The organism is Ruegeria sp. CDSB086 (assembly GCF_059611065.1).
This window is the reverse complement of the sequence record NZ_JBXWOV010000011.1, coordinates 1-113,660: the sequence shown is the minus strand read 5'-3', so window position 1 is coordinate 113,660 and position 113,660 is coordinate 1. Positions and strand designations below refer to the sequence as shown.

Below are 113,660 nucleotides of genomic sequence, written 5' to 3'. Positions count from 1 at the left end.
GTTACGAACCCGTTTGGGCGGGCGGTGAGCGCGTGGGCTTTGTAACGTCGGGAGGGTACGGGCACTACACTGGGAAGTCACTGGCAATGGCGTTGGTCAACCGCGACAAGGCCGCGCCCGGAACAGAGCTTTCGGTCCATGTGGTTGGTGTCGAGAGGCCCGCGAGGGTTGTCGCGCCTTCACCTTACGACCCGCAGGGCAAAGCGATGAGGGGCTAAGCATGATCGGACAAACATCCGAACGCGGGCGACGACGGCGCGGGCGAAGCGCCGAGGCCGCCCCTGCGCCCAGTCGGGACGTGAATTATCGCCAGTTGAAGAATCCCTTCCCGTTGATGGAGGTGTTCCCGGCTGACCAGATTGCGGATATGCACGAAACGGCTTTGCGAACACTTCAGGAGTTGGGCGTCAAATGCCTGCTTCCGGAAGCCCGGCGTCTCTTTGCGAAAGCGGGCGCGCGGATGGATGAAGATACCGAGATGGTCTTTATCGGCCGCGACATTGTTGAAGCCGCCGTTGCATCAGCACCAAAGTCGATTGCGTGCCATGCAGGCGCGCGGCTCAGGGACTTCACACTTGAGCTAGGTAGTTTGGTGTTTCAACCGGGGGCAGGGGCACCGAACGCGACAGATCTTGAACGCGGCCGCCGTCCCGCCACAGGGCAGGATTATCTGGAGTTCCTCAAGCTGACGCATCATTTTGATGTATTCCAGATGATCTCGCCTCAGGTCGAGCCTCAGGACGTTCCGATTCACCTGCGTCACTACTTCACTACGCAGGCGCAGATGGAGCTGACCGACAAGTTCCCGTTCTTTTTCTCTCGCGGAACGCCGCAGGTGATGGATTGCTTTGAAATGCTATCCATCGCACGGGGCCTGTCAGATGATGCATTTCAGGCGGGCGCACATTGCTACACAATCATCAATACGAACAGCCCGCGCACGCTGGACATACCGATGGCGCAAGGGCTGATAGATTTCGCCCGCAATGGACAGATGTCGATCATCACGCCGTTTACTCTGATGGGCGCGATGGCCCCGATTACTGTGGCCGGGGCGATTACGCTGTCGCATGCCGAGGCGCTGGCGGCGCTGACGCTGACACAGCTGACCAAGCCGGGTGCGCCGGTGTGTTATGGCACGTTCACCAGCAACGTGGATATGAAATCGGGTGCGCCCGCATTTGGAACACCCTCACATTTCCAGGCTTCGCTTGCCGCAGGTCAATTGGCCCGGCATCTGGGCCTACCTTGGCGGTCGGCTGCCGGATCAGCGTCGAACATCAACGATGTTCAAGCAGCGAATGAAAACCAGTTTGGTCTTTGGGGCTGTCTGATGGCAGGAGCGACAGTAATCATTCACTCGGCCGGTTGGCTGGAGGGTGGCTTGACCGTTTCTTTTGAGAAAATGATCTGCGATGCCGAGGTTCTGAACATGGTGGCCGAGCTTTGTGCAGGGGCGCAGGCAGGTACAGCCGAGATCGGTTTCGACACCGCCCTGAGTGAAGTTGAACCCAGCGGGCACTTCTTTGCCTCAAGCCAGACGATGGAGCGGTACAACACCGAATTCTATGAACCGCATTTGCACGATTATGCAAATTTCGGAACCTGGACAGAGCGCGGATCGATGGATGCCAATCATCGCGCGACCGCGGTTTGGAAGAGTATTCTGTCTGACTTCAAAGCGCCTTCATGTGACAGCGACCGCATGGGTGCCTTGCATGAGTTCATTGCGCGCCGTACCGCTGAGGGCGGCGCTCCGCCGGAGAGTTGAATGAGTACCAAGCCCATCCTGCACAGGGACGACCCCGAAGCCGAGCCTTTGGTCGGCAATATCAAGGTCACGCGTGACGACTGGCTGAACGTGGCTATGGATGTCCTGATCTCGGACGGTGTGGACCAAATCAAGGTCCTGAACCTGGCTGAACGAATGGCTGTGTCACGATCCTCCTTCTATTGGTACTTCAAATCCCGCCAAGAGCTTTTGGACGCCCTGCTTGCGCGCTGGCATGCGACGAATACAGCGGCTTTGGTCGCGCAGGCCAAGGCCCCGGCGGATACGATAACCGCAGCCGTCTGCAACGTGCACCGTTGCGTGGTGAATACTGAACTGTTCGATACGGCGCTGGACTTTGCCATCCGGGATTGGGCGCGCAAATCGGGGAAAGTACGCCGGGCGCTCGATCAGTCAGATGCGCGCAGGCTCGAAGCGCTTCACGCCATGTTCGCGCGGTACGGCTATTCAGAGGTCGAGGCCGAAACGCGCGCGCGCGTGCTGTACTATATGCAAATCGGGTACGATCTGGCCCAGCTGAATGAGCCAATGTCCACGCGGATCGCAATGGTTCCGCATTACCTTTATGTCTTCACCGGGGTTGAGCCCAAGCCCGAAGAAGTCGAAGAATTCAGCGCCTATTCAACGCGCTATTGGAAGGGAGAAGCCTCATGAGTCAACCTGACGCAATCATCATCGGAACAGGTGTGATCGGCGCGGCCATCGCCTTTGAAATGGCCAAAGCAGGCTGGAAAACCCTGTCGCTGGACCGAAACAGTCAGGTTGGCCACGGTTCGACCGCGGGGTCATGTGCGATTATTCGGATGCATTATTCGACCTTCGATGGAACGGCGTTTGCATGGGAAGGTTACCACTATTGGCGCGATTGGGCGGACTACCTCGGCCTGCCCGAGGATGTTAATCTGGCGCAATTCCGCGAGACCGGCTGTCTGGTGATGAAGACTGATGCCAATGGTTTGCTTGAAAAGCACATGAAGAACAGCGCCGATCTGGATTGCCCGTTCGAAGAATGGTCATCAGATAAAGTCAGTGAGCGCCTGCCGATCTACTCGCAGGACAGTTTCGCGCCGGCGCGCCGGATGGATGATCCGGAATTCGGGCACCCGAACGGGCGCAAGATGCAGGGCGGCGTGTTCTGGCCGCAGGCGGGATATGTCACGGACCCGGCTTTGTCCGCGCAGAACTTGATGGATGCTGCTAAGCTGCATGGCGCAGAAGTGCGCACTGGTGCCGAAGTGGTCGAGATATTGTCCAGCGACGGTCGGGTTTCGGGTGTTAAACTTGCCTCGGGCGAAGAAATCCACGCAAAAGTCGTTGTGAACGTCGCGGGCCCCGGCTCAGCGACCATCAACAAGATGGCGGGTGTCCTGGATGATATGACGATCGAAACCCGCCCGTTGCGGCAAGAGGTTGTGCACGTCCCCGCACCCGAGGGGTTTGATTTCGAAAACGACGGAACGATTGTCTCGGACAGCGATATTGCCTGCTACTGTCGACCCGAGCACGGCAACCACATTCTGGTTGGCTCGGAAGATCCGGAATGTGACCCGCATCAGTGGTGCGAGGATGATGTGGATTACAACCACGACTTCACCGACCAGTGGACAACGCAGGCCATGCGATACGCGCAGCGCGTCCCAAGTCTTGGCATCCCGTCCAAAACGCGCGGAGTTGTGGACCTGTATGACGCATCCACAGACTGGATTCCGATCTATGACAAATCCAACCTGCCGGGGTTCTACATGGCCTGCGGGACCAGTGGGAACCAGTACAAGAACGCGCCGATCGCAGGCAAGATGATGACGGCCCTGATCGCGTATTGTGAAGGGGGCGCGGATCACGATGCGCAGCCGCTGCAATACGAACTTCCCTATATCGGGCGGAGCATTGATGTGGGGTTCTATTCCCGCAAGCGCCCGATCAACGAAGAAAGCAGTTTTTCTGTACTGGGGTAGTTAAGGAAAAAAAACGCTCTATCCTTCCGGGGAACTAAAAAGGGCAGGGCCCAGAATGGTCGAACCGATGCATCGCGTTTTGATACTTGGAAGTGCACCGGCCGCCGCTGCAGCTCGGGAGTGGTCGCGGGATCCGTTTACCCACATCGTTGCAATCAACAACGCCTGGCGTATCCGCGACGATTGGGATTTCCTCATCCATCCCGAGGACTTCCCTATCTGCAATCGCCCGGACGAGCTGGTTCGCAGCCAAAGCATCGTCGAGGCGGATGAATACGTTCCGCATCAAAACAAGTTTGGCGGATTTGTTTATGCCGGTGGCACGATGGCGTTTACGGCTGGTTACTGGGCTTTGGCCGCGCTTCAGCCAGCCGTCTTGGCCTTTTTTGGCTGTGACATGATTTACCCGAATTACGGCAAGACCCATTTTTACGGCAATGGAGCAGCCGACCCTTTGCGCGCTGATGTGACGCTGCGATCGCTCGAGGCAAAATCCGCCCGGTTGGCTTTGTTCGGTGCCGCGCAGAACTGCCGCGTGGTTCGACTGTCGCAGGGTGAAAGCCGGCTGGTCTTTCCTTCGGTGACGACTGACACCCTAATGTCTGACAGGCTGCTTTCGACAAAGGGTATGCAAGCGGCACTGCAGGCAGAGGCACAGTTGAATTACTTCGTTTCGTCTGGTCGCTATTGGGAGGAAGAAGAACGTTTCGATGCCGCTAGAATCGACCAATTGGATCGAATGTGGCTGGACGCGTATTGTCCGCAATCCCTGGAAAACGTCGCCTGAAGCAATCGCTGATCAGGTCGCGAATTCAGCCCAGGCCCAAACCATGGCGATGTATGTCAGGTTGTGCAGGCACTGGTCCAGACCCGCAGCCCGCCAAAACGCGGCTTGCGTCGGCATCAGTTGTTTTTTGTCCGAATAGCTAGCTTTGGCGAAATCAATATTGAAGTGAACAACCCATTCCAGTGCAGCAATGATCAAAATAAACGACCACGGCGCGCCAAAAATCAAAAAGACAATCACTGACCCGATGACATGCACGCCCGCATGCTGCGCACGGCCCACGTGAAAATACTCACCGCGCCCTGCCAACATTTTCGGAGTCTGGAGAAAAAAATCCGCAAACATATGTTTGATCTGCAACAAGCAGAGCATCAATAGCACTGCGCCTATACTGGCAGTCAAATGAGTCCTCCCGATATCGTCCCAGACAGAGTCTAGGCACTAATCTGTGGTTGCGCAAATGAACTTGTTCACACTCGGCAATTAACTGATCAGATTGGAAACTATTTGCCTCTTTTGGCTGGACTAAGGTAAATTCAGAGTGTTGGGTTTACGACACTTTCGTCAAGATCGTTTCGGTGATCCTTAGTAGGGGCAGGTTCCATAGAACGTTCAATTTTCCAGTTTATTTGGAAATACTCGAAACGCGACCAGTTGATTCTGCTGGCCGTGACCTCGACGTTGTTTCCACTACTTTATTTGACGCTCGAATTGCCCAAACGCATCATCAACGATGCGATTGGCGCGGCCAGCCCGGTTGTAGATGTCTGGGGTTATAGCCTGCCTCAGACGACATTCCTCATCATTCTGTGTATCGGGTTTCTGATCGCGGTGCTGGCGCATGGACTGATGAAAATGCGCATCAACACAATGAAAGGCGTGCTGAGCGAGCGTATGTTGCGCCGGTTCCGGTACGTGCTGATCAGCCGCGCGTTGCGTTTCCCTCAACCCTATTTCGAACGCGTCAGCCAAGGTGAGCTGGTGTCGATGGTCACCGCCGAAAGCGAGCCGATGGGCGGGCTCATGGGGGACGCGATCAGCCAACCGGTTTTGCAGGCGGGTCAGATGATCACCATCCTGTCCTTCCTTTTTCTGCAAAGCTTCTGGTTTGGGCTGGCGGCAGTCGCGCTGATCCCTCTGCAAGCCTGGCTGATTCCGAAACTGCAGCGTCAGATCAACCTTCTGAATAAAAAACGCATTCAGGAGGTTCGGCTGCTGGCTGCCCAGATTGGCGAGAACGCGGCGGGCGCATCCACATTGCGGGCCAATGGCGGGTGGCGATACCGCCGGGCGATGGTGTCCGAGCAGCTGGGGCGCCTTTTTGGTATCCGGTTCGAGATCTACCAGAAGAAGTTCTTTATGAAATTCATAAACAACTTCATCTCGCAGATGACACCGTTCCTGTTCTATTTGGTTGGCGGTCTTCTGGTCCTGCAGGGTTCGGTTTCGCTTGGTGCGCTGGTTGCGGCCCTGGCTGCGTATAAGGATCTCAGCTCACCGTGGAAGGAACTGCTGACCTATTATAACCAGACACAGGACATGTCGCTGCGCTGGGACGTGGTGACGGAACGGTTTGCACCTTCCGGAATGCATGACGAAAAACTGTTCGATGGCGAACCCGAGGCCACGCCAAGGCTGAACGGTGACATCGTGCTCGACCATGTTTCGGTCCGCGATATGGACGGTAACCAGGTTCTGGATGATTTGGACCTGTCCTTTCCCAGCGGGAAAATCATCGGGATCGCGGCCCCCAGCGAAGAAGATCGCCGTGCGATGGCCGAGTTGCTGACGCGGGAAATTCTGCCCAGCTCGGGCCGGGTGCGGATCGGTGATATCCGTTTGTCAGAGCTGCATCAAAGCGTTGTGGCCGCCCGTATTGGGTATGCTTCGTCACGACCCGTAATGTTCCAGGGTACGCTGGGCGACAACGTCATGATGCCGATGCGGTTCAAGCCACAGACATCCGAAACAAACGACCCCGGATATGATGAGACGTTGCGGGCCGGCAATAGCCCGGACCCCTTCAAGGCAAACTGGCTGGACCCGACGACTGCGGGATTAGACAGCGCTGAAGAGGTGCGCGACTGGTGGTTGAAACTGATTGACGGGATGGGTTCCGGCGCGGCGCTGTTTTTGCGCGGGGCCGAACAGGTCTTCGATGCCGCCGAGCATCCCGAGCTGGCCGACAAACTGGTCGAACTGCGACCTTTGGTTCAGGATGCGGTGAAAGCAACAGGGCTAGAGCAACAGGCCCTGATCTTTGACCGCAATCGCTATAACCCTGCCTTGCCGGTTGCGGAGAACTTGTTGTTCGCCACCCCCAAAGTCCCCGTCACACAAGAGCTTTTGGCGCAGCAGACCGTGTTCCTTGAGCAGTTGCGCGAATTTGGTTTGGACGAGACACTGGTGAGCCTGACACGCGATGTGATTGAGATGCTGCGCCAGATTTTCGGCCTGGACGGCACCGATCACCCGCTGTTTCGCAAACTGGGACTAGAGGCGCAAACGTACGAGGCTGCGGTCGAGCTTGTCGAAAAGACCCGGAACGAGGGCGTATCGGGGCTGAATGATGAACAGTTGGCAAACCTGCTGGCCGTTCCGTTTGTGATTTCGGCGGAACAGATCGGACCAGCCTTCACCGACGACCTCAAGGACCGCATCCTTGAGCTGCGACATAGCCATTCCGAAAAGCTGCTGGAGCGGTTGCTGGATGTATTTGTGCCCTTGGACAAATCAAAATTCGCGCCCGGATTGACAGTTCTTGAGAACGCCCTGTTTGGAAAGGTCAGTCAGATCGGCGGCGCCCGTTCGGACGAGGCGCGCAAACTGATCGTGGATGTATTGAGCGAAAACGGTGCGCGCCCGTTGGTGGTTGAGCTGATCTATGACGTGCCGGTGGCGCTGGGTGGTCAAAACCTGCCAGCGGTCTTTGCTGAACCTCTGTCTTTTACGCGCGCGACGATCAAGAAACCGGATATTCTGATTCTTGAGGACGCGTTGGCCAGTTATGACATGGCCTCGAAAGTGGCCGTGTACAAAAATCTACGCGCTCTGCTGCCGGATACCACGGTGATCTACCTGAACGACCAGTTCGAAAACCCGAGCGTGTTCGACATGTATGTTGAAATCAGGCAAGGTCGGGTCGTCTCGGATGAAGGACCTGCGGACGTGGAAGAAGACAGTGCCGCCTCGGCTGACCTCTCGCGCAAGCTGCGCGCGCTGGAACAGACACCGCTGTTTTCCGGGCTGGACCGCCGACAGCTGCGCCTGCTGGCCTTTGGCGCGCGCTGGTTCGATGCCAAAGCAGGAGAGGTTGTTTTCCTTAAAGACGATCAGCCAACCGACGGTGCCTATGTGGTGCTGGACGGGGAGGCCGGGTTGTACCTTCCGCAAACTGACGGAGTGGATCAGTTGATTGCCACGGTCGGCCCCGGTGCCCTGGTCGGAGAGTTGGGCCTGATCCGCAAGGAACCTCGAGCGCTGAGCATGATCGCCGAGACGGAACTGTCGTGCCTGCGTATTGGTGAAGAGGAATTCCTGGCCGTGGTCGAAAACGACGCCGCAACCGCGTTCAAACTGTTGCAGGTGATCGCGGGCTATGTATCGAACTAAGGGTTATTCGCTTTCGGGGCTGCAGAACATGTCGTAAAGTACAGCGATCACCTGCGCCGCGCCGTCGTTGTTCAGCGAGTAATAGATGGATTTTCCGTCCCTGCGCGTTGCAACAATGTTTTCAGCGCGCAGGCGCGCCAGCATCTGACTGACCGCAGCCTGACGGATACGCAACAAGGCCTCCAATTCACCCACGGATTTTTCGCCGTCGGCCAGATGGCACAAAATCATCAACCGACCCTCATGCGCGAGCGTTTTTAGAAACGCAGAGGCCCGAGCCGCGCTTTCTTTCATTTCAGATAGCGCAGCTTCGGTTTGTTCGGTTTGGTCGTCTTCGAGTGTCACGCGTGGCCTGTTTAACACCTATGGGTTGGGTCAATGTGCCCCAAGACCTATTGGGTTGTCACCCCTCGGTTGCAGGGGCACCACCTTGAAAGGCGTTTCCGTTCACGTAATCACAGGGCTCTTCCTGCATCTGCAGATGCAGGCCATCACCGTTAAAAGGGTGCGCCCGTGCAAGGTCTTCGTTCACCTCGATGCCAAGGCCCGGTGCGGTCGGCGCGGGGACAAATCCGGCCTCAACCTGCAATGAGCCGTTGATGAGTTGATCGTGAAACGGCGTGTCTATGGTCTCAAGCAGCAGCAGGTTGGGGATGGACGCGGCCAGATGGATATTCGCGGCCCATTCAATCGGACCGGCGTATAGGTGTGGGGCCATCTGGGCGTTGAACACTTCGGCGATGGCCGCGACTTTCTTCATCTCCCAAATTCCGCCGGCACGCCCCAGCGCGGGTTGCAGGATCTCCGCCGCCCCAGCCCGCAAAACGGCAGAGAATTCGGCCTTGGTCGTCATGCGTTCACCGGTTGCGACCGGGATCCGAACGTTCCGCGCGACACGAGCCATATCTTCAATCATGTCCGGAGGTGTCGGTTCTTCGAACCAAAGCGGTGAATAGGGTTCAAGCGCCTGACCCAACCGGATTGCGCCCGCGGTGTTGAATTGCCCGTGGGTGCCGAACAGCAGATCGGCTTTGTCGCCCACGGCCTCTCGGATTGCTTTGCAGAACGCAACAGACATCGAGATATCGGACATCGCAGGCATGTGCCCGCCCCGAACAGTGTAAGGCCCGGCGGGGTCGAACTTGACGGCTGTGAACCCGCGCCGGACCATTTCGGCGGCACATTCGCCCGCTTGTTCAGGCGACGTCCAGAAATCGTTCAGATTATGTTGGGGCAGGGGATACAGATAGGTGTAGGCCCTTATGCGTTCGTTCACCAATCCGCCCAGCAAGGCGTAGACCGGGCGATCGCGATCTTTGCCCAGAATATCCCAACACGCGATTTCCAATCCGGAAAAAGCCCCCATGACCGTCAGATCGGGGCGCTGTGTAAACCCGCTGGAGTATGCTCGGCGGAACATCAGCTCGATGTTTTCGGGGTTCTCGCCCTGCATGTGCCGTTCGAACACGTCCCGAATGACATGGCGCATCGCCTCGGGGCCAACCGAGGATGCATAGCATTCCCCCCAGCCCGTGATCCCAGTATCGGTCGTGACTTTGACCAGTATCCAATATCGCCCGCCCCATCCGGGCGCAGGAGGGGCGGTGACAATGATATCGAGGTCTTGCAGCTTCATCAGGTGGTCTCCTGCCCTGCCGGGTTAATCCCTGTCGAAAACGATCACATTACGCTTGGCGGATCCGGTTTTGGTGTCCTCGATCGCTTCGTTGATCTGCGACAGCGACCACCGGCCCGAAATCAGCTCATCCAGTTTCAGGCGTCCCTGATCATAAAGGTCGATCATCCACGGAATATCCCGCTGGATGACAACATCGCCCATTTTTGATCCGATCAAACCCTGACCCAGCGCGGCCAGAACTACCGGCTCGTAGCTTGCCATATCCCCGGAGTGCGGCATCCCGATCATTACCGCCTTACCACCCGGACCCAAATAACGAGGGGCCTGATCGTAGGCAGGAATCGCGCCGACGGTGATCAAAACGGCATCTGCACCGCGACCCCCAAGCGCCTTGTAGGCGGCCTTCCAGGGGGCTTTCTGATCGGCCAAAACGCCGTGAGTCGCGCCGAATTCCTTGGCAATGGCTAGCTTCTCTTCGGTCATGTCCACGGCCACAATGCGGCGTGCACCGGCGATGCGGGCGCCCTGAATTGCGTTCAGCCCGACACCTCCGGCGCCGATCACCACCACATCCTGTCCGGGCCGCAACCCGGCGGCGTTGACGGCGGCGCCGACGCCCGTGATCACTCCGCAGGACAGCAGGCTGGCGACGTCTTTGGGCATCGACTGTGGTATTTTGACAATTTGCCGGTGGCTGACCACAACCTTTTCTGCAAATGCTCCGCAGGCCATTGCCTGCTCCAGTGGTCCGCCATCTGCTGTGCGCAACGGCCCGTTGACCTTATCATAAGGCGTTTCGCAGACAGTTGGTTTCCCCCCCGCGCAAGAGGGGCACGAGCCACATGCCCGGATCAGGGTAACGACAACCGGGTCCCCAACCTGAAACACACCTGCCGAGTCGCCGACCGCAGTGATAATGCCCGCAGCTTCGTGCCCGTAGACGGCAGGAAGATGCCCGCCCCACGCACCACCGGCAAATGAAATGTCCGAATGGCAAATTGCCACCGCATCCAGTGTCACCTCGACCTCATCTGACTTGGGCGGCGCGATCTGAATATCTTCGATGACCAGAGGTTCACCGAACGCCCGGCAAACGGCGGCTTTGATGGTTTGCATGCTGTCCCTCTCTCGCTTTGCGCTACGGTGGCGCGCTTATGGGGACGCTGCAAGGCGGAATCCGTCAAAGGGATGTCGTAGTTATGCCATGACCCCACGTGAACGGGAAAACACAAGAAGACAGATCACCATCATGACGAATGCCAAGAGGAATGGTGCGCCTGGCAAGTAGATCGCCGCGTCGGGCTTGATGAACTGAGCGAACACGCTGGTCATGAGCAACGGTGCGATGACCATCGACAAAGCGTGCAAGGATGTCAGTACACCCTGCAGTTCACCCTGTTGCGAGTCGGGCGTCTTGCGCGACATCAGGGCCTGCAGGGCAGGTGTCACAACCGCTCCGATGGCGGTGATCGGGATCAGCATCAAGGCAATGATCCCATTGGTCAGGAAGGCCAGAAGAAAAAAGCTAAACAGCTCGAACCCCATGCCGTAGATGATTGTGACGCGTTCACCCAAGTATTTGGTTGCGGGCCGGATCAGGCCACCCTGAACGGCCGCCATGCCGATTCCGTAGACGCCCAGTGACACGCCGATCATTTGTGGTGACCAGCCAAACCGCTCGGTTGTGAAATACGCCCAAATTGCCGGGTAGACATAGATCGAGATGGAGTACAGGAGATAGACCCACAGCATCGGCCGGATACCGGGCAACGCAGCAATCGCGCGCAGCGAGTTCACTGGGTTTGCCCGCCGCAGGCTGAAGGCCCGGCGTGTCTTGTCGGTGACCGTCTCGGGCATGACACATACACCGATGACGAAGGCCAGGGCAGACAAACCTGCGGCAGCCCAAAATGGTGCACGTGTGCCATATTCGCTCAGCAGCCCACCAAGTACTGGGCCAAAGACAAACCCGACGCCAAATGCTGCGCCCAATAGACCAAAGTTTGCAGCCTTTTCGTGGGGTTTCGACACATCCGCCATGAAGGCCGCCGCCGTTGCATGCGTGGCGGCCGTAATGCCTCCGACGATGCGTCCGGCCAACAGCAACCAGATGCTGCCCGCAAGCGCCATGACAACATAGTCCAGTGACATGACGAACAGCGAGACCAGCAATACCACCCGTCGCCCGTAAGCATCCGAAAGGTTACCCAGAACCGGTCCGAACACAAATTGCATGGCGGCAAACGCGGTGCTGAGGATGCCACCCCAGATCGCAGCTGTCGCCAATGTGCCGCCCTGAACTTCGACGATCAGTTCCGGCATGATAGGCAGGACAAGGCCGATGCCCATGGCGTCGATCATGACCGTGAGAAGGACGAAGAAAAACGGAAGGCGCATTTGAACCGCAAGGATGATAATTTGGGCGGACCTTATCCGCAGACGATGCGGGTTGAAAGGGATGTGCTCAGACTTGTGACCCTTGCAGGTCTTTTGCGATTTTGTCCAACAAATCAGCGAGTTTTTGGGGTTGCGCAAAAAACGGGGAATGCGACGTGGCAATCGTATGCCGCATAGCTTCGGGTGCTTTATGGCTCATCTGTTCCTGGTATTCAGTCGGAATTGTCCGGTCCTTGGTTGTCCGAATATAAGCCTTAGGAACCCGGTCGAATTTGTCGCTCAGGGACAGGGGGGTGTCCTGTGGTGCGATGGCTTGAGGGCACAAGCGTGCAAACGCGTACGGCACCGTTTTGGGTGGGCAGTCATGATAGAACAGATCGTGCATTTTGTCCGGCTTAAACATGTACGACTGACCGTCGGTTGATTTTTCGACGGCATCATGGATTGTCTGCCGGGGTGCTCGCCTGCGCATTTCTACCATCGACAGGCCATCCTGCGGGACGTAGGCGGCGAGGTAGACAAGGGCGCGCATGGCCTCCGGCGTGGCTTCAGCCGCGGCACTGATCGGGTAGCCACCCCAGGAATGACCGACAATGATTGTATTGCGCGAGGTCGCATCCAAAATTGTGTCGCGACAGCTTTCCAACGTCACATCGGCAACGGGCGTCGGATCCGAGCCGTGGCTGGGCAGATCAATGGCGCGGACCTCGTGTCCCAGCGCTTCCAACGCCGGGATAAGATCGCGCCAACACCAGGCACCGTGGCAGGACCCATGGACTAATAGAAGATCGGCCAAACCAAGGCTCCTTCAAACATGTCCGATTTCGGTCAGAAAGCTGTGCAGCAATGCCGCGTATTCTGCCGGTTGTTCCACGCAAGGCAAGTGCCCAGCGCGTCGCATCAGCTCGAACCGAGAGCCGGGGATCAGTTCAACGGTTTCCCGCACAAGATCCGGTGGGGTCGATCCGTCCTCGCTGCCGGCGATGCCAAGGGTCGGCAGGCGTAGGCCACTGGTGGGGGTGTAGAAGTCTGTGCCAGAGATTGCCGCGCAGCAGCCCAGATAGCCATCCACTGGCTGGCGCACCATCATGTTGCGCCAAAGCAGATGCTCGGGCGATGCGCGGAATGCCTTGGAAAACCAGCGCTCCATGGTTGCATCAGCCAGGGCCTCGATCCCGCCCTTTTGTACCGCGTCCATGCGGTCCTGCCAGATCGAAGGGATGCCGATCTTGGCTGCAGTGTTGGACAGCACCAAGGCGCGGACCTGATCCAGACGTTTGACGGCCAGCCCTTGTCCGATCAGTCCGCCGATCGAAAGGCCGACAAAAACGCAATCGCGCACCTCCAGAAAATCAAGCAGATCTTCCGTATCGCGCACGAGGGCGCCCATCGAATAAGGCGCCGGGGGTTGAGAGGACAGGCCGTGCCCTCGCTTATCAAAACGGATGATGCGCAGCCCGGCAGGCAGGTGCGGCAGCAAATCGTCCCACAGCCGCAGGTCGGTTCCCAGAGAATTGGCAAACACAATTGGCGCGCCGCCTGGATCACCATCAACCCGATAGTGGATTTGAACGTTTCCAATGTCTGCGATCTGCACGACTCAATCCCCTGGCGTCATACGCCCAAATGTCAGGTTGCCCCAGCCTAAACGACTTGTCAGGTCAGGTATTCCAGCGCTTTTCCAAAGACTTCGGGGTCGGCGTTGCCGCCCGATGCTACCACGATCACTGCATCGCCTTCGATTTCGTCCGCGCGGTACAGGACCGAGGCAAGCGACACCGCTCCGCCCGGTTCCAGAACGATTTTGAGGCGCAAAAACGCATGCGCCATGGCGCGAAGCGCGTCTTCCTCGGACACCGACAGGCCTGGGCCGCACAGCCGGTTCAGGATCGGAAAGGTAATCTGGCCCGGTTGCGGCGTCAGGATTGCATCGCAGATATTGCCCGATGCGGCGTTGTTGCTTTGAATATGCCCGGTTGCCAAAGACCGTTTGACGTCGTCGAACCCCTGGGGCTCGCACGGGCGGGCGCGCAGCCCCGGCGCGTGGCCTTCCAGCGCCAGCGCAATGCCCGAGGTCAACCCGCCGCCGCCGCAGCACACCAGAACATCCGCCTTCTCGATACCCAAATCGGCCGTCTGTCGCGCCAGTTCCAGCCCGACGGTGCCTTGACCTGCGATGACCAAAGGTTCGTCGTAAGGCCGGATCAGTGTTAGGCCACGTTGAGACGCCAGTGCCTCGCCAATTTCTTCGCGGCTTTCGTTCGCGCGGTCATACAGAACGACCTCGCCCCCCAGCGCGCGGGTGTTGTTGATCTTTAGCTGGGGTGCGTCAGAGGGCATGACGATGACCGATGAAATCCCATGCTGTGTGGCCGCATAGGCCACGCCCTGCGCGTGATTGCCCGAGGAATAGGCGATGACACCGCGTTGTCGTTGCGCGTCGCTGAGCGCCGAAATGGCCGACCAAGCGCCGCGAAACTTGAAGCTGCCGGTGTGTTGCAGGCACTCGGGTTTCACCAGCACGCGGCGGCCCGCGATTTCGTCCAGAAACGGCGAGGTTAGAATCGGTGTCTCGCGAACATGCCCCCTGAGGCGCTCGGCGGCGGCCTCGATCATTTCAAGTGTGCTCATGCGGTGATCAGTACCTTGCGAATGAGTTCTAGCGACTGCGGTTCATCCAGAAACGGGGGATGACCACGGTTGGGTATTTCTGTCGATATAAGATCAGGGTGGCGGTTGTGCATTTCAGTCAGCGTGTCTTTGCCCAAAATATCCGAATTTGCGCCGCGAATGACGCCGGTTGGAATGCTCTGCAGTGCTTCAAAGAGGGGCCACAGATCAGGCGCGGGCCCTGCAGCGGCCTGTTCCAGAAGCGCTGTACGCAGCGCAGGATCATAGCTGAGGGTCAGGCCATCAGGCGTTTCGTCGAATTGGACTTCCGCCTGCTGCCGCCAACGCGCTAGTGACACGCCGGGAAATTGGGGTCCCAAAACGTGCTGCAACGCCCGAGCCGCCAAATCATATGTTTTGGAAACGGGCTGCTTGCCGACAAATTCCATGATCTTGGCGATACCCGATTGTTCCAGCACCGGACCGACGTCGTTCAGAACAATGCTCAACAACCGTTCGGGATGGCTGGCGGCCAGCGCCATGGCAATCAGTCCCCCACGCGAGGTGCCTATGACATTCACACGGTCCAAACCAAGATGGTCCAGCAACTCGATCGCGTCTTGAGATTCGCGAAGGACGTTGTAGTTCATGAAGTCCGGGTCATGGTCCGATCGTCCGCGACCGCGGTAATCCATCGCAATTACTCGCATGTCGCCCAGATGCGGCGTGAGGAACGAAAAATCCTTGCTGTTGCGGGTCAACCCAGCAAGGCAAAGCACAGGTGTACCAGAGCCGGTGTCCTCGAAAAAAAGACGCCTGTCATCTGACGAAGTGAAAAATGCCATTAAAGTCCAGCCAGTTGCGGAATCGTCGTCAGGTCGGACAGTACATGCGCAGGTTTCCATGGCAAGCGGTCCATCGGCTCCCCGGCGCGATTGACCCAGGCGGTTACAAAGCCATACCCGCTGGCACCAGCCGCGTCCCAGCCGTTTGAACTGACGAACAGCACCTCGTCGCGGGCGCGGCGGAAACGCTCTTGCACAAGGTCATAGACACGCGAGTCCGGTTTGAACACGCCGACGCTTTCCACCGACAACACATCGTCCAATACGTCTCCGATACCCGCAGACTGGACAGCGCCATCCAGCATCGGTGGTGAGCCGTTCGACAAAATCGCTGTTTGCAATCCACCCGATTTCAATGCGCGCAGCATTTCCGGAACTTCCGGATAGGCCTGCAATTCCCAGTAGAGATCCAGCAGCCGTTGCCGCAGGCTGGCGTCGCCGTGTAACTCAGTCGCCTCAAGCGCCCAGTCGAGACCATCCTGGGTAACATCCCAGAAATCTGAATGGGCGTCCGTAACCGCGCGCAGCCAGGTGTACTGCAGCTGTTTCAGGCGCCAATGATTGGCCAGTTCGGGCCATTTCTGTCGCAGTTTCTCAAAGCCCGGTTCATCGGCCGCCTGCCGTGCGGCGGCGGCCACGTCGAACAATGTCCCATAGGCATCAAAAACGCAGGTTGTGATTGGCATCCGGTCCCCTCCTGATCGTCCGGCGCAGGTTTGCACAACAATAACGGGCATGAAAGAGGGTGGGGTTTACAATGTCGTGTTACTTCCTAGGCTTGGCCGCTAAACCCCTAAAGAGGCCGGAGACCAATATGACCGAAATCAAACAAGGCGACACGGTTCGCATCCACTACACAGGAACGCTGTTGGACGGAAACGTCTTTGACAGTTCCGAAGGACGTGACCCGCTGGAATTCGTCGTTGGTACGGGCCAGATTATCCCGGGTTTGGATTCGGCGATGCCGGGTTTGAACATTGGCGACAAAAAGCGGGTCGAGATCGCCTGCGTGGACGCCTATGGCCCGATCAACCCCGCGGCACGCCAGCAAATCCCGCGCGAAGGCATTCCGGATGATATTCCGCTGGATCCCGGCACCCAATTGCAGATGCAAACGCCGGACGGACAGGCCGTTCCGGTAACGGTGGTAGAAGTCGATGAAGCAACCGTCACGCTGGATGCCAACCATCCATTGGCCGGTCAGGATCTGATATTTGATATCGAGGTCGTTTCGATCAACTGACCTAGGAAACGAGTTGGATCAGCCTGTTATGAGGCTGATCCAAGCTTTGACGGTTTCCCGCATCTGCGGCTGTGTGAAAAACACAAACAACAATAGGGTGGTCAGGGCCAATAACGCGACAATGCCACGCGTGCCCAGAAATCCGGATCTGCGGCGCGACCGGATGCTGCGAGTGTTGCTGGAAAGGATATGTTCGGCTTTGCTCATGCCGCTATCCCTGCCCGTGAAAGATGGTGAAATCTTGGCACCGGCAGGGAAAGATCGGGTCACATGTGATCGGGCTGCGGCATACCCAAAACGTGGAAGCCACCATCAACGCGGATGATCTCACCCGACGTGCATGCTCCGGCATCTGAAGTGAGGTAAACGGCCGTGCCGCCAACAGCCTCGAGCGTTGCGTTCGAGCGCATGGGCGCGTTCTGATCGCAGAATTTGTAGGTCTTGCGGGCACCGCCGATTGCAGCACCTGCCAGCGTCTTCATTGGGCCGGGCGAGATCGCATTGACGCGAATGCCTTCCGGGCCCAGATCGTTGGCCAGATAGCGGGTCGCCGATTCCAGCGCGGCCTTGGCCACACCCATGACGTTATAGTTCGGAACAACCTTGTTCGATCCCTGATACGTCAGCGTCAGCAGTGTGCCGCCATTCTCTTGCATCAGCGGATAGGCGCGGCGCGCGACCTCGATGAAGGAATACGCCGACACGTCCAACGAGTGCTTGAAGTTGGCACGCGTGGTGTTCAGAAAACGTCCCGTCAGTTCGGATTTATCCGAATAGGCGATCGCATGAACCACGAAGTCAATGGTGGGCCAGCGCGCGCCAAGCTCTTCGAATGCGCGATCCAGCGAGGCGTCATCCGTGACGTCCGCGTCCACCATGAAATCACTGCCCAGGCTTTGCGCCAACGGTTCAAGACGCTTTCCGAAGGCTTCGCCCTGATAGGTGAATGCCAGTTCAGCACCGGCCTCATGCATGGCTTTGGCAATGCCCCACGCGATCGAGCGGTCATTGGCCACGCCCATGATCAGGCCGCGTTTACCTTTTAGAAGATCCGACATTACATTCACCCGTTATACTTCGACAGAATCATGGAGCCGTTGGTGCCGCCAAAGCCGAAGCTGTTGGTCATCACACTGTCCAATCCTGCGTTTTCAACTACTTGAGTTGCAATTTCACCGGGCAAGATGCCTTCGGCAAGCGTGTCGACATTGATCGACGGCGTAATAAAATCATTTTCCAGCATCAGCAGGCAGAAGATCGCCTCAAGCGCGCCTGCGGCGCCCTGTGCGTGTCCGGTCATCGACTTGGTCGATGAAATCGGGGGCACATTGCCTTCGCCAAAGATGCGGCGCACAGCTTCAACTTCGCCTACATCTCCGACCGGGGTCGAGGTGCCGTGGGCGTTGATATAGCCGACTTTGCGCCCTTCGGGCATGGTCGACAGAGCCAGACGCATCGCGCGCTCGCCACCTTCACCGGAGGGTGCCACCATATCGTGGCCATCAGACGTGGCCGCATACCCGGTCACTTCGGCATAAATCTTTGCGCCGCGGGCCAACGCGTGTTCCAGATCCTCTAGAACGACGATCCCGCCACCGCCTGAGATGACGAATCCATCACGGTCCTGGTCAAACGCACGCGAGGCTTTGTCCGGCGTGTCATTGTATTTCGACGACATCGCGCCCATCGCGTCGAACAGGCAGGACAGTGTCCAGTCCAGCTCTTCTCCACCGCCAGCGAACATCACGTCCTGTTTGCCGAGCATGATCTGTTCGGCTGCGTTGCCGATGCAATGCAGCGAGGTCGAGCAAGCCGAGGTGATCGAGTAGTTGATACCCTTGATCTTGAACGCGGTCGCAAGGTTGGCCGAGATCGTCGAACACATGCATTTTGGCACGGCGAAGGGGCCGATACGCTTAGTCGCACCAGTTTTCAGAACTGTCTGATGCGCTGTCAGCATTGCGCTGGTTGACGGACCACCGGAACCGGCAACCAAACCGGTACGCGGGTTCACGACCTGGTCTTCTGTCAAGCCCGCGTCGGCGATAGCCTGGTTCATGGCGATATGTGCGTATGCTGCACCGGGACCCATGAAGCGAAGGGTACGCTTGTCTACATGCTCAGCCGGATCAATCTTAAGCGTTCCGGCGATTTGGCTGCGAAAGCCGTGTTCGACCATCTGCTCGTTGGCCTCGATGCCGGACTTTCCGGCCTTTAGAGAGGCCATTACTTCCTGGGCATTGTTCCCGATGGAGGAGACGACCCCCAAACCGGTGACAACTACTCGACGCATGTGCGTGCTCCTTATTTCGGGCCGGTCAGGCTCAGGCTTCGGACAGAACGACTTTCATGTCTTTGACATCGTAAATCATTTCACCGTCCGCTTCGACGATACCATCCGCCACACCCATGGTCAGGCGGCGGGTCTGGATCGCTTTTTTGAAGTCGATCTTGTAGGTCAGCATCTTGCGGTCAGGGCGGACCATGCCGGTCAGTTTGACCTCGCCTACGCCTACGGCCATGCCGCGTCCCTGCCAGCCACGCCAGCCCAGGTTGAAACCGGTCAGCTGCCACAGGCCATCCAGCCCCAGACAGCCGGGCATGATCGGGTTGCCGGGGAAGTGGCAATCAAAGAACCACAAGTCAGGGGTGATGTCGAATTCAGCCAGAATATGGCCTTTGCCATGCGCGCCACCATCGGCCGAGATGTCGGTGATCCGATCCATCATCAGCATCGGAGGTGCAGGCAATTGCGCATTGCCGGGGCCGAATAGTTCGCCACGGGCGCATTTCAGCAGATCGTCCTTGTCAAAGCTGCTCGGGAATTGGGCCATTCTGCCGCCTCTCCTGCCAGGGGTCCGTTCGTTATATCTGGCCTCGTCTAGCACCCGTATGCAAGGTCCTGCAAGAGCAGCACGTCACATCCTGTTGTGCAGACGGCATTCTTTGCGAATGAATTTCATTTGAAATTACCCGAACACAGCACCTATATATGGTTCAGCAACAATTGGGTTTCGGATTGATGACACCTCAGAGCCAGAACAGAGCTACAGATTGGTTGGTTGACGCGGGGCTGCGCCCAACGCGCCAGCGTGTCGCTTTGGCCGAGCTTTTAGTCGGCGATGGACGCCATCGGCACGTCACTGCCGAAAGCCTGTTTGAGGCGGCCAAAAAGAATGGGGACGCGGTATCTCTGGCAACGGTCTACAACACGCTGCGCGCGTTTTGTGATGCCGGAGTTCTGCAGGAGATTACGGTTGATGGTTCGAAAAGCTATTTCGATACCAATACCCACGATCATCCGCACTTTTTCTGGGAAGACGAAAGCCGCCTGAGCGATGCGCCGTCGGATCAATTGGTGATTCAACGCCTGCCCGAAGCGCCCGAGGGCGTTGAGATCGCGTCGGTCGATGTGGTGATCCGTCTGCGGAAAAAATAACTCAGGCCAAAAACTCCATCAGAATCTGTTCCGCCTGCGCGATGTGTGGCTCTGTAGGGCCGGTGCCATGACGGGCCAGGACCACAGGTTCCGCAGCGATGTCATCCAGGATTCGATGGCTGACCAAGGGCATTCCGTCATAGCTGACGTCCGAGGGCGGGGTGGCATAGCTGATCGCAACCCCCTCGTGATGAGCGGCAAGACTGCGCTGGATTTCCAGTGTTGCCGCCCGGTGTGCCACTGAAGGTCGCAATCCGATCTGCTGAAACAGCCCAAGCACGTGCTGTGATGAGAGGCCTTCGTTTGACAGGATCAGCGGATGGGCGGCCAGCTCGCTCAGCGAAACAGACGGCGCGCGTACCAATGGGTGGTCCGGGGCCATGATGGCGTTTGGTCTGCTTGGGAAAAGGGTCTGCTGTTGAAATTCGGCATCCATGCTCAGGCCGTAAGTCAGCGCCAAATCTATGCGCCCGTCGATCAGGTCGGTAATTAGCCCTTCGAACCCGTCTACCTTGTACGAAACGGTCAAATCCGGCAGTGCCATGCGCAGTGGGCGCAGCGCCTTGGCCAGCAAAAACGGGGCCAAATCCACGAAACACCCCAATCGCAACTGTGCCCTGGTTGCACTGACTTGATCCGCTTTCTCAAGCCGGGCCGCATTGGTCAGCAAGTTTTCCGCGTCTTCGATAAATCTGCGTCCTTGCGGGGTCAGCGCCAGCGCGGCCCCGCGTTTTCGCGAAAATAGCGGATGGCCAAGATGCGATTCGACGCGCGTCAGAGCGGTGGACAGCGCGGGTTGTGAGACATTCAGCTGTTGCGCCGCGGCAGACAAGCTGCCGAAGCGGCCGATAGCACAGACATATTCGTATTGGCGAAGTGAAATATATAACATGAAATTAAATCTACCTTAGAAAGATATTATTTGAACAGAGGGGTCATCCATGTGCAGATCGTCGTACCACCGGCACGGAGACAGACATGACGCACCCCTTGGTTACTCACGAAATGATCGGCACCTATCAACGGGACGGCGTGGTCCTGATCAAAGGGCTATTTGCCGATCACGTTGAGGCCCTGCGCGAAGGGGTGGCAGCGAATATGGCGGATCCCGGACCTTATGCATCCGAGAACAAGAAAAAAGGCCAGACGGGTCGGTTTTTCGACGATTATTGCAATTGGTCGCGCATTGAACAATTTCAGACGGTAATTCACGAATCCCCGGCGGCAGAAGTCGCAGCAGATTTGATGCAGTCGGATACAGTGCAGATGTTCCACGACCACGTTTTGGTCAAAGAGCCCGGAACCTCGATGGCGACGCCGTGGCATCAGGATGGGCCCTATTACTTTGTTGAAGGGCAGCAAACGATCAGCTTTTGGTCGCCGCTTGATCCGGTCACGCAAGCCACACTGCGCTGTGTGGCAGGCTCGCACCGGTGGGAGAAAGAGGTCTTGCCGACTCGCTGGGTGTCGGAAGATGGGTTCTTTCCCGACGAAGGCCAGTACATCCCGGCCCCGGACCCGGATGCCGAAGGGATGCGGGTTGTCGAGTTTGAGATGGATCCGGGCGACGCGGTTGCTTTCAACTATCGCACGCTTCACGGTGCGCGAGGAAATCAATCCGACAGCCGCCGCCGCGCGTTTTCACTGCGTCTGGTTGGTGACGATGCGCGATATGTCGAGCGGCCAGGCCGGACATCGCCGCCGTTTCCGGGGCATGACATGGTTCCGGGCCAGCGCTTGCGCGAGGATTGGTTTCCGATGTTGCTGCGGCGGTGATCAGACACCGGATAGGTCATTGAGGCGGGTCAGAACCACTGGCCCGTTTCGATCAGCCCCAACTCAAGCAACTGATTTGACGACCATTCGAACGGAATCGAATTGCGCCAGCGGAATGTCGGAATGTCGAAAGTAGATCCTGCGTTGGTTTTCAAGGCTTTGGCAGCCCGGAACGAGCACACCGCAGCCGTTAGGTTGTGGTGCCACGGGCAGGAATACGTGTTGTATTCTTCGTCGTTGAACGTGTGATCCGGTCGCAATGACAATCCTTGCTTGGATTTGAATAGGGCGATCCGATCAATTCGGCGGCTTTGAGCGGGAACGTGTTCTTCGAACCGCCATCGCAAACCACCAGACATATCCAGCTGGCGCTCCTTCGGGTGCTTTATCGAATCCAGCCGCGCCTGGGCGAAATACCCGGTGCGATCCATCATCGCGTGTTCAGGTGCGACGCCGTTCGGGAATTCGTTCAGATCCTCGGCATAAAGATCGACAACATGGCTCAGCATCGAGTCGCGGCGTTCTTCGGTGTGAAACGCCAGCATTTCACCGATTGTGCGCGTCTCGCAAAAGGGAAAAAAGAGGTACTCGGCGTTGAAGCAGTAATACATCCACAAACTTGGCGCCGCCTGAATGATCCTGTTGATCGTCTCAAACACGACGGTGCGCGGGACGCAGCTGAGAGAGACGCGGTGAACTCGGTCCTCAAGCTCGGGGTCCAGCGCAAATTCCTGCGGCATGAAAACGATCAGGGACTTGAAGCCCAGATTCAGATGGTGACGGATAGTGCTATCAGTTTCGACGTCATCTTCGACAAAAACCAACGCGAGGGGTCCCTTTGCCAAAGCGGACTTGCCCGTTTGCAGGAAAGAGTCGAGAGATTCGTATTGCATTGCCTGTCCGCTGCCGCCTTGCTGGAGTTTCGGGTCAAAATCGGGTAATCGCGTCGCCATTGCAAGCGGCGTTCGTAGGGTATAGACGACGCCGATCCCGCGAATGCAAAGGCCGTTTTCATGTCAGAACCCAAAAAGCTGTACATCAAGACCTATGGTTGCCAGATGAACGTATACGACAGCGAGCGTATGGCGGAAACACTGGGCGGTCAGGGTTACGTGGAAACCAAAAGCCCCGATGATGCAGATATGATCCTGCTGAACACCTGCCATATTCGGGAAAAAGCTGCGGAAAAAATCTATTCCGAGCTTGGCCGGTTCAAAGGTTTGAAGACCGAAAAGCCCGACCTCAAGATCGGTGTTGCTGGATGTGTTGCACAGGCAGAAGGCGAAGAGATTATGCGCCGCCAGCCGATTGTTGACCTTGTTGTCGGTCCGCAAAGCTATCACCGCCTGCCCGAGATGGAGGCGAAGACGCGCACCGGTGCCAAGGCGCTGGACACGGAATTCCCCGAAGAAGACAAATTCGAAAAACTTAAAAACCGCCCCAAGGCAAAACGCGGACCGACCGCATTTCTGACGGTGCAGGAAGGCTGCGACAAGTTCTGTGCCTTCTGCGTGGTGCCGTATACGCGCGGTGCCGAAGTCAGCCGTCCCGCTGATCGTATCCTGCGCGAGGCGAACGATCTGGTCGAACGCGGGGTGCGCGAAATCACTCTGCTGGGGCAGAACGTCAACGCCTATCACGGCGCTGGTCCGAATGGTGACATGACGCTGGCCGGTCTGATCTGGGAGCTGAACAAGGTCGACGGGCTGGAGCGGATCCGGTTCACCACCTCACACCCCAACGACATGGCCGACGACCTGATCGAGGCGCACGGGACGTGCGACAAGCTGATGCCTTATCTGCATCTGCCGGTTCAGTCGGGTTCGGATCGCATCCTCAAGCGAATGAACCGCAGCCACACCGCCGAGAGCTATCTGCGCCTGATCGAGCGCATTCGCGCCGCGCGCCCGGATATCGTGATGTCCGGCGACTTCATCGTCGGCTTCCCTGAAGAGACCGAAGAGGATTTTCAGGCCACCATGGATTTGGTGGAAGAGGTCAAATACGGATATGCGTATTCGTTCAAATATTCGACCCGCCCCGGAACACCGGCGGCTGAGCGGTCTCAGGTTGATCCCAAGGCTGCGGATGACCGTCTGCAGCGGCTTCAGGGGTTGATTACCCGTCACCAGCGCGAGATTCAGGACGCGATGGTTGGTCGGGACGTGAAAGTTCTGTTTGAAAAACCGGGTCGTCTGCCAGGTCAGATGGTCGGAAAATCCGAGTATCTTCATTCGGTTCACGTATCTGACGCTGATGTTGCGGTGGGCGAATTGCGCGATGTCCGGATCATGTCATCGGGCGCAAATTCACTGGCGGGTGCGTTGCGCTAACGCGTCCGTTATTTGGATTTTGGAAACCATACGGATTTGTTAATTCCAAATTTACCCTTGATTTATTACTCGGAATTATGTTCCGAGAAAAATCAGGTTGCTTAGGGGTCGAGTGTTTTGTGCCTTTGGGAAACCTCATCTCTTGCCGACGGGATGGGCAGGTCGGTGAATGGAAAGGGTACGAGTGAAGACTTTGAAACGTTTTTCTGGGCGGCTGTTGAGATCCGCCCTTACAACCGCGATCGCTGTTTCGGTGCTTCCCGGCGTGACCGCTGCAGGCAATCTGGATCAAGGTCTCTCTGACCCTCCTGTCGTCAACCCAAAACGGTTCGGCAGTGACGTCAGCGCCTTTTATCTGGGTGCTACGGGCGCGTACGCTTTCGGGGGCGACGATCGATTTGGACTGACTGGACCCGGCGGAACCTCGGAAGTAGGCGACCTGGACCTGAGCGGTTCGTTGGGTGGCGTGCGTGCCGGGTGGCGCGGCGTTTTGCCTGCGCGCGGCGGGCGCGACTATGTTTACGGGTTTGAGCTTGGGTACGAGTTCGGCTCGCTTAGCGATGACGCCTCCAACCAGATCAACGGCCAGACGGTCACGGGCGGGTCCGAAATATCGGACGTGTTCTCGATTCGGCTGCGCAATGGCCTGACCAATAAAAGCGGTACAGTGTTGTATTTTGTGTCGGCTGGATATGTGAATGGCGACATCAACACAACAAGCAGACAGGCCGTCCAGGGGGGCTCTCAATTCTTCGAAAGTGGCGGCCGACGCAGCGGCTTTACCGCCAGCATCGGAGCCGAACATAACCTGACCGAACACTGGTCGATCACGGGTGAGTTCGAATACGTTCAGTTCAGCGCTGAAAACGTGGATTTCGGCAATGGAACCTCAACCAGATCGACACCAAAATATCGCGGACTGAAGCTGGGTTTGAACTATCGGTTCTGACACGCCGACTAAAACAGCGGCGCCAACAGGTGCAGCGCACGGGCCGGGCGCATTGGCGGTTTTGCCATTTGGGCGGAAAAAATGAAACTGTGGCTTGCGCCCACCAAGACTTCCTGTCTACGCTCAAGGTGAAACGCCAAGACAGGAGAGCGGATTGGCCATCGGTGCCCTAAACCCACCGCAAGATGAAATGCCTCAGCGCGAAGCGTTTGTTGAGTTTCCAGACAACCGATTGTTAATAGACCTGTGCGGGGAATATGACCGCAATCTGACAGATATTGAGCAAAAGCTCTCAGTTCAGATCGTGCGCCGCGGGAATCAGCTGGCCGTGATGGGTGACGAAGACGCCCAGAAGCAGGCCATCGAGGTTTTGCAGGCGCTATACACGCGCTTGGAAGGCGGACGTGACGTCGAAGCGGCCGATGTCGACCGCGAGCTGCGAATGGGTGGCTCGGAGACGGGAACCGGCAGCCGCGACGGTGACCAGCTCGAAATGTTCAGAGGCGGCACGGTCGAAATCAAGACGCGCAAGAAACTGGTCGAGCCGCGCACGGATGCGCAAAAGGCTTATGTCCAGTCGCTGTTCCAGAACGAACTGGCCTTTGGAATTGGCCCTGCCGGTACAGGTAAGACCTATCTTGCCGTGGCCGCTGGCGTGTCGATGTTTATCGGAGGCCATGTAGATCGGATCATTCTCAGCCGCCCTGCAGTCGAAGCTGGCGAAAAGCTGGGCTATCTGCCCGGCGACATGAAAGACAAGGTCGATCCTTACATGCAGCCGCTGTACGACGCATTGAATGACTTTCTTCCCGGAAAGCAGTTGGCCAAACTGATTGAAGAAAAGCGAATCGAAATTGCGCCGCTGGCCTTCATGCGGGGACGTACGCTGGCGAATGCGTTTGTTGTGCTGGATGAAGCGCAGAATGCCACGACCATGCAGATGAAAATGTTCCTGACGCGTCTGGGTGAAGGTAGCCGAATGGTGATCACCGGTGACCGCTCGCAGGTTGACCTGCCGCGCGGTGTTCAGTCAGGGCTGGCCGATGCCGAGCGTTTGTTGAATACGATACCAAACATCAGCTTCAACTACTTCACGTCCAAGGATGTTGTGCGCCACCCGCTTGTGGCCGCCATTATCGAAGCGTATGAGGCCGACTCGGGCCGCGAGAAAGCATAGTCGTCCCGGTTGCAGCCACAGGGCTTTGGACACGGTGAGATGAACCTGGAAGTGACGATCGAAGATGCGCGCTGGCAACAGCTTGAACCGTTGGCTGCGCGCGCGATAAAGGCTGTTTTGGACTTTTGCGATCTGGACGCCGAGCTGTGCGAAGTCAGCCTGCTGGCCTGCGATGATGCGCGAATTGCTGATCTGAACGCGGAATTTAGGGAAAAGCCCACTCCGACCAATGTGCTGAGTTGGCCAGCCGAAGAGCTGACCGCTGACGAAGCGGGGCAGAGACCTGCCCGACCCGCGCCAGACTTTACGGGCGAAATCGCGCTAGGCGACATTGCGATTTCCTTTGATACTTGCGCACGCGAAGCGGACGACGCCAACACAACTATGGACGATCACGTCACGCATCTGATCATTCACGGAGTGTTACACTTGCTGGGCTATGACCACATCCGTGACCCCGACGCCACTTTGATGGAAGAGGTCGAAGTCGAGATACTTGGCAAAATGGGTATAGATGACCCATATAGTATGTAACAGTGGCCGCATTGGCCGATCATTTGGAACAGGATTATGGGCGATACAGACGGCAGTTCTATGGCGGCGCAGAGCGCGCAACCGAAGGACAGCGGTGAAAATGCCAGCAAAAATGCTGGCTTCTTTTCTCGAATAGTGGACGCGTTCTCGCCGCAGAGCGACGAAGAGGTCAGCGCGACCAATGGACATGAGGTCGACATGGTTCAGCCTCGCGGCATGATCAATCTGCGGCGAATGCGGGTCGAAGATGTGGCTATTCCGACGGCGGAAATCGTGTCTGTGCCCTCGACAATCAGCAAGGATGAGCTGGCCCAGGTTTTCCGCGACAGCGGCCTGTCCCGGATCCCCGTCTACGAGGGAACGCTTGATACGCCTTTGGGGTTTGTGCACCTCAAGGATTTTGCGCTTACGCACGGATTTAATGGCACGGGTTCAGAGTTTGATCTGGTCTCGATGCTGCGCACTTTGCTGTTTGTGCCGCCGTCGATGCCTATTGGCGTGTTGTTGACGAAGATGCAGACCGAACGCCGCCATATGGCGCTGGTGATTGACGAATACGGCGGTGTTGATGGTCTGGTGTCGATCGAGGATCTGATCGAACAGGTGGTCGGTGAGATTGCGGATGAGCACGATGCCGACGAAGGCCAGCTTTGGATACAGGAAAAGCCCGGCTGCTATGTCGTGCAAGCCCGCGTCCCCTTGGAGGAATTTGAGGCCGAGATAGGGCGTTCTCTGACAAGTCACGAGGACGTGGACGAGGAAGAAATCGACACCTTGGGCGGATTGGTCTTCATGCTGTCTGGTCGCGTCCCAGCACGGGGCGAGGTCGTGTTGCATCCCGAAGGTCCCGAGTTCGAGGTGATTGACGCCGACCCGCGCCGGATCAAACGTCTGCGTGTCATGTTGCCGGATCGCGTTGAATGAACCCTGCACAGGGCTGGCCGTTTTGGTTGCGGTTAATATCCGTAGCTCTGCTGGGCGCGATCGCGGCGTTTGGGCTTGCTCCGTTCGGCATTTGGCCGGCAACAGTGATCGCACTGATCCTGCTGTCGCCTCTGTTTCTTACGACTGAGACGCGGGCGAGGGCGGCGTGGTTGGGCTGGGCCTTCGCGACCGGGTATTTCGCACATGCGCTCAGTTGGATTGTCGAACCGTTCCTCGTTGATGTCCAGCGTCACGGATGGATGGCGCCTTTTGCCCTGACATTCATGGCAGGCGGCCTCGCTCTGTTTTGGGCGCTTGCCTTTTGGCTGGTGCGGCGTCCCGACAGCGATGGCGTATCACAGGCCGTGTTTCTGGCGATTTCAATCTCACTGCTGGAATTTGCCCGAGGCTATGTCCTGACGGGGTTTCCCTGGGCGGGGCTGGCGCAGGTCTGGGTGAATACACAGGTCGCGCAGCTATTGTCTCTGTTCGGGCCATATGGGCTGGGCGCGGTGACTTTGCTGGCGACTTTGCCGCTCGGGGCCGCGCTGTCGCGGCGCGATGGCTATGTGGTTCCGTCAGTCCTGACCGTTGGAACCGCGTGTTTCGCATTGATTTATGCCATGTCGCGCCCGGTTGTTACGGACACTGACAATGTTGTCCGCCTCATTCAACCAAATGCACCCCAGCATCAGAAATGGGATCCGGATTACGCCCCGCTGTTTTTTGCCCGACAACTAGAGTTTACGGCGGCGGCCCCGCGACCGGATTTGATTGTCTGGCCGGAAACCTCGGTTCCTGCATGGCTGGGCAGTGCGCAGCCTTATCTGACCGCAATCGCCGATGCCGCGCAGGGGACGCCCGTATTTCTGGGTATTCAGAGAGGGGACGGCCCGCGCATTTACAATTCGATGATCTATCTGGATGAAGATGGCCGGCAGCAGGGGCTTTATGACAAGCATCATCTGGCGCCCTTTGGCGAATATGTCCCATTTGGTGACATCTTGGCTCAGTTCGGAATTTACGGAATGGCTGCCACCACCGGTAATGGCTTTAGCGCCGGACCGGGGGCTTCGCTGATGGACGCTGGCAAGCTGGGGAAAGCCTTGCCGCTTATTTGCTATGAGGCGGTTTTCACTCAGGACGTCTTGTCTGCACCGGGTCGTGCCGATTTTCTGCTGCAGATCACCAATGACGCTTGGTTCGGTACGCGCTCGGGACCTTACCAGCACCTGGCTCAGGCGCAAATGCGCGCCATCGAGCAAGGGTTGCCAATGATGCGGTCGGCAAATACCGGAGTGTCAGCGATGATTGACCCGCTGGGTCGGGTTACAGAAGCTTTGCCGTTGGGGCAGGCCGGTTTTGTCGATGCGACATTGCCCAGTGCGCTGGCTCCGACAGTGTACGCCCGGCTGGGTGATGCACCGGTCTTTGTCGCGCTGTTGGCGCTCTATGCGCTGCTTTCACGCAACGCCAGAAGACAACAACGGTAATTTTGGATTGACGCTGTGTTTCATGGTGCGTATCCCCTTGCATGCTCATCACAACGGCTTCCTGGCGTGATGGGAAAACCTTAATGGAGCACTTTCATGTCCCGACAGAACTACACATTTACTTCGGAGTCCGTTTCCGAAGGACACCCGGATAAGGTTTGTGACCGGATTTCTGATGCCGTGCTTGACGCATTTCTGAATGAAGAACCCGAAGCGCGCGTGGCGTGCGAAACCTTTGCTACGACCGACCGGGTCGTCATCGGTGGCGAAGTAGGTCTGACTGATCAGGAAAAGCTGCACGACTACATGGGCCGCATCGACGAGATTGCGCGCGCCTGCATCAAAGACATCGGATACGAGCAGGACAAGTTCCACCACGAAACCGTCGAGGTAACGAACCTGCTGCACGAACAGTCCGCACATATCGCCCAAGGTGTGGATGCCGCCGCAGACAAGGACGAAGGTGCCGGTGACCAAGGCATCATGTTCGGTTATGCGACCACGGAAACGCCTGCGCTGATGCCGGCACCGATCCAGTATTCACACGCGATCCTGCGCCGTCTTGCCGAAGTGCGCAAGAATGGCAGCGAACCCGCGCTGGGTCCTGATGCCAAGTCGCAATTGTCGGTCGTTTACCGTGACGGCAAACCTGTGGGTGTCAGCTCGATCGTATTGTCGACACAACACCTGGACGAAGCGCTGAGTTCCGCCGACATCCGCGCGATTGTTGAGCCTTACATCCGTGAAACACTGCCCGAAGGGTGGTTGAGCGACGAAACCGAGTGGCACGTGAACCCCACTGGCAAATTCGTGATCGGTGGCCCGGATGGTGACGCAGGTCTGACCGGGCGCAAGATCATCGTAGACACTTATGGTGGCGCAGCCCCGCACGGCGGCGGCGCGTTCTCGGGTAAGGACCCGACCAAGGTGGACCGTTCGGCCGCGTATGCCGCGCGTTACCTAGCCAAGAATGTTGTGGCCGCCGGAATGGCAGAACGCTGCACGATCCAGCTAAGCTATGCGATTGGTGTGTCCAAGCCGCTGTCTATCTATGCCGACACTCACGGCACTGGTGAAATCCCGGACGCAGAAATCGAAAAGGCTGTTGGTCAGGTCATGGATCTAACCCCGCGCGGTATCCGGCAGCACCTGCAGATGAACAAGCCTATCTATCAGCGCACGGCGGCTTACGGCCACTTTGGCCGCGAACCCGAGGCGGATGGCGGTTTTAGCTGGGAACGGACCGATCTGGCCGATGCGCTGAAAGCCACGGTCTGATCCGAATTATCAAAGCGCGCCGACATCGGCGCGCTTTTTTGTTGAACGGTGATTACTACGCCCCTCTTGAACCAACCTCGGCGTCGCAGTATGGCCACCGCCATGAGCACCCAGACCCCACAACGCCCGCGCAGAAACTTCTATGGCCGCTTCAAAGGGAAAACCCTGAAGCCCAGCCAAAAGACCTATCTGAACGAAGACCTTGATGCACTGTCACCGGGTGCGGTGGATTGGGAAACCAATCCCGAACGCCATCCGCTGGATCTGAACGCTCTGTTCGATGGCAGGGACGTCTGGCTTGAGGTCGGCTTTGGTGGGGGTGAGCATCTTGTGCACCAGGCTGCCAGCAACCCCGATATCGGCATTATTGGGGCCGAACCGTATATTAACGGCGTCGCGATGCTGTTGGGTAAGATTCGTCAAGCCGGGGTTGAAAATCTGGCGGTGCATCCGGGCGATGTGCGCGATCTGTTCGATGTTCTGCCCGGGGCCAGCATCTCTCGCGCCTTCCTACTGTATCCCGACCCATGGCCCAAGACACGGCACCACCGTCGCCGTTTCGTGACGCAGGAACATCTGGAGCCTTTGGCCCGTGCCCTGAAGCCGGGGTCTATTTTTCGCGTTGCTACGGACATTCCCGACTATGTGCGCCAGACATTGGAAGAGGTGCCGCGCGCCGGGTTCGAATGGCTGGCCGAGCGTCCTGCTGACTGGCGCGAGCCCTGGGATGACTGGATTTCCACCCGCTATGAACAGAAGGCCCTGCGTGAAGGCCGTACGCCACACTACCTGACCTTCCGCCGCAAAGACTGATTGCGGCTGGACCAACCGGCCCCAATTCGCTAATCCGCCTTGAACTGATAGCGAAAACAGGAGCCCCCATGTCCGGACACGGCACGCCCATCCCGATGACCTCGCATCCCTGCGGCCCGCTGACCGGAACCGCAGAGGTGCCCGGTGACAAATCTATTTCGCACCGGTCGCTGATCCTGGGTGCGATGGCCGTGGGCGAGACCCGGATCTCGGGTCTGTTGGAAGGTGAAGATGTTCTGGACACCGCCAAGGCCATGCGCGCCTTCGGGGCTGAGGTCACTGACCATGGCGGCGGCGAATGGACTGTGCATGGTGTAGGTGTCGGTGGCTTTGCCGAACCCGATCAGGTGATTGATTGCGGCAACTCGGGCACCGGTGTTCGCTTGATTATGGGCGCGATGGCGACCTGTCCGATTTCGGCGACTTTTACGGGCGACGCTAGCCTGAATAAACGCCCCATGGCGCGGGTCACAGATCCGCTGGCGCTGTTTGGAACGCAATCGGTGGGCCGTTCAGGGGGGCGCTTGCCGATGACTATCGTTGGCGCGGCTGACTCCACGCCGGTGCGCTACGAGGTACCCGTGCCTTCCGCCCAGGTAAAATCTGCGGTGCTGCTGGCTGGCCTCAATGCCCCCGGCAAAACTGTGGTGATCGAGAAAGAGGCCACACGGGACCATTCCGAGCGGATGCTGGCGGGCTTTGGTGCGGAAATCACCGTTGAGGACACCGATGAGGGCCGGGTTATCACTCTGACTGGTCGCCCCGAGTTGAAACCGCAGGTCATCGCCGTGCCACGCGACCCGTCCAGCGCGGCCTTTCCGGTCTGCGCGGCGCTGCTCACGCCTGGGTCGGACGTTTTGGTGCCGGGCATCGGCCTGAACCCCACCCGTGCGGGGTTGTTCACTACGCTGCGCGAGATGGGTGCAGACCTGACCTATGAGAATGAGCGCGAAGAGGGCGGCGAACCTGTCGCCGATCTGCGCGCAAAGTACTCGCCGGATATGAAGGGGATCGATGTTCCACCGGAACGCGCGGCCTCGATGATTGATGAATACCCGGTTTTGTCCGTGATTGCGGCAAATGCCACCGGTGTCACGATGATGGGCGGCGTAAAAGAACTGCGCGTAAAGGAAAGCGACCGGATCGACGCAATGGCCCAGGGCCTGCGCGCCAATGGTGTAACTGTCGAAGAAGGTGATGAATGGTGGTCGGTTGAAGGGTTGGGCATCGGCAACGTCCCCGGTGGCGGCACCTGCGAAAGCTTTCTGGACCACCGGATCGCCATGTCGTTCATGATTTTGGGGATGGGGGCCAAAAAGGGTGTAACCGTCGACGATGCGGGCCCGATCGCCACTTCGTTCCCGATTTTTGAACCTTTGATGGCCACGTTGGGTGCGAAACTGCAGCGAAATAATCGGTAGGTTTGATGTCGGATTTAAAGTTCACAATCGCCATTGACGGACCAGCTGCAGCGGGCAAGGGCACGATCTCAAAAGCGGTCGCGGCCCGGTTTGGGTTCGCGCATCTGGACACCGGGCTTTTGTACCGCGCGGTCGGCAGACGGACCTTGCAAGGACTGGAGCCGATTGCGGCAGCACAAGCATTGACCCCCGAAGAGTTGGAGCAGGGCGATTTGCGCACGGCCGAGATTGCGCAAGCAGCCTCAAAAGTAGCCGTGATTCCCGAGGTTCGGGCCGCGTTGGTTGACTTCCAGCGGGCGTTTGCGCGCCGCTGCGGGGGCGCTGTGCTGGATGGTCGCGACATCGGTACTGTGATTTGTCCCGAGGCCGAGGTGAAACTGTTCGTCACCGCCAGCCCCGAAGTTCGGGCCGAGCGTCGGTTCCTTGAGCTCAGCGCGAAGGGCAATGATATCTCGCGTGAACAGGTGCTGTCGGACGTAAAAGAGCGCGACGCGCGGGATACGGAACGCAGCACTGCGCCGATGAAGCCAGCAGAGGATGCAGTCTTGCTGGACACGTCAGATTTGAGCGTCGAAGCCGCGTTGGAAAAAGCCATCAAGGTCATTGAAGCAAAAAAGCCCGCACGGTCGTAACCGTGCAGGCCTTGGTCTTTTGTGGCCAGATTACAGTTCTCCGACCGCGATACTTTTGATCTTGGACCACTGATTGTCAGCGGTTTCGGATGTGGCAGAGACATCTTCAAGGAACGCCGCGCGAGTATCAGCGTTCAGGAACAGATACAGCTTTCCGTCAGCCACAAGGTATTGATCCGGATCGCCGTCGAATTTTTTGCCCACAGAAACGCCGAACGAACAGAACCCGCCATGTTGTGGCAGGTAGGCCGCCGGGTTGGCCTCGAACGCTTCGCGGTTGGCGGCGCTGGTGAAGTAATAAGATGCGCCGTCATAAGTGGCCGAGTGGGTGGCAAAGCCATCGACCGGGTTGCCGTCGTTAACGAGAGTCACCAGATCGACCCCATGCGCGGCAAGCGGCGCACCGGCGGCAGAAATACCGTTTGATACGTTGATCTCATCCGCAGCAAAGGCCGGGGCTGCGATCAGGGGCAATGTGGCGATCAGGGTGGTAAGAACGAGAGACTTCATTTGTATTTCCTTTCCGGTTCAGAGTCCGGCCAGCAGGTCTGCCAGCCGCTGAACTAAAGCTAGGAACTAGGTTCTGAACGAGCTATCGCAGAAAGCCCCGAGTATCTTGCAGATCGTTCAAAGCTGTCGGTGCCTTCGAAATACTGTTCACCAAGCTTTGTTTGGTCAGGTCTGCGCCCCGACCCTATTGTCGATCCATAGCCTGCAGGAGCGATGCCATGATCCGACTAGCCTTATTGATGATTTTCCTTGCCGGAGGTGCATTGGCCCAAGAGACGGCTGAGCCGGAACCCCCAATGACGTATGAGCGGTTGGGAAAGATCATCTTTGCGCTCGATCCTGACGCGAAACCGTTTGGACCGGGGTTTGAGCTGAAGGTTGGGGACGTAACGGTGCTGGTTGTTACGGATATCAATGCGGATCGGATGCGGGCCATGGTCGCGATTGGCAGCGCCGAAGATTTGTCGCCCGCTGACCTTGAACGCGTGATGCAGGCGAATTTTGACAGTACGCTAGACGCGCGTTACGCGCTCGCGAATGGTATCTTGTGGGCTGCGTACATCCATCCGCTATCCCGGCTGGACAAGAACCAACTGATCTCGGGGCTGGCCCAGACAGTGAATATCGCCAAGACTTATGGCACCTTGTACACCGGTGGCGCGGCGGAATTCGGAGGGGGCGACAGCCAGGATTTGCAGCGCGATCTGATCGAAGAGCTTCTGAAAAAAGGTGAGGAAATCTGACACGCGCCCGGGAATTGCGTTTGCTCTGATTTCAAGTTGCCGCGCAGAAGCTGCGGTCCATCGGCGGCCCGGTTTGCCTTTAACGCATCGCGGTTATTTGTACTGCCCGGGGTAGGGTGCCGTGACCGAGCGTCGCTTTGCCGAAAGAAGGAAAGTACATTCAGGTCAGGGCGCGCTAGACCCTAGCTGGACGCAGGAAACCTGCTATGCTTTGCCCATGCCAGAAGGGAAGGCTGCCAAACAATCCTCAAAAACAAAAAGGGGAAGCAGCCAAAAAATCCCTCAAGCCAACAGGGACAGAACAATATGAATAATCGTTTGCGTAAGATCACTATCGTGGGTGGTGGCACGGCGGGTTGGATGACCGCGCTGATACTGGACATGGTGTTTTCACGCACCTCGGCCCCCAAGGATCGCCCGCGCATCTGCCTGATCGAAAGCCCCAATATCGCCACCGTTGGCGTCGGTGAGGCCACGGTACCGCGTATGCCGGTCACACTGCGCCAAGCGGGCATTTCCGAGCGGGATTTTTTCCGCGAGACCAATGCGTCGTTCAAGCTGGGCGTGAAGTTCTGCAATTGGAATAAGGACGCAAAGGGCAATCGCATCGACTACGTGAACCCTTTTGCCCACGGTCAGTTGTTGGAAGGATTGGAAGCCGCCGAATACTTCTTGCGCTTTGGCAATGGCGATCGGGACTTTACGCAATCCATCTCGCCGCACGACGATCTGGCCCGCCTGTGCAAGGGCGGGCGACCGCTGGGTCAGCCCGAGTTCGAACAACGGTTTGGCTACGCATATCATCTGGACGCCGTGAAATTTGCGGGCATGCTGACCAAGGTCTGCACCAAGCGCGGGGTGGAGCACATTCAGGATGAGGTGCAGGCGGTTGAGCTGGATGAACAGGGTAATGTCAGCCATCTGATGTTAGAGCGTAAGGGCCGCCACGACATCGAGATGGTCATAGATTGCACCGGGTTCCGCGGTTTGATCATCAACAAAGCACTGGGTGAGCCGTTTATGGATTACTCGGATTACCTGCCCAACGACCGCGCCATGGCGTTGCAGATTGAACATCCCGACCCAGAGAAAATCGAAAGCGTCACCCGGTCTACCGCGCTGGGCGCCGGTTGGACATGGCGGGTGCCGCTCTACAACCGTGTGGGCACAGGATATGTGTATTCATCGGCGCATCGCACGGATGATCAGGCGGCAGATGAATATCTCGAATGGCTAGGCGACAGCGGCAAAGGTTTGACACCGCGCGTGATCCCGATGCGCATCGGGCGCGTGCGCAATGCCTGGGTCAAGAACTGTCTGGCAATCGGTTTGTCTGGCGGGTTCATTGAACCGTTGGAAAGTACCGCAATCCATATGGTTGATCACGCGGTGCGCTGGTTCGCAGAACACCTGCCTACACGCGACATCGAACCATCGCTGCGGGCAAGATATAACCGGCAAATGAACCAGATGTATGATGAGGTCCTAGATTTCATCTGTCTGCACTATCGCCTGGGCAACCGCACGGATGATCAATATTGGATCGATGCGCGCACAGAGATGAAGATACCGGATCGTTTGGCCGAAAACCTGGAATTGTGGCAGCACCGCCTGCCCATGGAACACGATATCGAATTCGCCACACTGTTTAATTTCCGCGTTTATCAGACGGTTCTTTTGGGCAAGCAGGTCTATGACACCGGCTATGGGACCGGCATCCGTGATCGTCTGCGGCCGTTGAAGAAACCGATTTGGTTCCAGTGGTGGAAGGGCGCGAAGGTGGATCTTGCGCAGATCCTCAAGGCGATGCCGGATCACAAAACACTGTTGCGCGATATCCGAGGAGAGCTGGAGCAGCCCCCAGCCTTTGGTATGGCGGCTGCGATGCAACCGACCGTCGCGATGCCGGGCGAACAACTTGCACCCGTGGCAATCCAGAACATGCCGAACCTTGCCGAAATCCAAAGCGGCAAGAAGGACCTGCAACTGTTCTAGAAGGTCCTAGCGCTCGGCGCAGCTTTGCGGTGGTGGCAGCATTGAACTGCGCTGCGCGGACCGAGGACCCACTGGAGAAATGCAAAATACCTGCGCTAAAGCGCGGGTCCTTCACGCAGCTTTTCCTGCTCGGACGGGGTCGGCGTGTGATTGAAGACAAAGGCCGTGCGGCAGGCTTCTTCTCCGCCTAGGTCTTCGATTTTCTTGCGTTGATCGGCAAAGGCGCAGGAGTTGACCTCTTCGGGGTCGCAGATTTCTCGCAGACGGCGTTCCCCTTCGACCAGCGCAGCCTGAACCTGCGGGTCATTTACCCGATCCAGCGCGCGGTTGGTCTGTTCTTGAGGATCGGTTGACAGGTCGAACAATTGCGGGGGCTGTCCGACATAATAGACGTATTTCCATTCGTCCCATCGCACCATGAAACTGCCGGTTCTTGACCCACCATCGTGGTATTCGCTGAAGCCGGTTCGGTCGGGGTCGTCCGGCGCATTTGCCAACTCGATCAGAGACAAGCCGGGTTGACCCGCGTTGCCCTCGTCGGCTTCGACGCCGCAGACGTCCCGGGCGGTTGCAGCGATATCGGTCAGATTGGTACATGTGGTGACGCGTCGCCCCGACGGGATACCCGGGCCGGCCGCGATCATCGGAATTCCTGCACTGGCCTCATACATTACCTGTTTGGTCCAAAACCCCTGATCCCCCATCATGTCACCGTGGTCGGATACATAGATCACGACCGTATTTTCAGCATGACCACTGTCGGACAAGGCTTTCAGGATGCGCCCCACGCAATCATCCATCAGTGAGGTCAGGCCATAATAAGCCGCCTTGGCTTCGCACATTTTCTGTTCGTCAAAATAGTCATCGTAGTTGAAGAACGCGGCGATGTTGCGAAGCTCTTCATGATCCGGCAGCCCTTTGCCATACCCGACCGGCAAATCTATCTGAGCAGGGTCGTAAAGGTCGTACCATTCCTTGGGACAGGTCAGGGGATAGTGCGGACTGACCAGCGACACAAATGCTGCCCAGGGTTTGTCCTGGCGGGTGGGATCGGCCAGCCAGGCCTCGGCTGCTGCGGTAATGTCCAGATCGTAATCGGTGTAGGTGCTGGGCCCGACGCCCACATCGCCTGCCAGCTCGGATGCCGAATCATAGTCTGGTGGGTTTTCGCGCAAAAGCCCAACGGCCCAGCCGACACCTCCGACCACGTGCATCGGCAGGATCTCCTCGGAGAAGCCATTGTCGTCTTGGTTGGACCTGAAGTGCAGTTTTCCAATAGCGACGACCTCGCGCCCGGCGTCGCGCACCTGCCTCATCCAGCTGCGCGGGTGCCCGTCATAGGGGGTTGCGCTGTCCCAGTTTCCTGTCGTGTGAACCCAGTCTCCGGTCGCAAGCGCCGCCCGTGCGGGTACGCACATGGGTGAAGGCGTGTAGGCGGACTCAAACATCGTTCCGCGCGCGGCCAGTGCATCCAGATTGGGCGTTTTGACAATCGGATGGCCAGCGCATCCCATTGCGTCTTTGCGGTGTTCGTCTGAAATGATGACGAGAAAGTTCAGGTCTTGACGCATGAGATCCTCCGACTTTTTCAAAGCTTCGCAAGTGGCGCAGACTTTGCTGTTCGAAACACGACATTCTTCGCAGGAATCGAGCAATGCCATTACGAGTGCGGTTGCACATGGATATTACTAATGTAATAACATAGCAAAACTATCGAGCGAGCATGGCAATATCCACTGACACCTGACAGTCTAGGTTCGTGCGCGCCGATGAACGGAGCGCACAATGACTGACCGCAGAAAGAACCGAAACCTGCGCAGCCAGATCAAACGCCGCCGGCGGACGGGATCACCAATGCAAGCCTATGACGCGTTACCTGCTGAGTTGCGATTGTGGCTTGCCTCGGCTTGTTTGCCGTGGAGCCCGGCCTCGGCGCTGCGCATTTGGGATAAGGTAGGCGGAGCGAATGATCCCGATGATGCCTATTTGCGTTTGAATGCGATTGAGCACTCCATGTTGCAACGGGACCGGCGCGTTTGGGACATGGCGAGCCAGGTGTGACGGCGGCCGATGCCCTGTATTTCAAGGCTTTCCTCTTGCACATGTCGGGAATTCCGCATATACGCGCGCTGTCACCACAAGGGCGGTCAACGTCCGGATGACGTTACTGAGCAGGGCCGGGTAACCTCGGCCCTTTGTGTTTGTTTGCTCAGGGGCGCACCGGATCACGTCCGATGACACCATGAAACAAGACCGGCGGAGACAACCGCTCGGCCAGTAAAAACGTATGTAAAGGAAAACACTGCCAGATGGCTGATACAACCATGGAGGAATTCGAAGCCCTCCTGAACGAAAGCTTCGAAATGGACACGCCCGAAGAGGGTTCTGTTGTCAAAGGCAAGGTACTGGCGATCGAAGCCGGCCAAGCCATCATCGACGTTGGCTACAAAATGGAAGGCCGCGTTGATCTGAAAGAATTCGCAAATCCCGGCGAAGCCCCTGAAATTGCTGTTGGTGACGAGGTAGAAGTCTACCTGCGCGCCGCAGAGAACGCCCGTGGCGAAGCCGTTATCTCGCGCGAGATGGCCCGCCGTGAAGAGGCATGGGACCGTCTTGAAAAAGCATATGCCGACGACCAGCGCGTCGAAGGTGCAATCTTTGGTCGCGTCAAAGGTGGCTTCACCGTCGATCTGGGTGGCGCAGTTGCGTTCCTGCCCGGTTCGCAGGTTGACGTCCGCCCCGTACGCGACGCTGGCCCGCTGATGGGTCTGAAGCAGCCGTTCCAGATTCTGAAAATGGACCGCCGCCGTGGCAACATCGTTGTTTCGCGCCGCGCTATCCTGGAAGAATCACGCGCCGAACAGCGTGCCGAAGTCATTGGCAACCTGACCGAAGGTCAGACCGTCGAAGGCGTGGTCAAGAACATCACCGAATACGGTGCGTTTGTTGACCTGGGCGGCGTTGATGGCCTGCTGCACGTCACCGACATGGCATGGCGTCGTGTGAATCACCCGTCCGAGATCCTGACGATCGGCGAAACCATCAAGGTTCAGGTCATCAAGATCAACAAAGAGACCCACCGCATCAGCTTGGGCATGAAGCAGCTGCAGGAAGATCCATGGGATCTGGTTGCTGCCAAGTATCCGCTGAGCTCGGTCCATCAGGGTCGCGTCACCAACATCACCGACTACGGCGCGTTCGTCGAGCTGGAAGCCGGTGTCGAAGGTCTGGTGCACGTGTCCGAGATGTCCTGGACCAAGAAAAACGTCCACCCCGGCAAGATTGTTTCGACCAGCCAGGAAGTAGACGTCATGGTTCTGGAAATCGACGGCGCCAAGCGTCGCGTGTCTCTGGGTCTGAAGCAGACCATGCGCAACCCGTGGGAAGTGTTTGCAGAAACACACCCCGAGGGCACCGAAGTCGAAGGCGAAGTCAAGAACATCACCGAATTTGGTCTGTTCATTGGCCTCGAAGGCGACATCGACGGCATGGTTCACCTGTCCGACCTGTCGTGGGACGAACGTGGCGAAGATGCGATCCAGAACTACCGCAAAGGCGACATGGTTTCGGCCGTTGTCTCGGAAGTTGACGTGGAAAAAGAGCGTATCTCGCTGTCGATCAAAGCCCTGGGTGGTGACAAGTTCGCAGAAGCCGTTGGCGGCGTGAAGCGCGGTTCGATCATCACTGTAGAAGTCACTGCGATCGAAGATGGCGGCATCGAGGTGGAATACGAAGGCATGAAGTCCTTCATCCGTCGTTCCGACCTGTCGCGTGACCGTGCAGAGCAGCGCCCCGAGCGTTTCTCGGTTAACGACAAGATCGACGTCCGCGTCACCAATGTCGACAGCAAGACTCGCCGTCTGGGTCTGTCGATCAAGGCACGTGAGATCGCCGAAGAGAAAGAGGCCGTGGAACAGTACGGTTCTTCCGACTCGGGCGCATCGCTGGGCGATATCCTGGGTGCAGCGCTGAAATCCGGCGACTAAGCTCAGGCTGGATTTTCAGCCGAATTTACGGCCCCGTGCAGACGCGCGGGGCCGTTTTTGTTGCGAATCAATATGTTCCAAAATTTGGCCTTATTGCGGCCGTCGTTCACGCTTTAAGAGCGGATTTTGCCTGAACAAGCAAAAAATCGCGCGACTTTGCTGTAAAATGAATGCTTTGCACACAGAGTTTACGTTCCCCCGATCACGGTTTTTTCCTATACTGTCCAGAAGTATAGACATGGTTAACCGGTCGCCTGGGAGGGTAACACTCATGATCCGTTCAGAACTGATTCAGAAAATCGCCGACGAAAACCCGCATCTCTATCAGCGTGATGTCGAGCGGATTGTGAATACCGTGTTCGAAGAAGTGACAGATGCCATGGCGCGTGGCGACCGTGTCGAACTGCGCGGCTTCGGTGCGTTCTCGGTCAAACAACGTGACGCGCGTGTTGGCCGCAATCCTCGTACAGGTGAGACCGTGCAGGTCGAAGAAAAATGTGTTCCGTTCTTCAAAACTGGCAAGTTGCTAAGGGACCGATTGAACGGTAAAGCCTGACACCATGATGCGTTACCTTCGATATGCTTTCCTGGCGATCCTCGGGATCGTTCTTGTGTCAATCTCGCTGGCCAATCGCCAGATCGTCGAGTTGAAGCTGATGCCGGATGCCCTGGCCGAGTTGCTGGGGCTCAATTTCTCAACGTCTTTGCCACTGTTCATCGTGGTGCTGGGCGGCGTCGTGGCCGGTTTGATCATCGGCTTCCTGTGGGAATGGCTGCGCGAGCATAAACACCGCCGCGATGCCTCGACCAAGACCGGAGAAGTGCGCAAGCTTGAGCGTGAGGTCAAGAAGCTCAAGAAAAAGCAGAACGAGGGCAAGGACGACGTTCTGGCTCTGCTGGACGAAGCCAGCTAAGGCACTTTTATGACGAACGTAGCTGTTAAAATCTGCGGGCTGACCGCACCTGATCACGTGCGCGCTGCGGCTGATGCCGGTGCACGCTATGTCGGCTTTGTCTTTTTCTCAAAATCGCCGCGGCATCTAGCCCTTGATGCAGCGGCAGGGCTGGCGCAGCTTGTTCCTGCAGGCGTGGCCAAGGTCGCGCTGACCGTGAATGCGACGGACGAAGAACTGGACCGTATCATCGCACGCGTGCCCTTGGACATGTTGCAATTGCATGGCAAGGAAACACCGCAGCGGGTTTCAGAAGTACGCGACAGATTTGGCCTGCCGGTGATGAAAGCAATCGGCATCGCCGAGGCCGAGGATCTGAGCGCAATTGACCTGTATTCCGAGGTTGCAGATCAGTTGCTGATCGACGCGAAACCTCCGCGTGCATCCGAACTGCCGGGCGGGAATGGATTGGCCTTTGATTGGCGGCTGCTGGCCGGCCGGAAATACTGGCGAAAGCCGTGGATGCTGGCCGGGGGACTGACGCCAGACAACGTTGCCGAGGCGATCCGGATGACCGGCGCAAAACAGGTTGATGTATCTTCCGGCGTCGAAAGTTCGCCCGGAGTTAAAGACTCCATTAAGATTTCTGAATTCGTGTCCGCCGCCCATTGATCTGCTTGCTGACCTCCCCCGTATATAACGTCGGGGAGGAGCAATGATGCTTGCAGCGATTGGCGGGGTTACCCTGAACCATTGGTACAACGCGCCAGAGTTCTTTTGGCGCGCGGGGCAAGCGTTGAAGCAGGCGCGTGGTGACCCATTGTGCGTTCATGCGCAGTTGTTCCCGCACGGTGGGCTCTACTTTTCGCTCAGCGTTTGGCAAGACGCCGAGGCCATGCTGACATTTGCCCATTCGGGACCACACAGGCGGGTTCTTGAGGCATCGGACCGGTTGTCCATCACGCATGAGTTCCATCATTTCTCATGCATCGCGGTGCCGACCGAAGAACAGGCCCTGCGGATCTGGAAGCATCGCTACAGACCCGCGAAATGATACGTTTTGCCATGGCAAAACCTGGCAGCACCTCCTATGAACAACGGGTACGACGAGGGAGACACCCATGGCCAACGATCTATTCAATTCCTTCATGTCCGGTCCCGACGAACAGGGCCGGTTTGGCATCTTCGGCGGACGGTTTGTCAGCGAAACGCTGATGCCGCTGATCCTGTCGCTTGAAGAGGAATATGAGAAGGCCAAGGATGATCCGACCTTCTGGGCCGAGATGGACGATCTGTGGGCGAACTATGTGGGTCGCCCCTCGCCGCTGTATTACGCGGAACGCCTGACCGAGCATCTGGGCGGCGCGAAAATCTATCTGAAACGCGACGAACTGAACCACACGGGCGCGCATAAAATCAACAACGTGTTGGGCCAGATCATTCTGGCGCGGCGCATGGGTAAAACCCGGATCATCGCGGAAACCGGTGCGGGGCAGCACGGCGTGGCGACAGCTACCGTCTGCGCCAAATTCGGCCTGAAATGCATCGTTTACATGGGCGCACACGACGTTCAGCGTCAGGCGCCCAACGTGTTCCGTATGCGTTTGCTGGGTGCCGAAGTGATTCCGGTGACCTCGGGCCGTGGCACGCTTAAGGACGCGATGAACGACGCGCTACGTGATTGGGTGACCAATGTGCGCGACACGTTCTACTGCATCGGCACTGTGGCGGGCCCGCACCCGTATCCGGCGATGGTGCGTGATTTCCAGTCGATCATCGGCAAGGAAGCTAAGGAACAGATGCAAAAGGCCGAAGGCCGTTTGCCCGACACGCTTATCGCCGCCATCGGCGGTGGGTCGAATGCGATGGGCCTGTTTTATCCGTTCCTTGACGACAAGAGCGTCAACATCATCGGTGTTGAGGCGGGCGGTAAAGGCGTGAATGAAAAGATGGAACATTGCGCCTCGCTGACCGGTGGTCGTCCGGGTGTGCTGCACGGAAACCGTACCTACCTGCTGCAGGATGATGACGGCCAGATCCTCGAAGGCTATTCGATCTCGGCCGGTCTGGATTACCCTGGTATTGGCCCCGAGCATTCTTGGCTGAATGATATCGGTCGCGCGAACTATGTCTCGATCACCGATAAAGAGGCGCTGGAAGCGTTCCAGCTGTGCTGTGCAACCGAAGGTATCATCCCCGCGTTGGAGCCCAGCCACGCGTTGGCGCATGTCATGAAGATCGCGCCGGAACTGCCCAAGGATCACCTGATCTGCATGAATATGTGTGGTCGCGGCGACAAGGACGTTCAGACGGTCGCCAAATACCTGAACTTTGATATGTCCGACACCGAAGGCCGTTCGGCCGGATAACGCGCGCCCGGGGCTTTGCGCCCCGGGTCTTTCATGCCACGCTGCGTGGTATGCAGGACGCGTCCAGTTCAGATAAACTCGCTCAAAAGTACGATGCCGCAGCCCCCGGCTGGGCGGATAAGATGCGTCTGCTGGGCTATTTTGATGCCTATCTGGGGTTTCTATCGATCGGTTCAGCGGATGATCTAGGCCGGAACGGGCTGGATGTGGGGTGCGGGACAGGTGCTTTTGCCGAGGCACGGGCGGTCATTCAGCCCGAAGGTAAGGTCACACTGCTCGAGCCGTCCGGGAAAATGCTGAAACAGGCCGAGGGTGCGCTGGCCCTAAGGGGCGTTACAACCCATACCGCGCGATCCCGGTTGGAGGATTTTCCACCAGCCCAGCCTTTTGATTGCGTTCTGGCAGCCCATGTCCTTGAACATTGCGATAATCCTACCGATGCCCTGCGCCACATGCGCAGGCAGGCCGCGCCAGCGGCAAAGCTGTGGTTGGTCGTCAGTAAACCACACTGGTGCAACGCGATTATTTGGCTTCAATGGCGTCACCGGTCGTACAGACCGCAACAGGTGGCCAAGATGCTTAAGGAGGCGGGGTGGGTGTTGGAGGCGGAGCACAGTTTTCCAACTGGTCCGCCCTCGCGCACATCGCGCGGCTATCTGGCGCGCGCCGTGTAATCATCAATCCGGTGTTGGCGACATGGATTGATCAGTTCTGATACAAAACCGTTTCGAACCCCTCGAACTGAGGTGGTCCGATCAGAGCCGACTGCGTCTTGCCGTTGCCAGCGTTTTTGTGCGCGTCCCGGAATTGTTGGGATTTGGTCCAGGCCGCGAAATCGCTGCGATTGTCCCAAATCACGTGGCTGGAATACAGCCGATACCCGTCGCCCTCGGGGCCTTTCAGAAGGCGGAACTCCTGAAATCCTTGCAGTTCTTTCAACCGGCTTTCGCGGTCTTTCCAAACGGATTCGAAATCGGCTTCGCTGCCCAAACGGACTTTGAAGCGGTTCATGGCGATAAAGCTCATAGCCTACCTCGTTTTTTGACGGTTTCGCGCTTGCTAAACAAAGTGTCGGCTGGCGGGCTTCTTTGATGTCTTTTTGCCCCTGAGGTCAATCAGGTTCGACGGCATTTTCGCGTAAAATTCCAATAGGGACAATGTCCAGCGCCTGCTGATGCGTGGCCTCCAGATCAACCTTGGGCGCGCAGCCTTCGTCATGGGCCTGCAGGAACCGCCCGGCACACAGGCACCAGTTGTCACCGGGCTTGAGACCGGGAAAATCGAACTCGGGGCGCGGTGTGCTGAGGTCATTGCCAACATACTTGGAATAGGCCAGAAACTCGGCCGTCATGACCGCGCAGACCGTGTGACTGCCCTGATCTTCGGCGCAGGTGTTACAGGCCCCGTCCCGAAAAAAACCGGTCTGTGGATCGCGGGAGCAGGGGGCAAGGACGCCCCCCAGAACGTTTATGCTGTCCAGTTTTTGCATGGGCACACCTTACAGGCTTTGGGCGATTGTGCGGAACATTTCTATGTTTGTTTCGTTGACGCCATCGTCACGGAAACTGCGATCAGCCCCGGTTGAAACGATAACAACACCGCGCGGTTGGTCGAAATAGATGTACTGACCATAAACGCCACGGGCCAGAAACTCGCCTTCATGCGCGCCGACGGGGATCCACCACTGGTAGCCATACCCGATCTCTCCGGCTTCGGTCGGGGCGCTCGGAAAAACGGATTCCGCAATCCATTCGGCGGGCACGATCTGCTGGCCATTATGCTCGCCGTTTTGCAGGATCATCTGTCCAAACCGGGCAAAGTCGCGAGTAGTGAAGTTCAACCCGCCCAAGACGAAAGCCACGCCAGCACCGTCGGTGACATAGTAGCCGTCGCGTTCAAGGCCCAGAGGTTCAATGATCTTTTCGGTCAGCAAGTCAGCCACAGACCGATCCGTCGCACCGCGAACAACCATGCCGATAACGTGTGTGTCGATCGAGACATATTGCCATGTCTCGCCGGGCTCGACGAAGGTTTCGTTCAGCGAGGCGGCAAAGTCATCCAGCTCTCCACCCAGGGCGACGACGCGACCCATTCGGTTGATGTCGGAGTTGTAGTCCAGATAGTCCTCGTCGAAGGTCACACCGCTGGCCATGTTCAGAACATTGCGGATCGTTGCGCCGTCATAAGCGGTGCCCTGCAGTTTCGGGGCGTATTTGACCACCGGATCGTCCAGCGAGTCGATGGCGCCTTCGGCCATCAGGATGCCGAACAGGGCGGACAGATAGCTTTTGGCGACCGACCAGGATATCCGGCGATCCTCGGGGGCGGTCCCCAAATAGTATTCTTCGAACCTGATCTGCCCGTCCTGCATCACCAGCAAAGAGGTTACAGCCCGGTCTTCGACCCATTTGTCCGTGCCCTCGGGCAGGTCAAAACCGGGGCCGTAGGGCAGTTCGAATGTCGCACCTTCCCCCCTTGGCAGGTCGACAGTCAGGAAGGCGTCATCCATGTGAGAGAAGTTGTGAATGATCTTTTCTTCGGAAAACAGAGAGTTCACGGCCATCAGGCGCTGAATCTCTTCACGCTTCCAAACGCCAACGACCACCGCTGCCAGCACCAACATCAAAACGATGCGCAGCACCCATTTCATCAGGGTTCGCATATGTTACCTCCCGCTTTTGGTGTGCATTGGAGCGCGGACTGGCGCAGTTCGCAATTGAGACGTAGCGGCAACATCGTTGGCCTTACTTGAACTTGTCCATCAGTTTTTGCATGGCGGACCTGGTGTCCGCCTCGGGTTCAGGCGTAGCTGCAGCGACCGATTTCGAGGAGGCCGCAGCGGTTTTTGATGACCGTGGCGGTGCGGTGCGCAATGCGACCGCGTTCATGAATTTGCCACCATCGCCATCTGCCAAATGACCAGCACCGTCGGAAACCCCCCGCAAGACGTCTTCCAGCCAATCCGAATCTGCCTTGGCAAAGTCACTCAGGACATAAGGCGAGACCAGTTCCTTACGGCCCGGATGCCCAATGCCCAGACGAACTCGATCATAGGCCGGGCTGATATGGTCATGGATCGACCGCAGACCGTTATGCCCGGCGTGACCTCCACCTGCTTTCGCACGCACCTTACCGGGCGCAAGATCCAGCTCGTCGTGAAAAACAGTCACATCGGTTGAGTCCAGCTTGTAAAAGCGCATAGCCTCACCCACGGATTGACCCGAGCGGTTCATGAAGGTTTGTGGCTTGATCAGCAGCACCTTTTCCGAACCTAGTCGCCCTTCGGCGATTTCTGCCTGAAACTTTGATTTCCACGGGCCGAAACCGTGATCGTCGGCAATCCTGTCCAGTGCCATAAAGCCGATATTGTGCCGGTTCCGGGCATATTTCTGCCCCGGATTGCCCAGCCCGACAAAAAGTTTCATGGTTCTGCTCCGCGCGTCATTGTACGACTTGCTTCCTCATGCCCCGAATTGGATCGGAATTCCAGTGAGACTTCGTCTGCCATTGCCTGTCACTAACAGCAGTAGGTGAGGCGCGCCTGGCCAGTAGGGGCCGTGATTTCAATCCGCCAGAGTGAATGCCGGAGCCGGCGGCAAGCTAGCGCGAAGATCCGCATTCGACAAAAAAAACGGGGCTCCAAAGGAGCCCCGTTTCAAATTCAAGGTACTGAAACCTGAACTTATTCTTCGGCTTCCTGACCGACGACTTCAACTTCGTCTACGGCCACTTCGCCCTCTTCACCCTCTTCGTCATCATCCGTTACCAGACCGGTCGGTGCCGAGATGTTCGCGATCACGAAGTCACGATCGATGGTCGGCTTGGTGCCTTCGGGCAGGTCGACCGACGAAATGGTGGCAACGTCGTTGATGTTCATGCCGGTCACGTCAACAGTGATCTTCTCAGGAATATCACCTGCGGTGCACAGCAGTTCGACTTCCGGACGGACAACGGTCAGAACGCCGCCCTTCTTGATGCCGGGTGCTTCTTCCTCGTTGATGAACTCAACCGGGATGAACAGCGCGATCTTGGTGGTGCGACGCAGGCGCATCAGATCCAGGTGGGTCGGCAGGTCTTTGACGACGTCACGCTGAACGTCGCGGCAGATGACGCGGACGTCTTCCTGGCCTTCAACTTTCAGGTTCCACAGGGTCGACTTGAACCGGCCAGCTTTCAGACGCTTGAACAGTTCGTTGAACGGGATCTGAATCGGCAGCGGTTCTTTGTCGCCACCAAATACAATGCCCGGAACCATGCCGTCGCGGCGTGCCTGACGAGCGGCGCCCTTGCCTGTCCCCGTCCGTTCCAGAGCTACGAGATCAGGAATCTCTCCAGCCATGATAATTCTCCAATGTTAGGGCGGGCATCCTCCAAGGCTGTATGCCCGCGTGAAGCCGCGTCCTTAGCTTGAATTGTCAGGTTTGAAAAGGGGTTTTTAGCGGTCTTCATACTTTGCGAGGCTCTGCCTCGCGCTCCGGGATAATTGGGGCCAGATGAAGAGCGGATCCCCTGCTTCAACGGGCAAAAAATATCCCGGGGGATTCGCAGTTTGCTGCGGTGGGCGTAGTGCCCCCTTTAACATGGCTTGCTGAATGGTTTTGCGAGATCAGGCTTGCCATCGGCCGCCGAAATCCTCGGGGATCAGCAGGTTGTGACGACCCAGACTGCTCACATCCCGCTCGCCGCACAGGGCCATCGTGGTATCCAGCTCTTTGTGGATGATATCCAGCGCGGTGGTGACACCTTGTTGGCCCATCGCACCCAGCCCATAGACAAAAGCGCGACCGATGTAAGTGCCCTTGGCCCCAAGTGCCAGCGCTTTGAGAACGTCCTGCCCGGACCTGATGCCGCTGTCCAGATGGACTTCGACGTCATCACCAACGGCGTCCATGATTTCAGGCAAAACGCGGATCGAACTGAGCGCCCCGTCCAACTGTCGCCCGCCGTGGTTTGAAACAACGATGGCATCTGCGCCCAGCTTAGCCGCCATCTTCGCGTCTTCGGCATCCAGAATGCCTTTCAGGATCACCTTGCCGCCCCATTGTTCCATCAGCTTTTCGACCTTTTTCCAATCGAGGCTGGGGTCGAATTGCTCGGCCGTCCACGCGCCCAGCGATGAGGCATCAGAAACGCCTTCGGCATGACCAACGATATTGCCAAATTCGCGCCGATGTGCGCCCAGCATTTCTATCCCCCAAGCCCATTTGGTCATGAGGTTTGCGATTGTCTTGGCTGTCAGTTTCGGAGGCGCGGACAAGCCATTTTTCAGATCTTTGTGGCGCTGCCCCAGAATTTGCAGGTCCAGGGTGATGACCAATGCGGAACATTTGGCATCCTTGGCGCGCTGGATCAGGCGACCGACGTAATCCTGATCCTTCATTGCATAAAGCTGGAACCAAAAGGGTTTGCTTGTATGCCCTGCGACATCCTCGATCGAGTTGATCGACATGGTCGACAGGGTGAAGGGCACGCCGAATTCCTCAGCAGCCTTTGCGGCCTTCATCTCACCGTCCGCGTGCTGCATGCCCGTCAGGCCCACTGGGGCCAGAGCCACCGGCATCGCAACATCCTGCCCGATCATCTGCGATGCGGTCGAGCGCCCGTCCATGTCCACGGCGACCCGCTGGCGCAGCCTGATATCTTCGAAATCTGAGCTGTTGTCGCGGAAGGTCTGTTCGGTCCAGCTGCCGCTTTCGGCATAGTCGAAAAACATGCGCGGCACGCGGCGTTCGTAGATACGTTTCAGGTCGTCGATATTGGTAATAACGGGCATTTGTTTCGGCCTTCGCGGAATTGGTTCTTTTTGTTTACCAACCATTTGAGGCCGTCGCAACGTCGGGACTTTGCGATGCGACGCCACGATTTCCGGGCAAGAAAAAAACGCGGCCGGACAGGGCCGACCACGTTGAAATTTGATCAGGCCTCGCTCAGGCCGAGTGGGCGCCGTCAGCCAGAGATTTCACGAAATCCAAAACTTCGCCGGTGGGCTTGCCCGCAGCGATCTGGCTGACGATAGCGGAGCCAACCACTGCACCATCAGCAACAGTTGCGATTGCCTGTGATTTTTCAGGTGTATTGATCCCGAACCCGACGATCACTGGTAAATCGGTTGCGGATTTGATGCGGGCGACCTCGGGGCCAACATTTGTGGCTTGGGCTTCGGCCGCACCGGTAATGCCGGTGATTGACACGTAATACACAAAACCCGAAGTGTTCTGCAGAACGCGGGGCAGGCGTTTGTCATCGGTGGTTGGCGTGGCCAGACGAATGAAGTTCAATCCAGCAGCCTGCGCAGGCAAGCACAGTTCTTCGTCTTCCTCGGGCGGCAGGTCGACGACGATCAGACCGTCAATTCCGACCTCTTTGGCATCTGCAAGGAACTTATCGACGCCGCGGCTGTAGATCGGATTGTAGTAGCCCATCAGCACAATCGGAGTGGTGTCGTCGGTCTCGCGGAAAGCTCGGGCCAGATCCAAAGTCCGCTGCAAAGTCATGCCGCTGTCCAGTGCGCGTTGACCGGCGGCTTGGATCGTCGGGCCGTCTGCCATCGGATCGGTAAAGGGCAGACCCAGTTCGATGACATCGACACCTGCGCCGGGCAGGCCCTTTACGATTTCAAGCGAAGTTTCGAAATCCGGGTCACCGGCCATGATGTAGGCGACGAACGCCTTCTTTCCCTGTTCTTTCAGAGCGGCGAACTTGGCGTCGATACGGGTCATAAGCTGTCCTTGCAATCAGGTTCAGGCCTGATGTGCAGAAACTTTGAGGGGAAATCAATCCCGCCGGGGCAGATTGCTTCAGAACGCGTAATGATACCGCAGCAAAACGGAGTTGACGCCCGGGTTATCGTCCTGTGTGCTTGCGTTCGATTTGTGAGTAATTGCCAGGGACACGCTGTTGCCGTTGTTCAATGTGTAACCGAGGCCCAGCAAGCTACGAATCTGGAATTCACCACCCAGATCGTTGAGTGTGTCACCTTCTGAAAAATACCCAGGCATAACGCTTCCTTCGACGAACCAACGGTCGGCAAAGGTGTATGTCCCGATCAGGCCAATCCCGATATGTACGTCGGCGGCGGTATCTATGGTCAGGGCACCACCCCATGTGGCGGAAAAACGCGTGGCCTCGTGAAAGGGACGGTGATGGTATTCGAGCGAGATTACGGCTTCATCGTCAGAAAGGCTGTCAGAAAAATCCGAGAACCCGGCGCCAAAGACAACGGATTGAGCGTGCGCCGCTTGGGCAGCTAAAAACAGCGCAACGGTAGCAGTTAAATACTTCATATCTCATATTCACTATTTGTTTGTTCACAAAGTCTTACATGGTGAGCTTAGTGTGTTGGTTTCAATCCGGGCAAGATCACGAATGCGCAACTGGGTCGTGATGTTGTAATTCGGATCAGCGGCGCCTTTTGCAGTCCGGCTTGCGCATTGCCTCGGACCTGCATAGAAGCAGCGCTCGAATGTTATGCAGGAGGCCGTCATGGGCTTTAAAATGGGAATCGTGGGTCTGCCGAATGTGGGTAAGTCGACCCTCTTCAACGCGCTGACCAAGACCGCAGCTGCTCAGGCGGCGAATTTCCCGTTCTGCACAATCGAACCCAATGTGGGTGATGTTGCCGTGCCCGATGATCGGCTCGACAAGTTGGCGGCGATCGCAAGCTCGAAACAGATCATTCCCACGCGGATGACCTTTGTTGATATCGCTGGTCTGGTGAAGGGCGCCTCGAAAGGTGAGGGGCTGGGCAACCAGTTTCTGGCCAACATCCGTGAAACCGACGCCATTGCCCACGTGCTGCGCTGTTTCGAAGATGGCGATGTGACCCACGTGGACGGCCGCGTCGATCCCGTGGCGGATGCCGATACCATCGAGACCGAGTTGATGTTGGCCGATCTGGAAAGCATCGAAAAGCGCCGCGCCAATCTGGTGCGCAAGCTGAAAGGCAATGACAAAGAGGCGCAGCAGCAGGAACGTTTGCTGGCCGAAGCGCAAGCGATGCTGGAAAACGGCAAACCCGCGCGTCTGGTCGAAGTCTCTGACGAAGACGCCAAAGCATGGACGATGCTGCAGCTGCTGACCACGAAACCGGTTCTCTATGTCTGCAACGTGTCCGAGGAAGAAGCCGCCGAGGGTAACGAATATTCCGCCCGCGTGGCTGAAATGGCCGCCGCTCAAGGCAATTCCCACGTCATCATCAGCGCCAAGATCGAAGAAGAGATTAGCCTGCTGGAAGAAGACGAGGCGCAGATGTTCCTGGAGGAAATGGGTCTGGAAGAGCCCGGTCTCGACCGACTGATCCGCGCGGGTTACGACCTGCTCAAGCTGGAAACCTATTTCACAGTCGGCCCGAAAGAGGCCCGCGCCTGGACCATCCGCACGGGCACCGCTGCGCCACAGGCCGCTGGTGTGATCCATGGCGATTTCGAAAAAGGTTTCATTCGCGCTGAGACGATCGCCTATGACGACTACATCGCTGCGAATGGCGAACAGGGCGCGAAAGAGGCGGGTAAGATGCGGGCCGAAGGCAAGGGCTATATCGTCAAAGACGGCGATGTGATGCACTTCTTGTTCAATACCTGAGCGCCGATTGACCCTGCGTGAAGCGGACCATTCAGATGCGTCGAGCATCGCTGCGATCTCGATTGAAGTCTGGATCGGCACCTATCTCAAACGCGGGGTTAGCGGTTTTTTCGCGGATTACGCGCTGACCGAGTTCACGCCAGCGCGTATCGCTGCCCTGATCAGCGATCCGGAAGAGTTCATCCTGGTGTCGAATAATTCACAGGGGATCGACGGGTTCATTCGCGTCTCTCCGGTCTGTGACGCCCCTGTCGCGGGGTGGTCGGGTATGGAAATTTCGACGTTCTATGTTCAGCCGCGTCATCACGGCAAAGGGATCGGCACGCGCCTGCTTGCGGCAGCGCTGACGCATTGCCGAGAGCAACGGGCCGATTCCGTCTGGTTGACCACGAATGCAGAAAACGATCCGGCCATCGCCTTCTATCTGGCAAATGGGTTTGTACAGATTGGCGAAACCGAGTTCCGGATCGCAGATCAGGGTTATCTCAACAATGTCTATGCCTTGTCTTTGACCTGAACGCATCGCTTTCCCCCAACGTAAAAGCCGCTAATCTGGGTTTCTGGCCTCACCTTGGGATACCGAAACATGATCGAAATCCGCGACCTGCAATTGCTTAGCGCTTTGGCGCGGCATCGTCATTTTGCCAAGGCGGCCGAAGAATGCGGGATTTCTCAGCCAGCGTTTTCCATGCGCATTCGGAATCTCGAGGACCGGCTGGGTGTCTCAATCGTGCGCCGCGCCAACAGGTTTCAGGGTCTGACTGAAGAAGGCGAGATGATCGTCCAGCGAGCGCGGCGCATTCTGGATGAGACAAAGGCGCTGGAACAGCAGGTTCTGGCCTCAAAGGGTGAGATTACCGGGACACTCAAACTTGGCGTGATCCCAACCGCGATTGCCTTTACCGGACGGCTAATCAAGCGGCTGCATCAGGCGCATCCGCGCGTTGTCACACGGATCGAAACCATGTCGGCCTCGGCCATTCAGCACCGGTTGGACGAGGGTAGTCTGGATGCGGGTATCACCTATGGCGACAGCATTGGCACCGACCTGCGGCAGGTTCAGCCGCTATACGAAGAGACTTACGTGCTGTTGATCCCGTCACATATGACCGATGAAACCGGACCGATCCCATGGACAGAGGTCGCCGAGTTTCCACTCAGCCTGCTTGAGCCGCAGATGCAGAACCGTCGCATTCTGGACCGCATCTTTGCTGAGCAGGGCCTCCACCCCCAAGTGGTCGCTGAAACCAGCGGCTTTACAGCCTCAATGGTCATGGCGCGTGAAGGGCTGGCAGCCACCGTTGTCCCCCGCGTTCTGGTTCGGGCGCTGGGTGAACTTAAGGGTACGAAAGTGCTGCCTCTGGTCGATCCTGTTGTAAGTAAACCGATTTGTCTGGCCACCTTAAGCCGAGACCCGGAATTGCCTACGGTTGGGGCTTTGCGCGCTGTTGTGACGTCTTTGCGGTGATAAGGTGTCGTTATCGTGCGATAGCGATAAGCGATTTGACGATATACTATTCTGATGAGACACGGAGCCTTAATCGGAGGGCATCATGGCACCATTAGATACCAAGCCATCAGGCGCACCCAAGGGCGTCTGGAAGTCAGGTAAAGGCAAAGGGCGGCATACGCCCAAAGGCCGTCAGTTCACGGATGAGGCGCAGGCCGAGATTGCGCGCCTACTGGGCGACCGCCCGCGTCGTCGCGATCTGTTGATCGAATTCCTGCATTTGATCCAGGATGAGCACGGCCATATCAGCGCCGACCATATCGCCGCGCTGGCGGTTGAGATGCGGATCGGTCAGGCCGAGATCTACGAGACCGCGACGTTTTATGCCCATTTCGACGTAGTGAAAGAAGGCGAGGTGCCGCCGCCTGCCTTGACGATCCGTGTCTGCGACTCTCTCTCCTGCGAAATGGCCGGTGCCCAGCAGTTGCAAAAGGCCCTGGAAGATGGCTTGGACGCATCCGAAGTGCGTGTAGTGCGCGCGCCCTGCATGGGGCGTTGCGATACGGCCCCGGTGCTTGAGATTGGTCACAACCACATCGACCATGCGACCCCTGAAAAGGTGCAGGCCGCAATTGCCGCTGGTGATACTCACGCCCATCTGCCCGATTACGAAACCTTTGCCGCCTATGAGGCAAACGGTGGCTACGCCAAGCTGAAAGAGCTGCGCGAGAGCGGCGACTGGGAGAAAGTACAAGAAGACGTTTTGTCCTCAGGCCTGCGCGGTTTGGGTGGTGCTGGCTTCCCGTCCGGCAAGAAATGGGGCTTTGTACGCATGAACGAAGGCACCCGCTATCTGGCCGTGAACGGTGACGAGGGCGAACCCGGTACCTTCAAAGACCGTTATTATCTAGAGCGTGCGCCGCATGTTTTCCTTGAGGGTATGCTGATCGCTGCTTGGGCGGTCGAGGCAGAGACGTGCTTCATCTACATGCGTGACGAATACCCGGCGGTGCTGGAAATCCTCGCCCGCGAGATTGCCGCGTTGGAAGAGGCCGGGATCGTCGAAAAGGGTTACATTGACCTGCGCCGGGGTGCTGGTGCTTACATCTGCGGTGAAGAATCCGCGATGATCGAGTCGATCGAGGGTAAGAAGGGCCTGCCGCGCCACCGTCCTCCGTTTGTGGCGCAGGTTGGGGTCTTTAATCGTCCGACCTTGGTGCACAATGTCGAGACGCTGTATTGGGTCTCGAAGATCTGCCGCGAAGGGCCGCAGATTCTGAACTCTGTCGAAAAAAATGGTCGCAAGGGCCTGCGCAGCTATTCAATCTCGGGGCGGGTGACCAAGCCGGGTGTTTACCTGCTGCCTGCGGGTTCGACCATATTGGACGTGATTGAGGCCGCTGGCGGCATGATCGAAGGTCAGACCTTCAAAGCGTATCAGCCGGGTGGTCCATCCTCGGGTCTGCTGCCTGCGTCGATGGACGATATCCCATTGGATTTTGACACGCTGCAGCCACATGGCACCTTTATCGGATCCGCCGCTGTGGTGGTTCTGTCCGATCAGGACACCGCACGCGATGCAGCGCTGAACATGCTGCGCTTCTTCGAAGATGAAAGCTGTGGGCAGTGCACGCCTTGCCGGGCGGGCTGCGAAAAGGCTGTGAAGCTGATGCAGGCTGACAAGTGGGATCAGGATCTTCTGGAAGATCTGTGCCAGGTCATGGGCGATGCCTCGATCTGCGGTCTGGGGCAGGCGGCCCCGAACCCGATCCGTCTGGTCATGAAACACTTCGCTGACGAAATCTGAGGGAGACAGAGCCATGCTTGATGCAAGCCCAACCAAGACCGTCACCTTCAACCTGAACGGCGATGATGTCACCGTGCCCGAGGGCTGGACCATCTGGGAAGCCGCCAAGGGGCAGGGGTTCACGATCCCGCACTTATGTCACAAGCCTCAACCCGGCTATAAACCGGATGGCAACTGTCGCGCCTGTATGGTCGAGGTGGAGGGCGAGCGCACTCTGGTCGCCTCGTGCATCCGTCCGGCTGCGGACGGAATGGTGGTAATAACCGATAGCGACCGGGCCGAGAAATCGCGCGCCATGGTCATGGAATTGCTGGTCGCCGACCAACCCGAAGAGGCGCACGATAAATCTAGCCACTTCTGGGAGATGGCCAAGCTGAACGATGTCAGCGACAGTCGCTTCCCGGCGAAAGAGGCCGAGAAGATCCCTCTGCTGGATGACAGCCACGTTGCGATGCGCGTCAATCTGGACGCTTGCATCAACTGCAACCTCTGTGTCCGTGCTTGTCGCGACGTGCAGGTGAATGACGTGATCGGCATGGCCGGTCGCGGACACACCGCGCAGGTGGTGTTTGACCAGAACGACCCGATGGGGGATTCGACCTGTGTCGCCTGTGGTGAATGTGTTCAAGCCTGCCCGACCGGTGCGTTGATGCCAGCCACTGTGTTGGACGAAAAGCAGCAGGGCGACAGCAAAGACTACGATTCCGAGACCGAAAGCGTCTGCCCGTTCTGCGGCGTCGGCTGCAAAGTCTCGCTGAAGGTCAAGGACGGCAAGGTCAAGTATGTCGAGGGCATCAACGGCCCGGCCAACGAAGGCCGCTTATGCGTCAAAGGCCGCTTTGGTTTCGACTATATCCACCACCCACACCGCCTGACCAAACCGCTGATCCGGCGTGAGGATGCGCCTGCAAAAGGGTTGAATGTCGATCCGGGCAATCTGGGCACTCATTTCCGCGAGGCGACTTGGGAAGAGGCAATGGATCTGGCGGCCACCAAGCTGAAGGCGCTGCGTGATGAAGATCCGCGCAACGTTGCTGGCTTTGGTTCGGCCAAATGCACCAACGAAGAAGCTTATCTTTTCCAGAAGTTCATTCGTCAGGGCTTCAAGCACAACAACGTCGACCACTGCACCCGTCTGTGCCATGCCTCGTCCGTGGCGGCGCTGATCGAGAACGTGGGCTCAGGCGCGGTGACGGCCACCTTTAACGAGGTCGAGAACTCGGATGTGGTTATCATCATCGGGGCCAACCCAATCGAAAACCACCCCGTGGCGGCAACCTACTTCAAGCAGTTCACCAAGCGCGGTGGCAAGCTGATCGTGATGGACCCGCGCGGCGTCGGTATGCGCAAGTTCGCAGACGAAATGCTGCAGTTCCGCCCCGGTGCCGATGTTTCGATGCTCAACGCGATCATGAACGTGATCGTCGAAGAGGAACTGTACGACAGCCAGTACATCCACCGCTGGACCGAGAACTGGGAAGCCGAAAAAGAGCATCTGCGCGCCTTCACACCCGAGGCGATGGCGCCGATCTGCGGCATTGAGCCAGATCAGTTGCGCCGTGTCGCGCGTACCTTCGCGCAGGCCAAGGCTGGTCTGATCTTCTGGGGTATGGGCGTCAGTCAGCACATCCACGGCACGGATAACTCACGATGCCTGATCTCGCTGGCATTGATGACCGGCAATGTCGGTAAACCCGGCGCCGGTCTGCACCCGTTGCGCGGTCAGAACAACGTCCAGGGAGCCTCGGATGCGGGCCTGATCCCGATGTTCCTGCCGGATTATCAGTCGGTTATGGATGACAGTATCCGGGCCAAGTTCAACAACGTCTGGAACTCGGACGACTTCTCGAACGAGAAGGGCCTGACCGTCACCGAGATCATCGATCAGGCGTATGCGGGCAACATCAAGGGCATGTATATTCAGGGCGAAAACCCGGCTATGTCCGACCCTGATGTTGGTCACGCACGGGAAGCTTTGGCAAAGTTGGAGCTGATGATCGTGCAGGATATCTTCCTGACCGAAACGGCCAACTATGCCGACATCATCCTGCCTGCCTCGGCGTTGTATGAAAAGAACGGCACCGTGTCGAACACCAACCGTCAGGTTCAGCGTGTGCGTCCGGCTGTGGCACCTCCGGGTGAGGCGCGTGAGGACTGGAAAATCACCGTCGAGCTTGCGCAGCGCATCGGGCTGAACTGGGATTACACCGATGTAAGCCAGGTGTTTGATGAGATGAAGCTGACCATGGCGTCGCTCGACAACATCACCTGGGAGCGGCTTGAGACCGAGACGATCACCTATCCGTCGCTCAGTGAAACCGATCCGGGACAGGCGATCGTGTTCGGTGATGGCTTCCCGCGGACAGATGGACGGGCCAAGTTCACCCCCGCCAGTGTCATCCCGCCGGATGAAGCGCCGGATGAGGAATACCCGATGATTGCAACAACCGGCCGTCAGCTGGAACACTGGCACACCGGGTCGATGACTCGCCGGTCCAACGTTCTGGATGCTGTGGAACCGGAAGCAAACTGTTCGATGAACCCTCGTCAGCTGAAACTGATGGGGATCGAGCCGGGCGAAATGATCCGTCTCACCACCCGTCGTGGCTCGATCGAGATCATGGTTCGAGCCGACCGGGCGATCGCCGAAGATATGGTGTTCATTCCGTTCGCCTATGTCGAGGCGGCGGCGAACATTCTGACCAACTCGGCCATCGACCCGTACGGCAAGATCCCCGAGTTCAAGTTCTCGGCCATTCGCGTCGAAAAGATCGAAGACGCCATCGCGGCGGAGTAAATCCGTCAAATACAGTATTGGAAGGGCGGCCCATTGGGTCGCCTTTTTCTTTCCTTGACAGCAGCTTACCTGCAGCCAACCCTGTCACCGTTATTGGTGGAGGAGTATTGCATGGCACGCCGTTTCGTCGATTTATCCGTTCCGTTGGAAACCGGGATTGTGTCCGATCCGCCGATCATGCTGCCGGAAATCGAATATCTGGCCCATGACCAGACCGCCGAACAAGTCATGTCCTTCTTTCCGGGCCTGCAGAAAGATGATCTGCCCGGCGGCGAGGGCTGGGCCATCGAACGCCTTCAGATCGCCACGCACAATGGCACCCATCTGGACGCGCCCTACCATCATCACTCGACCATGAACAAAGGCGAGCGCGCGATCACCATTGACGAGGTGCCGCTGGAATGGTGCATGAACCCCGGCGTGAAACTGGATTTTCGCCATTTCGACGATGGTTATGTGGCGACAGCCGCCGATGTCGAAGCTGAATTGAAACGGATTGGCCACGAATTGCAGCCGCTGGATATCGTCGTCGTGAATACCTCGGCTGGCACGCGGTATGGGCATCGGGACTATCTGGCCAAAGGGTGCGGCATAGGGCGCGAGGCAACGCTGTACCTGACCAAACGCGGGGTTCGCGTGACAGGAACTGACGCCTGGAGCTGGGACGCACCGTTTCCATTGACCGCGCAGGAATATGCTGAAACGCAAGATGCATCGATTATTTGGGAAGGGCACCGGGCCTCGATGGAGGTTGGCTATTGTCACATGGAAAAACTGACGAACCTTGAAACCTTGCCGCCAACTGGGTTCGAGATTTCCTGTTTCCCGTTCAAGATCAAAGGGGCTTCAGCTGGATTCATCCGCGCGGTTGCGATCTTTGAGACCCAAGAAGGAGCACTTGATGCAACTGACGCCTGAAACGCTGGCCGGACATGACGGACCCTATGATGCCCCGCTTGTATTCCGCGGGTTCAAGGCGCGCCCCGAGTGGATCGATTATAATGGTCACATGAACGTGGGCTATTACGGCGTCGCCTTTGACAATGCGCTAGAGCTGTTGATGGTGGATCATCTTGGGCTGGGTGAGGCACAGGTCAATGCGATGGGGCAGGGGCCCTATATTTTGCAATCCCACATGAATTTCCTGCGCGAAATACTTGAGGGTGAGGCCTTTAGCATCCGGTTTCGGATGCTGGACGCAGATCACAAACGCGGCCACTATTTCGCACAGATGGTGTCTGAAAAAGACGGTACTATCTGCGCCACTCAGGAAGCGTTGTTCATGAATGTCAGCCATACGACCGGCCGGTCGGTTCCCTATCCGGACTGGGCCGTCGCGCGTCTCCAGAGCATGGTGAGGGATCATGCGGCGATCGACCCGGCCCCAGAGGTCGGACACCCGATCGGCATCCGCAGAAAGTGAACTGAGGCCTGCTTAGTAGTCGCGCGAAAAAAAGACCCCAACACCAGTCTCACCCCGTCCATCTACAGTGCCTTTCACAGTGAAACTGTCGGTAACGTCCAGGTTCAGGTTCACCTCGGTGTCGCCTTCTGTGTTGACGGTGAAATCGGTGTAGAGGTTGTCGCTTAGATACGCCCCGGCGCCGAGCCGGCCCGCGCCACCGTCGGACACGCCGATGTCCACGGTGTCGACGCCCGTAGACTCGCGCAGGCCTTTGGTCGCGTCTCCGCCAGCGCCGCTGAGTTGTGCCAGCGAGGCCGCCATCTGAGCGATTACGAACGGTGACAACTCTGAGAAGCGATTACCGAACAGCAGCATGGCCAAAGCTTCCTCGGCCGGGCGCTCCGGGTCGGAAAAGACGTTGACCTCGGGCGAGTCCAGTGGTCCGGCGATCTCGATCGTTGCCGTGCCATCAGAGGTGCTGGTCGAGGATTCGAACTCGATATAGGGCGTCAGGTCCCCCTGCAGCGTAACAATGCCTTTGGTCAGTGCCAGTCTGCGGCCAAGAATGTCAAAATTACCACGGATCAGCTCGATCTGACCGGATGGAATGACCGAGGTAGTGGTGCCGCCGATGTGGATTTTTCCTCCCAGCTCTGCGTTGACACCACGCCCGCGGACAAACACGGCCTTGGGCGCCAAAAGACTGACGTCCAGCGCGATACGTGAAGCGCTTTTGCCTGCGCCTTCTTTTTCGACCAGACCAGCGCGCTCACGGGTGACATAGCCCGCCTGACTTTCGTTTACGTGCACGATGTCCGGAATGGGTGCCGCCCCCACGGCACCTGATGCAGCCGCGAGGTTGATATTGGTTTCGCCAAACGTGATCTGTCCAGCGATCGAGCTGTTACCCGCCAGCGCCCCGGTCATAGCAATTTGTCCGTTCAGCGTGGTTTCATACAGCAACTGATCGGTCAGTACGAGGCTGTTAAGGGCGGTCGTGATATTGGCATTGAATGGTGGTGAAAGGTCTACAGGCCCGCTGACGGTAAAATTGCCGCCTGCCCGTGGTCCGCCACTTAGGGAAATCGTGGCGCGGCTATTCGCAAGTTGGACCGATCCGCTGATGCCAGTGATCGTCTGTCCTGCGCCGGGAATTGCCAGCGACGTACCGGAAGTGGTGATCGAACCGGACAGGGATTCCAGTGCCGGTTTGCCAGACAGGGTAAGGTCATAGCGAGCGCTGCCGTCGATCTTGTTGGGCGTGATAAAGATATTGGCAATGCCAAGATTGACGCCGCCAACGGCTTTCATGTCCGCTTCTCCGGTGCTTTCGTCGAAGGTACCAGAGACTTTGCCGCTAATCTCCGCAGGCCCGTCGGCTTGGGCGTCGATTGTCCAGACACCCTTGTTGCGCTTAGCGCTGCCATTGGCGGCCACTGTACCCGGAAACTCAGGTACAAAACGCTCGATCCGGTTGAACTTGGCGTCAAAGTCCAGATCCGCCGACCCATCGCTGTCCACCGTCCCGGCAAGCTTGGCGTATGAGCTGTCGGGGCCATTCAGGTTGACCGTGCCTTCCACGCCCTTGGATGTCGGGGCAACGTTTCCATCCAACGTCAGTGGACCGGACATCGTGTTCAACACCCGCGCCAGATCGTCCAATTTGACCGAGAAATCCAGCCCGCCCGCTTGACGGTCCAGCTTGCCCGAAGCCGTCGCGGTTATGGCCGTTCCGTTCAGGCGGAACGTTTGAATGCTAAGGCCATCTTCCCCATTCTGTGCATCTACGGACAGGGTCGTCTGGCCCTGAATCAGCTTGTCCACGGCCTCGATGCCGGTCTGAATGTCGTTGGCATCGAGATTACCTTGAACATCGAAGGCTCGGGTAGACAGGGTACCGTTGCCTTGCACGTTTGCCGCGATCGAACCCGCCAGATCACGCCCGGCCAAACCGGAAAACAGGGACAGGTTCGGCACGCTCAATTGCGCTTGCCCATCTGCCGACAGATCTCCGGTAGGGTCGTCGACGGTTGCCTGAACCTGTGCGCTAAGGGCGCGGCCATTCACCGAAGCGCTGCGGATGTCGATACTGTCTGCGGTTCTGGCACCGTCCCATTCGATCTCGGTTCTGCCGGTCAGTAGCGGGTCAATATCGGCCATGCCGGTCTTGACGTTCTGACCTGTCACGCTGGCCGTGCCGTCAAATTCCAGCGATTGTACCGTGCCTGTACCGTTCACGGTCGCCTGTAGGGAACCGCCAAGGTCGCGTTTTGCCAAGCCAGAGAAGACCGACAAGTCCGATGCGTTGACCCGGGCCTGCCCATCAATGGTCAGGTTGCCGTCGGGCGTCGTCACAACACCGCTGGCCACGGCTTTGGCGGCCTCACTGTCCAGATCGAATTCACGGATAGTTATGCCGTTTGTGCCGCGGCTTGCGTCCAGAGTGATCGTGGTCTCTCCGGTGATAACCGGGTCGATATCGTCACGGCCAGTAGACAAGTCGCGGCCCTGAACCATGACTTTGCCGTCAAAGCTGCGTTCCAGCGGTGAACCTTTTCCGGTCACACTGGCCGAGACCTGCCCGCCAAGATCCAGCTTGGCAAGGTCCGAAAAGCGCGACAGGTCTGTTGCGTCCAGCTTGGCCGTCCCGTCGACCGTCAAGCCGCTGGTCAGACCTGAGATCAGCGCGTCCAGTGCCAGAGTGTAGTCAGAGCCCACAAGCTCGAACCCAGACAGTTTCAAGGACTGGTCGCTGCTATAGTCGAATTGGCTATCAAGCGTGATGCGCTCGCCCAAGGCCGTGGTCAGCGCGTCATCGGCCATGTCTATTCCGCCGACCGCGATTTGTACGTCGCCATCGACAGTCAGAACCTCGCCCTGATCCAGGGTGCCTTGCGCGGTGATCCGGGCATCACCCAGCTTGGCCTGAGGGGACGCGAATTCGTTGGCCGTCAGACTCAGATCCCAAAGATTGCCGTTCTGGCGGTCAAACAGGGCCGAAATCTGTGCCGCCTTGAGCGATGTGTCGCCTCCTGCCACCGGCAGAACGACGGCTTCCCCATCTGGCGGGGTGATGCGCCCTTGCAGGGCGGCCAGTTGCAATGTGCTGCCTTCGCCCAGCTGCAATTCACCCTTCAGATCCAGTGCCTGCGTGGTGAGTTCCAAATCCGAGATGTCCAGCGCGCCCTCGGGCTTGGTCTGGCCATCGACATAAAGCCGTGATTTTGGGCCGAAGAACGGATCGATGTCCTCCCCCAGAAAGGGTGTCAGATCGCCGTTCAGATCAGCGGTGAACGCAATGCCGTCCGCTGCGCCACCCTCGGCCGCCTGCAGCTGAACCTGCCCAGTGACGCGCATCTGGTTGTCGCTGCTCAGCCCAATATCGGCGGTAAAATCCGTCAGAGGACCCGCGCCCTTGGCTGCCAGGCCGATCGGCGGGCTGTCGGGGATCTTCAGCGCGGTTGAAATCAGACCACCAGAGGCTTCGTTCACCTGTAAATCCAGGTTGATCTCACTTGTAGAGTTCTGGAACCCGGCCGCCAGCTTGATCTCATCCCCTGCGCGGTCCAGTCGGATCACGTCTAGATTGGTGTCCAGCGCCCCATCTGCCAGCGACAGGTTGCCTGTCACGCTCAGATCAGCGGCGACACCGATCAATGGCTCACCAAGAGACAGTTCATCCACTCGAATTTCACCGATTTCGATGGAAACTGGCAGTTCGGGCAGTTGAAACGGTTGCGTTTCCGCCGAAGCAGGTGGTTCTTCCTTGGTCGTTGTGCCCGGTGCACGGGCAATATCGATTTCCTGCGCGGTCAGAGAGTTGACCGAAAACCGGCCGCGGATAAGCGCCAGACGGTTCCAGTCAAGTTCGGCGTCCTTGATGGTCAGCCAAACACCTTCATCATCGGCAACTGTGATCTCTTCAATCGTCGCGCGCGCGCTCAGCGCGCCTTGCAGGCCCTTAACGGTCACGTTTTGGTCGTCGCCAGAGAGCGTATCCTGCAGGAAGTTCTCCAGCATGCTGCCGCCTTCCTCCTGCGCGGCAAGTGGCAGAGGGGCAGACAGCATCAGCCCCGAAAACAATAACGGATATGCGCGACGTCCAATCAAAATGCCTGTCCGATCCCGATATAAAACTGCAAGCCGTCGCCGGTGTCACCCTGCACTGGAACGGCCAGATCCAGCCGCAACGGACCAAATCCGCCCAGATCATACCGAACCCCAAGCCCGGCACCCGCGTGATATTCTGCGCCGCTGCCGATGAATGAGGATGTGTCCACCGTACCGTAGTCATAAAACCCGACCAGAGATATGGCTTCGGTGACTTTGCCACGCACCTCGGCGGAAAGACCAAGGAAAGATTTGCCCCCTGCAATACCAGTGCCGACAGGGATGCCAAGACTCTCGTAGGGTTGGCCCCGAACCGTTCCGGCACCGCCCGAGAAAAACAGGAAGTCTGGTGTTACACCGTCCGGCGACGGCCCGAGCACTGATCCCAGCTGTACGCGACCGGCCAGAACCAGCCGTCCGCCGGTGCCGAGGCTGGTATAGCCGCGTCCATCAAAAAACATGCGTATGCCGCTTTCGGTTTCAGACAGACCAGCAAAGGGCGTGATCTGCGCGTCCAGATAAAAGCCGCGCGTTGCGCTGACCTTACTGTCGCGCTCGTCCCATTCCGAACGCAAGGGAAGGATGAAATATCGGAACCTGCGGTCATCGCCATAGGCGTCGTCCGCGCTGGACCACTGAAACCCAGCTGAGGCTTCGGCATATAGCCGATCAGAGAACGTGCGCCGGGCACCGTAGGCCAGCGACGCAACGGTGACGTTGTAGTTTTCTGTGTTGCGCCGTTCCAGAAGCGCGTTCCAGAAAGTGTTGTCATCGGGACCAAGCCGGTCGGGCTGATCCAGACGCAAGCCGATCCGGCCGTCGATATCCTCGGCACCGCCGATATTACGGACTGCCGCCTCGAACCGCAGGCGTTCGGCACGCCGGAATACGTTGCGATGCGTCCAGGTCGCGGTCACGTCTACCCCGTCGCGCGACGCGATCTCGGCGCCAAAGGTCAGTCGGCGCTTGGGTAAATCTTCAAACGTCGCGTCGAAATCCAATGTGCCGTCCGGGTTCGGAGTGTCCCTCTCTTCAATCGAAACAACGTTGAAGGTCCCCGTCCGCCGCAACCGTGTGCCGACCTTCTGGATTTTCTCGGGCGAATATACTTCGCCTGCCGGAAACCCGGCGATCTTTTCTATTGACCGGTGGCGCACATCGGTGTCGCCCTTGATGATCATTTTGCCAAATCTCAGGCGCGGGCCGGGGGTAAGGTCGATCTCGGCATCCAGCTTGGCCTCGGCATGGCGGGCAATGACTTTCTGGCCGTCGACTTCGGCCTTGGCATGACCCGCGTTGCGCCAACCCTGCACGCCAGCTGACGCGGCTTGTTGGATCGCGCCGGTGGTCGCGAGTTTGCCGACCGCAAACTCCTCGGGCAGAACTGTTTCGGGCGTTATCGGTTGTACGATGGCTTCGCCAAAGGTGAACTTGGGGCCGGTGTTGACCGTGATTACCGCGCTATTGATCTGCGCTGGTACGCTGAGCGAGCTGATCTCAGCTGCTTCTTTTCCGTCCAGTTTGATGCTTACGACTGGGCTGAAATACCCTTCGTCATAAAGAATTTGGACTAGAGTGCGATAATCCGAAAGCGCCGCCGACAAGATCTCAAGCGGCGTGTCCAGCCCGCGAGATTCGGCCGTCGTAACCGAGGAGGTTTCCTCCATCCGCTCGACAAGCTCTTTTGAAGCACCCGGAGCTGTTAAGGTGGTTTCCAGCGCGGCCAATGCGGTCGGCAGGGTCATTGCAATCGCGCCGAGAAGGCATCTCTTCAAAAAGGCGCGCGGCCTGCTCCCCGGCATCTGATAGCTCCAACTGCCCCAACTCGAAATCACATTTGCCGTTTTTTGCAAAGCAACGGCTGATTACATTCATGTTAGAGCATCAGAGTCCTTGCAGGAAAAGACTAAATCCAGCGTCGCCTGAATTTTGCGACCTGTGTGATTGATCGGTCTCGGGATCAGGAACCTGCGTTGCGAAACCAGCGGATGATTGCCTCTCGGTCCTCGGGCTCCATGTAGGTGACGTTTGCGGGGGGCATCGCGTGGCTGACCCCCGCCTGCAGATAGATTTGCTGGGCGTTGCGGGCAATGTCGCCTTCAGTTTCCAGCAATACGCCCTTTGGCGCCCACAAAATGCCCTCCCACACCGGTTCGCGCGCGTGGCACATCGAACAGCGTCCAAGAACAACGTCATGGGCCTCTTCAAAGCCATCGGCGGCAGCATATTTCTGTTCAAACGGTGTCAGTGGCTGTGCTTCGGCCTCTTCCAGAGGTTTGTACATAGGGGCAGTAGACAACCACATGATTGCGATGAACAACAGTGCCGTGACCAGCCACGTCCAGGTCGGATCGCCTGCCCGTGCGTGGCGCGTGTTGAAGTAGTGTCGGATGGTCACGCCCATCAGGAAGACCAGAGCCGCGATGATCCAGTTGTATTCTGTCGCAAAGGCCAGCGGGTAGTGGTTCGACAACATAAGGAACACCACCGGCAATGTCAGGTAGTTGTTATGCGTCGAGCGCAGCTTGGCGATTTTGCCGTACTTTGGGTCAGGTGTACGGCCGTTCTTCAGATCGTCTACCACGATGCGTTGGTTCGGCATGATGATGAAAAACACGTTGGCTGTCATGATCGTGGCCGTGAATGCCCCCAGATGCAGCATCATCGCACGACCGGTAAATACCTGATTATAGCCCCATCCCATAACAACCAGCAGCACAAACAACAGCACCATCAGCAGGGTAGGACGTTCACCCAAACCCGATTTGCATAGGAAATCATAGATCAGCCAACCGACAGTCAGCGAGGCGGCCGAAATCAGAATGCCTTGCCACAGCGCCAGATCGGCTTTTTGTGCGTCGATCAGATAAAGCTCTCCGCCCACCCAGTACACGATCATCAGCAACCCGGCCCCGCTGAGCCAGGTCGCGTAGCTTTCCCATTTGAACCAAACCAGGTGTTCCGGCATCCGTTCGGGCGCAACTAGGTATTTCTGAATGTGGTAAAAGCCGCCGCCATGTACTTGCCATTCCTCGCCATCCGCCGGGCCGGGGATGTCGCGGTTCAGACCAAGGTCCAGTGCGATGAAATAAAATGAGGATCCGATCCAGGCAATGGCGGTAATAACGTGCAGCCAGCGCACGGCAAAAGCCATCCAGTCCCAGAACACGGCGAAGTCGTACATGAGAAAGCTCTCCGATTGGTTGCCGTCACACTAGGCAAAGGGCACTTTCTTCGGTATTCCCTGATATTGTCAAACTGTATCAAAAAAAACGAAAAGATGTCCTATCTAGACAACATCCGTACCTTTGTCAGGGTTTATGACCTTGGCAGCATGTCCGCTGCTGGGCGAGACCTGCGAATCTCGCCTGCGGTGACGTCGGCGCGGATATCTCAGCTTGAAGATCATCTGGGCGTGCGCCTGTTTCAAAGAACGACGCGCAACCTCAGCCCGACAGAGCAGGGGCGGGCATTCTATCCCGGTGCTGTGGCCGTTCTGGATGCGGTGGACGATGCCGAAGCGCAGGTCGTCCATCTGACCGAGGCCCCGCGGGGATCGTTGTTTGTGGCTGCTCCACTAGGGGTGGGGCGCAGGGTTTTGGCACCGCATGTGCCCGAGTTTCTTGCGGAATATCCCGAGATCGACGTGCGCCTGCGGTTGACCGACAGATCCGTTGATCTGACGACCGAAGGTTTGGATCTAGCCTTTTTCATCGGCCAACCTGAAGACAGTACCCTGCGTATTCGAAAGATCGCTGACTGCCAGCGCGTGCTTTGTGCCGCTCCGGCCTATGTTGAACGCAGGGGCATGCCAGCAACGGGCGCGGACCTGGTGTCGCAGCGCCATGAATGCCTGAATCTGAGGTTTCCCGGCGCGACCGAGTTTCAGTGGCAATTGGAAACGCCTGACGGTCCCAAGCGGTTCGCAGTCTCTGGCCGGTTCGAATGTGACGACGGTGACGTGCTGACTGACTGGGCGCTGTCGGGGCAGGGGATCGCGATGAAACCGGTTTTTGAAGTGGCCGAACACCTCAGTTCGGGGCGTCTGGTCCCCGTAGCGGTCGAAACGCCGCCGGTATCTGTTCAAATGGCCTGCCTATACACACATCGCCGCCATCAGGACCCCAAGGCGCGTTTGTTCATGGATTTCATGATTGCGCGGATCGGCAAGGTCGTGCGTGGGTCGGAATCTGCTGACACATAGAACTGCCGCTTAACGGTAACCCCATCCCGTGGTTCAACTGCCCCGGTAGGTCGAATAGCCGTAAGGGGACAGCAGCAGAGGTACATGGTAATGTGCCTCGGCATCAGACATGCCAAACCGGAGCGGCACCTGATCCAGAAACAGCGGGTCATCAGCTGCCTGGCCCGATGCGCGCAGATAGTCTCCTGCGAAGAAAACCAGCTCGTAAGTACCAGTTTTGAAAGAGTCTTGTGGCAAGATTGGGCTGTCAGTGCGGCCGTCCGAATTGGTCTCCATCTCGGCGATTTTGCGATGGGAGTTCCCCGACACCCGATAGAGTGCGATTTTCAATCCTTCAGCCGGGCAGCCGCGTGCAGTGTCCAGAACATGGGTCGTCAGATAGCCAGCCACGGGTCTCTCCTTTGATTTGTCTTTTGCTTTGTCGCAGTGTGGCGCAAAGTCCGAAACAGTGGAAATGCCGAAAGAACCGGAAACAGCGTTCGGATTGATTTGATAATCATCGGTGTGTTTCTGGGGTAAGGCTATTCAAAAGATCAAGAATGGAAGATGCCATGCAGCCCTCTCGCTATCCTCGTGACATGATCGGATATGGTGCCAACCCGCCAGATGCCAAATGGCCGGGCGGCGCGAAGCTGGCCGTTCAGATCGTACTGAACTACGAAGAGGGCGGTGAAAATTGCGTGCTGCACGGCGATGCCGCGTCCGAGGCGTTTCTGTCCGAAATCGTGGGGGCCGCCCAATGGCCGGACCAGCGCCATTGGAACATGGAGTCGATCTATGAGTACGGCTCTCGCGCTGGGTTCTGGCGACTGCACCGGTTGATGCAGGACCTGCCAATAACAGTCTATGGCGTTGCATCAGCTTTGGCTCGCTCGCCAGATCAAATGGCCGCGATGAAGGCAGCGGGGTGGGAGATTGCCAGCCATGGTCTGAAATGGGTCGAACATAAAGACATGCCAGCGGATGAAGAACGCGCACAAATTGCCGAGGCTATCCGTCTTCACACCGAGGTCGTCGGAGAACGCCCGCGTGGTTGGTACACAGGGCGCTGTTCCGAGAATACTGTTCAGTTGGTAGCAGAAGAGGGCGGATTTGCCTATGTGGCCGATACATATGCGGACGACTTGCCCTATTGGGTGCAAGCGGGTGGGCGGGATCAGTTGATCGTACCCTACACGTTGGATTGCAACGATATGCGCTTTGCCACGCCGCAGGGATTCAATGCGGGTGACCAGTTCTATTCCTACCTGAAAGACAGCTTTGATGCGCTATACGCCGAGGGCGAGGGCGGAGCGCCCAAGATGCTGTCGATCGGCTTGCACTGCCGCCTGATCGGACGACCTGGCCGGGTGATGGCGTTGAAACGTTTCCTGGAATACGCGCGCGGCTTTTCCGATGTCTGGTTTGCGACACGGTTGCAGATCGCCGAACACTGGGCGGAACACCATCCGGCGGTGCCGCATCCGAAGCCTGCTCAGATGGATCGGGACGCGTTTGTCGCGACGTATGGCGGCATCTTCGAGCATTCCGCCTGGATTGCCGAACGGGCGTATGAGCTGGAATTGGGACCGGCCAATGACACGGCAGGTGGGCTACACAATGCACTGACCCGCATGTTCCGCTCCGCCTCTGCGGACGAAAGGATGGGTGTCCTGACCGCGCACCCGGATCTGGCCGGAAAATTGGCACAGGCAAAACGGCTGACGCAAGAAAGCACGTCCGAGCAGGCTTCGGCAGGGTTGGATGCCCTGACAGACGAAGAGCGTTCGATGTTCACCGGTTTGAACCAGAAATACACCGAGAAATTCGGTTTTCCGTTTATCATCGCCGTACGTGATCACGACAAAACGTCTATCCTTAAGGCGTTTCAACGGCGCATCGATCAGGATAAGGACACCGAATTCGCCGAGGCTTGCCATCAGGTCGAGCGGATCGCCGAATTCCGGTTGCGGGACGTTTTACCCTCATGAGCGCGCAAGTCAGGACTGCGCCATTGACGGCCAAGGCATTTGCCCCGTTTGGCGATGTCATCGAAGTGACCGGTGATCCGGACAAGATCATCAATCAGGGGCAATGTGGCCGGTACCATGATCTGGCACGACTGGATTTCACAGACGGACGCGCCGGGATCAGCCTGTTCAACGCCAATTCGCGATCCTTGCCCTATCAACTGGATATGGTTGAGCGTCACCCCGAGGGCAGTCAGGCATTCATACCAATGACACATCAGCCTTTTCTGGTTGTCGTGGCCCCGGATGAGGGCGGGAAGCCCGGGCTTCCTCAGGCGTTCGTAACCAGGCCCGGACAGGGTGTGAACTATTTTCGCGGCACATGGCATGGGGTGCTGACCCCATTGCATGGGCCCGGCTTATTCGCTGTGATTGATCGGATTGGTGAGGGGGCTAATCTGGAGGAGCTCTGGTTTGACACTCCGTTTGAGATCATAGGCGAATAGGGAACTCCCGCTCGTTCAATGCGCATCAAAGATGCTTGTGACCCGTTGGGCCAAGCAGCGCGCGGGCAAGCCCGCCCGCTGCGCCCGCGCAAATTCAGCGATCTGTCATAAGGCGGGCAACATCCAACATGCGTGCCGAAAATCCCCATTCATTGTCATACCAGCCGAAAACACGGACCTGATGTTCGCCGACCATGCGTGTTTCGGGTCCCGCTATAACCAGCGACTCTGGGCGTGTACGCAGGTCTGACGAGACCAGAGGGGAATCGGTCCAGCCCAGCACAGGCGATGTCTGGACGGCCGCGCGCAGTTCGGCTTCGAACAACCCAGGCGACATTCCGCGATCCAGCGTCACCACCAGATCAATGGCGGATACACTGGCCGTCGGGACCCGAACAGCAGCGCCCGAGATGCGGCCGGCCAAATGCGGCATGACTTCGTCTATCAAATGAGTGGCGCTTGACGTGGTCGGCACCATAGACAGCGCGCCCGCGCGCGAACGGGCCAAATCGCCGCGTGGCGCGTCCACCATAGGCTGGCTGTTCGTATAACAGTGAATTGTTGTCATATGGGCTGACGCAATCCCGCCAATCTGGTCCAGCACTTTGACCAAGGGCGCAAGCCCGTTGGTTGTGCAAGACGCGTTGGACACGATGCGAGCATTGCCCAACTGATCTTCGTTGGCGCCCAGAACAATGGTGATTTCGGTCGCGGGCGAGGGGCCAGAGATAAGCACCTTGCGGGCCCCGGCGGTCAGGCCCTGACTGGCCACATCCGAGGTACGAGCAACGCCGGTGCAATCCATCAGAACGTCGACACCGGACAGATCGACATGTGCCAGATTGGGGCTGTGCGTCATAGGGATTGTGCGCCCATCGACGACGATTGCCGCGTCGCCCTGTTCTACCGTGCCGGGGTAGGGGCCAAAGGTGCTGTCGTATTTGAACAGGTATGCGCAGGTCTCAAGCGGGGCGATGTCGTTGATCAGAACCAGCTCAATATCTGTATCCTGCGGCAAAGCCAGCAGCTGCCGCAGGATTGTGCGGCCAATACGGCCGAATCCGTTGATTGCAAGTTTCATGCGCAAGCTATGGCAGCGCGCTGCCAATAGCTCAATGCCCGTTGTGACCTATGGTCAGTTGCAGCTGACCTGCGAAAAGAACTGACCCGAAATGTTCTGGTACATGCTGGCCACGATCGGTCTGCACCCAGTCGCTTGCTGAAAGGCGGCTATGGCCTGAATGGTGCGCAAGCGCGGCGGTGGGCCAAAGGGGTTCAGGTTGTTGTTGTCGCGCGTCGCACGGTACACGACCGGAGCGTCCGAAACCTGTGTCACCGCCCAGGTACGGCTCATGACAGAAACCTGTTTTGTTTCTTCCTTCGCGGCGACAGGTGTCGCATCAAATGCCGTCAAACCAATTGCAGCTGCCAGTGCCAGCATCGTTACACGCAGTACCATTGAACAATCTCCAGTGCTAAAAACTGCTGTTATTTCACCAGATTCACAGGCTTCTGTGAACCCCTGACCGAAATAAAGTGTTTAAAAGCCTAGCGTTTGGACAGTGTCAACGGCATGTGCCGGTTCACATCCTTGTAAAGCAGATAGCGAAAGCGCCCCGGCCCACCCGCATAGCAGGCCTGCGGGCAGAAGGCGCGCAACCACATGTAATCGCCGGCCTCTACCTCGACCCAATCCTGGTTCAGCCGATAGACGGCCTTGCCTTCCAGCACGTACAAACCGTGTTCCATGACATGGGTTTCGGCAAAGGGAATCACGCCGCCGGGTTCGAAATTGACGATGTTGACATGCATGTCATGACGCAGATCCTGCGGATCTGTGAAGCGGGTTGTGGACCAGCGCCCCTCGGTGCCGGGCATCTCGACGGGCGATACATCACGTTCGTTGGTAATGATCGGATCTGGTGCGGGCAGGCCGGGAACGGCTTCATAGGCTTTGCGAACCCAGTGAAATCGGGCGGTTTTTTCGGCGCGGTTGTGCAGGGTCCAATCCGATCCAGACGGGATATAGGCATAACCGCCGGTATCGAGGACATGCTCAGTTCCACCTAACGTCAGGGTCACCTCACCTTCGACCACAAAGAGAACACCCTGCGCCTTGGCGTCTGTTTCTGGGTGTTCGCTGCCGCCGCCGGGCTGAACTTCCATGATGTATTGCGAAAACGTCTCGGCAAATCCGCTGAGGGGGCGGGACAGGACCCAAAGCCGGGTGCCTTCCCAGAACGGCAGGTTGCTGGTTACGATGTCGCGCATGGTGCCTTTGGGGATAACCGCATAGGCGTCGGTAAACATGGCGCGGTCGGTCAACAGTTGGTCTTGTCCGGGGTGTCCGCCTGTGGGCGCGTAATAGGTGGGCTGTGCCATTTCATGCCTCTGGTTCGTGTTTGAGGCACTATGAGGCGATTGGCGCGGCGGTCCTAGCACCCGAGTCGCGATAGGTTTGTTCGGTATTATTTGAAGGTCGGCCAGCGGGGCTTGGCCCCCGTTCCCCGGCGGTATAGTCTTGTGACCAAACTTATTTCAGCAAGGCGAGAAGATCATGAAAGCCTGGATTTCACCCTTTTTTGCAGCAGCCGTTGTGATCGGCGCAGTTTCACTGGCACAGGCCAAGCCACTTTCGAGAATCATCGCTGAAATGGGATTGAGCCCCGAAGACTATAGTGTCGTCAACGCCACGACCAATGCGATGTTGGCAGATGGAACGCCTCAGGTTGGAACCGAACGCAACTGGTCGAACGACGACACCGGATCAAAAGGCACTGTCCGAGTGCGCGAGGTCCGGGACAATTGCGTGCATCTCCAGCATTTCATCGTGCCCGCCGGGGCCGAACAATCACGTGAAGTCAGAACCCGCAACTGCCGGGATGCCAGCGGGAACTGGATTCTGACTCCTTGATTTAGGTCTAGTAGCCGCGCGTGCGGTCGACCTCATGCAACAAGGGCTTTCCTTCGGTCAGGCGCTGGAAGTTCTCGGCCACGTCAGCCAGCGCTTCACCCAAATGCCAGCCCGAGACATGTGGGGTGATCGTTACCCCGGGATGGGACCACAACGGGCTGTCTGAGGGCAGAGGCTCTTTGCTTGTCACATCCAGAACGGCGTGGCCGGGCGCGCCGCGGTCCAGTGCGTCGACCAGAGCGCTTTCATCGATCAGATCGCCACGCCCGGCGTTCAACAACTGACTGCCGGGTTTCATGGCGGCCAGCATCTGCATATCGAACAAGCCGAGTGTTTGCGGCGTGGACGGCAGAATGGCGCAAACGTGGTCGCATTGGCCTAGCAACGTCGGCAGCGCATCCTCGCCATGCAGGCAGGTCACGCCCTCGATCTCTTTCGGGGATCGGCTCCATCCCATGACCTGAAAACCGATGGCGCGCAGCATTCTGGCGCTGCGGGCGCCGATATGGCCCAGACCCAGAACGCCCACTACGGTGTCCGGCGTGAATACCGGCGCTTTGGGCACCCATTCTGCCTTGCGCTGGGCGGCTTCGTGAAAGGCCATATTCCGTTGGTGGTGAAGGAGATAGGCGACGAACCACTCGGCAATACCTTGCGCCGGCGCATCGGGCTTGAGTCGTGCGATACGGACGTGATCGGGCAGGCTCGGGTTGCCAACAATCGTTTCAACGCCCGCGCCCAGTTTCTGGACCAGTTGCAGGTTCGGCAGCCGTTTGGGGTGGTCGTTGTTCAGGCCGACAACAGCGACCATGGTGATTTCGCTTGCATCTCCAATCGTTTCCCGGGTGCGCACATCCGCACCGGGGTTTATGTTTCGGATCGTTTTGGCGATGTCATCATCGCTTATCCAGTCGGTTAGACCGGTTTCGATCAGTAGCGCCATGAATCACCCTCGCAATTTCATTTTGATTGAGTTGACGTTCCGTCACACAGCTAGACATTCTATCGGCAGCTAAGTCATTCTCTGTTCAAAGGTAAAGCCCGCTCTTTGGGCCTGAGGAGGAAAGCTCATGAACATGTCATTCGGTCTGCGCGAAGAAAACCGCGCGCTGCTGCAACGTGTGGCAGATATGATCCGGGATGAGATCATGCCGCTGGAAGAAGAATATCAGGCCGAAATCGATAAAGGCGACCGCTGGCAATACACCGAACGTCAGGCTGAAATCCTGGAAGGGCTGAAAACCAAGGCCAAGGCTGCCGGATTATGGAACTTCTGGCTGACCGACAGCGACAAGGGCTTCGGTTTGACCACGGTCGAGTATGCTTACTTCGCCGAAGAGATGGGCAAAACGCCTCTTGGGGCCGAGGTGTTCAACTGCTCGGCCCCCGATACCGGTAATATGGAAGTGTTCGAGCGCTACGGCACGGACCAGATGAAAGAGCAGTGGCTGAAACCCCTGCTGAACGGCGATATCCGGTCCGCGTATTTAATGACGGAACCGGATGTGGCGTCATCGGATGCCACGAACGTGTCGATGTCCTGTTTGCAAGATGGGGATGATTTTGTTCTGAACGGAGAAAAATGGTGGTCATCGGGGGCGGGTGATCCACGGTGCAAGGTCTATATCGTCATGGTCAAGACGGCAGGCGACGAGCAACCCAAACACAAGCGGCAGTCGATGATTGTTGTGCCTGCTGATGCGCCGGGGATCGAGGTTCTGCGCCCAATGCAGGTTTACGGCCACGATGATGCCCCGCACGGCCACATGCATATCCGCTTTACCAACGTCCGGGTGCCAGCTGAGAGCATCCTGTTGGGCGAAGGCCGCGGGTTCGAGATCGCGCAAGGCCGTCTCGGGCCCGGTCGTATCCACCATTGTATGCGCGCAATTGGGCAGGCTGAATCGGCGCTGGAACAGATGTGCAAACGGTCGCTGCAGCGCGAAGCCTTCGGCAAGAAACTGGCGCAACTCGGGGCCAATTTCGATATCATTGCCGAATGCCGGATGGAGATTGAAATGGCGCGCTTGCTGTGCCTGAAGGCTGCCTGGTACATGGATCAAGGCGATGCCCGTGCAGCGGCACCCTGGATCAGCCAGATCAAGGTCGTCGCCCCGCGTGTCGCACTCAAAGTCATCGATGAGGCCGTTCAGATGTTCGGCGGGCAGGGGGTCAGTCAGGACACGCCGCTGGCGACGGCCTGGACCCATGTGCGTACATTACGGTTGGCCGATGGGCCTGATGCGGTACACCGCCGTCAGGTGGCGCGGGCCGAGTTGAAAAAGCACACGCAGGAAAAAGTCTGAGGTTTTAAGTGGTGTTGAAACCGGATCTGAAGGAACAAGCCTATTTCCACGTTCGGGCTGACGGCGCTTTTGTCGGCAATGATCCCGCACGCGGGCCGTGGTCTGCGGATCATTGTCATGCGGGCCCGGTCGCAGGGCTGATCGTTCGTGCCGCCGAAACAGAGGTTGGGCCGCAAAAGATGCTGACACGGCTGACCGTGGACTTACTGCGCCCTCTGCCGCTGACAGGTCTGCGTGTGGCGGCGGAGACTACGCGCCATACCAAAACGCTGGCCACAACCCGCGTCACGGTGCACGATCTGGACGATACGCTGTGCGCTACGGCCACCACGATGCATATGGTGCGTCGCGATTTGGGGTCGGTTCCGAACATCACGTTGCCGACGCCCGAACTCGACGATGCGGTGACCGGCCCGTTTCCGATTGGCGAAACGCGCCATGACCTGCCGGGGTTCGCAAACCATTCGGACATTCTCTACCCCAAGGGTGGCAACCAGAAAGCCGGTCCAAAAACAATCTGGATGCTCACCCCGAAGCTGTTGGAGGGCGAGGCACAATCGCCGATTCAGGCGCTATGCCCGCTGGCGGATTGTGGCAACGGGATCTCGTGGAATGCACCGACGTCCGAGATGGGGTTCATGAACACCGATCTGACGGTCCAGATTCATCGTGAACCTAAATCGGACTGGTTGGCCTCGCAGTCCGTATCTCATTGGCAACCTTCAGGAATAGGGATGTCGCAATCGGTTCTGTTCGACACCGAAGGCCCGGTCGGTACAGCGTTGCAGACACTGGTTTTGTTCCCGCCGAAGTGACTGGTTTGGCCAGTTCCCGCACGGGTCTGCCGAAACACGTTGCCGGGCACGGGCCAAGCCCCTATCTTTCGCCTATGCGATGGCTCATAACCCTTGTCTCCTGTTGCCTGCCGGTTCCGGCATTGGCCCACCCGCATGTCTTTATCGACACCGGGCTGGAATTTATTGTGGATGATAGCGGCCAGTTGACCCATGTCAGGGTAACTTGGGCGTATGACGAGCTTTTCTCTTTGTTTCAGTTGGAGGACATGAAACTGGATCAGGATTCTGATGGCATTCTGACCGAGAGCGAAGAAAAGTTTCTGTCCGGCTTTGATGCCCAGTGGGTCGAAGGATATAATGGCGATCTCGTGGTGTTCGCCGATGGCGCGCCGGTCGATTTGTCAGGGCCGATGGAGGCCAAAGCGACCACCGAGGATGGCCGTATCGTGACAACCCACCTGCGCGCGGTGGAAGGCGGCGGAGTGCCGGCAACCGCCGTCGTCGCCAAAGCATATGATGAATCCTATTACACGGCTTATGAAGTGACCCGCCCGGTGACGGTGTCCGGGCCCGCCGCTTGTCAGATCAGCCGGATTGACGCGGATATTGACGGGCAACTGGCGCAGATGCAGGCGTTCCTGCAGACCCTGGATGCCGACTATGACCTTGAAGAAAACGATATCCCGCTGGTTGGGGAAAACTTTGCGTCCGAGATCCGCCTTTCATGTCCAAGTACCTGATTATTCCTGTCGCCATCTCCATTGGTTTGCTGCTGTGGTTCTGGGGCAGTGGTGGCTTTGACCACTTGGCCGCATGGGCTGCGGGTGAGCAGCGCGAGTTCCAAAATCAGATCGCGCGTTCCCTACGCGCAGCCCGCGCGGAACAGCCCGAGGCTGTAGCGACGCTGCTGACGGTCTGTTTTGCCTACGGCTTTTTTCACGCCATCGGCCCCGGCCACGGCAAAGTTTTGATTGGTGGCTATGGGTTGGGACGCAACGTGGCGTTCCTGCGTTTGTCTGCAATCAGCTTGTTGTCCAGCCTGGGGCAGGCAGTCACTGCGGTTGTTCTTGTCTATGCCGGGGTACTGGTGTTCCAGATGTCCCGGGCAAGCCTTGTCGATACCACCGAACGGGTCATGGCTCCGATCAGCTATGGTGCTATCGCGGCGATTGGATTGTGGCTGATCTTTCGATCCATTCGCAGTTTCGCGCGACGTCATCGCAGCGAAAAAGCCCATCATCATGAGCACAAGCACGACCATCATCACCCGCACGACGAGGACCACAAACATCACGACCATGACCATGGCTTCTGCGCAGATTGCGGGCATCGCCACGGTCCCACCGCCGACGAAGTGGCCCAAGTTGGCAGCCTGCGCGAAGCCGCGGTACTGATCGCTGGGATTGCCGCACGTCCCTGTACCGGAGCGCTGTTTGTGCTGATCCTGACCTGGCAGATGGGCATCGCAATGGTTGGCATTGCCGGTGCTTTCGCCATGGCGTTGGGGACAGCGACTGTCACAACGCTTGTCGGTTGGACCTCATTTGGTTTGCGCGGAGGGCTGCTGGCCTCAGCCTCGGCGACGCGATTTGCCTCGGTTCTGGCTCCGACGATTGAACTGGTGGCAGGGCTGCTGATCGCCGTGATTGCAAGCGGTCTGCTGTTGCGCGCGATTTAACAGAACACGGACTCCGGGTACCTGACCCGCGCCAGATACAGCCCTTGCGGCGGACATACCGGCCCGCAAGCGGCGCGGTCGGTGGCCTCCAACGCATCCCGTACATCTTCGGGCGACCATGTTCCGGCACCAACACGTTCAAGCGTTCCAACAAAGCTGCGCACTTGATTGTGCAGGAAAGACCGGGCGCGAACGTGAAAATGAACCTCTGGTCCGGAAAAGCCTTCAACCTGTTCGACCCGCAGCTCATCCAAGGTTTTGACCGGGCTTGCAGCCTGACAAATCGAAGACCGGAACGTGGTAAAATCATGCCGCCCGATCAGCATGTCCGCGCCCGCCTGCATCGCGTCTACGTCCAGTTGATGGTTGATCCGCCAGACCTGCCCAGCGTCATGCGTAGCAGGTGCGCGGCGCATCAGGATGCGGAACAGGTATTGCCGTTCGAGCGCTGAAAACCGCGCATGCCAGTCATCGTCTACCCGTGCTGCTTTAACGATGGCAACAGGCTGCGGTTTAAGGTGATAGTTCAGCGCCTCAGACAGGCGGAACGGATCCCAGTCCTTGATCAGATCACAATGCGCAACCTGTCCCAGTGCGTGCACACCCGCGTCTGTACGCCCGGCCGCGGCAATTGTGTGATCGCCGGGTTGAATACATGACAAGGCCTGTTCGATTGCCCCTTGAACAGACGGCAATTCCTTTTGCCGCTGCCATCCGGCAAACGGTTCCCCCTGGTATTCGACTTTCAGCGCGTATCTAGGCATGGGCTGCTGGTAACGCGCCGTGCTGCAACGGGCAAGAGTGGGAAAGCGCTGGTATGTCCGACAGCCGCTACCTATCTTGGGAAAAACGAAAAAAGCGGGGCGACGGTTTGGTCATCTCATCTCTGGCAGACAGTCTGACGCGCGGCGTCGAATCCGTGGGTGACCGCGTGTCTGAGGCATTGTTTGAGCCGGTGATCCGACTGGGTGTCACCGGGCTGGCGCGTTCAGGAAAGACAGTATTCATCACGTCTCTGGTCGCGAACTTGCTGGACCGAGGGCGGATGCCGGGCCTCGTGGCGCAGCAAGAAGGGCGGATCAACGCGGCTTACCTGCAGCCGCAACCAGACGACACCGTGCCCCGGTTCGACTACGAAAATCACCTGGCGGCGCTGACCGGGCCTCAGCCGCACTGGCCCGAAAGTACGCGCGCAGTGTCAGAACTGCGTTTGTCGTTCAAAGCCCGTCCCGCGGGGCTTTTGTCAGGGTTGCAGGGACCACGCACTATCCATCTGGATATCGTAGATTACCCCGGCGAATGGCTGCTGGATCTTGCGTTGCTGGACAAAACCTATGAGGTCTGGTCGCAGGAAACACTGGAGCGCATCGCCAATCGCAATGAGGCGACGACCTTTCTGGCGCAGGCAAAGGCGGTTGACCCTTCTGACAGCCACGACGAACCAAAGGCCCAATCACTGGCCAAAGAATTCGCCTCTTATCTAAACGCTGCGCGCGAGGCAGGGTTTTATGATTGCACGCCAGGGCGGTTCTTGCTGCCGGGCGATCTGGCAGGCTCGCCGGTGCTAACATTTGCACCCTTGCCGGTCGAGGGTCACGGCCCGCGACGCAGTCTGCACCGCGAGATGGCCCGGCGATACGAGGCCTATAAATCTCAGGTCGTGAAACCGTTTTTCCGCGATCATTTTTCCCGGATCGACCGTCAGGTGGTTTTGGTGGACGCGCTGGGCGCGATCCATAACGGGCCACAGGCGGTCGAGGATATGCGTCGCGCGATGGCGGATATCCTGTCGGCGTTTCGGCCCGGACGAAATGCGTGGCTTAGCCAGTTGTTGCTCGGCAAACGGGTCGAGCGCATCCTGTTTGCGGCCACCAAGGCGGACCATTTGCACCATCTTCAACACCACCGCCTGACCAATATCATGGAGGCCTTGACCCGCGAGGCGCGCGATCGTGCCAGCTTCGCCGGGGCCGAGACGGCGGCGCTGTCGCTGGCCTCGTTAAGGGCAACGACCGAGGAAATCCGCACCCATAACGGGGCCGAACTGCCCTGCGTGCGAGGTACCTTGCTGGACAGCGGCAAGCAGGCCGCTTTCTATCCCGGTGATCTGCCCGAAGACCCGACGCATTTGCTAGGCGCGGCGCGCAACGGGTCCGAAGGCTGGCTGGGCGAGGATTATGAGTTCATGGCATTCGCGCCGGCACACCTGACACTGCGGCCCGGGGATGGCCCGCCACACATACGGCTGGACCGCGCAGCCCAGTTCCTGATCGGAGACCGGCTGTGAATGTCATTCTTCGCCCCGCCCGCAGCACGGATGCCGGTGCCACCGGAGAGATTTTGCATGGCTTCGCCCGTGAAAACGATTGGATGCCGGAACTGCACTCGCAGGCGGAAACCATCGCGTTTTGTGGCCGTATGATTGAATTGGATTGGGTGACCGTGGCCGAAACCGGTGACGGTGTGATCGGGTTTTTGGCGCTCAACGGTGCCGAAATCCACTCACTGTACCTGGCGCCTGGCGCACGGGGGCAAGGGATCGGTCGGCAATTTCTTGAGCTTGCCAAGTCCCGCCGATCCGAATTGTCATTGTTTGCGTTTCAGGCAAACCATCCAGCGCGCCGGTTCTATGAATGCAACGGCTTTGCTGAGGTTGCACGCAGCAGCGGCGCTGACAATGACGAGAACCTTCCCGACATAAAGTATGTCTGGAACAGTGAAGGAGCAGCCAATGGCTAAGGGGCCGGTTCTGATTGATCTGGAGGGCGATGAACCCGCGGCTGATGTGTCGCAAGCACCTCCGGTCCCGGATATCGCACAGCCTCAGGGTCAGGCGATGCAAGGTGCGGCGCGTTTGGCGGCGCGCAAACCTTCGGCCCTGTCGCGGTGGTTCTGGGGTTTGGCGCTTGCCGCGCTTGGGGCTGTTGTTTCAGTGGCGGCTTGGGACTTTGTGAATTCCCTGATTCTCCGCGCGCCGATCATAGGATGGGTGATTACGGGTTTGTTTGCAGCGCTGGTGCTGGTCGCATTGATCATCGCTGTGCGCGAGCTGGCCGCAATGGGGCGGTTGTCCCGTGTGGACGGGATGCGGCGTGCGGCAGATACTGCCTTGGCCGAAGATGATCTGGCGCAGGCACGCGCAGTCACGAACCGATTGATCTCGTTCTACAAAGGGCGCGAAGAAACCCGTTGGGGGCGCGATCGGCTGTCCGAACGGATCGACGAACAATTTGACGCGTCTGGTCTGCTGACCCTGGCCGAGGACGAGCTGCTGGCCCCGCTGGATGTCGCTGCCAGTCGCGAAGTCGAGGCTGCCGCGCGTCAGGTTGCAACGGTGACGGCGTTGGTGCCTTTGGCGCTTGCGGATGTTGCAACAGCGCTGGCCGCTTCGTTGCGGATGATCCGGCGCATCGCTGAAATCTATGGCGGGCGCGCAGGATTTTTGGGCAGTTGGCGACTGACGCGGGCCGTGTTCGTGCACCTTGTGGCCACCGGGGCCGTGGCCGTCGGGGACGACCTGCTGGAACCTGTGCTTGGGGGATCTATCCTTAGCAAACTGTCGCGCCGGTTTGGCGAGGGGCTTGTCAACGGCGCGCTAAGTGCGCGGGTCGGGGTCGCCGCGATGGAGGTCTGCCGTCCGCTGCCCTTCTCGGATCGGCACAAGCCATCAACCCGCAGCATCATCAAACGTGCTCTGGCTGGCCTGTTTTCCAAAACTTGACCTGACGCAAGGTACAGTGGTTGGCTGTCGTGCATAACAGTGTCAGAGCCAGCCATGACCGATCACGGACACAGCCAACAAGAGATTGCAGAACGCATCAACGCGCCACCAGGTCGCGGTGTTTTGCGGGATGTGGTCTATGGTGGGATCGATGGGTCCGTGACTACCTTTGCCATTGTGGCGGGTGTAGCTGGGGCGGGCCTGTCACCCTTTATTATCGTTGCGCTGGGACTGGCCAATGTACTGGCGGACGGGTTTTCCATGGCGGCGGGTAATTACTCGGGCACCAAGGCCGAGCTGGACAATATCCTCCGCATCCGGTCCATCGAAGAACGTCACATCAGGCTGTACCCGGAAGGCGAGCGAGATGAAGTACATGCGATCTTGTCGCAAAAGGGTTTGTCGGGGCGCGTTTTGGATGAGGCGACGGATGCCATCACAGCCAACCGCGACAATTGGATAAATCTGATGATCGAGGGTGAATACGGATTGGGCAGCGTCGATCCGAACCCGTTCAAAGCCGCGATGGCAACGTTTTTGGCGTTTCTTGTGGCCGGCATGGTCCCGCTGCTGCCGTTTCTGCTGTCGTTCGATCGGGCCTTTCATCTCTCGATTATCATGACCATGGCGGTCTTTTTTGTCATCGGAGCTTTAAAAAGCAGATGGTCACTGGCTCCGTGGTGGCGGTCAGGTCTAGAGACTTTTGCGATCGGCGGCGCGGCCGCACTGATGGCGTATTTTGTTGGCTCGTTGTTCCATCCCTAGTGATAAGAAGTACCGCTGGGCGCGCGGTGTAGATTGTCAGTATTTCAAAGTCGTTGATGGACCCGGATCTGATCCTGCGATCGCTACATACTGTCGACGCCTGTTTCTCATTTGTTTCGATTGCCGCTGTGTTGGTCATCATCTGGTTGATGGTTGCCGGACTGTCCCTTGGCTGGGGATAAGGCGTTCTGAACTGCGTAGCCCGCAAAAACACGGTTTTTCGGACTGTTGCGCAAATCGACACCCGGCTAGGTTGACGGCACATTTGCCCGGAGGCCTCTGTTGGAATCGCTGCTCGTACTCGTTGGATTGATCGTTCTGGCCGTCCCGGTGGCCATCCTTGTTCTGTTGGTATCCCAGGTTCGACTGCGCCGCCGGGTGGAGCAGCTTGAACAGCAGATCCGCACACTTGGTGGCGACCTGCCAGCGCCAGAAATAGTACCTGAATCGATGCAAGCGAGGGATAAAAAGAGCTCTCCGTGGCCGGCAATCAAAACAGAACCACCCGAGGTCGAAACGAAAGAAGGCACCTCAGCACCTGAGCCACAAAAGATACCCCTTCCCGAAACGATGAAGGACGATCGAATCGCCGCACTGAGCGCTTGGCTGCGCGAGAACTGGTTCTATGCGGTATCCGCCCTGTCTTTGGCGCTGGCTGGTGTTTTTCTGGTCCAATACGGGGTCGAAAGCGGGTTGTTGTCGCCAACGATGCGCGTCATTGCGGCCCTGATGTTCGGCGCGACGCTGATCGGCGCGGGTGAGGTGATCCGCCGGAAGTATGGCGATGACGAGTCTTCAGCCACAGCTTACCTGCCATCGGTCTTTTCTGGGGCCGGGCTGGTGACGCTGTTCGGTGGCTTGCTGGCTGCAAGGCAGTTGTACGATCTGCTTGGTCCCGAAGCGGCCTTGATTGCCATGATTGCTGTTGCGCTTGTGGGGCTTGTTTTGGGCTGGTTCCACGGCCCCTTGCTGGCGGCCGTCGGTTTGATTGGTGCGTTTGCGTCACCCTTCGTGGTGGGCGGGACCTCGACCGATCCCGGCTGGTTGTACGGCTATTTCTTTGTGATCGCCGTCCTTGGGTTGGGTATCGACACCGTGCGGCGCTGGGCGTGGATATCCGTTCTGACGCTAGTCGGGGCTTATTCCGCGTGCCTGCTGCTGGTGCTTTCGGCACCCGCGACCGAGTCGGGGTATCTTGTCGGCGTAACTGCATTGGCGATCATCGCGATCTCGATCCCCGTGCGGCGGATCTGGCCGGAACACGAGGGGCGCATGATCAGCGAAATCGTTACGATCCAAAAAGGCGTCCAGTGGCCAGAGTTTCCGACACGCCTTGCCTTTGGCGCGGTGAGCGTCAGCGCAGTAATCCTGGCGATACACTGGCCAGACTCAGCGGCCGAATTTTGGCTGGGAATCATGCTGTTGGCAGGCCTGACGCTGGGTTTGCTGACCTGGGCAAGCCAGGCGCGGGCCCTGCAAGACCTGACCATACTGCCAGCCGCTGGTCTAACTTGGTTCGTACTGATCCAAGGGTGGGACAACGGCTCTGTCGCGCGCCGCTTCGCTGAAACCTATGCCGAAACCGCCGAGGCGGATTTCCCGTGGGCGGTTACCCTGTTGGTGGCACTGGGTGCATTGATCTCAGGCCTTTCAGCTTGGCGATCGTTTCGCGCAACCGAGTACCGGGCTGTATGGGCGGGTGGTGCCGCAGTATTTGCACCGTTGTTGGCAATCGCGCTGGAGCTTGGATGGCATCCCGATGAAGTTATCGGAGCCTATCCGTGGGCGCTGCATGCGGTTGCATTGGCGGTGATGATGGTTGTTCTGGCCGGGCGTTTCGCGCGCGTCGACGGCGAAAACCGGCTGCGGGCGGCTTTGGTGACCTTGTCGGCTTTGTCTTGCCTGACCTTTGCCTGCGTGATTGTCCTAAGTTCGGCTGCCCTGACAATTGCTTTTGTGGCCGTGATCGTGGCCGCGGCGGTGCTGGATCGGCGCTTTGATCTTCCACCTATGGGTTGGTTCATCTGGGCTGGCGTCTTCACTGTCACGCTCCGGCTTGTACTGAATCCCGGTCTGGATTGGGCAAACTCGGCACCGGTCGCAGAAATGGCGCTTGTCTATGCCACAGCTGCTGTTGGATTTCTGGCGGCCTGGGCCATCCTGCGCCCATTGAACCGTCCGGTCATCGCGCTGCTTCTGGAAAGCGCCGCCTGGGCGACCGCTGGTATCTTGCTGTCCTTGCTGTTGCTGCGCTGGCTCGAAGGGTTTGGCAACGGCGGTGCCCATGACAGCCACTGGGGGCTGGGGCTTTTGTCCTTGATCTGGCTGCTGCTGGCCTGCGCGCAGGTGCGGCGGTTCGAACTGGGCGGAAAACTGAATTATGCGCGCTACGGGCTGGCGTTGTTCTTTGCGGCACATGGTGTTGTTCGCTTGGCGCAGGCGCTGACTGAGGCGAACCCATTGCTGAATGCCCAAGCTGATCCGGTTCTTGGGGTGCCAATATTGAATACTCTCGCCGTGGCTTACCTGTTGCCCGCCATTGTTTTGGCCCTGTCGGCTGCTTGGCTTCCAGCACTGCATCCGCGATGGAAGCAGGGGTGCTTCGGTCTGGCGGCGGCATTAGGTGCGATCTGGCTGGGCCTGGCCATTCGCCATGTCTGGCAGGGGGCCAGCGGTATGTATGAAGGCAACGGCGTGACCCAACCTGAACTTTATTCTTACACCATGGCCCTACTGCTGATCGGTGCGGGGCTGTTTTATCAGTCACTCGCCCGTCGGTCGGACATGATGCGCAAAGCCGGGTTGGTCGTCATTGGGCTTGCCGTGGCCAAGGTGTTCCTGGTCGATATCGCTGGTTTGGGTGGCCTTATCCGGGTGTTCTCACTGCTGGCGCTGGGCCTCGCGCTGGCCGGTTTGGCGTGGCTGAACCGGTGGGCCATGCTGCGCCATTCGCCGCATGGGGCGGAACCTCTGGACCATTAGGCGCGGGCGTCCTATAAGCCCGGCATGTATGACCGGATGGCCATCATTATTCGAATTATATCCCCGGCGCTCTGATTTCGCGAGACGCCGGGCAAAGGTGCTTGAGAATTCGCACTGACCGCTTCGATCCACACACGACAAGATCATCCTGAGGACGCCCCAAATGTGCGCCGACACGACCCAAACACCTGACTACAAAGACACGCTGAACCTGCCAAAAACCGATTTCCCCATGCGCGCTGGTCTGCCCAAGCGCGAACCCGCATGGCTGGATCGTTGGGAAGAGATCGGCGTGTATGATCGCCTGCGCGAAAAAGAAGGCCGCACGCCCTTTACCCTGCATGACGGCCCCCCCTACGCCAACGGTCACCTGCATATCGGCCACGCGCTGAACAAGACCATCAAGGACATGATTGTACGCAGCCATCAGATGATGGGTCATGACGCGCGTTATGTGCCGGGATGGGACTGCCACGGCCTGCCGATCGAATGGAAGATCGAAGAACAATATCGCAAGAAGGGCAAGAACAAGGACGAAGTTAACATCGTCGATTTCCGTCAGGAATGTCGCAAGTTCGCCGAAGGCTGGATCGACGTCCAGCGCGAAGAATTCAAGCGCCTTGGTATCACCGGCAACTGGCCCGATCCCTACATCACGATGGACTATCACGCCGAGGCCGTGATCGCCGACGAGTTCATGAAGTTCCTGATGAACGGCACTTTGTATCAGGGCTCAAAACCTGTGATGTGGTCGCCCATCGAGAAAACTGCGCTGGCCGAGGCCGAGGTTGAATATCACGACAAGGAAAGCTTCACCATCTGGGTGAAGTTCAAGGTCGTGAATGCGGGCGATCTTGATGACGCTTTTGTCGTGATCTGGACGACGACTCCGTGGACCATGCCGTCGAACAAAGCGGTAGTGTACGGCAAGGATATCTCCTACGGCCTGTACGAAGTCACCGGCGCACCTGAGGAATGCTGGGCCGGTGTCGGAGACAAGTTCCTGCTGGCGGACAATCTGGCCGCCGACGTGCTAGGCCGCGCCCGCCTGATCGACGACCAGTGGACCCGCGTTCGCGATGTGACAGCCGATGAACTGGAAGGTGTCCAACTGACCCACCCGCTGGCTGGTGCCGAAGGCGGCAATGGCGAATGGGACGAAATCCGTGACTTCCGTGCGGCTGAGTTCGTGACCGATACCGAAGGTACCGGCTTCGTTCACTGTGCGCCGTCGCATGGTATGGAAGAATTCGAGCTCTATCGCGATCTGGGCATGCTCGAGCAGGTCATCACCTATAACGTGATGGACGATGGCTCGTTCCGCGCTGATCTGCCGTTCTTCGGTGGCAAGTACATCCTGTCCCGCAAGGGTGGCGAGGGTGACGCGAACAAGGCGGTCATCGACAAGCTGGTCGAGGTTGGAGGGCTGCTGGCCCGTGGCAAGATCAAGCACAGCTATCCGCACTCGTGGCGCTCAAAGGCTCCGATCATCTATCGCAACACGCCGCAATGGTTTGCATCTGTTGACCGCAAGCTGGACGATGGCATGGGTGAGATGGGCGATACCATCCGCGAACGCGCGCTGCGCTCAATCGACGAGCTGGTGAAGTGGACGCCGCAGACCGGCCGCAACCGCCTGTATTCGATGATCGAAGCGCGCCCGGATTGGGTTCTGTCCCGCCAGCGCGCCTGGGGCGTTCCGCTAACCTGCTTCACCAAGAAGGGGGCCTTGCCCACCGACGCGGATTACCTGCTGCGCAACGAAGAGCTCAACGCCCGCATCAAGGCGGCGTTCGAGAAAGACGGTGCGGATATCTGGTACACCGACGGGTTCAAAGAACAGGTGCTAGATGGCATCGCCAACCCGGATGACTACGATCAGGTATTTGACGTTCTGGACGTGTGGTTCGACTCTGGTTCGACACATGCCTTTGTCCTGCGTGACCGTGAAGACGGAACCGAGGACGGCATCGCGGACGTTTACATGGAGGGCACCGACCAGCACCGCGGATGGTTCCATTCGTCGATGCTGCAGGCTTGCGGCACCAAGGGGCGTGCGCCGTATCGCAACGTTGTAACCCATGGCTTCACGCTGGATGCCAAGGGCAACAAGATGTCCAAATCTCTGGGCAATACCATCGTGCCGGAAGAAGTCATCAAGCAATACGGTGCCGATATCCTGCGCCTGTGGGTGGCTCAGACCGATTACACCGCCGACCAGCGGATCGGGCCAGAGATTCTGAAAGGCACCGCCGACAGCTATCGCCGCCTGCGCAACACCATGCGGTTCATGCTGGGCTCGCTGGCCGACTTCACCGAAGCGGATCGCGTCGCGCCTGAAGATATGCCGCGTCTGGAACGCTGGGTTCTCAGCCGTCTGGCCGATCTGGATGAGCAGGTGCGCAAAGGCTACGCGTCTTTCGACTTCCAGGGCGTGTTCAGTGCCGTATTCACCTTTGCCACCGTCGACCTGTCATCGTTCTATTTCGACGTCCGTAAGGATGCGCTATACTGTGACGGCGACACCCTGCGCCGCCGTTCTGCGCGCACCGTGCTGGATATCCTGTTCCACCGACTGACCACATGGCTGGCTCCTGTTTTGGTCTTCACCATGGAAGAGGTCTGGTTGGAGCGTTTCCCAGGCGATGACAGCTCGGTCCATCTGGTGGATTTCCCGGATACACCCGCCGATTGGCGCAACGCTGAACTAGAGGCCGGTATGTCCAAAATCCGTCGCGTGCGTCGTGCCGTGACCGCTGCGTTGGAAATCCAGCGTCAGGACAAGGTCATCGGTTCCAGCCTTGAGGCCGCGCCGATCGTGCATGTCGAAGACAGTGACACCCGCGACCTGCTGGCAACCTTTGACGTGGACGACATGTGCATCACGTCTGGCCTGACTGTTTCGGGCGATCCGGCCCCAGCCGAGGCATTCCGCGTACCTGAAATCGAAGGGGTAGGCGTCGTCTTCGAAAAAGCAGATGGCGAGAAATGCCAACGATGCTGGAAAATCCTGCCGGACGTCGGTCGGCATTCCCACGCGGGTGTGTGTGGGCGCTGCGACGAAGCTCTGGGCTAAACAATCGAACCCCCGGCGTGACTCGCCGGGGGTTTTTCTTTCCCGGCTTGCGCTGGACCCGGCGATCTGAAACGCTGTGTTTATGCCGATGATTTCCGTTGATACGCAGTTTGGCCGCCTTGGCATTGAAGAAACAGATGGCGCCATCACACGCCTTGTGTGGGATGGGCAGGACGACGGGCCGGACACACCCCTGTTGCAGGAAGCCGCCGCGCAGTTGACCGCGTACAACGAGGGGCGTCTCGAACGGTTCGATCTGCCGTATCGTGTTGCCGGTTCAGACTTTCAGCGTAAGGTCTGCGATCTGATGTATGCCATTCCGCTGGGCGAGACCCGAACGTACGGGGACATCGCGAAGGAACTTGGGCAGCCACCGCAACCGGTGGGTCAGGCCTGCGGCGCGAACCCCATTCCGGTGATCATACCTTGCCACCGGGTACTGTCTGCCAAGGGTCTTGGCGGTTTCTCGGGCGATGGTGGGGTTGAGACCAAAGTGGCCCTTCTGCGCCATGAACGCGCGGCGGGCCTGCTGATCTGAGGCGCGAAAACCAGTTGCAATCCCAGAGTTCGCGGCCCAACCTATATCAGTTACTGAATTTGAAGGACCGTATTGCATGACCGCCCATACAGACCCGGCCGCTCGCAAAAAGGCCATCATAGACCGCCTGATGTCGCTGGAAGAGCAGGAACTGGCAACTGCGCAGGCGCATTACGACGCATTTCTCAAGGACTCGCAGCTGGACGACCGCGAAGGGCATGACAAGGATGACATCGCCGCCTCACGCGAGAATGCAGATCTGGCGGCGGCGTTCGATGCACCCGTTCATGCGCATCACGCCAAGATTGATGTGATCGAGAACACGGATTTCAGCCTGACGGACCGGGTTCAGCCGGGCGCTGTTGTCAAGTTCAACAACCGCCGTTTCGTGGTCTGTGTCTCAACGACCCGCTTTGAGGTCGACGGTAAGACCTATATGGGCATCTCAACCCAAAGCCCGATCTACCTGACAATGACCGGTCTGCAAGAGGGTGACGTGTTCACCCATAACGGCACCGAGTTCGAGGTTGAGGAAATCCTATAACGTTCAGTTGTTGCGCAGCGGGACAAGTTGCTGCGCAATGCCAGCTGAAACCAGGTAGAGGCTTGTAATTACCAACCCCCAATGCGCCCAGCTTTCGGGGTGGAAGTCGACCCAAGCTGCCCAACCGGCGAAAAATGTCCAGGCGAACGCGATCGGCAGTGATACATTACGCCAGCGTTCCGTCCGCACCGGGTGAATGAACTTCAACGGTAGGAACATCGCCAGCGACAACAGTGAAACCAGCAGCAGGATCACCCAGAAATTGGGCTCCAGCGCGAAGATCACGATGACGAACATGTTCCAGCACCCCGGAAACCCAGAGAACGAGTTGTCCTTGGTCTTCATCCGCGTGTCCGCGAAATACATGGCGCTGGCAAAGGTGATCACGATGATCGCAAACCAGCCTGTCCAACCGTCCATCAGCCCCGATTTGAACAGCGCAAAGGCCGGAATGAACACGTAGGTCAGATAGTCGATGATCAGGTCCAGAAGAACACCGTCAAATTCCGGTGCGTTCTTTTTGACATGGTAGTGGCGCGCAAGCGGGCCGTCGATTCCGTCCACGATGAACGAGATCACAAGCCACAGATACATAAGGCTCCACTTTTCTTCGACCGCGGCCAGCATGGCCAACATTGCAAAGACGGCACCGGTCGCGGTGAACAGATGTACGGAAAGGGCTTTGAGTTTTATTGTCATTTGTGTCTCTTGGACGATGTGCGCTGCAGATGCAAACTAAAAGCCGGGCACAAGTAATAACCCAAACGTCGTCGTAAGGCCCCGGGATCAGGCCTTGGGGTGCGCGCGGTTGTAGACTTCCATCAGTCGGGCCGTATCTACGGCCGTATAGGCCTGCGTGGTGGAAAGCGAGGCATGGCCCAACAATTCCTGAATGGCGCGCAGATCACCCCCAGCGGACAACAGATGGGTGGCAAAACTGTGCCTTAAAGCGTGCGGTGTGGCGGTTGCTGGCAGGCCAAGCTGCATGCGCGCCTTGGCCATCACGCCCTGAATTGCGCGCGAATTGAGCGCACCACCACGCACCCCGCGGAACAAAGCCTTTTCCTGGGATTGTGGATGCGGACAAAGCTGCAGGTAACGGTCAACGGCGGTGCGGGCGGCCGGAATCACCGGAACGATGCGTTCTTTTCCGCCCTTTCCGACGATACGCAAGCTACCCGGCAAAGGCGCGTCGCTTCCTGTAAGGAACAGCGCCTCAGATATGCGCAAACCGCAGCCATAGAGCAATGTAACGACAGCAACATCGCGCGCCGAGATCCAGTCGTTTGACGACTGAAGTTCGACCGTGTCGATCATCGCGCGGGCCGCGTCTTCGGCCAGCGGGCGGGGAAGTTTTTGGGTAAACTTTGGCGCGCGTGTGGACAGGACGGCAGTGGGTTCGAACCCTTCGCGTTCAGCCAGCCATCGATAAAAGCTTTTGACCGCCGACAGCTTGCGCGCCAGGGATCGCGCGCCAACACCTGCGCTGCGCTGATCGGCCATCCAGGCGCGCATGTCGGACACGTTGATCCGGGCCAGCGCTGCCAATCCCTGCTGTTCACTGTGGTGTAGTGTCATGAAAGACAGGAAGTCGGTAACATCGCTACGATAGGCGGCCTGGGTGTTTTCCGATCGCCCCGCCAGCGCGCTCAGGCTGTCCAGCCAGTACTGTAACGCGTCGCGGCAGGCGGGTGAGATCAGGCTCACGACAACCAGTGGCGCATCGAACGTTCGAAGACGCCAGCGAAGAACGACAGAAGATCAGTGCCCAGCTGCGGCGAGAAGTGGTTGCGGTCCCTTGCGCTCATCACGATCATGCCCGGCAACCGGCCCTCACCCAGATCCAACCGCAGGCAAGCTTCGGACCGCAGGTGATCTGCGTTGGGTCCAAAAATCCTGTGCGTCGGGTGGAGGATCTCGCGCAGAACCACGTCGCGGGCGGGGCCGCCGCGGTCGAAGGTCAGGTAATTGTCCACGAAGCCGGGTTCGACCACGGATAGAACTCCGCCCAGAGTGTCGATGGCGGGGTCTTCCTGCGTGGCTGTGGATTCCAGAATCAGCTTGATGCGATCAACGCGCAGGATTTCGACCACATCCGAGCCGAGCGTGCGCAGGAAATCTTCGAACTCGGCCGGTTCCAGCATGCGGATAACGGCCCGATGCACCTGATTTGTGCCTGCAAGGTTTTCATATGCTGCGGCGATGACGGACCGGTGGGTGTCTTCCAGCCTGTCCAGCCGTTCCTCGAGCCGTTGCATGGCGATGCCGCGCAGGTCGATGACGTTGTCCCCGCGCGCCTGTTCGTTGGCCGTTACAAGTGCCTGCATCAGGTCCTTGTCGTCCAGCACGGCGTCTGGTTTGGCCAGAATCGCGGCGCGCAAGTTGTCCTGGAGTTTGGTGTTACTGCTCATGTCCCGCTCGGTCTTTTTTTGTTGAGGGGCTTATAACATGAGTTATGGCGGTTTCCTTGGAAAAAATGCATTGGCGGTGCATTTCATTCCCACTGTGACCTACGGCTCCCGCCTGCGAAACCTTGATCAAAGATCAAGGCTTGGCAGTTGGGCCGGGCGCGGCACCTGACGGCGCCGCGCGGTCGCGCAAAGGGTCAGAGGATTTTCTGACCTGTCTTGGCCCAGTCGGCCAGGAAGGTTTCCAGACCTTTGTCCGTCAATGGGTGATCGGCCAGTTTCTTGATCACGGCAGGCGGTGCGGTGATCACGTCAGCACCGATACGGGCGCTGTCGGTCACGTGGTTCACGGTGCGGATTGAAGCGGCCAGAATTTCGGTTTCAAAACCGTAATTGTCATAGACCTGACGGATGTCGGCGATCAGATCCATGCCATCAAGGTTGATGTCATCCAGGCGACCGATGAAGGGCGAGATGAAGGTTGCGCCCGCCTTTGCGGCCAAAAGCGCCTGGTTGGTCGAGAAGCAGAGTGTGACGTTGACCATCTGGCCTTCGTCGCTGAGCGTCTTGCAGGTTTTCAGACCGGCCCATGTCAGCGGAACTTTCACGGCGATATTCGGAGCGATCTTGGCCAGCTTGCGGCCCTCGGCGATCATGTCGTCAGCTTCGGTTGCGACAACTTCGGCTGAAACCGGTCCGTCCACCAGATCACAGATTTCCTTGGTCACTTCCAGAATGTCACGACCTGATTTCAGGATCAGCGAGGGGTTGGTGGTCACGCCGTCCACCATGCCCAGATCGTTCAGTTCGGCAATGGCGTCGATTTCGGCTGTGTCTACGAAGAATTTCATGCGGGCAGTCCTTTGATGGGTTGGCCTTGGTCGCGGATGGCTTTACCTCAAAGAGACCCATGCTGGAACCCCCGAGCCCAAGGATATGCGTTGAGCACTCAGGAGTATTTCGACCACGGAGAGCTGGTTGCGGTTCTGACCGCACAGCCGCTGGACCGGACGCTGGATTACAAGGCGCCCGAGGGGGGCTGTTTTCTGGGGGCGTTCGTAGAGGTCCCGCTGGGGCCTCGTAAAGTTCTGGGTGTCGTCTGGGGGCCGGGACAGGGCGGGTTCGACCTGAACAAGGCGCGATCCGTGATCCGGGTGCTTGAGGTCGCGCCAATGCGCGAAGAAATGCGGCTGTTTCTGGGGAAGGTTGCCGATTACACCCTGACACCGATGTCCGCGATGTTGCGGCTGGCAACCCGAGCGCCGGGTTTGGGTGATCCGCCGTCGATGCGTAAGGTTTATCGGCTGGGTAATGGCGAGCCGGACCGGATGACCGACGCACGCACCCGTGTGCTGGAGGTACTCCGCAACTATGGCGGGCTGGCGTTCACCCTGAAAGAACTCGCCGAACAGGCCGGAGTGACGTCTTCGGTCGTCAAAGGGTTGGTCAAGCAGGGCGCTGTACGGGAAGAAGATAGCCCGCGCGATTTGCCCTATCCGCATCTGGATCCGGATTTGCCGGGCAAAGCTTTGGCCGACGATCAGGCGGCGGCGGTTGAGAAGTTGCAGAAGGGCCAGCGGTCCGGGGAATATGGAACCACGCTGCTTAAGGGCGTGACGGGTTCGGGCAAGACCGAAGTGTATTTGGAGGCTGTTGCCGAGGCGCTGCGGATGGGCCGACAAGCCTTGGTTCTGCTGCCCGAGATCGCTCTGACAGCGGAATTCCTGACACGAGTTGAGGCGCGATTCGGTGCACGCCCAGCCGAATGGCATTCCGGCGCGACCATGACCGAACGCCGCCGGGTCTGGCGGATGGTCGGGCAGGGGGATGCGCAAATGGTGATTGGTGCGCGGTCAGCTTTGTTCTTGCCGTTTCGCAACCTTGGCTTGGTGGTGGTCGATGAGGAACACGACACCTCGTACAAACAAGAGGACGGCGTGCATTACAGCGCGCGGGACATGGCGGTGCTGCGGTCTGCCATTTGTGGCGGGCGTGTGATTCTGGCCAGCGCAACGCCTTCGCTGGAAAGCTGGGCCAACGCCGAGGCGGGAAAATACGACCGGGTTGATCTGACCTCGCGGTTCGGGGCGGCGGTGTTGCCCGAGATGAAGCCCATCGACATGCGGGCCGAACAAATGCAACCGGGGACGTGGATCTCTCCGTCTTTACGGCAGGCGGTGATGCAGCGGATTGAGAAGGGTGAGCAATCGCTGCTGTTCATCAACCGCCGTGGGTATGCGCCGGTGACCCTGTGCCGCGCTTGCGGGGAACAGATTGCCTGCGATCATTGCGACGCGCGGATGGTCGAGCACCGGTTTCTGAAACGGCTGATGTGTCACCAATGCGGTGAGACCAAGCCGATGCCCGAGGAATGTCCCTCATGCGGCGTCGCGGGTAAGTTGGCCCCGGTCGGCCCGGGGATCGAGCGGCTGGCCGAAGAGGCTGAGGCGACGTTTCCCGATGCCAAGATCGCGATGCTGAGTTCCGATTTGTTCGGCTCGGCCCGCGCCCTGAAAGCCAAGATCGAAGAGATTGCCGAGGGCGATGCCGATATCGTCATCGGTACGCAGCTGGTTGCCAAGGGGCACAACTTTCCCAATCTGACTTTGGTCGGGGTAATCGATGCCGACCTCAGTCTGCACGGGGCGGACCTGCGCGCCGCTGAGCGGACATTCCAGTTGATGCGGCAAGTCGCGGGTCGGGCAGGCCGGGCGGACAAGCCAGGGCAGGCCCTGTTGCAGACATTCCAGCCCGAGCATCCCGTAATCCGTGCTATTCTTTCAGGTGACGAAGAAGGATTTTGGAAGGCCGAGGCCGCCGGACGGCAGGCGGCGGGTGTGCCGCCATACGGCCGTATGGCCGGGATCGTCCTGTCCGGACCTGAGGTTGGACCAGTTTTTGATATCGGAAATGCAATGGCCCGCAACGATGCGCCGCTGCGCGATATCGGGGCACAAGTCTTTGGCCCGGCTCCGGCGCCTATTGCGCGGATTCGCGGCAGACACCGCGTGCGATTGCTGGTCAAGGCACCCAAGGGCGCACCGATTCAGGACGCGATTGCCCGCTGGATCGCGCCCTTGCGCCTTAAGGGCGACCTGCGTTTGACCGTAGATATCGACCCGCAGAGTTTCTACTGACCTCTGCATCAGCGCAGACCGATTGTGCGCCCGCTGCTTCGCCCTCGCCAAAATCTGAAAATGGGCGTAGAGGAGTCCCATGTTGAAACCGATGCCCCTGTCCGAGGCGCAGAGCCTTCCGTTCTGGCGCCGCCCTGTGACGCTCTTGTTCGTCATGGCGTTGACGATGCCGATTGCCTTCAACGCGTGGAGCGCGCTGTTGAACAATTTCGTCATCGAAGTGGCGAATTTTGACGGGGCCGACATTGGGTTACTGCACACTGTGCGGGAGATCCCTGGATTTCTTGCTGTTGGCGTGATCGCGGTGATCATTTTCGTGCGCGAGCAGGTATTGGCGATGATCTCGCTGATGATGCTGGGCGTGGCAACTGCGTTGACAGCATGGTTTCCCAGCCTTGGTGGGTTGCTGTTTGTCACCCTCTTCAGTTCGATCGGGTTTCACTATTACGAGACAGTAAATCAGTCGCTGCAGTTGCAATGGCTGCCCAAGGACCGCGCGCCACAGGTATTGGGCTGGCTTGTTGCCATGGGGTCAGCCGCGACGGCAGTAGTCTATGGCCTGATCGTTCTGACCTGGGACCGGTTTGATCTGTCCTACAACATTGTATTCATGGCCGCTGGTGGTGTGACCGCCCTGCTGGCGCTGTTCTGTCTTTTCGCCTTTCCGCAATTTGACTCGCCAACTCCACAGACTAAAAAACTGATCCTGCGTCGTCGCTACTGGCTGTATTACGCACTACAGTTCATGGCCGGCGCGCGGCGGCAGATCTTTGTTGTCTTCGCGGGCTTCATGATGGTCGAGAAGTTTGGGTTTGAAGTGCACGAGCTGACCAGCCTTTATCTGATCAATCTGGTGATCAATATGGCGGCGGCTCCGATGCTGGGTAAGGCTGTATCGTTGTTCGGTGAGCGCCGCACGCTGATCTTCGAATACACCGGCTTGGCGATCGTTTTTGCGGCCTATGGCGGTATCTACTGGTTCGGTTGGGGCGTGGTGCTGGCTGCAACCCTATATGTGATCGACCATGTTCTTTTCGCATTAGCGCTTGCCCTGAAGACCTACTTTCAGAAAATCGCCGATCCTGCGGATATTGCACCGACTGCGGCCGTTGCGTTCACGATCAACCATATCGCCGCTGTGTTCCTTCCTGCGCTTCTGGGCCTGCTGTGGGTCATCTCGCCCGGTGCAGTCTTTGCACTGGCCGCTGCGATGGCGATGATCTCGTTGGGTTTGTCCTTGCTGATCCCGCGGCACCCGGAACCGGGAAATGAAACGATCTTGTCGAAATACGCGCCGGCACCTGCCGAGTAAGCGCCAATGCTTGACCTTGGCGAGCCATCGCCATAGGCGCTGTGTCAATCGATACAGGAGGCCCCCATGCCCACATTCACTGCGCTGACTACACTGACCGGTAAAAAAGCTGCCGAAGGGCTGGGCGAAGCGATGGAGCGTCTGGATCCGGAACCAACCGGCGTTGGTGTATTCGAGGTCGAGGATGGCTCGGGCCTTTGGGAAGTTGGTGGGTATTTCACGGAAACTCCGGACGAAACCGCTCTGGCCGTTCTAGCCGTCGCGTTTGAGGCCAAGCCTTTTGTTGTGTCAGAACTGCCCGATACGGATTGGGTGGCCCATGTGCGCCGGGAACTGGCTCCGGTCGAGGCCGGACGGTTCTTTGTCTATGGCAGCCATGACGCTGACAAGCTGCCCGAGGGACGTATCCCACTACTGATCGAGGCCGCAATGGCCTTTGGCACCGGCCACCACGGCACCACGTTGGGATGCCTAAAGGCGCTGGACCATCTTCTGAGCCAAGGGTTCACAGCGACCAAAGTGGCCGATATTGGCTGTGGCACTGCCGTGCTGGCCATGGCGGCAGCGCGGGTCTGGGAAGGTGAGATCATCGCCAGTGATATCGACGAAGTGGCCGTTGATGTCGCCGAAGCCAACCTGAAGGCCAATGGCATGGCAGGCAAGGTCCGCTGCGTGGAAGCGGCGGGCTTTGACCATCCCGATCTGGGCGCATTCGCACCCTACGATCTGATTTTCGCAAATATCCTTAAGGGGCCACTGGTTGCTCTGGCCCCCGAAATCGCAGCGAATCTGCGCGTCGGTGGGTACGCAATTCTGTCCGGAATCCTTAACGAACAAGCCGATGACGTGGTCTCCGTTTATCTACAAAACGGGTTCAATTTAGAGGAAAATGACCAAATTGGTGAGTGGACGACGCTAATATTAAGCAAACAGGGCTAAATCTGGGCCATTTGCTGGAGCTTTCTAGAGTTTTGCCTCGATTTTGTCGCATTCTGTTTCTACCGTCTTAACCTGGAATCGGGGGGCGGTTTGGAGGCTGCCATGACGGGAAAACAACTGGAATTTGATCAGCGCGTGAATCGCCTGAGTAAGAAGCACGCAAAACTAAGCCGTGGCTATCGCGCGACGATGCGCAAGGACGGGTTGGTTGTGATGAAACCGCAGAGGGTGAAGTCAGCTTTACCCCTTAAGGTTCTACTGATGTGTCTGCTTGGGTTGTTTGCATTCAAGACCTTCTTGCTCACCAGCCTTGGGCCTTCGGGTTATCAATACAGGGTTGACGCATTGAACGAAGGCACCTCGGTCGAACAAGCCGGTGCCTGGGTGATGCAAATTGACCCGGTATCGCTGATGCTTTCGGAACAGCTGGCACGGCTGCTGCCCTGACATCAGGCCAATGAATCAGAAACTCCGCGCATTCTGCATGCGCGGAGTTCTGCTTTGCCCCCGAGGGAGGGAAGGGGCATATGAGTGGGTGTGTTAAATCTTAACTACGACCATCGGCCACGACGTCAATATCGCCACGGCACAGTCCGATATCTTCCAGCTCGCGATCTGTCAGACCGCTCAGCGTGTTACGCGTCACGCGGGCGTCATTCCATTCGACAACGGCGTTCACGACCGATGCGAAATATGCGCCGATACGGCCGACGAGGCCGAATGAGCCGGTGGTGGTGCGGGTGGTGTCCAGTGCAGCCATATCCTGTTTCCTTCTGTTTTAAGTTTACGTTTTGATCGTTCGATCTGAGCGGCATCTAGTGCCGCCAAATCGGCTGTGCAAGTGCGGAAACTGCAACTGTCCTATGCGTTTTTTGCAAAGCTCTAGATTCATTAGAACCCCTTAATTTATTGGCCATTTTTGCTTCATGAAACGTGTCGATTTCAGACTTTTGACTGTCGCAAACTGGCCGTTTTGTCGCCTGTGAAACAGGTCTGTCGTTTTTGCGCTCTCTGTCAATTCGCTTGGAAAATGTTCACGCTTCGTGCTAATCCGTAAAAAAGATCACAAAAACTCGAGCAGGCCGAGGCGAAATATGCGGATTTTGGGCATTGATCCGGGGCTTAGGACCCTGGGATGGGGCGTCATCGAATCGCATGGCAGCCGCCTGAGCCACGTCGCCAACGGACTGTGCAAGTCTGACGGGGACGATTTGGGCGAGCGTTTGCTGTCTCTGTACAATCAAATCGTCGAAGTCATTGCAGAACATCAGCCCGATCAGGCGGCCATCGAACAGACCTTCGTCAACAAGGATGGGGCTGGTACGCTGAAGCTGGGTCAGGCGCGTGGTGTGGCGTTGCTAACGCTGGCGCAAGCAGGGCTGCCCGTGGGTGAATACGCGCCCAACCGGGTTAAGAAAACGGTTGTGGGCGTTGGGCATGCCGAGAAAGAGCAGGTTCTTCATATGGTCAAACTGCAACTGCCGGGCTGTAAGCCCAAAGGGGCGGATGCCGCGGATGCGCTGGCGATTGCCATCTGTCATTCATATTACGGCGCAGCGCCGCAGGCGCGCGTGAAAGAGGTGCGGGCATGATCGGGAAACTAACCGGACGATTGGACTATCGCGCAGCGGATCACGTGTTGATCGACGTGCGTGGGGTCGGATACCTCGTTTACTGCTCGGACCGGACTATGGCCGCGCTGCCTGGTGTTGGCGAGGCTGTCTCGATTTATACCGATATGGTGGTGCGCGAGGACCTGATGCAGCTTTTTGGGTTTTTGTCCCTTGTCGAAAAGGAATGGCATCGCCTGCTGTGTTCGGTTCAGGGCGTTGGGGCCAAGGTCTCGCTCGCCATTCTGTCCGCGTTGGGTCCGGATGGGGTCAGCCGGGCCATTGCGCTTGGGGATTGGGGTGCCGTCAAAGCGGCGAAAGGCGTGGGCCCAAAGACGGCACAGCGGATCGTGCTGGATCTAAAAGACAAAGCGCCGGGTGTGATGGCGATGGGCGGGACCGTGACCGAAGCGATGGACGGCCCCGGATTGGAAGTCGTTGAGTTGTCTGAACCAGCACCAGTGCCCAAACGGGTGGCAAAACCCGCCTCGGGGTCTGCCGCAGCTTCGGCGGGGGCACTGTCAGCTCTTGGCAATTTGGGGTACGGACCGTCTGAGGCGGCCTCGGCTGTGGCCGAAGCGGCCGCCAGCCTGCCGGACGCAGGCGAAGCTGAATTGATCCGGGCGGCGCTTAAGTTGCTGGCTCCGAAAGGGTAACTGAATGGTAGACGCCGATCCCACATTACGCCCCGATCCCTTGCCCGAGGATAACGACCGCGCCCTGCGCCCGCAGGGGCTGGACGAATTCATCGGTCAGGCCGAGGCGCGGGCCAATCTGCGCATCTTTATCCAATCCGCGCGTATGCGGAGCGAGGCGATGGATCACACGCTGTTTCATGGCCCTCCGGGTCTGGGTAAAACGACGCTGGCGCAAATCATGGCGCGCGAGTTGGGGGTGAATTTCCGCATGACCTCGGGGCCGGTTCTAGCCAAGGCGGGTGATCTGGCGGCGATCCTGACCAATCTGGAATCCCGCGATGTGCTGTTCATCGACGAAATCCACCGTCTGAACCCGGCCGTCGAAGAGGTTCTGTATCCGGCGATGGAGGATTTCGAGCTGGATCTGGTGATCGGCGAAGGCCCGGCAGCGCGGACTGTGCGGATTGAGCTGCAGCCGTTTACTTTGGTCGGAGCAACGACGCGGATGGGCTTGCTAACCACCCCATTGCGTGACCGATTTGGCATTCCGACGCGGTTGCAGTTCTACACGGTGGACGAGTTGCACGAGATCGTTACGCGCAACGCCCGCAAACTGGGCGCGCCTGCTGATGATGCTGGTGCCCGAGAGATTGCGCGCCGATCGCGCGGGACCCCGCGGATCGCCGGGCGATTGCTGCGACGGGTGGTGGATTTCGCCATCGTCGAGGGCGATGGACGTATCACCCTGGATCTGGCGGATGGCGCGCTGACGCGGTTGGGTGTGGATAATCTGGGCTTGGATGGTGCCGACCGGCGATACCTCAAGCTGATCGCTGAGAACTATGCCGGTGGTCCGGTCGGGATTGAGACCCTGTCGGCTGCGTTGTCGGAAAGTCGCGATTCGCTGGAGGACGTGATCGAGCCCTATTTGTTGCAGCAAGGTCTGATCCAGCGCACGCCACGCGGTCGGATGTTGGCGCAGAAGGCTTGGACGCATCTGGGAATGGCGGCACCAAAGGGCCAGAGCGATCTGTTTGGTTGAAGCTGAGGCCTTTAGATTTTATGCCTTCGGCAAGAGAACTTTCGAAAAGATGAAGGATTGGGCGTGACCCCCGAAGACATTCAGTCGTTGTTCACCCGTGAAAGCGGTGAGTTTCTGTTCGCGCGTTGGGGTCGGCCCATCGTGCCCATCGTCTTTGGGGTCGAGGATGAAACCCTGAACACCGTCAAGGGCGCATTCGAGGCCGTGGTCAGCTTGGCCGATCATAAGATGGCTGAAACGGATCCGGAACTTGGTGCGAACTGCATGGTTTTCTTTTTCCGCGACTGGAAGGAACTGCTGGAAGTTCCCGATCTGGATCGGCTGGTTCCCGATCTTGCGCCGTTAGTCGACCGACTGATCGCGGCGGATGCAAATCAATACCGGGTGTTCCGCTTTGAGGAAGACGGTGCGATCCGGGCCGCGTTTGTTTTCCTGCGAATGGACGAAGAGCTGTCCAAGGTTCCGGCCGAGACACTGGCACTTAGTCAGGTAGTGCAGACTATCCTGTTGTGGTCCGACACCGCGTTTCGAACGCAGTCGCCGCTCGCGGTCGCGGGCGAGGCGACGATCCTGCGCCCGGACATCGCCGGGTTGATCCGCGCAGCATACGATCCGGTATTGCCGGGAGCTTCGCAGGATCCGGCGCACGCTTTGCGACTGTTCGCGCGGTTGCAGGCGTAGTCTTAGCACCGATAGAGGCTATCTACGATTTGGAGTCGTTTCGGTGTTGAAAGGCAGTCAATAGGTCGCTTCCCGCGTCGTAAAAGGCATCACTACCCACCAAATCCGTAACCCCGTATCTGTCCAGCTCTGACCGCACGTGGGGGTCGACCAGTAGGAAAACCATCTTGATGTTCTTTGCCTGCAGGATTTTTAGAACTTTGCGCAGCGTATAGCCTGCCGTGAAATCCACGTCATCAATGGCCGAAGCCTCGATACAGAACCAACGTACTTTGTTATCTGAATCACGGGTGATTGTCGCAATCTCATCCGAAAGCCGCTGTGCATTCGCGTAATACAGGCTGTGAGAGAAGCGATAGATTACAAGCCCGGGTTCGAATTGGTTCGGTGCAGTAATGGGTTTCGAATGCCAACCACCGTCTTTGGTTTTGACGATCACTGAATTTTTGGGGCGGTACCCACGGCGGGTATGGTCGATCAATGACAGCACCATTGCAAAGATGATGCCTTGTTCGACCCCAACGATAACGACAACTGCAGCCGTGGCGACAGCAATCCAGAATTCGGACCGGGCTTGCCTGTAGATTGCAATCAGGCCTTTCAGGTCGATAAGTTTCACACCGATCAGAAACACGACGGCAGACAGCGCCGCATTGGGCAAGTAGGCAAGTGGGCCCGTCAAGAAGAGGATGACCACCAAGACGATCAAGACGGTCATCAGTTGTGCCACCTGACTGCGGCCACCGGCGCTCGCCACCATCTCGGTTTTTGTCGGGCTGCCATTTACAACGAATGTGCCCGTGAAGGCTGCCCCAAGATTGGCCAGACCCAGCCCAACAAGGTCTGTGTTCTCGCTGAACTTCTCTTCGTAGCGCGCCGCATAGGCCCGCGAAGTTGCGGCGCTTTGGGCCAGGATCACAACGAAGATGGACAGCGCGGTTGGCAGCAATTGTTTGAACAGGGTCCAGCTCCAATCCACGTTCGGGACGGAGAGCGCAGGCAAACCGCTGGGAACCGAGCCCAGCACCGCGATGCCGGATGCGGCGAATTGGAATGCCCAGCTGCATAGGATTACCCCAAGTATGGCGAACAACGGGCCAGGTAGTTTCGGTGACAGCTGCCGGCATCCGACGACGATCAGCAGAACTGCCGCTGCCACCGCCAATGTGGGCCAGCTTGTTTGGTCGATGTTCTGAATGGTTGCCTGAAGCTTGGCGATGGTCCCGTGACTGTCGCTTTCGATCCCCAAAAGCCCCGGTATTTCACCGGTTGCGACCTGAATGCCCATGCCTGTCAGGAACCCGACAAGAACTGTCCGGGATAGGAAATCAGCCAAAAACCCCAAGCCGATAAGGCGTGCGGCAATCAGCAGAACAGCTGCCATCAGCGCCAACAGGGACGCCAACGCCAGATACTCGGACGAACCCGACACTGCCATGCCAGCCAGGGCCGAGGCCGTAATCGCCGCCGTGGCAGAATCCGCACCCACCACAAGATGGCGGGACGATCCGAACAGCGCGAACAGCGCCATTGGGACAAGGATGGTGTACAACCCAGTCACAACCGGCGTGCCTGCTATTTTGGTATAGCCCATGACCTCGGGGATCGCGAGGCAGGCAAAGGTCAGGCCCGCCAAAATTTCCGAAGGCAAGGTCGCGCGGTTGAACGGCAAGATGCCCTGAAGGACTGGAAGAAAGAACATCCTCTCTTCTTTTGGTCCTTTAGCCATTGAAACTCCTGTCGGATTCACTTGGTATGTATGAAAGCCTAGAGGGCAAATCTTCGAATTTCGATAGCGGACTTGGGAAGGTGGGAACTTTGTCCCCACAAGGGATTGCAGGAACCGCGACAACCATGCATCTGTTTCAGAGCAGGATTTGCCCCGCGCGTTACATATTTGAGAGACCGGACCTGATATCATGGCCAATGAAGCTGATGCGCCCCACAAGCATATCTTTCCGATCCGGGTCTACTATGAAGACACCGATATGGGCGGGGTCGTATACCACGCGAATTACCTCAAGTTTATCGAACGCGCGCGATCTGACTATGTGCGCCGTCTGGGCAATGATCAGAACGCGATGCGCGATGGCGGGATCGTCTGGGTCGTGCGCCGGATCGAAGCCGATTACGTCGCGCCCGCGAAGTTCGATGATGAGCTGATCGTTGAAACTTGGCTGTCGTCAATCTCTGGTGTGCGGCTGACCATGGGCCAGTTGGTCAAGAGGGGGGAGACCGAGATCTTCCGCGCCTCGGTGACCGCCGTTTGCATGAATGCGCAGGGCAAGCCGGTCCGCCTTCCGGCAGAGATTCGCGCATTGATGTAACAATTTGTCGGTCTGGGGTGGTTATGTTGGCTTTTCGTAACCAACTGCGATAGCGTTTGGAAAAACAAGGCCAAACGAACGGCCGTCAGGCAAAAAACAAAGAGCAGGTTCATGGAAGCTGAAACGCTGGCGCTGGCGCAGGAGATCGATTTCTCCATGTGGGGGCTGTATGCTCGCGCGACCTTTGTCGTCAAACTGGTGATGTTGATGCTGATCGCTGCATCCATCTGGTCTTGGGCGATTATCATTCAGAAATTGATCAACTATCGCGCGGCCCGCCGAGAGGCGCAGGTGTTTGACGAGGCCTTTTGGTCCGGCAACCCGCTGGATGAGCTGTTCGAACATATCGGATCGCAGCCCGACGGCAGTTCCGAGAAGATTTTTGCCGCTGGCATGATCGAATGGCGCAGGTCGCACCGAACGGATGGCGGGCTGATCGCGGGGGCCACTGCGCGGATTGACCGTTCGATGGATGTCGCGATCGCCAAAGAGTCCGAGACACTGCAAAAAGGTTTGCCCATCTTGGCGACGGTGGGATCGACCGCGCCGTTCATTGGCCTGTTCGGGACCGTTTGGGGCATCATGAACGCGTTTATTGAGATTGCCGAGCAGCAAAACACCAACCTGGCCGTTGTGGCACCCGGCATTGCCGAAGCGCTTTTGGCCACGGGCCTGGGTCTGTTGGCTGCGATCCCGGCGGTAATTTTCTACAACAAGCTCAGTTCAGACAGTGATCGGATCGTGGGTGGCTACGAGGCTTTTGCCGACGAGTTCGCCACCATTCTGTCGCGTCAGTTGGACAGCTAAGATGGGTGCGGCGGTTCAGCAGAACGGAGGCGGGAACGGGCGCAGACGCGGCCGTCGTCGCGGGCGGGCGCAGCCGATGGCCGAGATCAACGTGACGCCTTTTGTAGACGTTATGTTGGTGTTGCTGATTATCTTTATGGTGGCGGCACCGCTGCTAACCGTTGGCGTGCCGGTGGACCTGCCCAAGACGGCGGCAAGCGCATTGCCGGGCGACAACGAGGAGCCGTTGACAGTCACGATGACTGCAGAAGGGCGCGTTCAGATTCAAACCACCGATGTTGCCCGCGAAGAGTTGATTGGCAAGCTGCGCGCCATTGCGGCAGAACGCAGCAGTGACCGGGTGTTCCTGCGGGCGGATGGTGCGATCCCTTACGCGCAGGTTATGCAGGTTATGGGTGCGCTGAATGCAGGTGGGTTTTCCAATGTGGGGCTGGTGACTGACACCGGTGGCCCTGCGCTGGACGAAGGTGGAGAGTGAGGCCGCGCGGTGGATACCGGCACCAAGATCTCGGCAATTGCCCATGTCAGTTTGATTTCGTGGGCTCTGTTTGGCGGCACCTTCCGGTCCGAACCATTGCCTATGCCCGTTCAGGATATCTCGGTGATCACGGCTGAACAGTTCGCAGCAATGACGGCTCAGAGTGAGGCGCCAGAGCTGCCTACGCCAACTGCCCTGCAACAGCCCGATGCGCCCGAGGAAGAAATCCCCACCCCTGAACCCGTGGAGCAGGAACCTCCGACACCTGAAGTGTCAGAGCCAAATGAACCGGAGCCAGAGCTGGAACCAGAGCCGCTGGCCCCTCCTCCTGAACCGGTCGTGATCGAACAGCCCCCCGAATTGGCCCCCCCAGAACCCGAGGCCGTCGTTTTGCCCACCCCGCCGGGGCCCGAGGCACAGCCGCGGCCTGCGGATAAAGTAGCGCCTGAACCTGTCGCACCGCCGCCGCCTGAAGCCGCGCCAGATGATATTGAATCCCCGGCTGTATCGCTGGACGAGGGAGCCGAGACTCAGCAAGAACAGCAGGATCAAACGGCACCCGAAGAGGCCACGGATGAAATCGTGACCGAGGCGGATGAAGCCAAGGAATATGCGCCGCGCAGCTCTCCGCGTCCGCTGGTGCGACCGAACCGGCCGACGCCGCTGGCGCAGCCCGAAGTGGCCGAGACCGAAGAACCGACCGAACCAGAGCCCGCGCCAAGTGATGAAACCGCGATCAACGACGCGCTGGCCGAGGCGCTGGGGCAGAGCAGCGAACCGTCTGGCCCACCCCTGACTGCGGGTGAGAAGGATGCTATGCGACTGGCTGTGTCGAAGTGCTGGAACGTTGGTTCTCTGTCCACGGACGCACTGCAAACGGTCGTTGTGGTCGGGTTCTCGCTGACACCGGATGGCAAGGTGCTCGGCGGTACACTGCAAATGATCGACAGTTCCGGCGGGACTGACGCGTCTGCAAGACAAGCCTACGAGGCCGCCCGGCGAGCGATTTTGCGCTGCGGGGCCAAAGGATACACCCTGCCTACTGACAAATACGATCAATGGCGGGATATTGAGATTACATTCAATCCCGAGAGGATGCGGATCAAATGATGAGATTTCTGACCAGCCTTTTGCTTGGCCTGACAGTTTTGGCAGCGCCAGTGTATGCGCAAAGCGGACCCCTGCGTCTTGAGCTGGATCAGGGGATTATTGAACCCTTGCCTTTTGCGGTGCCAAATTTCGTGCCCGACGGGCCAGCAGCCACACAATACGCAAACGACTTATCGCGCGTCGTAGCGGCGGATCTGACCGGAACCGGGCTGTTCCGTGAAATTTCTTCAGACGCATTCATCAGCCGGGTCAGCAGTTTCGAAGCCCCTGTGCAATTTGCCGATTGGAAGGCCATTAATGCCGAGGCCTTGGTGACAGGTGCAGTCAACGTCTCTGGCAAGCGCCTGACTGTGCGATTTCGCGTTTGGGACGTGTTCTCGGGTCAGGAATTGGGCAATGGTCTGCAGTTTTCCGGCACCACAGATGGCTGGCGGCGCATGGCACACAAAGTGGCCGATCAGGTTTATACCCGAGTGACCGGCGAGAGCGGTTACTTTGACAGCCGCGTCGCGTTTGTGTCCGAAAGCGGCCCAAAGAACCAGCGTCTGAAGCGTCTGGCAATCATGGACTACGACGGCGCGAACGTTCAGTACCTCACCGACAGCGCTGCGATTGTTCTGGCGCCACGCTTTTCGCCCTCGGGCGATCGGCTGTTGTACACCAGCTATGAAACCGGTCAGCCGCGCATTTATGTTTTGGACGTTGATCGCGTCAAACGGACCGAACTGAAGACACAAGACGGCACCATGAGCTTTTCGCCGCGCTTTTCGCCGGATGGCCGCTCCATCGTCTATTCGCTGATTCAGGGCGGCAACACGGACCTTTGGAAAATGGATCTCGCCTCGGGCCAAAGCGTGCGCCTAACGAACACACCTGCCATTGAGACCGCGCCCAGCTATTCCCCGGACGGGTCGCAGATCGTGTTCGAAAGCGACCGCTCTGGCACACCTCAACTGTACATCATGCCCGCAAATGGCGGAGAGGCGACCCGCATCAGCTTTAAACAGGGGCGTTATGGTACACCGGTCTGGTCGCCGCGTGGTGACCTGATCGCCTTTACCAAACAGAACAAGGGTCGGTTCCATATCGGCGTCATGCGGACAGACGGCAGCGAGGAACGCCTGCTGACCTCGTCCTTTCTGGATGAGGGGCCAACATGGTCGCCGAACGGGCGTGTCATCATGTTCACCCGTGAATCGCAGGGCGCAAGCGGACGGGCGACACTGTATTCGGTGGATATCTCGGGTCGGAATCTGCGCCCTGTGCGTACACCGGATGGCGGCAGCGATCCATCCTGGGGACCACTGCAGAAGTGATCGGGGCAGGGGGTTGGAAAAGTTCACAAATTTCCTGCACTGTGATAACAGAGACAGCAATAAAGCAATAAAACGACGAGGCACCTGAAATGAATGTATTGAGCAAAGTCATAGCATTGGGCGTGCTAAGTGTAATGGCCGCCTGTACCAACAACGATCCTTCGGCACTGGGCGGTGGTGCGGGCGGTAACGGCTCGATCCTGCCGGGTTCGCCCAGCGACCCTCAGTCACCGGCCTATTTCCAACAAACTGTTGGCGACCGCGTGTTGTTTGAGGTCGATCAATCGACCCTGACCGGGCAGGCGCAGACGATATTGCAGGGACAGGCAGACTGGCTGCTGGCCAATACGGATTTCGTCGCCACGATCGAGGGTCACGCGGACGAACAGGGGACTCGCGAGTATAACCTCGCTCTAGGCGCGCGTCGCGCGAATGCGGCGCGTGAATACCTGATTTCACGTGGGGTTGCCGGCAACCGTTTGACCACGGTTAGTTTCGGCAAGGAACGCCCGATCGAGATTTGCAGCACCGAGGAATGCTATTCCAAAAACCGCCGTGCGGTAACGGTCCTGACCGGTTCAACTTTGGGGTAAAATGATGCGAATTGCAGGATGGGTTCTGGCTGCGGTCTTGGCGACTGCGGGCGTGGCAAGTGCACAGGATCAGCAAACCCTGGCGGATATCCGTCAGGAGCTAACGGTGCTGCACGTCGAGGTTCAGCGCCTCAAACGCGAGTTTTCAACCACTGGATCTCCGGCACCCAATCTGGCTGGCAGTTCCGTTTTGGAGCGTGTTGACGCCATTGAGGCTGAATTGCAGCGCCTGACCCGCCAGACCGAGCAGTTGAACCAGCGTGTGCAAAACATCGTCACTGACGGGACCAACCGGATCGGCGATCTGGAATTCCGCTTAGTTGAGTTGGAAGGTGGCGATCTCAGCACGCTTGGCGAGACCTCGACCCTGGGTGGCGAAACCGAAATCACCGCTGCGGCACCCGCAACACCAGCAAACCCGACGGCACCGGCACCGACCGATCAAGGTGAACTTGCAGTGGGTGAGCGCGCGGACTTTGATGCGGCATCACAGGCGCTGGCGGATGGCAACTATCAGGCTGCAGCGGATCAGTTCGCCACATTCGAAACCTCGTATCCCGGCAGTCCGCTGGCCCCCGAAGCCAACCTGAAGCGGGGGCGCGCGCTTGTTGGAATCGGTGACACGCGTGAGGCCGCGCGGGCCTTTCTGGCCAGCTTTACCGGCGATTCCGAAGGTGCATTCGCACCCGAGGCGCTGTTTGAGTTGGGCTCGGCGCTGGGGCGTCTGGGTCAGACCGATCAGGCTTGCATCACTCTGGGCGAGGTGGGCGTGCGGTTCCCGTCTTCGACCTCGGCCACCAATGCCACACAGGAAATGGCAAGCCTGGGCTGTTCTTGACCGAAAACGCTGAAGAACTGCGCGCCGAGATTCGGGCGCGTTTACCCAAGACCCTTCCTTCGCGTCTGGGTGTGGCTGTCTCTGGCGGGGGCGATTCAGTCGCTCTGCTTTTGCTGTTGAATGATATTGCCCAAAACGAGCAGGTTAAGCTATTCGCAGCGACCGTTGACCACTGTTTGCGTCCCGATTCCGCAGTCGAAGCGCAGGAAGTAAGCGAGCTTGCCGCGCGTTTTGGTATCACGCATCAAACGTTGAAATGGACAGGATGGGCCGGTCAGGGGAACCTTCAGGATCAGGCCAGACAGGCGCGTTATCGGCTGTTGAACGAATGGGCCACACGCAATGCGATCAGCGCGATTGCGTTAGGCCACACCGCGGATGATCAGGCCGAAACTTTCCTGATGAGACTGGCCCGCGCAGCTGGTGTTACGGGTCTGTCGGGCATGCCGGTTGAACGGATTTTGGATGGCGTGACGATGTTGCGGCCGATGTTGGGTGTCACAAGGCAAGCATTGCGTGGCTATCTGTCTGGTGAGGGAGTTGGCTGGATCGAAGATCCCTCGAATCAGGACCTCCGGTTTGACCGGATCAAGGCACGGCAGGCCTTGTCTGACCTCAAGGATTTGGGGATCACGGCCAGTTCTTTGACCCGAGTCGCAGAAAACCTTGCACAGGCGCGTGAGGCATTGGAGCGTTTTACGCAGGAATCCGCCCGAAAAATCGCCGTGGTGGAAACCGGTGATGTTTGCTTGGATCGCACCGCCTTTCTGTCTTTGCCTCAGGAAATCCAGCGCCGGCTTGTGATCGGCTGCATCGCATGGATTGCCGGAGCTGGGTATCCGCCACGCCAATCGTCGGTGGATCAGGCTGTGAAGGCTGTTGAAGAGGGCACCGTTACGTCGATCAATGGCTGTTTGTTTGTCCCAAAGGTCAATAAAACGTGGATTTGCAGAGAGCTAAACGCTGTTCAGGGCGAAATCGCGCGCCCTGGCGAGCCGTGGGACAAACGCTGGATTCTGTCAGGACCTTCGACTGCTGGTGTACAAATCCGACCATTAGCCGAGCAAGGCCTGCCTAGGGTTCCAGATTGGCGGGACTTGGGTAAACCACGTCAGGTCTTGTTGGCTTCACCCGCTGTTTGGCTGGGGGATGAACTGGTGTCAGCTCCAACCGCCAGATTGTTGAATGGATGGACGGCTGAATTGGCCCCCGGAACGCCTGAGTTTCATTCTTCTTTTTTATCGCATTGAACCTCCTTGAATCATCTCTATTTTATAGAGCAACCCGGCAGACCCCCATCTGCCGAAATCTTTTGGGAGACTTTCCTTGGGCAACGCTCGTAACATCGCCTTCTGGGTCGTTCTGTTTTTGCTGATCCTTGCACTGTTCAATTTGTTCAGCGGACCAGGCGGGACACTTCAGAGCAATGAAAGAACTTATTCTGATTTCGTAACCGCCGTTCAAGCCGACGAAGTCAAGAATGTAACCCTGGATGGCGAACAGATTCGCTATACCACGCAAAGCGGTGCCAACTATGTCACCATCAAACCCGGCGATGCCGAGGTCACCAAACTGCTGATCGACGAGAACATTCCGGTTCGCGCCGAGAAACAGCAGCAATCCGGTTTCCAGTCGTTCCTGATCACTCTGCTGCCGTTCCTGCTGCTTATTGGTGTCTGGGTCTATTTCATGAACCGGATGCAAGGCGGTGGAAAAGGCGGCGCGATGGGCTTTGGCAAGTCCAAGGCCAAGATGCTGACCGAAAAGCATGGCCGCGTGACATTTGACGATGTCGCAGGCATCGATGAAGCCAAGGAAGAACTGGAAGAGATCGTGGAATTCCTGCGTAACCCGCAGAAGTTCAGCCGCCTTGGCGGTAAGATCCCGAAAGGCGCGCTGCTGGTTGGCCCTCCGGGCACCGGTAAGACGCTGCTGGCGCGTGCGATTGCGGGTGAGGCAGGTGTGCCGTTCTTCACCATCTCAGGTTCTGACTTTGTTGAGATGTTTGTTGGTGTCGGTGCATCCCGTGTGCGTGACATGTTCGAACAGGCTAAAAAGAATGCGCCCTGTATTGTCTTCATCGACGAAATCGACGCCGTCGGTCGCCATCGTGGTGCCGGTTACGGCGGCGGGAATGATGAACGCGAACAAACCCTCAACCAGTTGCTGGTTGAGATGGATGGGTTCGAAGCCAATGAGGGTGTGATCATTCTGGCGGCCACCAACCGTAAGGACGTTCTGGACCCCGCGCTGCTGCGCCCCGGTCGTTTTGACCGCAACGTGACTGTCGGCAACCCCGACATCAAAGGCCGTGAGAAGATCCTGGGCGTTCACGCGCGCAAGACACCTCTGGGTCCCGATGTCGACCTGCGCATCATCGCGCGTGGTACTCCGGGCTTCTCGGGCGCTGATCTGGCGAACCTCGTGAACGAGGCCGCATTGATGGCGGCGCGCGTTGGCCGTCGCTTTGTCACAATGGAAGACTTCGAGAACGCCAAGGACAAGGTGATGATGGGTGCCGAGCGCCGTTCGATGGTGCTGACGCAAGACCAGAAGGAAAAGACCGCCTATCACGAATCTGGTCACGCGGTCGTCGGACTGTCGCTGCCGCTGTGCGATCCGGTCTACAAGGCGACCATCATTCCGCGCGGTGGCGCGTTGGGTATGGTGGTGTCGTTGCCGGAAATGGACCGTCTGAACTATCACCGCGACGAATGTGAGCAAAAGCTGGCCATGACCATGGCAGGCAAAGCCGCCGAGGTGATCAAATACGGTGAAGATCACGTCTCGAATGGCCCCGCCGGAGACATCATGCAGGCCAGCCAGTTGGCGCGTGCCATGGTGATGCGCTGGGGTATGTCTGACAAGGTCGGCAACATTGATTATGCCGAGGCGCATGACGGCTATTCGGGCAACACTGCTGGCTTCTCGGTTTCAGCGCATACCAAAGAGCTGATCGAGGAAGAGGTGAAACGCCTGATCCAGCAGGGTTATGAGCGCGCGCACAAGATCCTGTCCGACAAGAACGAGGAATGGGAACGTCTGGCGCAAGGCTTGCTGGAATACGAAACCCTGACCGGGGATGAGATCAAGCGCGTCATGAATGGCGAATCGCCGACCGATGGTGATGACGAGGGTGACAAGCCGGATGAAGGCAGCGCGCCCAGCGTTACCGCCATTCCCAAGACCAAGGTCAAAAAGACCCCGCCCGACGGTGGGATGGAGCCAGAACCATCGGCATAAAGAAATCAGACCCGGGCCAAGTCCCGGGTCTTTTCTTTTCAGCTTTTCAAATGGACTGGTTTGACTTTTAGTACGATTTTGACGGCCCGCAGCCGAAGGGGATTTCAAATGCCGGTATTGCGAGAAACAGAGTTCACGGGTGAAGTTGTTTGGCTGGGTCACGTGCCCGCGGGTGGCTCGATCCGGGCCAAAGCGGTCGATGCTTTGAAGCTGGAATTCTCAGGGGACAAAGGCGAACGGCACGAGGGTCTCAACCGGGCCTCTTGTGTCAGGGTCAAGAATCTGTATCCGCAAGGCACCGAAATCCGAAACGTGCGCCAATTGTCTGTTCTATCCGCCGAGGAAATGGACGCCACAGCCAAAGAGATGGGGCTGGATCGGCTGGATCCTTCGTTTCTGGGCGTCAGCATCTTGTTGCGCGGCATTCCGGACTTTACACATCTTCCGCCATCCTCGCGTTTGCAAGGCCGCGACGGTGTCACGATAACCGTGGATATGGAAAACCGCCCCTGCGTCATTCCCGGTCGTGAGATCGAAGCCGATCAACCCGGGTACGGGGCGTCCTTCAAGCCCGCAGCACAGGGCCGAAGGGGTGTGACTGCGTGGGTGGAACGACCCGGACAGCTGCGGTTGGGGGACCAGATGAGCCTGTTCGTGCCAGATCAGCGGGCGTGGGCGCCCTAAACGTCAAGCGTTTTCGATTTGAAACCGGTGAAATGACGCTACGCCGTTTCATGGCTTGAATATGTCGGAATCTCTATCCATCGGGATTGTACACAACGGTATGGATTGACCAGCACCGGCCCAGCTGCGCCGGTTTGCAGGGAATTCAACCGGGGGTTTTGCCCAATGAGCTATAAATCGGACATTGAAATTGCGCGCGAGGCGCAGAAGAAGCCTATTCAGG

112 protein-coding genes and 1 riboswitch (1 of these 113 running past the window's edge) are annotated in these 113,660 nt (G+C 58.1%); of the genes, 71 read left to right on the top strand and 41 right to left on the bottom strand.

Annotated elements, in window-relative coordinates:
* The 5 genes in view from AC2FIO_RS20035 to AC2FIO_RS20015 are tightly spaced (at most 55 nt apart) and all read left to right on the top strand, a layout consistent with a single transcriptional unit that may run on beyond the window.
* Window positions 1-218 carry the final stretch of a GcvT family protein gene (locus AC2FIO_RS20035; protein ID WP_496699725.1) on the top strand. 2,185 nt of this gene lie to the left of the window's left edge, so 218 of the gene's 2,403 nt are visible here — the last part of the coding sequence; the start codon falls outside the window, past its left edge; it ends in the stop codon at window positions 216-218.
* A 2-nt stretch (window positions 219-220) separates the two neighbouring features.
* Window positions 221-1,771 carry a trimethylamine methyltransferase family protein gene (locus AC2FIO_RS20030; RefSeq protein ID WP_496699724.1) on the top strand — a complete coding sequence of 517 codons (1,551 nt, stop codon included), beginning with the start codon at window positions 221-223 and terminating at the stop codon, window positions 1,769-1,771.
* Window positions 1,772-2,446, top strand: a complete 675-nt coding sequence (locus AC2FIO_RS20025; protein WP_282170725.1) for a TetR/AcrR family transcriptional regulator — start codon at window positions 1,772-1,774, stop codon at window positions 2,444-2,446. It begins immediately after the preceding gene.
* Window positions 2,443-3,747, top strand: a complete 1,305-nt coding sequence (locus AC2FIO_RS20020; RefSeq protein ID WP_496699723.1) for an NAD(P)/FAD-dependent oxidoreductase — start codon at window positions 2,443-2,445, stop codon at window positions 3,745-3,747. Before AC2FIO_RS20025 ends, AC2FIO_RS20020 begins: the two co-directional genes overlap by 4 nt.
* A 55-nt stretch (window positions 3,748-3,802) precedes the next feature.
* Window positions 3,803-4,534 carry a hypothetical protein gene (locus tag AC2FIO_RS20015; protein ID WP_496699722.1) on the top strand — a complete coding sequence of 244 codons (732 nt, stop codon included), beginning with the start codon at window positions 3,803-3,805 and terminating at the stop codon, window positions 4,532-4,534.
* Between the two features lie 12 nt (window positions 4,535-4,546).
* Here the strand turns inward: AC2FIO_RS20015 and AC2FIO_RS20010 are convergent, their stop codons facing one another.
* Complete coding sequence (locus AC2FIO_RS20010) at window positions 4,547-4,906, bottom strand: DUF3307 domain-containing protein (protein ID WP_373455762.1); 360 nt, start codon at window positions 4,904-4,906, stop codon at window positions 4,547-4,549.
* A 243-nt stretch (window positions 4,907-5,149) separates the two neighbouring features.
* Between AC2FIO_RS20010 and AC2FIO_RS20005 the strand changes: the two genes are divergently transcribed.
* On the top strand, window positions 5,150-8,146 hold the full coding sequence (locus AC2FIO_RS20005; RefSeq protein WP_496699755.1) for a cyclic nucleotide-binding domain-containing protein: 2,997 nt from the start codon (window positions 5,150-5,152) through the stop codon (window positions 8,144-8,146).
* A 3-nt stretch (window positions 8,147-8,149) separates the two neighbouring features.
* On the opposite strand, the gene AC2FIO_RS20000 is transcribed toward AC2FIO_RS20005, so the two are convergent.
* From AC2FIO_RS20000 to AC2FIO_RS19960, 9 genes are all read right to left on the bottom strand, one after another.
* A complete protein-coding gene (locus AC2FIO_RS20000; protein ID WP_282170800.1) occupies window positions 8,150-8,440 on the bottom strand; it encodes an ArsR/SmtB family transcription factor in 291 nt (96 codons plus the stop codon).
* A gap of 109 nt (window positions 8,441-8,549) precedes the next feature.
* Window positions 8,550-9,782 (bottom strand): mandelate racemase/muconate lactonizing enzyme family protein, encoded by a 1,233-nt coding sequence (locus tag AC2FIO_RS19995; protein ID WP_282170729.1) that lies wholly within the window; start codon window positions 9,780-9,782, stop codon window positions 8,550-8,552.
* 24 nt (window positions 9,783-9,806) lie between these two features.
* A complete protein-coding gene (locus AC2FIO_RS19990) occupies window positions 9,807-10,901 on the bottom strand; it encodes a Zn-dependent alcohol dehydrogenase (RefSeq protein WP_496699721.1) in 1,095 nt (364 codons plus the stop codon).
* Window positions 10,902-10,982: 81 nt separating this feature from the next.
* Window positions 10,983-12,182, bottom strand: coding sequence for a TCR/Tet family MFS transporter (locus AC2FIO_RS19985; protein WP_496699720.1), 1,200 nt, complete (start codon window positions 12,180-12,182; stop codon window positions 10,983-10,985).
* 67 nt (window positions 12,183-12,249) lie between these two features.
* Entirely contained in the window at window positions 12,250-12,978 is a 729-nt protein-coding gene (locus AC2FIO_RS19980) for an alpha/beta fold hydrolase (RefSeq protein ID WP_496699719.1), read from the bottom strand.
* Between the two features lie 12 nt (window positions 12,979-12,990).
* Complete coding sequence (pcaD, locus tag AC2FIO_RS19975) at window positions 12,991-13,779, bottom strand: 3-oxoadipate enol-lactonase (RefSeq protein ID WP_496699718.1); 789 nt, start codon at window positions 13,777-13,779, stop codon at window positions 12,991-12,993.
* Window positions 13,780-13,838: 59 nt separating this feature from the next.
* Window positions 13,839-14,813 (bottom strand): threonine ammonia-lyase, encoded by a 975-nt coding sequence (locus AC2FIO_RS19970; RefSeq protein WP_496699717.1) that lies wholly within the window; start codon window positions 14,811-14,813, stop codon window positions 13,839-13,841.
* Window positions 14,810-15,637, bottom strand: coding sequence for an alpha/beta fold hydrolase (locus tag AC2FIO_RS19965; RefSeq protein ID WP_496699716.1), 828 nt, complete (start codon window positions 15,635-15,637; stop codon window positions 14,810-14,812). The genes AC2FIO_RS19970 and AC2FIO_RS19965 overlap by 4 nt, the downstream gene beginning before the upstream one ends.
* A complete protein-coding gene (locus tag AC2FIO_RS19960) occupies window positions 15,637-16,323 on the bottom strand; it encodes a haloacid dehalogenase type II (RefSeq protein WP_496699715.1) in 687 nt (228 codons plus the stop codon). The genes AC2FIO_RS19965 and AC2FIO_RS19960 overlap by 1 nt, the downstream gene beginning before the upstream one ends.
* 128 nt (window positions 16,324-16,451) lie before the next feature.
* Between AC2FIO_RS19960 and AC2FIO_RS19955 the strand changes: the two genes are divergently transcribed.
* A complete protein-coding gene (locus tag AC2FIO_RS19955) occupies window positions 16,452-16,880 on the top strand; it encodes an FKBP-type peptidyl-prolyl cis-trans isomerase (protein WP_058273150.1) in 429 nt (142 codons plus the stop codon).
* A gap of 18 nt (window positions 16,881-16,898) precedes the next feature.
* Here the strand turns inward: AC2FIO_RS19955 and AC2FIO_RS19950 are convergent, their stop codons facing one another.
* From AC2FIO_RS19950 to fabA, 4 genes are read right to left on the bottom strand one after another with little or no spacing between them, the layout of a single operon-like run.
* Entirely contained in the window at window positions 16,899-17,087 is a 189-nt protein-coding gene (locus AC2FIO_RS19950; RefSeq protein WP_058273151.1) for a hypothetical protein, read from the bottom strand.
* 59 nt (window positions 17,088-17,146) lie between these two features.
* A complete protein-coding gene (locus tag AC2FIO_RS19945) occupies window positions 17,147-17,938 on the bottom strand; it encodes an enoyl-ACP reductase FabI (RefSeq protein WP_108860946.1) in 792 nt (263 codons plus the stop codon).
* A gap of 5 nt (window positions 17,939-17,943) precedes the next feature.
* Entirely contained in the window at window positions 17,944-19,173 is a 1,230-nt protein-coding gene (gene fabB, locus AC2FIO_RS19940; protein WP_282170737.1) for a beta-ketoacyl-ACP synthase I, read from the bottom strand.
* Between the two features lie 31 nt (window positions 19,174-19,204).
* Window positions 19,205-19,714 carry a bifunctional 3-hydroxydecanoyl-ACP dehydratase/trans-2-decenoyl-ACP isomerase gene (gene fabA, locus AC2FIO_RS19935; protein WP_058279458.1) on the bottom strand — a complete coding sequence of 170 codons (510 nt, stop codon included), beginning with the start codon at window positions 19,712-19,714 and terminating at the stop codon, window positions 19,205-19,207.
* Window positions 19,715-19,902: 188 nt separating this feature from the next.
* Here fabA and irrA point away from each other — a divergent pair, with 188 nt between their 5' ends.
* A complete protein-coding gene (gene irrA, locus AC2FIO_RS19930; protein WP_058273233.1) occupies window positions 19,903-20,319 on the top strand; it encodes an iron response transcriptional regulator IrrA in 417 nt (138 codons plus the stop codon).
* Between the two features lies 1 nt (window position 20,320).
* On the opposite strand, the gene AC2FIO_RS19925 is transcribed toward irrA, so the two are convergent.
* Window positions 20,321-21,211: a LysR family transcriptional regulator gene (locus AC2FIO_RS19925; RefSeq protein ID WP_496699714.1), complete on the bottom strand. Its 891-nt coding sequence runs from the start codon at window positions 21,209-21,211 to the stop codon at window positions 20,321-20,323.
* Between the two features lie 86 nt (window positions 21,212-21,297).
* Here AC2FIO_RS19925 and AC2FIO_RS19920 point away from each other — a divergent pair, with 86 nt between their 5' ends.
* Entirely contained in the window at window positions 21,298-22,095 is a 798-nt protein-coding gene (locus AC2FIO_RS19920; RefSeq protein WP_282170739.1) for a phytanoyl-CoA dioxygenase family protein, read from the top strand.
* 29 nt (window positions 22,096-22,124) lie between these two features.
* Here the strand turns inward: AC2FIO_RS19920 and AC2FIO_RS19915 are convergent, their stop codons facing one another.
* Window positions 22,125-23,048, bottom strand: a complete 924-nt coding sequence (locus AC2FIO_RS19915; protein ID WP_496699713.1) for a hypothetical protein — start codon at window positions 23,046-23,048, stop codon at window positions 22,125-22,127.
* A 60-nt stretch (window positions 23,049-23,108) separates the two neighbouring features.
* On the opposite strand from AC2FIO_RS19915, the gene miaB reads away from it, so the two are divergent.
* The 10 genes from miaB to cmk all read left to right on the top strand — a co-directional run bounded on the left by miaB (window position 23,109) and on the right by cmk (window position 33,649).
* Complete coding sequence (gene miaB, locus AC2FIO_RS19910; protein WP_058273157.1) at window positions 23,109-24,428, top strand: tRNA (N6-isopentenyl adenosine(37)-C2)-methylthiotransferase MiaB; 1,320 nt, start codon at window positions 23,109-23,111, stop codon at window positions 24,426-24,428.
* 193 nt (window positions 24,429-24,621) lie between these two features.
* Window positions 24,622-25,377: an outer membrane protein gene (locus tag AC2FIO_RS19905; protein ID WP_234999079.1), complete on the top strand. Its 756-nt coding sequence runs from the start codon at window positions 24,622-24,624 to the stop codon at window positions 25,375-25,377.
* A gap of 154 nt (window positions 25,378-25,531) precedes the next feature.
* The gene (locus AC2FIO_RS19900) at window positions 25,532-26,554 is read left to right on the top strand and encodes a PhoH family protein (protein WP_058273235.1); all 1,023 of its coding nucleotides are present in this window, start codon (window positions 25,532-25,534) and stop codon (window positions 26,552-26,554) included.
* Window positions 26,555-26,593: 39 nt separating this feature from the next.
* Window positions 26,594-27,088, top strand: a complete 495-nt coding sequence (gene ybeY, locus AC2FIO_RS19895; protein ID WP_496699712.1) for an rRNA maturation RNase YbeY — start codon at window positions 26,594-26,596, stop codon at window positions 27,086-27,088.
* A 36-nt stretch (window positions 27,089-27,124) separates the two neighbouring features.
* On the top strand, window positions 27,125-28,012 hold the full coding sequence (locus tag AC2FIO_RS19890) for a hemolysin family protein (RefSeq protein WP_496699711.1): 888 nt from the start codon (window positions 27,125-27,127) through the stop codon (window positions 28,010-28,012).
* Window positions 28,009-29,505 (top strand): apolipoprotein N-acyltransferase, encoded by a 1,497-nt coding sequence (gene lnt / locus AC2FIO_RS19885; protein ID WP_496699710.1) that lies wholly within the window; start codon window positions 28,009-28,011, stop codon window positions 29,503-29,505. The genes AC2FIO_RS19890 and lnt overlap by 4 nt, the downstream gene beginning before the upstream one ends.
* Window positions 29,506-29,547: 42 nt before the next feature.
* Window positions 29,548-29,596, top strand: a riboswitch (SAM-SAH riboswitch).
* A gap of 5 nt (window positions 29,597-29,601) precedes the next feature.
* Window positions 29,602-30,783 carry a methionine adenosyltransferase gene (gene metK / locus AC2FIO_RS19880; protein ID WP_496699709.1) on the top strand — a complete coding sequence of 394 codons (1,182 nt, stop codon included), beginning with the start codon at window positions 29,602-29,604 and terminating at the stop codon, window positions 30,781-30,783.
* Window positions 30,784-30,885: 102 nt separating this feature from the next.
* On the top strand, window positions 30,886-31,596 hold the full coding sequence (gene trmB, locus AC2FIO_RS19875) for a tRNA (guanine(46)-N(7))-methyltransferase TrmB (protein WP_282170745.1): 711 nt from the start codon (window positions 30,886-30,888) through the stop codon (window positions 31,594-31,596).
* A gap of 68 nt (window positions 31,597-31,664) precedes the next feature.
* Entirely contained in the window at window positions 31,665-33,017 is a 1,353-nt protein-coding gene (gene aroA / locus AC2FIO_RS19870; RefSeq protein ID WP_282170746.1) for a 3-phosphoshikimate 1-carboxyvinyltransferase, read from the top strand.
* A 5-nt stretch (window positions 33,018-33,022) separates the two neighbouring features.
* Complete coding sequence (gene cmk, locus AC2FIO_RS19865) at window positions 33,023-33,649, top strand: (d)CMP kinase (RefSeq protein WP_282170747.1); 627 nt, start codon at window positions 33,023-33,025, stop codon at window positions 33,647-33,649.
* 30 nt (window positions 33,650-33,679) lie between these two features.
* Here cmk and AC2FIO_RS19860 read toward each other — a convergent pair whose 3' ends face one another.
* Window positions 33,680-34,159: a YHS domain-containing (seleno)protein gene (locus AC2FIO_RS19860; RefSeq protein ID WP_058273166.1), complete on the bottom strand. Its 480-nt coding sequence runs from the start codon at window positions 34,157-34,159 to the stop codon at window positions 33,680-33,682.
* A 218-nt stretch (window positions 34,160-34,377) separates the two neighbouring features.
* Here AC2FIO_RS19860 and AC2FIO_RS19855 point away from each other — a divergent pair, with 218 nt between their 5' ends.
* Both AC2FIO_RS19855 and AC2FIO_RS19850 read left to right on the top strand, forming a co-directional pair.
* Window positions 34,378-34,902, top strand: a complete 525-nt coding sequence (locus AC2FIO_RS19855) for a hypothetical protein (RefSeq protein ID WP_282170749.1) — start codon at window positions 34,378-34,380, stop codon at window positions 34,900-34,902.
* Window positions 34,903-35,208: 306 nt separating this feature from the next.
* The gene (locus tag AC2FIO_RS19850; protein WP_282120713.1) at window positions 35,209-36,897 is read left to right on the top strand and encodes a tryptophan halogenase family protein; all 1,689 of its coding nucleotides are present in this window, start codon (window positions 35,209-35,211) and stop codon (window positions 36,895-36,897) included.
* A gap of 95 nt (window positions 36,898-36,992) precedes the next feature.
* Here AC2FIO_RS19850 and AC2FIO_RS19845 read toward each other — a convergent pair whose 3' ends face one another.
* Entirely contained in the window at window positions 36,993-38,468 is a 1,476-nt protein-coding gene (locus AC2FIO_RS19845) for a sulfatase family protein (RefSeq protein WP_496699708.1), read from the bottom strand.
* A gap of 214 nt (window positions 38,469-38,682) precedes the next feature.
* Here AC2FIO_RS19845 and AC2FIO_RS19840 point away from each other — a divergent pair, with 214 nt between their 5' ends.
* From AC2FIO_RS19840 to AC2FIO_RS19805, 8 genes are all read left to right on the top strand, one after another.
* A complete protein-coding gene (locus AC2FIO_RS19840; RefSeq protein ID WP_496699707.1) occupies window positions 38,683-38,958 on the top strand; it encodes a DUF6525 family protein in 276 nt (91 codons plus the stop codon).
* A 248-nt stretch (window positions 38,959-39,206) separates the two neighbouring features.
* Complete coding sequence (rpsA, locus tag AC2FIO_RS19835) at window positions 39,207-40,883, top strand: 30S ribosomal protein S1 (protein ID WP_058279471.1); 1,677 nt, start codon at window positions 39,207-39,209, stop codon at window positions 40,881-40,883.
* A gap of 271 nt (window positions 40,884-41,154) precedes the next feature.
* Window positions 41,155-41,439, top strand: a complete 285-nt coding sequence (gene ihfB, locus AC2FIO_RS19830) for an integration host factor subunit beta (RefSeq protein ID WP_037310872.1) — start codon at window positions 41,155-41,157, stop codon at window positions 41,437-41,439.
* 7 nt (window positions 41,440-41,446) lie between these two features.
* Entirely contained in the window at window positions 41,447-41,797 is a 351-nt protein-coding gene (locus tag AC2FIO_RS19825; protein ID WP_058273237.1) for a lipopolysaccharide assembly protein LapA domain-containing protein, read from the top strand.
* Between the two features lie 9 nt (window positions 41,798-41,806).
* Window positions 41,807-42,448 (top strand): phosphoribosylanthranilate isomerase, encoded by a 642-nt coding sequence (locus AC2FIO_RS19820; RefSeq protein WP_496699706.1) that lies wholly within the window; start codon window positions 41,807-41,809, stop codon window positions 42,446-42,448.
* 46 nt (window positions 42,449-42,494) lie between these two features.
* Window positions 42,495-42,830 carry a hypothetical protein gene (locus AC2FIO_RS19815; RefSeq protein ID WP_496699705.1) on the top strand — a complete coding sequence of 112 codons (336 nt, stop codon included), beginning with the start codon at window positions 42,495-42,497 and terminating at the stop codon, window positions 42,828-42,830.
* A 67-nt stretch (window positions 42,831-42,897) separates the two neighbouring features.
* Entirely contained in the window at window positions 42,898-44,145 is a 1,248-nt protein-coding gene (gene trpB, locus AC2FIO_RS19810; protein ID WP_282120708.1) for a tryptophan synthase subunit beta, read from the top strand.
* A 50-nt stretch (window positions 44,146-44,195) separates the two neighbouring features.
* Window positions 44,196-44,819, top strand: a complete 624-nt coding sequence (locus AC2FIO_RS19805; RefSeq protein WP_496699704.1) for a class I SAM-dependent methyltransferase — start codon at window positions 44,196-44,198, stop codon at window positions 44,817-44,819.
* Window positions 44,820-44,850: 31 nt separating this feature from the next.
* Here AC2FIO_RS19805 and hmuQ read toward each other — a convergent pair whose 3' ends face one another.
* The 8 genes from hmuQ to AC2FIO_RS19765 form a co-directional block, all read right to left on the bottom strand.
* On the bottom strand, window positions 44,851-45,171 hold the full coding sequence (hmuQ, locus tag AC2FIO_RS19800; RefSeq protein WP_058273175.1) for a heme-degrading protein HmuQ: 321 nt from the start codon (window positions 45,169-45,171) through the stop codon (window positions 44,851-44,853).
* An 85-nt stretch (window positions 45,172-45,256) separates the two neighbouring features.
* Window positions 45,257-45,634: a DUF2237 family protein gene (locus tag AC2FIO_RS19795; protein ID WP_058279476.1), complete on the bottom strand. Its 378-nt coding sequence runs from the start codon at window positions 45,632-45,634 to the stop codon at window positions 45,257-45,259.
* A 9-nt stretch (window positions 45,635-45,643) separates the two neighbouring features.
* The gene (locus tag AC2FIO_RS19790) at window positions 45,644-46,807 is read right to left on the bottom strand and encodes a serine hydrolase domain-containing protein (protein WP_282120704.1); all 1,164 of its coding nucleotides are present in this window, start codon (window positions 46,805-46,807) and stop codon (window positions 45,644-45,646) included.
* 82 nt (window positions 46,808-46,889) lie between these two features.
* Complete coding sequence (gene pth / locus AC2FIO_RS19785) at window positions 46,890-47,570, bottom strand: aminoacyl-tRNA hydrolase (protein ID WP_496699703.1); 681 nt, start codon at window positions 47,568-47,570, stop codon at window positions 46,890-46,892.
* 257 nt (window positions 47,571-47,827) lie between these two features.
* Window positions 47,828-48,484, bottom strand: a complete 657-nt coding sequence (locus AC2FIO_RS19780; protein WP_058279479.1) for a 50S ribosomal protein L25/general stress protein Ctc — start codon at window positions 48,482-48,484, stop codon at window positions 47,828-47,830.
* A 267-nt stretch (window positions 48,485-48,751) separates the two neighbouring features.
* Window positions 48,752-49,918: an alpha-hydroxy acid oxidase gene (locus AC2FIO_RS19775; RefSeq protein WP_496699702.1), complete on the bottom strand. Its 1,167-nt coding sequence runs from the start codon at window positions 49,916-49,918 to the stop codon at window positions 48,752-48,754.
* Between the two features lie 154 nt (window positions 49,919-50,072).
* Window positions 50,073-50,864, bottom strand: coding sequence for a tryptophan synthase subunit alpha (trpA, locus tag AC2FIO_RS19770; RefSeq protein WP_058279481.1), 792 nt, complete (start codon window positions 50,862-50,864; stop codon window positions 50,073-50,075).
* A 78-nt stretch (window positions 50,865-50,942) separates the two neighbouring features.
* Window positions 50,943-51,428 carry an acyloxyacyl hydrolase gene (locus AC2FIO_RS19765; protein WP_496699701.1) on the bottom strand — a complete coding sequence of 162 codons (486 nt, stop codon included), beginning with the start codon at window positions 51,426-51,428 and terminating at the stop codon, window positions 50,943-50,945.
* A gap of 199 nt (window positions 51,429-51,627) precedes the next feature.
* Between AC2FIO_RS19765 and ychF the strand changes: the two genes are divergently transcribed.
* The 7 genes from ychF (at window position 51,628) to AC2FIO_RS19730 (ending at window position 60,202) form a co-directional block, all read left to right on the top strand.
* The gene (ychF, locus tag AC2FIO_RS19760; RefSeq protein ID WP_282170761.1) at window positions 51,628-52,725 is read left to right on the top strand and encodes a redox-regulated ATPase YchF; all 1,098 of its coding nucleotides are present in this window, start codon (window positions 51,628-51,630) and stop codon (window positions 52,723-52,725) included.
* 7 nt (window positions 52,726-52,732) lie between these two features.
* Complete coding sequence (locus AC2FIO_RS19755) at window positions 52,733-53,242, top strand: GNAT family N-acetyltransferase (RefSeq protein ID WP_282120700.1); 510 nt, start codon at window positions 52,733-52,735, stop codon at window positions 53,240-53,242.
* A 69-nt stretch (window positions 53,243-53,311) separates the two neighbouring features.
* Window positions 53,312-54,193, top strand: coding sequence for a LysR family transcriptional regulator (locus tag AC2FIO_RS19750; RefSeq protein WP_496699700.1), 882 nt, complete (start codon window positions 53,312-53,314; stop codon window positions 54,191-54,193).
* An 85-nt stretch (window positions 54,194-54,278) separates the two neighbouring features.
* Window positions 54,279-55,982: an NAD(P)H-dependent oxidoreductase subunit E gene (locus tag AC2FIO_RS19745; protein ID WP_282120698.1), complete on the top strand. Its 1,704-nt coding sequence runs from the start codon at window positions 54,279-54,281 to the stop codon at window positions 55,980-55,982.
* A gap of 13 nt (window positions 55,983-55,995) precedes the next feature.
* Window positions 55,996-58,779 carry a formate dehydrogenase subunit alpha gene (fdhF, locus tag AC2FIO_RS19740; protein WP_496699699.1) on the top strand — a complete coding sequence of 928 codons (2,784 nt, stop codon included), beginning with the start codon at window positions 55,996-55,998 and terminating at the stop codon, window positions 58,777-58,779.
* Between the two features lie 111 nt (window positions 58,780-58,890).
* Window positions 58,891-59,697: a cyclase family protein gene (locus tag AC2FIO_RS19735; RefSeq protein WP_496699698.1), complete on the top strand. Its 807-nt coding sequence runs from the start codon at window positions 58,891-58,893 to the stop codon at window positions 59,695-59,697.
* Window positions 59,681-60,202, top strand: a complete 522-nt coding sequence (locus AC2FIO_RS19730; protein WP_496699697.1) for a thioesterase family protein — start codon at window positions 59,681-59,683, stop codon at window positions 60,200-60,202. Before AC2FIO_RS19735 ends, AC2FIO_RS19730 begins: the two co-directional genes overlap by 17 nt.
* A 12-nt stretch (window positions 60,203-60,214) precedes the next feature.
* Here AC2FIO_RS19730 and AC2FIO_RS19725 read toward each other — a convergent pair whose 3' ends face one another.
* The 3 genes from AC2FIO_RS19725 to AC2FIO_RS19715 form a co-directional block, all read right to left on the bottom strand.
* A complete protein-coding gene (locus AC2FIO_RS19725) occupies window positions 60,215-64,252 on the bottom strand; it encodes a translocation/assembly module TamB domain-containing protein (protein WP_496699696.1) in 4,038 nt (1,345 codons plus the stop codon).
* Between the two features lie 38 nt (window positions 64,253-64,290).
* Window positions 64,291-66,039 (bottom strand): autotransporter assembly complex protein TamA, encoded by a 1,749-nt coding sequence (locus tag AC2FIO_RS19720; protein WP_496699695.1) that lies wholly within the window; start codon window positions 66,037-66,039, stop codon window positions 64,291-64,293.
* A gap of 215 nt (window positions 66,040-66,254) precedes the next feature.
* Complete coding sequence (locus AC2FIO_RS19715; RefSeq protein ID WP_113791601.1) at window positions 66,255-67,478, bottom strand: urate hydroxylase PuuD; 1,224 nt, start codon at window positions 67,476-67,478, stop codon at window positions 66,255-66,257.
* 96 nt (window positions 67,479-67,574) lie between these two features.
* Between AC2FIO_RS19715 and AC2FIO_RS19710 the strand changes: the two genes are divergently transcribed.
* On the top strand, window positions 67,575-68,498 hold the full coding sequence (locus AC2FIO_RS19710; protein ID WP_496699694.1) for a LysR family transcriptional regulator: 924 nt from the start codon (window positions 67,575-67,577) through the stop codon (window positions 68,496-68,498).
* A gap of 33 nt (window positions 68,499-68,531) precedes the next feature.
* Here the strand turns inward: AC2FIO_RS19710 and uraH are convergent, their stop codons facing one another.
* Complete coding sequence (gene uraH, locus AC2FIO_RS19705; RefSeq protein ID WP_058273190.1) at window positions 68,532-68,888, bottom strand: hydroxyisourate hydrolase; 357 nt, start codon at window positions 68,886-68,888, stop codon at window positions 68,532-68,534.
* A 161-nt stretch (window positions 68,889-69,049) separates the two neighbouring features.
* Here uraH and puuE point away from each other — a divergent pair, with 161 nt between their 5' ends.
* Both puuE and AC2FIO_RS19695 read left to right on the top strand, forming a co-directional pair.
* Complete coding sequence (gene puuE / locus AC2FIO_RS19700) at window positions 69,050-70,468, top strand: allantoinase PuuE (protein ID WP_496699693.1); 1,419 nt, start codon at window positions 69,050-69,052, stop codon at window positions 70,466-70,468.
* Window positions 70,465-70,953 carry an ureidoglycolate lyase gene (locus tag AC2FIO_RS19695; protein ID WP_496699692.1) on the top strand — a complete coding sequence of 163 codons (489 nt, stop codon included), beginning with the start codon at window positions 70,465-70,467 and terminating at the stop codon, window positions 70,951-70,953. The genes puuE and AC2FIO_RS19695 overlap by 4 nt, the downstream gene beginning before the upstream one ends.
* Before the next feature lie 94 nt (window positions 70,954-71,047).
* Here AC2FIO_RS19695 and AC2FIO_RS19690 read toward each other — a convergent pair whose 3' ends face one another.
* From AC2FIO_RS19690 to AC2FIO_RS19680, 3 genes are all read right to left on the bottom strand, one after another.
* The gene (locus AC2FIO_RS19690; protein WP_496699691.1) at window positions 71,048-72,034 is read right to left on the bottom strand and encodes a type I glyceraldehyde-3-phosphate dehydrogenase; all 987 of its coding nucleotides are present in this window, start codon (window positions 72,032-72,034) and stop codon (window positions 71,048-71,050) included.
* A 54-nt stretch (window positions 72,035-72,088) separates the two neighbouring features.
* Window positions 72,089-72,412 carry a hypothetical protein gene (locus AC2FIO_RS19685; RefSeq protein ID WP_058273193.1) on the bottom strand — a complete coding sequence of 108 codons (324 nt, stop codon included), beginning with the start codon at window positions 72,410-72,412 and terminating at the stop codon, window positions 72,089-72,091.
* 89 nt (window positions 72,413-72,501) lie between these two features.
* Complete coding sequence (locus AC2FIO_RS19680; protein ID WP_496699690.1) at window positions 72,502-73,335, bottom strand: bifunctional allantoicase/(S)-ureidoglycine aminohydrolase; 834 nt, start codon at window positions 73,333-73,335, stop codon at window positions 72,502-72,504.
* A 175-nt stretch (window positions 73,336-73,510) separates the two neighbouring features.
* Here AC2FIO_RS19680 and AC2FIO_RS19675 point away from each other — a divergent pair, with 175 nt between their 5' ends.
* Window positions 73,511-73,867: a hypothetical protein gene (locus AC2FIO_RS19675; protein WP_496699689.1), complete on the top strand. Its 357-nt coding sequence runs from the start codon at window positions 73,511-73,513 to the stop codon at window positions 73,865-73,867.
* Window positions 73,868-73,874: 7 nt separating this feature from the next.
* Here the strand turns inward: AC2FIO_RS19675 and AC2FIO_RS19670 are convergent, their stop codons facing one another.
* Window positions 73,875-74,810: a 2-hydroxyacid dehydrogenase gene (locus AC2FIO_RS19670; RefSeq protein WP_496699688.1), complete on the bottom strand. Its 936-nt coding sequence runs from the start codon at window positions 74,808-74,810 to the stop codon at window positions 73,875-73,877.
* A 127-nt stretch (window positions 74,811-74,937) separates the two neighbouring features.
* Between AC2FIO_RS19670 and AC2FIO_RS19665 the strand changes: the two genes are divergently transcribed.
* From AC2FIO_RS19665 to AC2FIO_RS19650, 4 genes are all read left to right on the top strand, one after another.
* Complete coding sequence (locus AC2FIO_RS19665) at window positions 74,938-76,173, top strand: acyl-CoA dehydrogenase family protein (RefSeq protein ID WP_282170775.1); 1,236 nt, start codon at window positions 74,938-74,940, stop codon at window positions 76,171-76,173.
* Between the two features lie 8 nt (window positions 76,174-76,181).
* A complete protein-coding gene (locus AC2FIO_RS19660; RefSeq protein WP_496699687.1) occupies window positions 76,182-76,988 on the top strand; it encodes a thioesterase family protein in 807 nt (268 codons plus the stop codon).
* 74 nt (window positions 76,989-77,062) lie between these two features.
* On the top strand, window positions 77,063-77,710 hold the full coding sequence (locus tag AC2FIO_RS19655; RefSeq protein ID WP_496699686.1) for a DUF1007 family protein: 648 nt from the start codon (window positions 77,063-77,065) through the stop codon (window positions 77,708-77,710).
* Window positions 77,695-78,648 carry a nickel/cobalt transporter gene (locus AC2FIO_RS19650; protein ID WP_282170778.1) on the top strand — a complete coding sequence of 318 codons (954 nt, stop codon included), beginning with the start codon at window positions 77,695-77,697 and terminating at the stop codon, window positions 78,646-78,648. Before AC2FIO_RS19655 ends, AC2FIO_RS19650 begins: the two co-directional genes overlap by 16 nt.
* On the opposite strand, the gene truA is transcribed toward AC2FIO_RS19650, so the two are convergent.
* On the bottom strand, window positions 78,645-79,412 hold the full coding sequence (gene truA / locus AC2FIO_RS19645; protein WP_496699685.1) for a tRNA pseudouridine(38-40) synthase TruA: 768 nt from the start codon (window positions 79,410-79,412) through the stop codon (window positions 78,645-78,647). The two genes, AC2FIO_RS19650 and truA, sit on opposite strands and share 4 nt — an antisense overlap.
* Before the next feature lie 107 nt (window positions 79,413-79,519).
* On the opposite strand from truA, the gene AC2FIO_RS19640 reads away from it, so the two are divergent.
* The 9 genes from AC2FIO_RS19640 to AC2FIO_RS19600 all read left to right on the top strand — a co-directional run bounded on the left by AC2FIO_RS19640 (window position 79,520) and on the right by AC2FIO_RS19600 (window position 90,274).
* Window positions 79,520-80,935, top strand: coding sequence for a YcjX family GTP-binding protein (locus AC2FIO_RS19640; RefSeq protein ID WP_496699754.1), 1,416 nt, complete (start codon window positions 79,520-79,522; stop codon window positions 80,933-80,935).
* A complete protein-coding gene (locus tag AC2FIO_RS19635; RefSeq protein WP_496699684.1) occupies window positions 80,932-81,387 on the top strand; it encodes a GNAT family N-acetyltransferase in 456 nt (151 codons plus the stop codon). The genes AC2FIO_RS19640 and AC2FIO_RS19635 overlap by 4 nt, the downstream gene beginning before the upstream one ends.
* Window positions 81,380-82,369 (top strand): YcjF family protein, encoded by a 990-nt coding sequence (locus AC2FIO_RS19630; RefSeq protein WP_496699683.1) that lies wholly within the window; start codon window positions 81,380-81,382, stop codon window positions 82,367-82,369. The genes AC2FIO_RS19635 and AC2FIO_RS19630 overlap by 8 nt, the downstream gene beginning before the upstream one ends.
* A gap of 54 nt (window positions 82,370-82,423) precedes the next feature.
* Window positions 82,424-83,134 carry a VIT1/CCC1 transporter family protein gene (locus AC2FIO_RS19625; RefSeq protein ID WP_472724252.1) on the top strand — a complete coding sequence of 237 codons (711 nt, stop codon included), beginning with the start codon at window positions 82,424-82,426 and terminating at the stop codon, window positions 83,132-83,134.
* 56 nt (window positions 83,135-83,190) lie between these two features.
* Entirely contained in the window at window positions 83,191-83,316 is a 126-nt protein-coding gene (locus AC2FIO_RS19620) for a hypothetical protein (RefSeq protein WP_496699682.1), read from the top strand.
* 100 nt (window positions 83,317-83,416) lie between these two features.
* Complete coding sequence (locus AC2FIO_RS19615; RefSeq protein ID WP_496699681.1) at window positions 83,417-86,116, top strand: DUF2339 domain-containing protein; 2,700 nt, start codon at window positions 83,417-83,419, stop codon at window positions 86,114-86,116.
* A gap of 163 nt (window positions 86,117-86,279) precedes the next feature.
* Window positions 86,280-89,192 (top strand): isoleucine--tRNA ligase, encoded by a 2,913-nt coding sequence (gene ileS / locus AC2FIO_RS19610; RefSeq protein ID WP_496699680.1) that lies wholly within the window; start codon window positions 86,280-86,282, stop codon window positions 89,190-89,192.
* An 82-nt stretch (window positions 89,193-89,274) separates the two neighbouring features.
* On the top strand, window positions 89,275-89,730 hold the full coding sequence (locus tag AC2FIO_RS19605; RefSeq protein WP_496699679.1) for a methylated-DNA--[protein]-cysteine S-methyltransferase: 456 nt from the start codon (window positions 89,275-89,277) through the stop codon (window positions 89,728-89,730).
* Between the two features lie 76 nt (window positions 89,731-89,806).
* Window positions 89,807-90,274, top strand: a complete 468-nt coding sequence (locus AC2FIO_RS19600; RefSeq protein WP_058273207.1) for a hypothetical protein — start codon at window positions 89,807-89,809, stop codon at window positions 90,272-90,274.
* Between the two features lie 3 nt (window positions 90,275-90,277).
* Here AC2FIO_RS19600 and AC2FIO_RS19595 read toward each other — a convergent pair whose 3' ends face one another.
* The 4 genes from AC2FIO_RS19595 to fsa form a co-directional block, all read right to left on the bottom strand.
* Window positions 90,278-90,973: a CDP-alcohol phosphatidyltransferase family protein gene (locus tag AC2FIO_RS19595; protein WP_058273208.1), complete on the bottom strand. Its 696-nt coding sequence runs from the start codon at window positions 90,971-90,973 to the stop codon at window positions 90,278-90,280.
* Between the two features lie 87 nt (window positions 90,974-91,060).
* Window positions 91,061-91,981, bottom strand: coding sequence for a tyrosine recombinase XerC (locus tag AC2FIO_RS19590; RefSeq protein ID WP_496699678.1), 921 nt, complete (start codon window positions 91,979-91,981; stop codon window positions 91,061-91,063).
* Entirely contained in the window at window positions 91,978-92,685 is a 708-nt protein-coding gene (locus tag AC2FIO_RS19585) for a DUF484 family protein (RefSeq protein ID WP_058273210.1), read from the bottom strand. Before AC2FIO_RS19585 ends, AC2FIO_RS19590 begins: the two co-directional genes overlap by 4 nt.
* A 194-nt stretch (window positions 92,686-92,879) precedes the next feature.
* A complete protein-coding gene (fsa, locus tag AC2FIO_RS19580) occupies window positions 92,880-93,533 on the bottom strand; it encodes a fructose-6-phosphate aldolase (RefSeq protein ID WP_050603155.1) in 654 nt (217 codons plus the stop codon).
* Window positions 93,534-93,623: 90 nt separating this feature from the next.
* On the opposite strand from fsa, the gene AC2FIO_RS19575 reads away from it, so the two are divergent.
* The 4 genes from AC2FIO_RS19575 (at window position 93,624) to AC2FIO_RS19560 (ending at window position 98,517) form a co-directional block, all read left to right on the top strand.
* Window positions 93,624-95,819: a primosomal protein N' gene (locus AC2FIO_RS19575; RefSeq protein WP_496699677.1), complete on the top strand. Its 2,196-nt coding sequence runs from the start codon at window positions 93,624-93,626 to the stop codon at window positions 95,817-95,819.
* A gap of 79 nt (window positions 95,820-95,898) precedes the next feature.
* Entirely contained in the window at window positions 95,899-97,131 is a 1,233-nt protein-coding gene (locus tag AC2FIO_RS19570; RefSeq protein ID WP_472724247.1) for an MFS transporter, read from the top strand.
* Window positions 97,132-97,197: 66 nt separating this feature from the next.
* Complete coding sequence (locus AC2FIO_RS19565; protein WP_496699676.1) at window positions 97,198-98,070, top strand: 50S ribosomal protein L11 methyltransferase; 873 nt, start codon at window positions 97,198-97,200, stop codon at window positions 98,068-98,070.
* A gap of 102 nt (window positions 98,071-98,172) precedes the next feature.
* Window positions 98,173-98,517, top strand: coding sequence for a hypothetical protein (locus tag AC2FIO_RS19560; protein WP_109312601.1), 345 nt, complete (start codon window positions 98,173-98,175; stop codon window positions 98,515-98,517).
* 100 nt (window positions 98,518-98,617) lie between these two features.
* Here the strand turns inward: AC2FIO_RS19560 and AC2FIO_RS19555 are convergent, their stop codons facing one another.
* Window positions 98,618-98,830 carry a DUF1127 domain-containing protein gene (locus AC2FIO_RS19555; protein ID WP_282152580.1) on the bottom strand — a complete coding sequence of 71 codons (213 nt, stop codon included), beginning with the start codon at window positions 98,828-98,830 and terminating at the stop codon, window positions 98,618-98,620.
* A 334-nt stretch (window positions 98,831-99,164) separates the two neighbouring features.
* Here AC2FIO_RS19555 and ruvC point away from each other — a divergent pair, with 334 nt between their 5' ends.
* From ruvC to AC2FIO_RS19535, 4 genes are all read left to right on the top strand, one after another.
* Window positions 99,165-99,662 (top strand): crossover junction endodeoxyribonuclease RuvC, encoded by a 498-nt coding sequence (ruvC, locus tag AC2FIO_RS19550; RefSeq protein ID WP_058273216.1) that lies wholly within the window; start codon window positions 99,165-99,167, stop codon window positions 99,660-99,662.
* Window positions 99,659-100,336 (top strand): Holliday junction branch migration protein RuvA, encoded by a 678-nt coding sequence (ruvA, locus tag AC2FIO_RS19545; RefSeq protein ID WP_496699675.1) that lies wholly within the window; start codon window positions 99,659-99,661, stop codon window positions 100,334-100,336. The genes ruvC and ruvA overlap by 4 nt, the downstream gene beginning before the upstream one ends.
* A gap of 4 nt (window positions 100,337-100,340) precedes the next feature.
* A complete protein-coding gene (gene ruvB, locus AC2FIO_RS19540) occupies window positions 100,341-101,360 on the top strand; it encodes a Holliday junction branch migration DNA helicase RuvB (protein WP_109312604.1) in 1,020 nt (339 codons plus the stop codon).
* Between the two features lie 63 nt (window positions 101,361-101,423).
* A complete protein-coding gene (locus AC2FIO_RS19535) occupies window positions 101,424-102,041 on the top strand; it encodes a hypothetical protein (protein WP_496699674.1) in 618 nt (205 codons plus the stop codon).
* A 22-nt stretch (window positions 102,042-102,063) separates the two neighbouring features.
* Here the strand turns inward: AC2FIO_RS19535 and AC2FIO_RS19530 are convergent, their stop codons facing one another.
* Window positions 102,064-103,770 carry a SulP family inorganic anion transporter gene (locus AC2FIO_RS19530; protein WP_496699673.1) on the bottom strand — a complete coding sequence of 569 codons (1,707 nt, stop codon included), beginning with the start codon at window positions 103,768-103,770 and terminating at the stop codon, window positions 102,064-102,066.
* Between the two features lie 190 nt (window positions 103,771-103,960).
* Here AC2FIO_RS19530 and ybgC point away from each other — a divergent pair, with 190 nt between their 5' ends.
* The 10 genes from ybgC to AC2FIO_RS19480 all read left to right on the top strand — a co-directional run bounded on the left by ybgC (window position 103,961) and on the right by AC2FIO_RS19480 (window position 113,437).
* Window positions 103,961-104,368 carry a tol-pal system-associated acyl-CoA thioesterase gene (ybgC, locus tag AC2FIO_RS19525; RefSeq protein WP_058273220.1) on the top strand — a complete coding sequence of 136 codons (408 nt, stop codon included), beginning with the start codon at window positions 103,961-103,963 and terminating at the stop codon, window positions 104,366-104,368.
* A 111-nt stretch (window positions 104,369-104,479) separates the two neighbouring features.
* Window positions 104,480-105,175: a protein TolQ gene (gene tolQ, locus AC2FIO_RS19520; protein ID WP_058273221.1), complete on the top strand. Its 696-nt coding sequence runs from the start codon at window positions 104,480-104,482 to the stop codon at window positions 105,173-105,175.
* Between the two features lies 1 nt (window position 105,176).
* Window positions 105,177-105,653, top strand: coding sequence for a protein TolR (tolR, locus tag AC2FIO_RS19515; RefSeq protein WP_108861016.1), 477 nt, complete (start codon window positions 105,177-105,179; stop codon window positions 105,651-105,653).
* A 9-nt stretch (window positions 105,654-105,662) separates the two neighbouring features.
* Window positions 105,663-106,763, top strand: a complete 1,101-nt coding sequence (gene tolA / locus AC2FIO_RS19510) for a cell envelope integrity protein TolA (RefSeq protein ID WP_496699672.1) — start codon at window positions 105,663-105,665, stop codon at window positions 106,761-106,763.
* Window positions 106,760-108,079 (top strand): Tol-Pal system beta propeller repeat protein TolB, encoded by a 1,320-nt coding sequence (gene tolB / locus AC2FIO_RS19505; protein ID WP_282120665.1) that lies wholly within the window; start codon window positions 106,760-106,762, stop codon window positions 108,077-108,079. The genes tolA and tolB overlap by 4 nt, the downstream gene beginning before the upstream one ends.
* 89 nt (window positions 108,080-108,168) lie before the next feature.
* Entirely contained in the window at window positions 108,169-108,672 is a 504-nt protein-coding gene (gene pal / locus AC2FIO_RS19500) for a peptidoglycan-associated lipoprotein Pal (RefSeq protein ID WP_496699671.1), read from the top strand.
* Window positions 108,673-108,676: 4 nt separating this feature from the next.
* On the top strand, window positions 108,677-109,510 hold the full coding sequence (gene ybgF, locus AC2FIO_RS19495; protein WP_496699670.1) for a tol-pal system protein YbgF: 834 nt from the start codon (window positions 108,677-108,679) through the stop codon (window positions 109,508-109,510).
* On the top strand, window positions 109,507-110,760 hold the full coding sequence (gene tilS, locus AC2FIO_RS19490; RefSeq protein ID WP_496699669.1) for a tRNA lysidine(34) synthetase TilS: 1,254 nt from the start codon (window positions 109,507-109,509) through the stop codon (window positions 110,758-110,760). Before ybgF ends, tilS begins: the two co-directional genes overlap by 4 nt.
* 76 nt (window positions 110,761-110,836) lie before the next feature.
* Complete coding sequence (gene ftsH / locus AC2FIO_RS19485; protein WP_058279522.1) at window positions 110,837-112,753, top strand: ATP-dependent zinc metalloprotease FtsH; 1,917 nt, start codon at window positions 110,837-110,839, stop codon at window positions 112,751-112,753.
* A gap of 108 nt (window positions 112,754-112,861) precedes the next feature.
* Window positions 112,862-113,437, top strand: a complete 576-nt coding sequence (locus AC2FIO_RS19480) for an MOSC domain-containing protein (protein ID WP_282170797.1) — start codon at window positions 112,862-112,864, stop codon at window positions 113,435-113,437.
* The last annotated feature ends 223 nt before the right edge of the window (window positions 113,438-113,660 follow it).

Coding starts and splice junctions, on each gene's coding strand:
- AC2FIO_RS20030 (WP_496699724.1), top strand. CDS start 221: ATGATCGGACAAACATCCGAACGCGGGCGACGACGGCGCGGGCGAAGC.
- AC2FIO_RS20025 (WP_282170725.1), top strand. CDS start 1,772: ATGAGTACCAAGCCCATCCTGCACAGGGACGACCCCGAAGCCGAGCCT.
- AC2FIO_RS20020 (WP_496699723.1), top strand. CDS start 2,443: ATGAGTCAACCTGACGCAATCATCATCGGAACAGGTGTGATCGGCGCG.
- AC2FIO_RS20015 (WP_496699722.1), top strand. CDS start 3,803: ATGGTCGAACCGATGCATCGCGTTTTGATACTTGGAAGTGCACCGGCC.
- AC2FIO_RS20010 (WP_373455762.1), bottom strand. CDS start 4,906: ATGCTCTGCTTGTTGCAGATCAAACATATGTTTGCGGATTTTTTTCTC.
- AC2FIO_RS20000 (WP_282170800.1), bottom strand. CDS start 8,440: ATGAAAGAAAGCGCGGCTCGGGCCTCTGCGTTTCTAAAAACGCTCGCG.
- AC2FIO_RS19995 (WP_282170729.1), bottom strand. CDS start 9,782: ATGAAGCTGCAAGACCTCGATATCATTGTCACCGCCCCTCCTGCGCCC.
- AC2FIO_RS19990 (WP_496699721.1), bottom strand. CDS start 10,901: ATGCAAACCATCAAAGCCGCCGTTTGCCGGGCGTTCGGTGAACCTCTG.
- AC2FIO_RS19985 (WP_496699720.1), bottom strand. CDS start 12,182: ATGCGCCTTCCGTTTTTCTTCGTCCTTCTCACGGTCATGATCGACGCC.
- AC2FIO_RS19970 (WP_496699717.1), bottom strand. CDS start 14,813: ATGAGCACACTTGAAATGATCGAGGCCGCCGCCGAGCGCCTCAGGGGG.
- AC2FIO_RS19965 (WP_496699716.1), bottom strand. CDS start 15,637: ATGGCATTTTTCACTTCGTCAGATGACAGGCGTCTTTTTTTCGAGGAC.
- AC2FIO_RS19960 (WP_496699715.1), bottom strand. CDS start 16,323: ATGCCAATCACAACCTGCGTTTTTGATGCCTATGGGACATTGTTCGAC.
- AC2FIO_RS19955 (WP_058273150.1), top strand. CDS start 16,452: ATGACCGAAATCAAACAAGGCGACACGGTTCGCATCCACTACACAGGA.
- AC2FIO_RS19950 (WP_058273151.1), bottom strand. CDS start 17,087: ATGAGCAAAGCCGAACATATCCTTTCCAGCAACACTCGCAGCATCCGG.
- AC2FIO_RS19945 (WP_108860946.1), bottom strand. CDS start 17,938: ATGTCGGATCTTCTAAAAGGTAAACGCGGCCTGATCATGGGCGTGGCC.
- fabB (WP_282170737.1), bottom strand. CDS start 19,173: ATGCGTCGAGTAGTTGTCACCGGTTTGGGGGTCGTCTCCTCCATCGGG.
- fabA (WP_058279458.1), bottom strand. CDS start 19,714: ATGGCCCAATTCCCGAGCAGCTTTGACAAGGACGATCTGCTGAAATGC.
- irrA (WP_058273233.1), top strand. CDS start 19,903: ATGACACCTCAGAGCCAGAACAGAGCTACAGATTGGTTGGTTGACGCG.
- AC2FIO_RS19925 (WP_496699714.1), bottom strand. CDS start 21,211: ATGTTATATATTTCACTTCGCCAATACGAATATGTCTGTGCTATCGGC.
- AC2FIO_RS19920 (WP_282170739.1), top strand. CDS start 21,298: ATGACGCACCCCTTGGTTACTCACGAAATGATCGGCACCTATCAACGG.
- AC2FIO_RS19915 (WP_496699713.1), bottom strand. CDS start 23,048: ATGGCGACGCGATTACCCGATTTTGACCCGAAACTCCAGCAAGGCGGC.
- miaB (WP_058273157.1), top strand. CDS start 23,109: ATGTCAGAACCCAAAAAGCTGTACATCAAGACCTATGGTTGCCAGATG.
- ybeY (WP_496699712.1), top strand. CDS start 26,594: ATGAACCTGGAAGTGACGATCGAAGATGCGCGCTGGCAACAGCTTGAA.
- AC2FIO_RS19890 (WP_496699711.1), top strand. CDS start 27,125: ATGGGCGATACAGACGGCAGTTCTATGGCGGCGCAGAGCGCGCAACCG.
- lnt (WP_496699710.1), top strand. CDS start 28,009: ATGAACCCTGCACAGGGCTGGCCGTTTTGGTTGCGGTTAATATCCGTA.
- metK (WP_496699709.1), top strand. CDS start 29,602: ATGTCCCGACAGAACTACACATTTACTTCGGAGTCCGTTTCCGAAGGA.
- trmB (WP_282170745.1), top strand. CDS start 30,886: ATGAGCACCCAGACCCCACAACGCCCGCGCAGAAACTTCTATGGCCGC.
- aroA (WP_282170746.1), top strand. CDS start 31,665: ATGTCCGGACACGGCACGCCCATCCCGATGACCTCGCATCCCTGCGGC.
- cmk (WP_282170747.1), top strand. CDS start 33,023: ATGTCGGATTTAAAGTTCACAATCGCCATTGACGGACCAGCTGCAGCG.
- AC2FIO_RS19860 (WP_058273166.1), bottom strand. CDS start 34,159: ATGAAGTCTCTCGTTCTTACCACCCTGATCGCCACATTGCCCCTGATC.
- AC2FIO_RS19855 (WP_282170749.1), top strand. CDS start 34,378: ATGATCCGACTAGCCTTATTGATGATTTTCCTTGCCGGAGGTGCATTG.
- AC2FIO_RS19850 (WP_282120713.1), top strand. CDS start 35,209: ATGAATAATCGTTTGCGTAAGATCACTATCGTGGGTGGTGGCACGGCG.
- AC2FIO_RS19845 (WP_496699708.1), bottom strand. CDS start 38,468: ATGCGTCAAGACCTGAACTTTCTCGTCATCATTTCAGACGAACACCGC.
- AC2FIO_RS19840 (WP_496699707.1), top strand. CDS start 38,683: ATGACTGACCGCAGAAAGAACCGAAACCTGCGCAGCCAGATCAAACGC.
- rpsA (WP_058279471.1), top strand. CDS start 39,207: ATGGCTGATACAACCATGGAGGAATTCGAAGCCCTCCTGAACGAAAGC.
- ihfB (WP_037310872.1), top strand. CDS start 41,155: ATGATCCGTTCAGAACTGATTCAGAAAATCGCCGACGAAAACCCGCAT.
- AC2FIO_RS19825 (WP_058273237.1), top strand. CDS start 41,447: ATGCGTTACCTTCGATATGCTTTCCTGGCGATCCTCGGGATCGTTCTT.
- AC2FIO_RS19820 (WP_496699706.1), top strand. CDS start 41,807: ATGACGAACGTAGCTGTTAAAATCTGCGGGCTGACCGCACCTGATCAC.
- AC2FIO_RS19815 (WP_496699705.1), top strand. CDS start 42,495: ATGCTTGCAGCGATTGGCGGGGTTACCCTGAACCATTGGTACAACGCG.
- trpB (WP_282120708.1), top strand. CDS start 42,898: ATGGCCAACGATCTATTCAATTCCTTCATGTCCGGTCCCGACGAACAG.
- AC2FIO_RS19805 (WP_496699704.1), top strand. CDS start 44,196: ATGCAGGACGCGTCCAGTTCAGATAAACTCGCTCAAAAGTACGATGCC.
- hmuQ (WP_058273175.1), bottom strand. CDS start 45,171: ATGAGCTTTATCGCCATGAACCGCTTCAAAGTCCGTTTGGGCAGCGAA.
- AC2FIO_RS19795 (WP_058279476.1), bottom strand. CDS start 45,634: ATGCAAAAACTGGACAGCATAAACGTTCTGGGGGGCGTCCTTGCCCCC.
- AC2FIO_RS19790 (WP_282120704.1), bottom strand. CDS start 46,807: ATGCGAACCCTGATGAAATGGGTGCTGCGCATCGTTTTGATGTTGGTG.
- pth (WP_496699703.1), bottom strand. CDS start 47,570: ATGAAACTTTTTGTCGGGCTGGGCAATCCGGGGCAGAAATATGCCCGG.
- AC2FIO_RS19780 (WP_058279479.1), bottom strand. CDS start 48,484: ATGGCTGGAGAGATTCCTGATCTCGTAGCTCTGGAACGGACGGGGACA.
- AC2FIO_RS19775 (WP_496699702.1), bottom strand. CDS start 49,918: ATGCCCGTTATTACCAATATCGACGACCTGAAACGTATCTACGAACGC.
- trpA (WP_058279481.1), bottom strand. CDS start 50,864: ATGACCCGTATCGACGCCAAGTTCGCCGCTCTGAAAGAACAGGGAAAG.
- AC2FIO_RS19765 (WP_496699701.1), bottom strand. CDS start 51,428: ATGAAGTATTTAACTGCTACCGTTGCGCTGTTTTTAGCTGCCCAAGCG.
- ychF (WP_282170761.1), top strand. CDS start 51,628: ATGGGCTTTAAAATGGGAATCGTGGGTCTGCCGAATGTGGGTAAGTCG.
- AC2FIO_RS19750 (WP_496699700.1), top strand. CDS start 53,312: ATGATCGAAATCCGCGACCTGCAATTGCTTAGCGCTTTGGCGCGGCAT.
- AC2FIO_RS19745 (WP_282120698.1), top strand. CDS start 54,279: ATGGCACCATTAGATACCAAGCCATCAGGCGCACCCAAGGGCGTCTGG.
- fdhF (WP_496699699.1), top strand. CDS start 55,996: ATGCTTGATGCAAGCCCAACCAAGACCGTCACCTTCAACCTGAACGGC.
- AC2FIO_RS19735 (WP_496699698.1), top strand. CDS start 58,891: ATGGCACGCCGTTTCGTCGATTTATCCGTTCCGTTGGAAACCGGGATT.
- AC2FIO_RS19730 (WP_496699697.1), top strand. CDS start 59,681: ATGCAACTGACGCCTGAAACGCTGGCCGGACATGACGGACCCTATGAT.
- AC2FIO_RS19725 (WP_496699696.1), bottom strand. CDS start 64,252: ATGCTGTCTGCCCCTCTGCCACTTGCCGCGCAGGAGGAAGGCGGCAGC.
- AC2FIO_RS19720 (WP_496699695.1), bottom strand. CDS start 66,039: ATGACCCTGCCGACCGCATTGGCCGCGCTGGAAACCACCTTAACAGCT.
- AC2FIO_RS19715 (WP_113791601.1), bottom strand. CDS start 67,478: ATGTACGACTTCGCCGTGTTCTGGGACTGGATGGCTTTTGCCGTGCGC.
- AC2FIO_RS19710 (WP_496699694.1), top strand. CDS start 67,575: ATGTCCTATCTAGACAACATCCGTACCTTTGTCAGGGTTTATGACCTT.
- puuE (WP_496699693.1), top strand. CDS start 69,050: ATGCAGCCCTCTCGCTATCCTCGTGACATGATCGGATATGGTGCCAAC.
- AC2FIO_RS19695 (WP_496699692.1), top strand. CDS start 70,465: ATGAGCGCGCAAGTCAGGACTGCGCCATTGACGGCCAAGGCATTTGCC.
- AC2FIO_RS19690 (WP_496699691.1), bottom strand. CDS start 72,034: ATGAAACTTGCAATCAACGGATTCGGCCGTATTGGCCGCACAATCCTG.
- AC2FIO_RS19685 (WP_058273193.1), bottom strand. CDS start 72,412: ATGGTACTGCGTGTAACGATGCTGGCACTGGCAGCTGCAATTGGTTTG.
- AC2FIO_RS19680 (WP_496699690.1), bottom strand. CDS start 73,335: ATGGCACAGCCCACCTATTACGCGCCCACAGGCGGACACCCCGGACAA.
- AC2FIO_RS19675 (WP_496699689.1), top strand. CDS start 73,511: ATGAAAGCCTGGATTTCACCCTTTTTTGCAGCAGCCGTTGTGATCGGC.
- AC2FIO_RS19670 (WP_496699688.1), bottom strand. CDS start 74,810: ATGGCGCTACTGATCGAAACCGGTCTAACCGACTGGATAAGCGATGAT.
- AC2FIO_RS19665 (WP_282170775.1), top strand. CDS start 74,938: ATGAACATGTCATTCGGTCTGCGCGAAGAAAACCGCGCGCTGCTGCAA.
- AC2FIO_RS19655 (WP_496699686.1), top strand. CDS start 77,063: ATGCGATGGCTCATAACCCTTGTCTCCTGTTGCCTGCCGGTTCCGGCA.
- AC2FIO_RS19650 (WP_282170778.1), top strand. CDS start 77,695: ATGTCCAAGTACCTGATTATTCCTGTCGCCATCTCCATTGGTTTGCTG.
- truA (WP_496699685.1), bottom strand. CDS start 79,412: ATGCCTAGATACGCGCTGAAAGTCGAATACCAGGGGGAACCGTTTGCC.
- AC2FIO_RS19630 (WP_496699683.1), top strand. CDS start 81,380: ATGGCTAAGGGGCCGGTTCTGATTGATCTGGAGGGCGATGAACCCGCG.
- AC2FIO_RS19625 (WP_472724252.1), top strand. CDS start 82,424: ATGACCGATCACGGACACAGCCAACAAGAGATTGCAGAACGCATCAAC.
- AC2FIO_RS19620 (WP_496699682.1), top strand. CDS start 83,191: ATGGACCCGGATCTGATCCTGCGATCGCTACATACTGTCGACGCCTGT.
- ileS (WP_496699680.1), top strand. CDS start 86,280: ATGTGCGCCGACACGACCCAAACACCTGACTACAAAGACACGCTGAAC.
- AC2FIO_RS19605 (WP_496699679.1), top strand. CDS start 89,275: ATGCCGATGATTTCCGTTGATACGCAGTTTGGCCGCCTTGGCATTGAA.
- AC2FIO_RS19600 (WP_058273207.1), top strand. CDS start 89,807: ATGACCGCCCATACAGACCCGGCCGCTCGCAAAAAGGCCATCATAGAC.
- AC2FIO_RS19595 (WP_058273208.1), bottom strand. CDS start 90,973: ATGACAATAAAACTCAAAGCCCTTTCCGTACATCTGTTCACCGCGACC.
- AC2FIO_RS19585 (WP_058273210.1), bottom strand. CDS start 92,685: ATGAGCAGTAACACCAAACTCCAGGACAACTTGCGCGCCGCGATTCTG.
- fsa (WP_050603155.1), bottom strand. CDS start 93,533: ATGAAATTCTTCGTAGACACAGCCGAAATCGACGCCATTGCCGAACTG.
- AC2FIO_RS19570 (WP_472724247.1), top strand. CDS start 95,899: ATGTTGAAACCGATGCCCCTGTCCGAGGCGCAGAGCCTTCCGTTCTGG.
- AC2FIO_RS19565 (WP_496699676.1), top strand. CDS start 97,198: ATGCCCACATTCACTGCGCTGACTACACTGACCGGTAAAAAAGCTGCC.
- AC2FIO_RS19560 (WP_109312601.1), top strand. CDS start 98,173: ATGACGGGAAAACAACTGGAATTTGATCAGCGCGTGAATCGCCTGAGT.
- AC2FIO_RS19555 (WP_282152580.1), bottom strand. CDS start 98,830: ATGGCTGCACTGGACACCACCCGCACCACCACCGGCTCATTCGGCCTC.
- ruvC (WP_058273216.1), top strand. CDS start 99,165: ATGCGGATTTTGGGCATTGATCCGGGGCTTAGGACCCTGGGATGGGGC.
- ruvA (WP_496699675.1), top strand. CDS start 99,659: ATGATCGGGAAACTAACCGGACGATTGGACTATCGCGCAGCGGATCAC.
- ruvB (WP_109312604.1), top strand. CDS start 100,341: ATGGTAGACGCCGATCCCACATTACGCCCCGATCCCTTGCCCGAGGAT.
- AC2FIO_RS19530 (WP_496699673.1), bottom strand. CDS start 103,770: ATGGCTAAAGGACCAAAAGAAGAGAGGATGTTCTTTCTTCCAGTCCTT.
- ybgC (WP_058273220.1), top strand. CDS start 103,961: ATGGCCAATGAAGCTGATGCGCCCCACAAGCATATCTTTCCGATCCGG.
- tolQ (WP_058273221.1), top strand. CDS start 104,480: ATGGAAGCTGAAACGCTGGCGCTGGCGCAGGAGATCGATTTCTCCATG.
- tolR (WP_108861016.1), top strand. CDS start 105,177: ATGGGTGCGGCGGTTCAGCAGAACGGAGGCGGGAACGGGCGCAGACGC.
- tolB (WP_282120665.1), top strand. CDS start 106,760: ATGATGAGATTTCTGACCAGCCTTTTGCTTGGCCTGACAGTTTTGGCA.
- pal (WP_496699671.1), top strand. CDS start 108,169: ATGAATGTATTGAGCAAAGTCATAGCATTGGGCGTGCTAAGTGTAATG.
- ybgF (WP_496699670.1), top strand. CDS start 108,677: ATGCGAATTGCAGGATGGGTTCTGGCTGCGGTCTTGGCGACTGCGGGC.
- AC2FIO_RS19480 (WP_282170797.1), top strand. CDS start 112,862: ATGCCGGTATTGCGAGAAACAGAGTTCACGGGTGAAGTTGTTTGGCTG.